General features: G+C 72.1%; 111 protein-coding genes and 1 tRNA gene (1 of these 112 running past the window's edge). 65 read left to right on the plus strand and 47 right to left on the minus strand.

The window, feature by feature from the left end; translation table 11 throughout:
- From ACZ4TV_RS11725 to ACZ4TV_RS11740, 4 genes are all read left to right on the plus strand, one after another.
- The coding region (locus ACZ4TV_RS11725) for an Hsp70 family protein (RefSeq protein WP_468133315.1) at positions 1-519 on the plus strand (519 nt) is incomplete at its 5' end.
- A complete protein-coding gene (grpE, locus tag ACZ4TV_RS11730) occupies positions 519-1,181 on the plus strand; it encodes a nucleotide exchange factor GrpE (RefSeq protein WP_468133317.1) in 663 nt (220 codons plus the stop codon). The genes ACZ4TV_RS11725 and grpE, both read left to right, overlap by 1 nt.
- A gap of 39 nt (positions 1,182-1,220) precedes the next feature.
- On the plus strand, positions 1,221-2,405 hold the full coding sequence (gene dnaJ / locus ACZ4TV_RS11735; protein WP_468133319.1) for a molecular chaperone DnaJ: 1,185 nt from the start codon (positions 1,221-1,223) through the stop codon (positions 2,403-2,405).
- Position 2,406: 1 nt separating this feature from the next.
- The gene (locus ACZ4TV_RS11740; RefSeq protein WP_468133321.1) at positions 2,407-2,874 is read left to right on the plus strand and encodes a heat shock protein transcriptional repressor HspR; all 468 of its coding nucleotides are present in this window, start codon (positions 2,407-2,409) and stop codon (positions 2,872-2,874) included.
- Between the two features lie 71 nt (positions 2,875-2,945).
- Here ACZ4TV_RS11740 and ACZ4TV_RS11745 read toward each other — a convergent pair whose 3' ends face one another.
- Complete coding sequence (locus ACZ4TV_RS11745; protein ID WP_468133323.1) at positions 2,946-4,055, minus strand: helix-turn-helix transcriptional regulator; 1,110 nt, start codon at positions 4,053-4,055, stop codon at positions 2,946-2,948.
- Between the two features lie 102 nt (positions 4,056-4,157).
- Here ACZ4TV_RS11745 and ACZ4TV_RS11750 point away from each other — a divergent pair, with 102 nt between their 5' ends.
- Positions 4,158-4,415 carry a hypothetical protein gene (locus tag ACZ4TV_RS11750; RefSeq protein ID WP_468133325.1) on the plus strand — a complete coding sequence of 86 codons (258 nt, stop codon included), beginning with the start codon at positions 4,158-4,160 and terminating at the stop codon, positions 4,413-4,415.
- Positions 4,412-4,726 (plus strand): (2Fe-2S)-binding protein, encoded by a 315-nt coding sequence (locus ACZ4TV_RS11755; RefSeq protein ID WP_468133327.1) that lies wholly within the window; start codon positions 4,412-4,414, stop codon positions 4,724-4,726. The genes ACZ4TV_RS11750 and ACZ4TV_RS11755 overlap by 4 nt, the downstream gene beginning before the upstream one ends.
- Positions 4,727-4,860: 134 nt before the next feature.
- Here the strand turns inward: ACZ4TV_RS11755 and ACZ4TV_RS11760 are convergent, their stop codons facing one another.
- Positions 4,861-5,274 (minus strand): pyridoxamine 5'-phosphate oxidase family protein, encoded by a 414-nt coding sequence (locus tag ACZ4TV_RS11760; RefSeq protein WP_468133329.1) that lies wholly within the window; start codon positions 5,272-5,274, stop codon positions 4,861-4,863.
- Between the two features lie 119 nt (positions 5,275-5,393).
- On the opposite strand from ACZ4TV_RS11760, the gene clpB reads away from it, so the two are divergent.
- Positions 5,394-7,979, plus strand: coding sequence for an ATP-dependent chaperone ClpB (gene clpB / locus ACZ4TV_RS11765; protein WP_468133331.1), 2,586 nt, complete (start codon positions 5,394-5,396; stop codon positions 7,977-7,979).
- Positions 7,980-8,114: 135 nt separating this feature from the next.
- Positions 8,115-8,651, plus strand: coding sequence for a type III secretion system chaperone family protein (locus ACZ4TV_RS11770; RefSeq protein WP_468133727.1), 537 nt, complete (start codon positions 8,115-8,117; stop codon positions 8,649-8,651).
- A gap of 3 nt (positions 8,652-8,654) precedes the next feature.
- Here the strand turns inward: ACZ4TV_RS11770 and ACZ4TV_RS11775 are convergent, their stop codons facing one another.
- Positions 8,655-9,845, minus strand: coding sequence for a hypothetical protein (locus ACZ4TV_RS11775; RefSeq protein ID WP_468133333.1), 1,191 nt, complete (start codon positions 9,843-9,845; stop codon positions 8,655-8,657).
- 185 nt (positions 9,846-10,030) lie between these two features.
- On the opposite strand from ACZ4TV_RS11775, the gene ACZ4TV_RS11780 reads away from it, so the two are divergent.
- On the plus strand, positions 10,031-10,516 hold the full coding sequence (locus ACZ4TV_RS11780; RefSeq protein WP_468133335.1) for a prevent-host-death family protein: 486 nt from the start codon (positions 10,031-10,033) through the stop codon (positions 10,514-10,516).
- A 322-nt stretch (positions 10,517-10,838) separates the two neighbouring features.
- On the opposite strand, the gene ACZ4TV_RS11785 is transcribed toward ACZ4TV_RS11780, so the two are convergent.
- Positions 10,839-12,035 carry a pyridoxal phosphate-dependent aminotransferase gene (locus ACZ4TV_RS11785; protein WP_468133337.1) on the minus strand — a complete coding sequence of 399 codons (1,197 nt, stop codon included), beginning with the start codon at positions 12,033-12,035 and terminating at the stop codon, positions 10,839-10,841.
- A gap of 109 nt (positions 12,036-12,144) precedes the next feature.
- Between ACZ4TV_RS11785 and ACZ4TV_RS11790 the strand changes: the two genes are divergently transcribed.
- From ACZ4TV_RS11790 to ACZ4TV_RS11850, 13 genes are all read left to right on the plus strand, one after another.
- Complete coding sequence (locus ACZ4TV_RS11790) at positions 12,145-12,399, plus strand: hypothetical protein (RefSeq protein ID WP_468133339.1); 255 nt, start codon at positions 12,145-12,147, stop codon at positions 12,397-12,399.
- 321 nt (positions 12,400-12,720) lie between these two features.
- Positions 12,721-13,269 (plus strand): DUF2617 family protein, encoded by a 549-nt coding sequence (locus tag ACZ4TV_RS11795; protein WP_468133341.1) that lies wholly within the window; start codon positions 12,721-12,723, stop codon positions 13,267-13,269.
- A 126-nt stretch (positions 13,270-13,395) separates the two neighbouring features.
- Positions 13,396-15,039 (plus strand): polyamine aminopropyltransferase, encoded by a 1,644-nt coding sequence (locus tag ACZ4TV_RS11800; protein WP_468133343.1) that lies wholly within the window; start codon positions 13,396-13,398, stop codon positions 15,037-15,039.
- A gap of 33 nt (positions 15,040-15,072) precedes the next feature.
- A complete protein-coding gene (locus ACZ4TV_RS11805) occupies positions 15,073-15,927 on the plus strand; it encodes an SRPBCC family protein (RefSeq protein ID WP_468133345.1) in 855 nt (284 codons plus the stop codon).
- A gap of 33 nt (positions 15,928-15,960) precedes the next feature.
- The gene (locus ACZ4TV_RS11810) at positions 15,961-16,749 is read left to right on the plus strand and encodes an aldose epimerase family protein (protein ID WP_468133347.1); all 789 of its coding nucleotides are present in this window, start codon (positions 15,961-15,963) and stop codon (positions 16,747-16,749) included.
- A gap of 43 nt (positions 16,750-16,792) precedes the next feature.
- On the plus strand, positions 16,793-17,332 hold the full coding sequence (gene pyrE / locus ACZ4TV_RS11815) for an orotate phosphoribosyltransferase (RefSeq protein ID WP_468133349.1): 540 nt from the start codon (positions 16,793-16,795) through the stop codon (positions 17,330-17,332).
- 254 nt (positions 17,333-17,586) lie between these two features.
- Positions 17,587-18,609, plus strand: coding sequence for a class II fructose-bisphosphate aldolase (fbaA, locus tag ACZ4TV_RS11820; protein ID WP_468133351.1), 1,023 nt, complete (start codon positions 17,587-17,589; stop codon positions 18,607-18,609).
- Positions 18,610-18,761: 152 nt separating this feature from the next.
- Positions 18,762-19,391: a ScbR family autoregulator-binding transcription factor gene (locus tag ACZ4TV_RS11825; protein ID WP_468133353.1), complete on the plus strand. Its 630-nt coding sequence runs from the start codon at positions 18,762-18,764 to the stop codon at positions 19,389-19,391.
- Positions 19,392-19,525: 134 nt separating this feature from the next.
- Positions 19,526-19,939: a DUF3151 domain-containing protein gene (locus tag ACZ4TV_RS11830; RefSeq protein WP_468133355.1), complete on the plus strand. Its 414-nt coding sequence runs from the start codon at positions 19,526-19,528 to the stop codon at positions 19,937-19,939.
- Positions 19,940-20,105: 166 nt separating this feature from the next.
- The gene (locus tag ACZ4TV_RS11835; protein ID WP_468133357.1) at positions 20,106-20,954 is read left to right on the plus strand and encodes a tryptophan 2,3-dioxygenase family protein; all 849 of its coding nucleotides are present in this window, start codon (positions 20,106-20,108) and stop codon (positions 20,952-20,954) included.
- The gene (gene kynU, locus ACZ4TV_RS11840; protein ID WP_468133359.1) at positions 20,947-22,188 is read left to right on the plus strand and encodes a kynureninase; all 1,242 of its coding nucleotides are present in this window, start codon (positions 20,947-20,949) and stop codon (positions 22,186-22,188) included. Before ACZ4TV_RS11835 ends, kynU begins: the two co-directional genes overlap by 8 nt.
- A 171-nt stretch (positions 22,189-22,359) precedes the next feature.
- Positions 22,360-23,250 carry an alpha/beta hydrolase family protein gene (locus ACZ4TV_RS11845; protein WP_468133361.1) on the plus strand — a complete coding sequence of 297 codons (891 nt, stop codon included), beginning with the start codon at positions 22,360-22,362 and terminating at the stop codon, positions 23,248-23,250.
- Positions 23,251-23,433: 183 nt separating this feature from the next.
- On the plus strand, positions 23,434-25,053 hold the full coding sequence (locus tag ACZ4TV_RS11850; RefSeq protein WP_468133363.1) for a hypothetical protein: 1,620 nt from the start codon (positions 23,434-23,436) through the stop codon (positions 25,051-25,053).
- A 51-nt stretch (positions 25,054-25,104) separates the two neighbouring features.
- On the opposite strand, the gene ACZ4TV_RS11855 is transcribed toward ACZ4TV_RS11850, so the two are convergent.
- From ACZ4TV_RS11855 to ACZ4TV_RS11870, 4 genes are all read right to left on the minus strand, one after another.
- Positions 25,105-26,058 carry an MASE1 domain-containing protein gene (locus tag ACZ4TV_RS11855; protein ID WP_468133365.1) on the minus strand — a complete coding sequence of 318 codons (954 nt, stop codon included), beginning with the start codon at positions 26,056-26,058 and terminating at the stop codon, positions 25,105-25,107.
- Positions 26,059-26,138: 80 nt separating this feature from the next.
- Positions 26,139-26,963, minus strand: coding sequence for a PP2C family protein-serine/threonine phosphatase (locus ACZ4TV_RS11860; protein WP_468133366.1), 825 nt, complete (start codon positions 26,961-26,963; stop codon positions 26,139-26,141).
- Between the two features lie 135 nt (positions 26,964-27,098).
- Positions 27,099-27,614, minus strand: coding sequence for a carboxymuconolactone decarboxylase family protein (locus ACZ4TV_RS11865; RefSeq protein ID WP_468133368.1), 516 nt, complete (start codon positions 27,612-27,614; stop codon positions 27,099-27,101).
- A 136-nt stretch (positions 27,615-27,750) separates the two neighbouring features.
- Positions 27,751-29,034 (minus strand): adenylosuccinate synthase, encoded by a 1,284-nt coding sequence (locus ACZ4TV_RS11870; RefSeq protein ID WP_319725173.1) that lies wholly within the window; start codon positions 29,032-29,034, stop codon positions 27,751-27,753.
- Between the two features lie 184 nt (positions 29,035-29,218).
- Here ACZ4TV_RS11870 and ACZ4TV_RS11875 point away from each other — a divergent pair, with 184 nt between their 5' ends.
- Positions 29,219-30,049 (plus strand): diacylglycerol kinase family protein, encoded by an 831-nt coding sequence (locus ACZ4TV_RS11875; RefSeq protein ID WP_468133729.1) that lies wholly within the window; start codon positions 29,219-29,221, stop codon positions 30,047-30,049.
- A 507-nt stretch (positions 30,050-30,556) separates the two neighbouring features.
- On the opposite strand, the gene ACZ4TV_RS11880 is transcribed toward ACZ4TV_RS11875, so the two are convergent.
- From ACZ4TV_RS11880 to ACZ4TV_RS11915, 8 genes are all read right to left on the minus strand, one after another.
- On the minus strand, positions 30,557-31,174 hold the full coding sequence (locus ACZ4TV_RS11880; protein WP_468133370.1) for a hypothetical protein: 618 nt from the start codon (positions 31,172-31,174) through the stop codon (positions 30,557-30,559).
- A gap of 170 nt (positions 31,175-31,344) precedes the next feature.
- The gene (locus ACZ4TV_RS11885; RefSeq protein ID WP_468133372.1) at positions 31,345-32,553 is read right to left on the minus strand and encodes a cytochrome P450; all 1,209 of its coding nucleotides are present in this window, start codon (positions 32,551-32,553) and stop codon (positions 31,345-31,347) included.
- Positions 32,554-32,621: 68 nt separating this feature from the next.
- Positions 32,622-33,281, minus strand: a complete 660-nt coding sequence (locus ACZ4TV_RS11890) for a response regulator (protein ID WP_468133374.1) — start codon at positions 33,279-33,281, stop codon at positions 32,622-32,624.
- Positions 33,278-34,621 (minus strand): sensor histidine kinase, encoded by a 1,344-nt coding sequence (locus ACZ4TV_RS11895; protein ID WP_468133376.1) that lies wholly within the window; start codon positions 34,619-34,621, stop codon positions 33,278-33,280. Before ACZ4TV_RS11895 ends, ACZ4TV_RS11890 begins: the two co-directional genes overlap by 4 nt.
- An 89-nt stretch (positions 34,622-34,710) precedes the next feature.
- Complete coding sequence (locus ACZ4TV_RS11900; RefSeq protein WP_468133378.1) at positions 34,711-35,382, minus strand: response regulator; 672 nt, start codon at positions 35,380-35,382, stop codon at positions 34,711-34,713.
- Between the two features lie 5 nt (positions 35,383-35,387).
- Positions 35,388-36,734: a histidine kinase gene (locus ACZ4TV_RS11905; RefSeq protein WP_468133380.1), complete on the minus strand. Its 1,347-nt coding sequence runs from the start codon at positions 36,732-36,734 to the stop codon at positions 35,388-35,390.
- Entirely contained in the window at positions 36,727-37,917 is a 1,191-nt protein-coding gene (locus ACZ4TV_RS11910) for an acyltransferase family protein (RefSeq protein ID WP_468133382.1), read from the minus strand. The genes ACZ4TV_RS11905 and ACZ4TV_RS11910 overlap by 8 nt, the downstream gene beginning before the upstream one ends.
- A complete protein-coding gene (locus ACZ4TV_RS11915; RefSeq protein ID WP_468133384.1) occupies positions 37,910-38,917 on the minus strand; it encodes an alpha/beta hydrolase in 1,008 nt (335 codons plus the stop codon). The genes ACZ4TV_RS11910 and ACZ4TV_RS11915 overlap by 8 nt, the downstream gene beginning before the upstream one ends.
- Before the next feature lie 192 nt (positions 38,918-39,109).
- Here ACZ4TV_RS11915 and ACZ4TV_RS11920 point away from each other — a divergent pair, with 192 nt between their 5' ends.
- Positions 39,110-39,592: an HIT family protein gene (locus ACZ4TV_RS11920; protein WP_468133386.1), complete on the plus strand. Its 483-nt coding sequence runs from the start codon at positions 39,110-39,112 to the stop codon at positions 39,590-39,592.
- A gap of 76 nt (positions 39,593-39,668) precedes the next feature.
- On the opposite strand, the gene ACZ4TV_RS11925 is transcribed toward ACZ4TV_RS11920, so the two are convergent.
- The 4 genes from ACZ4TV_RS11925 to ACZ4TV_RS11940 form a co-directional block, all read right to left on the minus strand.
- Positions 39,669-40,274, minus strand: coding sequence for a LysE family translocator (locus ACZ4TV_RS11925; RefSeq protein ID WP_468133388.1), 606 nt, complete (start codon positions 40,272-40,274; stop codon positions 39,669-39,671).
- A 69-nt stretch (positions 40,275-40,343) separates the two neighbouring features.
- Positions 40,344-41,876 (minus strand): serine/threonine-protein kinase, encoded by a 1,533-nt coding sequence (locus ACZ4TV_RS11930; protein ID WP_468133391.1) that lies wholly within the window; start codon positions 41,874-41,876, stop codon positions 40,344-40,346.
- A gap of 241 nt (positions 41,877-42,117) precedes the next feature.
- A complete protein-coding gene (locus ACZ4TV_RS11935; protein WP_468133393.1) occupies positions 42,118-42,588 on the minus strand; it encodes a MarR family winged helix-turn-helix transcriptional regulator in 471 nt (156 codons plus the stop codon).
- Positions 42,581-43,279, minus strand: coding sequence for a type 1 glutamine amidotransferase family protein (locus ACZ4TV_RS11940; protein WP_468133395.1), 699 nt, complete (start codon positions 43,277-43,279; stop codon positions 42,581-42,583). The genes ACZ4TV_RS11935 and ACZ4TV_RS11940 overlap by 8 nt, the downstream gene beginning before the upstream one ends.
- A gap of 236 nt (positions 43,280-43,515) precedes the next feature.
- Here ACZ4TV_RS11940 and ACZ4TV_RS11945 point away from each other — a divergent pair, with 236 nt between their 5' ends.
- The 3 genes from ACZ4TV_RS11945 (at position 43,516) to ACZ4TV_RS11955 (ending at position 46,452) form a co-directional block, all read left to right on the plus strand.
- A complete protein-coding gene (locus ACZ4TV_RS11945) occupies positions 43,516-44,877 on the plus strand; it encodes an aminotransferase class III-fold pyridoxal phosphate-dependent enzyme (RefSeq protein WP_468133397.1) in 1,362 nt (453 codons plus the stop codon).
- Between the two features lie 146 nt (positions 44,878-45,023).
- Positions 45,024-45,692, plus strand: coding sequence for a GntR family transcriptional regulator (locus ACZ4TV_RS11950; RefSeq protein ID WP_468133399.1), 669 nt, complete (start codon positions 45,024-45,026; stop codon positions 45,690-45,692).
- A 109-nt stretch (positions 45,693-45,801) separates the two neighbouring features.
- On the plus strand, positions 45,802-46,452 hold the full coding sequence (locus ACZ4TV_RS11955) for a hypothetical protein (protein ID WP_468133401.1): 651 nt from the start codon (positions 45,802-45,804) through the stop codon (positions 46,450-46,452).
- A gap of 198 nt (positions 46,453-46,650) precedes the next feature.
- On the opposite strand, the gene ACZ4TV_RS11960 is transcribed toward ACZ4TV_RS11955, so the two are convergent.
- Positions 46,651-47,397 (minus strand): SLATT domain-containing protein, encoded by a 747-nt coding sequence (locus tag ACZ4TV_RS11960; protein WP_468133403.1) that lies wholly within the window; start codon positions 47,395-47,397, stop codon positions 46,651-46,653.
- Between the two features lie 255 nt (positions 47,398-47,652).
- Between ACZ4TV_RS11960 and ACZ4TV_RS11965 the strand changes: the two genes are divergently transcribed.
- From ACZ4TV_RS11965 to ACZ4TV_RS11995, 7 genes are all read left to right on the plus strand, one after another.
- Positions 47,653-47,997 carry a YbaB/EbfC family nucleoid-associated protein gene (locus ACZ4TV_RS11965; RefSeq protein ID WP_468133405.1) on the plus strand — a complete coding sequence of 115 codons (345 nt, stop codon included), beginning with the start codon at positions 47,653-47,655 and terminating at the stop codon, positions 47,995-47,997.
- Between the two features lie 51 nt (positions 47,998-48,048).
- Positions 48,049-48,648 carry a recombination mediator RecR gene (gene recR, locus ACZ4TV_RS11970; RefSeq protein ID WP_468133407.1) on the plus strand — a complete coding sequence of 200 codons (600 nt, stop codon included), beginning with the start codon at positions 48,049-48,051 and terminating at the stop codon, positions 48,646-48,648.
- Complete coding sequence (locus ACZ4TV_RS11975; protein WP_468133409.1) at positions 48,641-49,315, plus strand: DUF5063 domain-containing protein; 675 nt, start codon at positions 48,641-48,643, stop codon at positions 49,313-49,315. Before recR ends, ACZ4TV_RS11975 begins: the two co-directional genes overlap by 8 nt.
- Before the next feature lie 149 nt (positions 49,316-49,464).
- Entirely contained in the window at positions 49,465-50,739 is a 1,275-nt protein-coding gene (locus tag ACZ4TV_RS11980; protein WP_440129812.1) for an aspartate kinase, read from the plus strand.
- Positions 50,736-51,809 carry an aspartate-semialdehyde dehydrogenase gene (locus tag ACZ4TV_RS11985; protein ID WP_468133411.1) on the plus strand — a complete coding sequence of 358 codons (1,074 nt, stop codon included), beginning with the start codon at positions 50,736-50,738 and terminating at the stop codon, positions 51,807-51,809. The genes ACZ4TV_RS11980 and ACZ4TV_RS11985 overlap by 4 nt, the downstream gene beginning before the upstream one ends.
- A 218-nt stretch (positions 51,810-52,027) precedes the next feature.
- Positions 52,028-52,714 carry a SigE family RNA polymerase sigma factor gene (locus ACZ4TV_RS11990; RefSeq protein ID WP_468133732.1) on the plus strand — a complete coding sequence of 229 codons (687 nt, stop codon included), beginning with the start codon at positions 52,028-52,030 and terminating at the stop codon, positions 52,712-52,714.
- Positions 52,711-53,796, plus strand: coding sequence for a hypothetical protein (locus ACZ4TV_RS11995; protein WP_468133413.1), 1,086 nt, complete (start codon positions 52,711-52,713; stop codon positions 53,794-53,796). Before ACZ4TV_RS11990 ends, ACZ4TV_RS11995 begins: the two co-directional genes overlap by 4 nt.
- Before the next feature lie 78 nt (positions 53,797-53,874).
- Here ACZ4TV_RS11995 and ACZ4TV_RS12000 read toward each other — a convergent pair whose 3' ends face one another.
- Positions 53,875-54,636, minus strand: coding sequence for an SURF1 family protein (locus tag ACZ4TV_RS12000; RefSeq protein WP_468133415.1), 762 nt, complete (start codon positions 54,634-54,636; stop codon positions 53,875-53,877).
- Positions 54,637-54,706: 70 nt separating this feature from the next.
- Positions 54,707-56,512: a S9 family peptidase gene (locus tag ACZ4TV_RS12005; RefSeq protein ID WP_468133417.1), complete on the minus strand. Its 1,806-nt coding sequence runs from the start codon at positions 56,510-56,512 to the stop codon at positions 54,707-54,709.
- Positions 56,513-56,620: 108 nt separating this feature from the next.
- Between ACZ4TV_RS12005 and ACZ4TV_RS12010 the strand changes: the two genes are divergently transcribed.
- Genes ACZ4TV_RS12010 through ACZ4TV_RS12020 form a run of 3 tightly spaced genes read left to right on the plus strand, consistent with a single transcriptional unit; the run spans position 56,621 to position 58,704 of the window.
- Entirely contained in the window at positions 56,621-56,788 is a 168-nt protein-coding gene (locus ACZ4TV_RS12010; RefSeq protein ID WP_468133419.1) for a hypothetical protein, read from the plus strand.
- 23 nt (positions 56,789-56,811) lie between these two features.
- Positions 56,812-58,113: a cytosine deaminase gene (codA, locus tag ACZ4TV_RS12015; protein WP_468133421.1), complete on the plus strand. Its 1,302-nt coding sequence runs from the start codon at positions 56,812-56,814 to the stop codon at positions 58,111-58,113.
- Between the two features lie 6 nt (positions 58,114-58,119).
- Positions 58,120-58,704 (plus strand): HD domain-containing protein, encoded by a 585-nt coding sequence (locus tag ACZ4TV_RS12020; protein WP_468133423.1) that lies wholly within the window; start codon positions 58,120-58,122, stop codon positions 58,702-58,704.
- Between the two features lie 54 nt (positions 58,705-58,758).
- Here the strand turns inward: ACZ4TV_RS12020 and ACZ4TV_RS12025 are convergent, their stop codons facing one another.
- Entirely contained in the window at positions 58,759-59,424 is a 666-nt protein-coding gene (locus ACZ4TV_RS12025; RefSeq protein WP_468133425.1) for a TetR/AcrR family transcriptional regulator, read from the minus strand.
- An 18-nt stretch (positions 59,425-59,442) separates the two neighbouring features.
- Between ACZ4TV_RS12025 and ACZ4TV_RS12030 the strand changes: the two genes are divergently transcribed.
- Together ACZ4TV_RS12030 and ACZ4TV_RS12035 are read left to right on the plus strand one after the other, a co-directional pair.
- Complete coding sequence (locus ACZ4TV_RS12030) at positions 59,443-59,655, plus strand: hypothetical protein (RefSeq protein ID WP_468133427.1); 213 nt, start codon at positions 59,443-59,445, stop codon at positions 59,653-59,655.
- 89 nt (positions 59,656-59,744) lie between these two features.
- Positions 59,745-60,023: a hypothetical protein gene (locus ACZ4TV_RS12035; RefSeq protein ID WP_468133429.1), complete on the plus strand. Its 279-nt coding sequence runs from the start codon at positions 59,745-59,747 to the stop codon at positions 60,021-60,023.
- Positions 60,024-60,026: 3 nt separating this feature from the next.
- Here ACZ4TV_RS12035 and ACZ4TV_RS12040 read toward each other — a convergent pair whose 3' ends face one another.
- Genes ACZ4TV_RS12040 through ACZ4TV_RS12055 form a run of 4 tightly spaced genes read right to left on the minus strand, consistent with a single transcriptional unit; the run spans position 60,027 to position 64,519 of the window.
- Positions 60,027-62,249: a bifunctional polysaccharide deacetylase/glycosyltransferase family 2 protein gene (locus ACZ4TV_RS12040; RefSeq protein ID WP_468133431.1), complete on the minus strand. Its 2,223-nt coding sequence runs from the start codon at positions 62,247-62,249 to the stop codon at positions 60,027-60,029.
- Between the two features lie 37 nt (positions 62,250-62,286).
- Positions 62,287-62,835 carry a hypothetical protein gene (locus ACZ4TV_RS12045; protein ID WP_468133433.1) on the minus strand — a complete coding sequence of 183 codons (549 nt, stop codon included), beginning with the start codon at positions 62,833-62,835 and terminating at the stop codon, positions 62,287-62,289.
- Positions 62,836-62,861: 26 nt separating this feature from the next.
- The gene (locus ACZ4TV_RS12050; protein ID WP_468133435.1) at positions 62,862-63,734 is read right to left on the minus strand and encodes a hypothetical protein; all 873 of its coding nucleotides are present in this window, start codon (positions 63,732-63,734) and stop codon (positions 62,862-62,864) included.
- Positions 63,731-64,519, minus strand: coding sequence for an RNA polymerase sigma factor (locus tag ACZ4TV_RS12055; protein ID WP_468133437.1), 789 nt, complete (start codon positions 64,517-64,519; stop codon positions 63,731-63,733). The genes ACZ4TV_RS12050 and ACZ4TV_RS12055 overlap by 4 nt, the downstream gene beginning before the upstream one ends.
- A gap of 132 nt (positions 64,520-64,651) precedes the next feature.
- Between ACZ4TV_RS12055 and ACZ4TV_RS12060 the strand changes: the two genes are divergently transcribed.
- Positions 64,652-65,695, plus strand: coding sequence for a M4 family metallopeptidase (locus tag ACZ4TV_RS12060; protein WP_468133439.1), 1,044 nt, complete (start codon positions 64,652-64,654; stop codon positions 65,693-65,695).
- Positions 65,696-65,803: 108 nt separating this feature from the next.
- Here ACZ4TV_RS12060 and ACZ4TV_RS12065 read toward each other — a convergent pair whose 3' ends face one another.
- Positions 65,804-67,330 carry a SulP family inorganic anion transporter gene (locus tag ACZ4TV_RS12065; protein ID WP_468133441.1) on the minus strand — a complete coding sequence of 509 codons (1,527 nt, stop codon included), beginning with the start codon at positions 67,328-67,330 and terminating at the stop codon, positions 65,804-65,806.
- A 320-nt stretch (positions 67,331-67,650) separates the two neighbouring features.
- Here ACZ4TV_RS12065 and ACZ4TV_RS12070 point away from each other — a divergent pair, with 320 nt between their 5' ends.
- Both ACZ4TV_RS12070 and ACZ4TV_RS12075 read left to right on the plus strand, forming a co-directional pair.
- On the plus strand, positions 67,651-68,118 hold the full coding sequence (locus tag ACZ4TV_RS12070; protein ID WP_468133443.1) for a universal stress protein: 468 nt from the start codon (positions 67,651-67,653) through the stop codon (positions 68,116-68,118).
- Between the two features lie 199 nt (positions 68,119-68,317).
- Positions 68,318-69,265, plus strand: a complete 948-nt coding sequence (locus tag ACZ4TV_RS12075; RefSeq protein ID WP_468133445.1) for an NmrA/HSCARG family protein — start codon at positions 68,318-68,320, stop codon at positions 69,263-69,265.
- A 64-nt stretch (positions 69,266-69,329) separates the two neighbouring features.
- On the opposite strand, the gene ACZ4TV_RS12080 is transcribed toward ACZ4TV_RS12075, so the two are convergent.
- Together ACZ4TV_RS12080 and ACZ4TV_RS12085 are read right to left on the minus strand one after the other, a co-directional pair.
- Positions 69,330-69,827 (minus strand): GNAT family N-acetyltransferase, encoded by a 498-nt coding sequence (locus ACZ4TV_RS12080; RefSeq protein ID WP_468133447.1) that lies wholly within the window; start codon positions 69,825-69,827, stop codon positions 69,330-69,332.
- Positions 69,824-70,198, minus strand: a complete 375-nt coding sequence (locus tag ACZ4TV_RS12085) for an ArsR/SmtB family transcription factor (protein ID WP_468133449.1) — start codon at positions 70,196-70,198, stop codon at positions 69,824-69,826. Before ACZ4TV_RS12085 ends, ACZ4TV_RS12080 begins: the two co-directional genes overlap by 4 nt.
- Positions 70,199-70,340: 142 nt before the next feature.
- Here ACZ4TV_RS12085 and ACZ4TV_RS12090 point away from each other — a divergent pair, with 142 nt between their 5' ends.
- Complete coding sequence (locus ACZ4TV_RS12090; protein WP_468133451.1) at positions 70,341-71,705, plus strand: FAD-dependent oxidoreductase; 1,365 nt, start codon at positions 70,341-70,343, stop codon at positions 71,703-71,705.
- Entirely contained in the window at positions 71,702-72,928 is a 1,227-nt protein-coding gene (locus tag ACZ4TV_RS12095) for an MFS transporter (RefSeq protein ID WP_468133734.1), read from the plus strand. The genes ACZ4TV_RS12090 and ACZ4TV_RS12095 overlap by 4 nt, the downstream gene beginning before the upstream one ends.
- A 58-nt stretch (positions 72,929-72,986) precedes the next feature.
- Here the strand turns inward: ACZ4TV_RS12095 and ACZ4TV_RS12100 are convergent.
- Both ACZ4TV_RS12100 and ACZ4TV_RS12105 read right to left on the minus strand, forming a co-directional pair.
- A tRNA-Pro gene (locus tag ACZ4TV_RS12100) sits at positions 72,987-73,060 on the minus strand.
- A 100-nt stretch (positions 73,061-73,160) separates the two neighbouring features.
- Positions 73,161-74,099: a metallophosphoesterase gene (locus tag ACZ4TV_RS12105; RefSeq protein ID WP_468133453.1), complete on the minus strand. Its 939-nt coding sequence runs from the start codon at positions 74,097-74,099 to the stop codon at positions 73,161-73,163.
- A 68-nt stretch (positions 74,100-74,167) separates the two neighbouring features.
- Between ACZ4TV_RS12105 and ACZ4TV_RS12110 the strand changes: the two genes are divergently transcribed.
- Positions 74,168-74,629, plus strand: coding sequence for a GatB/YqeY domain-containing protein (locus ACZ4TV_RS12110; protein WP_468133455.1), 462 nt, complete (start codon positions 74,168-74,170; stop codon positions 74,627-74,629).
- Positions 74,630-74,760: 131 nt separating this feature from the next.
- Here ACZ4TV_RS12110 and ACZ4TV_RS12115 read toward each other — a convergent pair whose 3' ends face one another.
- Complete coding sequence (locus ACZ4TV_RS12115; protein WP_468133457.1) at positions 74,761-77,028, minus strand: transglycosylase domain-containing protein; 2,268 nt, start codon at positions 77,026-77,028, stop codon at positions 74,761-74,763.
- 385 nt (positions 77,029-77,413) lie between these two features.
- Here ACZ4TV_RS12115 and ACZ4TV_RS12120 point away from each other — a divergent pair, with 385 nt between their 5' ends.
- The gene (locus ACZ4TV_RS12120) at positions 77,414-77,764 is read left to right on the plus strand and encodes a WhiB family transcriptional regulator (RefSeq protein ID WP_030648100.1); all 351 of its coding nucleotides are present in this window, start codon (positions 77,414-77,416) and stop codon (positions 77,762-77,764) included.
- Between the two features lie 29 nt (positions 77,765-77,793).
- Here the strand turns inward: ACZ4TV_RS12120 and bagB are convergent, their stop codons facing one another.
- Both bagB and bagA read right to left on the minus strand, forming a co-directional pair.
- On the minus strand, positions 77,794-79,047 hold the full coding sequence (bagB, locus tag ACZ4TV_RS12125) for an ATPase BagB (protein WP_468133459.1): 1,254 nt from the start codon (positions 79,045-79,047) through the stop codon (positions 77,794-77,796).
- Positions 79,044-80,027 carry an ATPase BagA gene (gene bagA / locus ACZ4TV_RS12130; RefSeq protein WP_468133461.1) on the minus strand — a complete coding sequence of 328 codons (984 nt, stop codon included), beginning with the start codon at positions 80,025-80,027 and terminating at the stop codon, positions 79,044-79,046. The genes bagB and bagA overlap by 4 nt, the downstream gene beginning before the upstream one ends.
- 72 nt (positions 80,028-80,099) lie before the next feature.
- Here bagA and ACZ4TV_RS12135 point away from each other — a divergent pair, with 72 nt between their 5' ends.
- The 5 genes from ACZ4TV_RS12135 to ACZ4TV_RS12155 all read left to right on the plus strand — a co-directional run bounded on the left by ACZ4TV_RS12135 (position 80,100) and on the right by ACZ4TV_RS12155 (position 83,041).
- Complete coding sequence (locus ACZ4TV_RS12135) at positions 80,100-80,261, plus strand: DUF4177 domain-containing protein (protein ID WP_007264966.1); 162 nt, start codon at positions 80,100-80,102, stop codon at positions 80,259-80,261.
- The gene (locus ACZ4TV_RS12140) at positions 80,258-80,731 is read left to right on the plus strand and encodes a RidA family protein (RefSeq protein ID WP_468133463.1); all 474 of its coding nucleotides are present in this window, start codon (positions 80,258-80,260) and stop codon (positions 80,729-80,731) included. The genes ACZ4TV_RS12135 and ACZ4TV_RS12140 overlap by 4 nt, the downstream gene beginning before the upstream one ends.
- 215 nt (positions 80,732-80,946) lie before the next feature.
- Entirely contained in the window at positions 80,947-81,858 is a 912-nt protein-coding gene (locus ACZ4TV_RS12145) for an NUDIX hydrolase (RefSeq protein ID WP_468133465.1), read from the plus strand.
- On the plus strand, positions 81,855-82,700 hold the full coding sequence (locus tag ACZ4TV_RS12150) for an MBL fold metallo-hydrolase (RefSeq protein ID WP_468133467.1): 846 nt from the start codon (positions 81,855-81,857) through the stop codon (positions 82,698-82,700). Before ACZ4TV_RS12145 ends, ACZ4TV_RS12150 begins: the two co-directional genes overlap by 4 nt.
- A complete protein-coding gene (locus ACZ4TV_RS12155) occupies positions 82,697-83,041 on the plus strand; it encodes a ribosomal protein L7/L12 (RefSeq protein WP_468133469.1) in 345 nt (114 codons plus the stop codon). Before ACZ4TV_RS12150 ends, ACZ4TV_RS12155 begins: the two co-directional genes overlap by 4 nt.
- Before the next feature lie 32 nt (positions 83,042-83,073).
- Here ACZ4TV_RS12155 and ACZ4TV_RS12160 read toward each other — a convergent pair whose 3' ends face one another.
- A complete protein-coding gene (locus ACZ4TV_RS12160) occupies positions 83,074-83,883 on the minus strand; it encodes a nucleotidyltransferase (protein WP_468133471.1) in 810 nt (269 codons plus the stop codon).
- Between the two features lie 140 nt (positions 83,884-84,023).
- The gene (locus ACZ4TV_RS12165) at positions 84,024-84,698 is read right to left on the minus strand and encodes a Crp/Fnr family transcriptional regulator (RefSeq protein ID WP_003981529.1); all 675 of its coding nucleotides are present in this window, start codon (positions 84,696-84,698) and stop codon (positions 84,024-84,026) included.
- 269 nt (positions 84,699-84,967) lie between these two features.
- Here ACZ4TV_RS12165 and nth point away from each other — a divergent pair, with 269 nt between their 5' ends.
- The 3 genes from nth to ACZ4TV_RS12180 all read left to right on the plus strand — a co-directional run bounded on the left by nth (position 84,968) and on the right by ACZ4TV_RS12180 (position 87,867).
- Complete coding sequence (nth, locus tag ACZ4TV_RS12170; protein WP_468133736.1) at positions 84,968-85,807, plus strand: endonuclease III; 840 nt, start codon at positions 84,968-84,970, stop codon at positions 85,805-85,807.
- A gap of 121 nt (positions 85,808-85,928) precedes the next feature.
- Positions 85,929-86,651 carry an NUDIX hydrolase gene (locus ACZ4TV_RS12175; protein WP_468133473.1) on the plus strand — a complete coding sequence of 241 codons (723 nt, stop codon included), beginning with the start codon at positions 85,929-85,931 and terminating at the stop codon, positions 86,649-86,651.
- Positions 86,652-86,664: 13 nt separating this feature from the next.
- Entirely contained in the window at positions 86,665-87,867 is a 1,203-nt protein-coding gene (locus ACZ4TV_RS12180) for a MarP family serine protease (RefSeq protein WP_468133475.1), read from the plus strand.
- Between the two features lie 27 nt (positions 87,868-87,894).
- Here the strand turns inward: ACZ4TV_RS12180 and ACZ4TV_RS12185 are convergent, their stop codons facing one another.
- From ACZ4TV_RS12185 to ACZ4TV_RS12210, 6 genes are all read right to left on the minus strand, one after another.
- Positions 87,895-88,068, minus strand: coding sequence for a hypothetical protein (locus tag ACZ4TV_RS12185; RefSeq protein WP_468133477.1), 174 nt, complete (start codon positions 88,066-88,068; stop codon positions 87,895-87,897).
- Between the two features lie 164 nt (positions 88,069-88,232).
- Positions 88,233-89,192, minus strand: coding sequence for an alpha/beta fold hydrolase (locus ACZ4TV_RS12190; RefSeq protein ID WP_468133479.1), 960 nt, complete (start codon positions 89,190-89,192; stop codon positions 88,233-88,235).
- Positions 89,189-89,647: a phage holin family protein gene (locus tag ACZ4TV_RS12195; RefSeq protein ID WP_468133481.1), complete on the minus strand. Its 459-nt coding sequence runs from the start codon at positions 89,645-89,647 to the stop codon at positions 89,189-89,191. Before ACZ4TV_RS12195 ends, ACZ4TV_RS12190 begins: the two co-directional genes overlap by 4 nt.
- Before the next feature lie 55 nt (positions 89,648-89,702).
- Positions 89,703-91,136 (minus strand): Na+/H+ antiporter NhaA, encoded by a 1,434-nt coding sequence (nhaA, locus tag ACZ4TV_RS12200; RefSeq protein ID WP_468133483.1) that lies wholly within the window; start codon positions 91,134-91,136, stop codon positions 89,703-89,705.
- 190 nt (positions 91,137-91,326) lie between these two features.
- Positions 91,327-93,285, minus strand: a complete 1,959-nt coding sequence (acs, locus tag ACZ4TV_RS12205) for an acetate--CoA ligase (protein WP_468133485.1) — start codon at positions 93,283-93,285, stop codon at positions 91,327-91,329.
- Between the two features lie 216 nt (positions 93,286-93,501).
- Complete coding sequence (locus tag ACZ4TV_RS12210; protein WP_468133487.1) at positions 93,502-95,949, minus strand: SulP family inorganic anion transporter; 2,448 nt, start codon at positions 95,947-95,949, stop codon at positions 93,502-93,504.
- 235 nt (positions 95,950-96,184) lie between these two features.
- Here ACZ4TV_RS12210 and ACZ4TV_RS12215 point away from each other — a divergent pair, with 235 nt between their 5' ends.
- Positions 96,185-97,489, plus strand: coding sequence for a polysaccharide deacetylase family protein (locus ACZ4TV_RS12215; protein WP_468133489.1), 1,305 nt, complete (start codon positions 96,185-96,187; stop codon positions 97,487-97,489).
- Here the strand turns inward: ACZ4TV_RS12215 and ACZ4TV_RS12220 are convergent.
- Positions 97,443-98,522: an ATP-binding protein gene (locus tag ACZ4TV_RS12220; RefSeq protein WP_468133491.1), complete on the minus strand. Its 1,080-nt coding sequence runs from the start codon at positions 98,520-98,522 to the stop codon at positions 97,443-97,445. The genes ACZ4TV_RS12215 and ACZ4TV_RS12220 overlap by 47 nt on opposite strands.
- Before the next feature lie 109 nt (positions 98,523-98,631).
- Here ACZ4TV_RS12220 and ACZ4TV_RS12225 point away from each other — a divergent pair, with 109 nt between their 5' ends.
- Positions 98,632-99,453 carry a Fic family protein gene (locus ACZ4TV_RS12225; protein WP_468133493.1) on the plus strand — a complete coding sequence of 274 codons (822 nt, stop codon included), beginning with the start codon at positions 98,632-98,634 and terminating at the stop codon, positions 99,451-99,453.
- Between the two features lie 386 nt (positions 99,454-99,839).
- Here the strand turns inward: ACZ4TV_RS12225 and ACZ4TV_RS12230 are convergent, their stop codons facing one another.
- Positions 99,840-100,715, minus strand: a complete 876-nt coding sequence (locus ACZ4TV_RS12230) for an HAD family hydrolase (protein ID WP_468133495.1) — start codon at positions 100,713-100,715, stop codon at positions 99,840-99,842.
- 542 nt (positions 100,716-101,257) lie between these two features.
- Here ACZ4TV_RS12230 and ssd point away from each other — a divergent pair.
- Genes ssd through ACZ4TV_RS12265 form a run of 7 tightly spaced genes read left to right on the plus strand, consistent with a single transcriptional unit; the run spans position 101,258 to position 106,214 of the window.
- A complete protein-coding gene (gene ssd, locus ACZ4TV_RS12235; RefSeq protein WP_468133738.1) occupies positions 101,258-102,448 on the plus strand; it encodes a septum site-determining protein Ssd in 1,191 nt (396 codons plus the stop codon).
- Positions 102,445-103,593 (plus strand): TadA family conjugal transfer-associated ATPase, encoded by a 1,149-nt coding sequence (locus ACZ4TV_RS12240; protein ID WP_468133497.1) that lies wholly within the window; start codon positions 102,445-102,447, stop codon positions 103,591-103,593. The genes ssd and ACZ4TV_RS12240 overlap by 4 nt, the downstream gene beginning before the upstream one ends.
- Positions 103,590-104,471, plus strand: a complete 882-nt coding sequence (locus ACZ4TV_RS12245; RefSeq protein WP_468133499.1) for a type II secretion system F family protein — start codon at positions 103,590-103,592, stop codon at positions 104,469-104,471. Before ACZ4TV_RS12240 ends, ACZ4TV_RS12245 begins: the two co-directional genes overlap by 4 nt.
- A complete protein-coding gene (locus ACZ4TV_RS12250) occupies positions 104,471-105,247 on the plus strand; it encodes a type II secretion system F family protein (RefSeq protein WP_468133501.1) in 777 nt (258 codons plus the stop codon). The genes ACZ4TV_RS12245 and ACZ4TV_RS12250 overlap by 1 nt, the downstream gene beginning before the upstream one ends.
- Positions 105,248-105,296: 49 nt before the next feature.
- Positions 105,297-105,494 carry a DUF4244 domain-containing protein gene (locus ACZ4TV_RS12255; protein WP_468133503.1) on the plus strand — a complete coding sequence of 66 codons (198 nt, stop codon included), beginning with the start codon at positions 105,297-105,299 and terminating at the stop codon, positions 105,492-105,494.
- 25 nt (positions 105,495-105,519) lie between these two features.
- Positions 105,520-105,867 carry a TadE family type IV pilus minor pilin gene (locus ACZ4TV_RS12260; RefSeq protein WP_468133505.1) on the plus strand — a complete coding sequence of 116 codons (348 nt, stop codon included), beginning with the start codon at positions 105,520-105,522 and terminating at the stop codon, positions 105,865-105,867.
- A complete protein-coding gene (locus ACZ4TV_RS12265) occupies positions 105,864-106,214 on the plus strand; it encodes an Rv3654c family TadE-like protein (RefSeq protein WP_468133507.1) in 351 nt (116 codons plus the stop codon). Before ACZ4TV_RS12260 ends, ACZ4TV_RS12265 begins: the two co-directional genes overlap by 4 nt.
- 46 nt (positions 106,215-106,260) lie before the next feature.
- On the opposite strand, the gene ACZ4TV_RS12270 is transcribed toward ACZ4TV_RS12265, so the two are convergent.
- Complete coding sequence (locus ACZ4TV_RS12270) at positions 106,261-108,759, minus strand: DEAD/DEAH box helicase (protein ID WP_468133509.1); 2,499 nt, start codon at positions 108,757-108,759, stop codon at positions 106,261-106,263.
- Positions 108,760-108,840: 81 nt separating this feature from the next.
- Here ACZ4TV_RS12270 and bldG point away from each other — a divergent pair, with 81 nt between their 5' ends.
- Both bldG and ACZ4TV_RS12280 read left to right on the plus strand, forming a co-directional pair.
- Positions 108,841-109,182, plus strand: coding sequence for an anti-sigma factor antagonist BldG (gene bldG / locus ACZ4TV_RS12275; RefSeq protein WP_008743037.1), 342 nt, complete (start codon positions 108,841-108,843; stop codon positions 109,180-109,182).
- A gap of 121 nt (positions 109,183-109,303) precedes the next feature.
- Positions 109,304-109,547, plus strand: the 5' portion of a protein-coding gene (locus ACZ4TV_RS12280; RefSeq protein WP_468133511.1) for an ATP-binding protein. Its footprint extends 197 nt past the window's final position; only the first 244 of its 441 coding nucleotides appear in the window; the start codon lies at positions 109,304-109,306; its stop codon lies off the right edge, out of view.

The raw sequence follows: 109,547 nt of genomic DNA on the forward strand, positions 1-109,547 counted from the left end.
GTCTCCTTCGACATCGACGCGAACGGCATCATGCACGTCACGGCCAAGGACCTCGGCACGGGCAAGGAGCAGAAGATGACCGTCACCGGCGGCTCTTCGCTCGGCAAGGACGAGGTCGACCGCATGCGCCAGGAGGCCGAGCAGTACGCGGAGGAGGACCACCGCCGCCGCGAGGCCGCCGAGTCCCGCAACCAGGGCGAGCAGCTCGTCTACCAGACGGAGAAGTTCGTCAAGGACAACGAGGACAAGGTCCCGGCCGAGGTCAAGACCGAGGTCGAGACCGCGATCGCCGAGCTGAAGGAGACGCTCAAGGGCGAGGACACGGCCGAGATCCGCACCGCGACCGAGAAGCTCGCCGCGGTCAGCCAGAAGCTCGGCCAGGCGATCTACGCCGACGCGCAGGCCGCCCAGGGTGCCGCCGGTGCGGCCGCGGGTGACGGCGCTCAGGCCAAGGCCGACGACGATGTCGTCGACGCCGAGATCGTCGACGACGAGAAGCCGAAGGGTGGCGCTGCCTGATGTCGGAGGAGACCCCGGGTTTTGACGAGAAGCCCGATGTCCCCGACGCCGCTCAGGACGACGCTGAGCCGAAGGCCGCCGACCCCGCCAAGGAGGAGGCGGCGGCCCCGGCCGGGGACGCACAGTCCGCAGGACAGGACGTAGCCCTGCTGGCGCAGCTGGACCAGGCCCGTACGGCGCTCTCCGAGCGCACCGCGGACCTCCAGCGGCTCCAGGCGGAGTACCAGAACTACCGCCGCCGGGTGGAGCGGGACCGGATCACCGTCAAGGAGATCGCGGTCGCGTCCCTCCTGACGGAGCTGCTCCCGACCCTGGACGACATCGGCCGGGCGCGGGAGCACGGCGAGCTGGTCGGCGGCTTCAAGTCGGTGGCCGAATCGCTGGAGACGGTCGCCGCGAAGATGGGCCTCCAGCAGTTCGGCAAGGAGGGCGAGCCCTTCGACCCGACCATCCACGAGGCCCTGATGCACTCGTACGCGCCGGACGTCACCGAGACGACCTGCGTGGCGATCCTCCAGCCGGGGTACCGGATCGGCGAGCGTACGATCCGTCCCGCGCGGGTCGCGGTGGCCGAGCCCCAGCCGGGCGCGGCCCCCAAGTCCGAGTCGGCGGAAGGCGAAGCGCCGTCGGACAAGGACGCGGATGCCCCCGACAAGGGCTGATGTCGAACAAGTAGAGGCACGAGAGGAGGGACACCGGGGATGAGCACGAAGGACTTCGTCGAGAAGGACTACTACAAGGTCCTCGGTGTCCCGAAGGACGCGACCGAGGCCGAGATCAAGAAGGCGTACCGGAAGCTCGCACGCGAGTTCCACCCGGACGCCAACAAGGGCGACGCCTCCGCCGAGGAGCGCTTCAAGGAGATCTCCGAGGCGAACGACATCCTCGGCGACCCGAAGAAGCGCAAGGAGTACGACGAGGCCCGCACCCTCTTCGGCAACGGTGCCTTCCGCCCCGGGCCGGGCGGGGGCGGCGGCTCGTTCAACTTCGACCTGGGCGACCTCTTCGGGGGCACGCAGCAGGGCGGCGCCGGGGCCGGCGGCTTCGGCGGCGGCCTGGGCGACGTCTTCGGCGGCCTCTTCAACCGCGGCGCCGGCGCCGGTGCGGGAGCCCGTACCCAGCCGCGCCGCGGCCAGGACATCGAGTCGGAGGTCACCCTCTCCTTCACGGAGGCGGTGGACGGGGCCACGGTCCCGCTCCGGATGTCCTCCCAGGCACCCTGCAAGGCCTGTTCGGGCACCGGCGACAAGAACGGCACACCCCGGGTGTGCCCGACCTGCGTCGGCACCGGCCAGGTCTCGCGCGGCAGTGGCGGCGGCTTCTCGCTGACCGACCCCTGTGCGGACTGCAAGGGCCGCGGCCTGATCGCGGAGATCCCCTGCGACGTCTGCAAGGGCAGCGGGCGCGCCCGCAGCTCCCGCACGATGCAGGTCCGGATCCCGGCGGGCGTCTCCGACGGCCAGCGGATCCGGCTGCGCGGCAAGGGTGCGCCGGGCGAGCGCGGCGGTCACGCCGGTGACCTCTATGTCGTCGTGCACGTCGGTAGCCACCCGGTGTTCGGCCGCAAGGACGACAACCTGACCGTGACCGTGCCGGTGACGTTCGCGGAGGCGGCGCTGGGCGCCGACATCAAGGTCCCGACCTTGAACGGCCCCTCCGTGACGCTGAAGCTGCCGCCGGGCACTCCCAACGGACGCACCATGCGGGCCCGCGGCAAGGGCGCGGTCCGCAAGGACGGCACCCGCGGGGACCTGCTGGTGACGGTGGAGGTCGCCGTCCCGACCGAGTTGTCGGACAAGGCACGCGAGGCACTGGAGATGTACCGCGAGGCGACGGAGTCGCAGGACCCGCGCTCCGCGCTGTTCGAGTCCGCGAAGGGAGCATGACATGGACGGCCGCCGACGCACGTCACGTCTGGGCAACGGGTACCAGCTCACCGATGAGACTCCGGTCTACGTGATCTCGGTGGCCGCCCAGCTCTCGGGCCTGCATCCGCAGACCCTGCGCCAGTACGACCGTCTCGGCCTGGTCTCCCCGGACCGTACGGCTGGCCGCGGCCGGCGCTACTCGGCCCGTGACATCGAACTGCTCCGCACGGTGCAGGCGCTGTCGCAGGACGAGGGCATCAACCTGGCGGGGATCAAGCGGATCATCGAGCTGGAGAACCAGGTCGCCGCGCTCCAGCAGCGCGTGGCCGAGCTCTCCGCGGCGGTCGACGGCGCTGCGGCCACCCTCCGGGCCCGCGAGGCCCAGGTCCACGCCTCGTACCGGCGCGACCTGGTCCCGTACCAGCCCCCGCAGCCGGGCAACGCGCTCGTGGTGTGGCGGCCCGCCCCCAAGCGCCCGCTGGACTGACCGGGCGGCTCCGCTCGTCTTCACGCTCACCGACAGGCTCCGCCCCGCCCAGGGCGGGGCCTGACGGCTTTCTAGAGCCCTTGCGGGGCCTGGTCCTGCTCCTGGTCCTGCTCCTGGTCCTGCTCCGGGTCCTGGTCGCGGTCGCCCTCACAGTCCCTGTCCCCGTCCGGGGCGGAGGGCCCGCCCAGGATGCCGGACTGGGCGATGAGGTAGCCGAGCTGGGCGCGGCTGCCGCTGCCGAGGGTGGTGGCGAGTTTGGCGATGTGGGCGCGGCAGGTGCGGACGTTCATGCCGAGGCGGCGGGCTATGGCCTCGTCGACGTGCCCCTCGACGAGCAGCTGCGCGATGGTCCGCTGCACGCCGGTGATCCCGCCGGGGGTGCGCCGGTACGTCACTTCCTCCTGCAGGGGCACGGCGCGGTGCCACAGCTGCTCGAAGACCTTGATGAGGTAGTCGACCAGTCCCGGATGGCGCAGTTCCAGCGCGACCCGGCGGTCGTCGCTCACCGGGATGAAGGCGACCGTGCGGTCGAAGATGATGAGACGCTCTATCAGCTCTTCCAGGGTGCGGATCTCCACCTTCCCGGTGGAGATCCGGTCCACGTAGGCGAGCGTGCCCTGGCTGTGCCGTGCGGTGTGCTGGTAGAGGGTCCGTATGCTGACCCCGCGGTCGATCAGCGGCTGGTCCCGTTCCAGGGCCTGTGTGAGGGCCACGGAGGGCCGGGCGCCGCCCGGTTGGACCGTCAGCACCTCGGTGTGGCATTCGGCGGTCGCGAGGTTCAGGGCGGCGTTGATGCGCTCGAAACCCTCCAGCACCGTGATGGCGTGGGTGTTGGCCGGACTCTGTGCGCTGATGGCCAGGAAAGGCTCGAAAGTGTCGGTGAGATCTACAGCGCTGCGCCGGCGGTCTTGGATCTCGCGTTCAATCGGGTGCAGCCGTTGAGCCAATGCGACGGACGGGGGAACCGGACGGAGCTGGTTCGCGTCATCCGGGTCGGGTTGCAGAAGGGCGAATTCCAGCAGGCAGGGGGCGTTCTGGATCTCGCCCCGGGCGATCCGGCCGGTGCTCAGTGCCGTCGCGTAGAGCCGCGTTCCCTCGGTGCACATGGACGTGACGGGGTGGGGATGTGTCGGTTTTGTCTCGTTTCGCGTCAAATCTCCACCCCCCAGGGTCCTGAACATGCAAGAACATGATGCATCGTCCCTGTGGCATTGACGTGCCTGAATGAGCCATCGTCTGACACGCGGGGGAGAGGATTCCATCAAGTGAGGACGAAGCCGACCATGAACGAGAGAATGCTTCGCTCGGTGCTTGCCATAGTTTTCTCCGCCGTTGCGGTTATTGGGGCAGTCAGCGCCGTCGAAAGTGACGCGGGGAGCGCTAGGGACGGTCAGGGAACGAGCCTGACGAGCACGGAGTTCGACACCGGTTGGACCACAGCGCCCGTGGGGAAGTACGCGGACACCGGCTGGACCAGCGGTGAGCTCGGCGGAAAGTCCGATACCGGTTGGACCGAGGCTCCTGTGACGGTGTCGGCATGACGCCCGACGACCGCGGCTTCCGCCGCGAGATGGCCTCCGCCTACCGCTCGGGCTGGCAGTTCATCGACCTCGCCACGGCCATCCCCCACCCTGGCGACTCGTTGATGGTCACCCTGTTCGGCCAACCGATCGTCGTCGCGCGCGAGGAGGACGAGGACGTACGCGCCTACCGGTGCCTGCGCCGCCCGCGGGGCGCGCCGCAGCCCGTCCGCTGCGAGGTGCGCTACGGAATGGTCTTCGTCAACCTCGATCAGCGCGACCACCAGCTCTTCGAACCCGATATCACCACCGCCACCCCCCGCAGTGCCTGAAGCGATTCCCCCGTCGTTGCAGATCGCTCAGGCGCTACCCCCACACAACGGCGCCATCGTGGACCTGACCACGATGGCGCCGTTGTGATGTCCGCGTCCAGTGCGTGAACCGGACAAGATGAAGGATCAACGGCTCAGGCGCGCCCCATGGCCCGGTCCAGGCTGATCTCCATGACCACTCGGTCGGGATTGGGCGACGGCGTCCGCCCGTACCGCTCCGCGTAGCGCGCCACCGCCTCGGCGACCGACGCCTCGTCCGTACGGATCACCGCGCGCCCCTCCAGGGTGGCCCAGCGGCGCCCTTCCATCTGGCAGACCGCGACCCGGGCCCCGCCCGGGTGCACGGCCTGCGCCGCCAGGATGTTGCGGATCTTCTTGCTGTGCTTGTTGCTGATCACCCGCGCCAGCCCGGCCTCCGGGTCGTACGTCACGCCCACCGGCACCACGTGGGGCGTGCCGTCGGGGCGCGGGGTGGTCAGCGTGCAGACGTGCCGCTCCCGCCAGAAGGCGAGGTACTCGGGCGTCGGATTGAGTACGTCATGGGACATGGGGCGAAGGGTACGGCTCCGCTGTGTCCCGCACTGCCTTGAGTGGAATAGACTCAACTTTGCATACGCTGACTCTGTCAGACCGAGTTCTGTACGCCCTCCGGAGAGGAGAAGACGCAGTGGACGCCGAGCTGACCAACAAGAGCCGGGACGCGCTGAACGCGGCCACCAGCAGGGCCGTCAAGGACGGCCATGCCGATCTGACCCCCGCGCACCTGCTGCTGGCCCTGCTCGCCGGCGAGGACAACGAGAACGTCATCGACCTGCTGGTCGCCGCCGACGCCGACCAGGCCGCCGTACGGAGCGGCGCGGAGCGGCTCCTCGCCGCCCTCCCCAGCGTCACCGGCTCCACGGTCGCGCCCCCGCAGCCCACCCGCGAGCTGCTCGCCGTACTCGCCGAGGCCGACGCCCAGGCCGGCAAGCTCGGCGACGAGTACCTCTCCACCGAGCACCTGCTCATCGCCATCGCCGCCAAGGGCGGCGCGGCAGGTGAGGTCCTTTCCACCCAGGGGGCCAGCGCGAAGAAGCTGCTGGGCGCCTTCGAGAACGCGCGAGGAGGGCGACGGGTGACCACCCCCGACCCCGAGGGTCAGTACAAGGCGCTGGAGAAGTTCGGCACCGACTTCACGGCGGCCGCCCGCGAGGGCAAGCTCGACCCGGTCATCGGCCGTGACCAGGAGATCCGGCGCGTCGTACAGGTGCTCTCGCGCCGTACGAAGAACAACCCGGTGCTCATCGGCGAGCCCGGCGTCGGCAAGACGGCCGTCGTCGAGGGCCTGGCCCAGCGCATCGTCAAGGGCGACGTCCCCGAGTCCCTGAAGAACAAGCGGCTCGTCGCCCTCGACCTCGGTGCGATGGTCGCCGGCGCCAAGTACCGCGGCGAGTTCGAGGAGCGGCTGAAGACCGTCCTCGCCGAGATCAAGTCCAGCGACGGCCAGATCATCACCTTCATCGACGAGCTGCACACGGTCGTCGGCGCGGGCGCCGGCGGCGACTCCGCCATGGACGCGGGCAACATGCTCAAGCCCATGCTGGCCCGCGGCGAGCTGCGCATGGTCGGCGCGACCACCCTCGACGAGTACCGCGAGCGCATCGAGAAGGACCCGGCGCTGGAGCGGCGCTTCCAGCAGGTGCTGGTGGCCGAGCCGTCCGTCGAGGACACCATCGCGATCCTGCGCGGCCTCAAGGGCCGCTACGAGGCGCACCACAAGGTGGTCATCAACGACAGCGCGCTCGTCGCCGCCGCGACCCTCTCCGACCGCTACATCACCTCCCGCTTCCTCCCCGACAAGGCCATCGACCTCGTCGACGAGGCCGCCTCCCGGCTGCGCATGGAGATCGACTCCTCGCCGCTGGAGATCGACGAGCTCCAGCGCGCGGTCGACCGCCTGCGGATGGAGGAGCTGGCGCTGAAGAACGAGTCCGACCCGGCCTCCCTGGAACGCCTGGAGAAGATCCGCAAGGACCTCGCGGACAAGGAGGAGGACCTGCGGGGCCTGACCGCCCGCTGGGAGAAGGAGAAGCAGTCCCTCAACCGGGTCGGTGAGCTCAAGGAGCGCCTGGACGACCTGCGCGGACAGGCCGAGCGCGCCCAGCGCGACGGCGACTTCGACTCCGCCTCCAAGCTGCTCTACGGGGAGATCCCGGCGCTGGAGCGCGAGCTGGCGGAGGCCACCGAGGCGGAGCAGGAAGCCGCCCGGGACACCATGGTCAAGGACGAGGTGGGCCCCGACGACATCGCGGACGTCGTCGGGGCCTGGACGGGCATCCCGGCCGGCCGGCTCCTGGAAGGGGAGACGCAGAAGCTGCTGCGCATGGAGGACGAGCTGGGCCGCCGCCTGATCGGCCAGACGGAGGCCGTACGGGCCGTGTCGGACGCCGTACGCCGCACCCGCGCCGGCATCGCCGACCCGGACCGGCCGACCGGCTCCTTCCTCTTCCTCGGCCCGACGGGCGTGGGCAAGACGGAGCTGGCCAAGGCGCTCGCCGACTTCCTCTTCGACGACGAGCGGGCCATGGTCCGCATCGACATGTCGGAGTACGGCGAGAAGCACAGCGTGGCCCGTCTCGTCGGCGCGCCGCCCGGCTACGTCGGCTACGAGGAGGGCGGCCAGCTGACCGAGGCGGTCCGCCGGCGCCCGTACAGCGTGGTGCTGCTGGACGAGGTGGAGAAGGCCCACCCCGAGGTCTTCGACATCCTGCTCCAGGTCCTGGACGACGGCCGCCTCACGGACGGCCAGGGCCGGACGGTGGACTTCCGCAACGCCATCCTGGTGCTGACGTCGAACCTGGGGTCGCAGTTCCTGGTGGACCCGGTGACCCCGGCGGAGCAGAAGAAGGAGCAGGTCCTGCAGCTGGTCAGGGCGAGCTTCAAGCCGGAGTTCCTGAACCGCCTCGACGACCTGGTGGTCTTCTCCGCGCTGACCGAGGACGAGCTGGCGCACATCGCGCGGCTCCAGATCGGCCGTCTCGCCAAGCGGCTGGCCGACCGGCGCCTGACCCTGGACGTCACGCCCGAGGCCCTGGCCTGGCTGGCGGACAAGGGCAACGACCCGGCGTACGGCGCCCGGCCGCTGCGCCGCCTGATCCAGACGGCGATCGGCGACCGGCTGGCGAAGGAGATCCTGTCCGGCGAGGTCAGGGACGGCGACACCGTGCGGGTCGACGTGGCGGGCGAGGACCTGCTGGTCGGCAAGGCCCTCTGACCGGACCCGGGCCCGCCCCGTGTCCGCTCCCGGCCCGCCCCGTGTCCGCCCGCAGCGGATCGGGTGAGCCTGGGCTGGACACGGGGTGGGCGACATGGGGGAGGATGCATGTATCCGCACGAAGGGAAGTACACGGTGAGCATCGACCCGGCCTCGATTCCGAACTTCGGAGGGCAGCAGCCCGAACCGCAGGCCACAGGACCGGCGGGCCCCGTCGTCCCCGACCAGGACCTCGTCAAGCAGCTGCTGGACCAGATGGAGCTCAAGTACGTCGTCGATGACGAGGGTGACCTCGCGGCGCCGTGGGAGGAGTTCCGCACGTACTTCATGTTCCGCGGCGAGGACGAGCAGCAGGTCTTCTCCGTGCGGACCTTCTACGACCGTCCGCACAAGATCGACGAGAAGCCCCAGCTCCTCGAGTCGATCGACGACTGGAACCGCCGCACCCTGTGGCCCAAGGTCTACAGCCACACCCACGACGACGGCTCGGTCCGCCTGATCGGTGAGGCGCAGATGCTGATCGGCACCGGCGTCAGCCTGGAGCACTTCGTGTCCTCCACGGTCAGCTGGGTCCGCGCGTCCATCGAATTCGACAAGTGGCTCGTCGAGCAGCTCGGCCTGGAGAAGGAGATCGACTCCAACGGCGACGACGACGGCAACGGCACCAACTAGCCGTTACAGCGGGACGCGGGCGACCAGCAGCAAGTACAGCCCGTAGCCGTAACCGAGCCCGGCCACCACCGCGGTCACCACGACCGCGGTGCGCGGCCGGGCTTTCGCCATGACGGCGGCCAGCGGCAGGAGCAGCGGGAAGGCCGGCAGCAGGAAGCGCGGCTTGGACTCGAAGAAACCGGCTCCGCCGAAGGCGATCACCAGCAGGACCGCGGTGTACGCGAGCAGGGGCAGCGGGGTGCGGTCCAGTACCAGCAGCACCGCCAGGAGCCCGGCGGCGGCCAGCAGGACGACGGTCACGGTGGTGGCGAGCGGCACGTGTCCGCCGGTCAGGACCCGCTCGGCCGAGCGCAGCGCCCCGCCGCCGAAGTCGAACCGGGAGCCCCAGCTCCGCTGCACCGCGAAGTAGCCGCCGAGGGGGTCGCGCATCCTCACCCCGACGGCCAGGACGTACGCCGCCCAGCCCGCCGGCGCCACCAGCCCGGCCACCCACACCTCGGGCGCGCGGGATCTTCGTACGATGATCGCGTACAGGGCCATGGCCGAGACGGCGGCCGCGACGGCGAGCCCGGTGGGCCGGGTCAGTCCGGCGAGCACGGCGAGGCCGGCGGCCCACATCCAGCGGCCGCGCAGCAGGGCGTAGAGCGTCCAGGCGGCGAAGGCGGCCAGCAGCGCCTCCGTGTAGGCGAGGGTGAGGACCACCGCGTGCGGCAGCGCCGCCCACAGGCCCACGAGCAGCAGCCCGGCGCGCGGCCCGATGACCCGCTCCCCGACGCGGTAGATCCCGAGGGCGGCCACGGCGGCGGAGACCCAGGCGACGAGGAGGGCCGCGGGGACGAGCCCGCCGGGGAGTATGCCGGAGACGACCCGTATGAGCGTGGGGTAGAGCGGGAAGAAGGCGTAGTCGCTCTGTACGGGCCCGGTGCCGGTGAGGGCGTCGGGCCACATCAGGGTCCGCCCGTAGCCGTTGGCGGCGATCCCGAGGTACCAGGAGGAGTCCCAGGACCTGCCGAGCACCCGCAGCGGATCCCGTCCGGCCCACCAGGACCCGAGGGCGAGCACCAGCACCCCGCCGCCGCGTACGGCGGCGAACACCCCGAGCGCGAGCACCGTCGTGGGCGCGGCCGACCGGACGGCCCGGACCGCGCGCATCTCCAAGGGCGACGCGGACACGGTCGCTCTGCCCGTTGCCATGTATCCCGACTTTCCGGCTCTCGGTGGTCGTCCGCTCACCCGATCGTGAGGGCTTCGGGCACGTGTACGAACGTCAGCTTCACACCGGCCTCAGCCACCCCGCAACCACAAGCGGTGGCCGGGGCCGGTGCACGGAGCGCCCAGCACCCCTGGTACTCAGAACACAATCTGAGTACAGTCTGAGTATGAGCCTTGCTTACCTGGGAGCCGAACCCGAGTCGGTTTCGTTCACCGATCTGTCGAGAAACCCGAAGGCCGTAGCTGCCCGGGCTGCCGCTCTCGGCGCTCTGCGCGTCACCCATCGGGACGCGCCCGACATGGTGCTGACGACTGCCGTGCACGCGGAGCGCACCGAGGAGAACCTCACGACGGCGTCTCGGCTCTTCCTCGCGCTCATGAAGCACGATGACGGAGCCCGGTCGCTACTGCTGGCGCTGCCGGAAGTCTTCCCGTGGGTGCGGCATCTGGACGACGAAGAGATGCGCGCGTTCACCGTGGAACTCCTGGAAGCACTTTCCGATGCGGCAGAACTGGGTGCCAGGGAAGACGTGCACCGCGCGCTCGTTTCCTGGCGGGCGACGGCTCGCATCAACGCTGATCCGGATCAGCTCAAGGAAGCGCTGCGTCCGCTCGACGGGGAGGACCTGGGTCCGGTCGAGGTGGGCGGGTGAGCCCGAAGAAGGGCGATCGGGTCCGCGTTCCGCCGCTGAGCGGATGGAACGTCGTCTTTGGGACAACCGATGCGGTGACGGGGTGGGAGGAGCTGTGCCGCGCGGCTCTGCCCAGTGCCCACCGCTGCCTTGAGGCGCTGCGCACCAACCCGTTGTCGCGGCGGCCGGGTGCGCTACCTGGTCAGCCCTGAGACATCGACCGTCGTTCTGGTCTACGCGTCTACTCGGCACCCGAAAGACACTGAATAGCTCGTCTCTCCCGTGCGGCACGGGGCTGGCTGAAAGGCCGGGCCCCACGCCCGCACGTCCATCTGGCTCGCTCTCAGCGGGCCAGCCGACCGAGGCGCTCAACCGCCTCCTGCAATACAACCGTCCGCTTGCAGAAGGCCCAGCGGACCTGGGTGGCGCCGGCGGACGTGTCGTCGTAGAAGACCTGGTTCGGGATGGCGACCACGCCGCAGCGCTCCGGGAGGGCGCGGCAGAAGGCCAGGCCGTCCTTCTCGCCCAGGGGCGTGATGTCGGTGGTGATGAAGTAGGTGCCCTGCGGGCGGAAGACCTCGAAGCCGGCCGCCGTGAGGCCGTCGGCGAGGATGTCGCGCTTGGCGGCCAGGTCGGCGCGGAAGGCGTCGTAGTACGAGTCGGGGAGGGCGAGGGCCTCGGCGATCGCGTACTGGAAGGGGCCCGAGGAGACGTAGGTGAGGAACTGCTTCGCCGAGCGGACCGCCGCGACCAGCTCCGGGGGCGCGGTGACCCAGCCGACCTTCCAGCCGGTGAACGAGAAGGTCTTGCCGGCCGACGAGATCGTGACCGTGCGCTCGCGCATGCCCGGAAGGCCCGCCAGGGGGGTGTGGGCGCCCTCGAAGACCAGGTGCTCGTACACCTCGTCCGTGACGACCAGCAGGTCGCGCTCGACGGCCAGCTCGGCGATCGCCGCGAGCTCCACCGCAGTGAGGACGGTGCCCGTCGGGTTGTGCGGGGTGTTCAGCAGGAGCAGGCGGGTGCGCGGGGTGACGGCGGCGCGCAGTTCGTCCAGATCGAGGACGAAGGCCCCGGCGTGCGGGCGCAGGGTGACCGGGACGCGTACGGCGCCGGCCATCGCGACGCAGGCCGCGTACGAGTCGTAGTACGGCTCCAGGGCGATGACCTCGTCCCCCGGCTCCAGCAGGGCGAGGAGGGCGGCGGCGATGGCCTCCGTGGCGCCCGCCGTGACCAGGACCTCGGTGTCGGGGTCGTAGCCGAGGCCGTAGAAGCGCTGCTGGTGGGCGGCGATCGCGCTGCGCAGCTCCGGGACCCCGGGCCCCGGCGGGTACTGGTTGCCGCGTCCCGTGAGGACCGCGCGGGAGGCCGCCTCGGCGATCTGCGCCGGGCCGTCGGTGTCGGGGAAGCCCTGACCGAGGTTGATCGAACCGGTGCGGGCGGCCAGCGCGGACATCTCCGCGAAGATCGTCGTGCCGAAGGCCGCCAGACGGCGGTTCAGGAAGGGGCGGTCGCTGCTCACGGGTGCGCTCATGGGCGCCATCCTGCGGGCTACCTCTGGACTTCCTCAAGTGTGCTTTGGGCCGCGCGGGCAGGGGGCATCCCCCCTTCACGCGGGACGCGGGGATCCCGCTCCCCGGGAGGACCGGGGCGTGAGAGAGGCGGCGGACATGGGGTTCGTCTTCGTCGTGGTCGTGCTGTTGGTGTGGTTCTTCCTCGTGACCAAGGTGGTCCGGTCGTTCACGGGGCGGGGTTCGTCCCGTCGCCGGGGCCGCGGCGTCAGCTGGTGGACGGGCGGTGACTCGTCGTCGGGCTGCGGATCCTCCTCGTCCTGCGGCGGCTCGTCTTCCTCCTGCGGTGGCGGTGGGGGCGGCGGGGGCGGGGGATGCGGCGGCGGTTCCGGCTGACACGGGGCAGCCGGCGCCGTCCGGACGAGGGCGCCCGGCGGTCCGATTTCCTTCGGGCGCCCTCTCGTTCGCCGATGCATGACGACGCGCGGGACGCAACCGGTTGAACACGTGAACTGCGGAGCCCCCGGGGGGATGTAAACCCCGTCAAGTTGGGTAAAAACGCTGTGAGTGCCGTGCCTTTCATGATTCCCTCGGTTGAGTAGACCAGTCCTCGGGCCTCCCTGGACTTCCTGTGGACCCGTGCCGGTGTCCCCCCACCCGTTGACTACCGCTGGCGGGCCCCGGCCCATCTCCCTCGCGCGTTTGCGGAGCCGACTCATGCTCACGACCCTCCAGACCTCTTACACCGACACGCGTGCCGCCGATCTCGCCTGGGCCCTGGGTCGGGACCGGCTGCCCGCCCTGGCCGTACTGAACCTCGAACTGTCGGGTGCCAAGGTGGAGTTGCGCCTGCTCGGGGCCTCCCACCAGGTCCTTCTGGAGGAGGGGGAAGTGCTCTGCTCGGAGACGGTCGCCTGCATGCCCGGCAGCAGTACGCCGCTGCCGCTCGGCGTGGCCAAGCGGGTGGGCGACTGGGAGTACGAGTTCGCCGCGCGGGTCGAGACCCTGTCCCGCGGGTCCTTCGCGGGGCGGGCACAGGAGTTGCTCGCACTGGTGGCCGACCACCCGAACGGGCTAGCGGGTACCTTTCCCGGCAGCCCGCACGCCTTCACCGCCATGCTCGCGCAGCATTACGAGGGACAGATGCGCTGGCGGACCTGGCACGCGTACCCGCAGGAGGGTCAGCTGGTGGCCACCCGGACACGGGTGGGGGTGCGGACGGGAGCCGCGGCAGCGGTGGCCGTGGAGTCGCCCGCGCTGCTGTAGCGGGGCGGGCCGGCGCCCGGGGGCGTGGCTGCTTCGACACGGTTGCGCCAACTGGCCCAATCGGTACGCCACTTGCACCCATGTGGGTGACCGGATGTGAGTGGGCGGTGACGTACGGTTCGCTTCATGATCGACCGTTCCGTCCCGCGCCGGGTCCTCCCGGCTCCGGAGCCGCGGGGCGCCGCGACCGTCCCGGCCGCCCTGCCCGTACGGCCCCGGACCGGCCGACTCCTCGTCCTGGCCACCGTGTTCGTCTGCGCCGCCTGCGGGCTCGTGTACGAACTGGAGCTGCTCGCCCTGGGCACCTACCTCATCGGCGACTCCGTCACCCAGGCGTCGGTCGTGCTGTCCGTCATGGTCTTCGCCATGGGGGTCGGCTCCCTGCTCGCCAAAGGGCTGCGCCACCGGCCCGCCTTCGGCTTCGGCGCCATCGAGGCCGGGCTCGCCCTCCTCGGCGGGCTCTCGGCCATGGCGCTGTACGCGAGCTTCGCCTGGCTCGGGGAGTCCCGCCCCGTGCTCGTCGCCTTCTCCTTCGCCATCGGGGTGCTCATCGGCGCGGAGATCCCGCTGCTCATGTCCCTCATCCAGCGCATCCGCAGACAGGACGCGGGCGGGGCCGTCGCCGACCTGTTCGCCGCCGACTACGTGGGCGCGCTCGTCGGCGGCCTCGCCTTCCCGTTCCTGCTGCTCCCGAGGCTCGGCCAGCTCACCGGCGCCATGCTCACCGGCACGGTCAACGCGGCCGTCGGCGGCGGGCTGGTCCTGTGGCTGTTCCGCCGCGACCTGAGCCGGCGCTGCCGCTGGCTGCTGATCGGCGCGAACGCGGTCGTCCTGGTGGTGCTCGCCTCCGCGACCGTCCTCGCGGACGACTTCGAGCGGGTCGCCCGGCGCGCCGTCTACGGCGGGGAGGTGCGGGTCGCCGTCCGGACCGGGGTGCAGGAGCTGGTGCTCACCGGGCCCCCGACCGGCTCCCCGCGCTCCCTCGACCTGTACCTCGACGGGCGGCTGCGGGTCAGCGGTTACGACGAGTACCGCTACCACGAGTCCCTGGTGCACCCCGCGATGACCGGCCCGCACGCCCGGGTCCTGGTCCTCGGCGGCGGTGACGGGCTCGCCGCCCGCGAGGTGCTCCGCTACCGGGACGTCGCCTCCGTCACCGTCGTCGAGCTCGACCCCGGCGTGGTCCGGCTCGCCCGCACCGATCCGATGCTCTCCGCGCTCAACGCCGGGGCGTACGAGGACCCGCGCCTGGCCGTCGTCACGCAAGACGCCTTCCGCTGGCTGCGGGGGCCCGCCGCCCGCGACCGGTTCGACGTCATCGTCTCCGACCTGCCCGACCCGGGCATCACCCCGAGCACGAAGTTGTACTCGCAGGAGTTCTACGGGCTGGCCGCGCGGGCCCTGAGCCCCGGCGGCCGGATCGCCGTACACGCCGGACCGATGGCCACGCGCCCGCTTACCTACTGGACCGTCGACTCCACCCTGCGCGCGGCCGGCCTGCTGACCACCCCCTACAGCGCGGGCGGCCGCCTCTCCGGCTTCGCCGCCGGACCGGACCGCACCCCCCTCGGCGTGACCGAAGCACCGCCGCAGGACTGGGGCATCGTCCTGGCGGCCCGTGACCAGGCCCCCCGACTGCACGTGGACCGCGACACGCCCGCGCTGCGCTCGCTGTCGACCGGCTCACTGCAGGACGCCGCGCGCGACGCGGAGCGCACCCGGGTGAGCGGACTTCCCCCGTCGACCCTGCCGCACCCGCGGTATTCGTGACCCGGTGCGGTTCTCGTCGGTAGGCTCGACCGCATGGAGCATCAGGTGTTGGTCCCGGTACCGGCAGACGACCTCCGCGCCGTGCTGCGCGACCCGGCCCGCGTGGCCCGCTGCGTGCCGGGACTCCAGCAGGACGCCGACACCGAGGCCGGGCCGCTCTCGGGCCGGCTGAAGGTCCGGGTCGGCGGGAGCACCGTGACCTATCGGGGGACCCTGGTGGTCACCGAGCGGGACCCGGGGCACTTCGTCTTCGACGGCGAGGGCACGGAGGTCCGCGGCAGCGGGACCGTGACGTTCTCCCTGGACCTGCGGCTGACCCCGGTCGAGGACGGGACCCGGCTGGACTTCACCGGTGCGGCCACCGCCGACGGGCGCGCCGCCGCCTTCAGCGCCGAGGCCGCGGCCGGCGCCGTACAGCGGCTGCTGGACCGGGCCGCGGACCAGCTGACCGCCGGGTCCGCCGTCGCCGGTGACCCCGTGGCCGACGCCGAGGCCGAGGCCGAGGCCGTGGCCGAGGACGCCGAAGACACCGAGGACGCTTCGGACGTGGAGGGCCCGGGTTTCCCCGGGGACGAGATCACCGAGGTCACCGCCTCCGTATTCGACACCGATGTGCCGCCGCCGTCCCTGGATCCCTTCCTCACCGGTGACTTCGAGGACTTCGACGGGGCCCCGCGGCCCCCGGCCGAGGCCGCCCACGCCCGCCGCACGATGATCGGCCGCAGCGCGGAGGAGGTGGACCACGCGCCCCCGCGCGGCCGGTACGCCCCCGTTCCCCCGCCCACCGCCACCACCGCCGGCGACAGCCTGCGCTGGATCGCCCCGGCCGCCGCCCTCGCGCTGGCCTCGGCGGTCGTCATCGGCCGAGCCCTGCGCCGCCGTCGCTGACCTGCCGGCGCGGCCCGCATTAGGGTCGACCGCATGAGTACGCAACTGAGCGCCGGCGGCGCCGAGGTGACGGTCGACCAGGAGAACGGCTGCCGGATCAGCAGCCTGCGCATCGACGGGACGGAGCTGCTGCGCCAGGGGCCGAAGTACGGGGCCTTCCCGATGGTCCCGTGGTGCGGCCGGATCGAGAACGGTCAGTTCCGCGACGGGGCGACCCTCCACCAGATGCCGGTCAACCACCCGCCGCACGCCCTCCACGGCTTCGGGCGCGACGCACCCTGGCGGGCGGCCGGGGCCACCGCCACCGAGGCGGCCTTCACCTATGACCTCGCCGACCCGTGGCCGTACCCCGGCCGGGTCACCCAGGTCTTCGCGCTCGCCGAGGACGCGCTGACCCTCACCCTGGGCATCGAGACGTACGGGGACTCCTTTCCGGCCCAGGCGGGCTGGCACCCCTGGTTCCGGCGCGACCTCGGAACCGGCGGCGGAGCCGTGGAGATCGCCTTCGACCCCGCCTGGCAGGAAGAGCGCGGCGCCGACCACCTGCCCACCGGCAAGCGCATCGACCCGAAGCCCGGCCCCTGGGACGACTGCTTCGGCATGCCCGAAGGGGTCGACGTCACCCTCACCTGGCCCGGCGCGCTGGAGCTGCGGCTCACCAGCCGCGCCGAATGGGTGGTCGTCTACGACGAGGAACCCGAGGCCGTCTGCGTGGAACCGCAGTCCGGACCGCCGAACGGGCTGAACACCCTGCCGCGCCTGATCACCCCGGTGGATCCGCTGGAGATCTCCACGACGTGGACCTGGCGGCGGCTGCGCTAGCGCGCAATGAGGCCCTGCCCGGACAGGGCCTAAGCTCAGGGGCATGAGTGACGTACGGGATGCGCTTCTGCAGCAGATCAAGGACAAGGCCGTCGTGCACGGCAAGGTGACCCTCTCCTCCGGCCGGGAGGCCGACTACTACATCGACCTCCGCCGGATCACCCTCGACGGCGAGGCGGCCCCGCTCGTCGGCCAGGTCATGCTCGACCTCACCGCCGACCTCGCGTTCGACTGCGTCGGCGGTCTGACCCTGGGCGCCGACCCGGTCGCCACCGCGATGCTGCACGCCTCCGCCGCGCGCGGTCAGCGTCTGGACGCCTTCGTCGTCCGCAAGGCGCAGAAGGCGCACGGCATGCAGCGCCGCATCGAGGGCACCGACGTGAAGGGCAAGCGCTGCCTGGTCGTCGAGGACACCTCGACCACCGGCGGGTCCCCGCTGACCGCCGTCGAGGCCGTCCGCGAGGCCGGCGGCGAGGTCGTCGCCGTCGCCACGATCGTCGACCGCGGTGCGGCCGACGCGATCGCCGAGGCCGGCCTCCCGTACCTCACCGGCTACCGCCTCGAGGACCTCGGCCTGTCTTAGGGGCTGGGACGGCGACCGGCCACCGCCGCAACGGGCGGAGAAGGCCCTCTGTAGCTCCCAGGAAGGGCCTGACCTGCTCTTTCGCCGGCGCCCGGGATGTTTCACGTGAAACATCCCGGGCCGTTCGGCCCGCCCCGTGCGACTGGCGGGGTGGACCCTCGCGCGGAGTCTGGAAAGATAGGCGCGACGGTGACGTCGCCCCCAGGTCAGGGCCCGCAATAAGCACACTCCCCGCACATCCAAGGAGCGGACAGATGCCCATCGCAACCCCCGAGGTCTACAACGAGATGCTCGACCGGGCGAAGGCAGGCAAGTTCGCCTACCCGGCCATCAACGTGACCTCGTCCCAGACCCTGCACGCTGCACTGCGCGGCTTCGCGGAGGCCGAGAGCGACGGCATCATCCAGATCTCCACCGGTGGTGCGGAGTTCCTGGGTGGCCAGCACAACAAGGACATGGTCACCGGCGCGGTCGCCCTGGCCGAGTTCGCGCACATCGTGGCCGCCAAGTACGACATCACGGTCGCCCTGCACACGGACCACTGCCCCAAGGACAAGCTGGACGGATACGTCCGTCCGCTCCTGGAGGTCTCCGCCGAGCGCGTGGCCCGTGGTCTGAACCCGCTCTTCCAGTCGCACATGTGGGACGGCTCCGCCGAGACCCTGGCCGACAACCTGGCCATCGGCCAGGAGCTGCTCGCCAAGGCCGCCGCGGCGAAGATCATCCTCGAGGTCGAGATCACCCCGACCGGTGGCGAGGAGGACGGCGTCAGCCACGAGATCAACGACGAGCTCTACACCACCGTCGACGACGCGCTGCGCACCGCCGAGGCCCTCGGCCTGGGCGAGAAGGGCCGCTACCTGCTGGCCGCCTCCTTCGGCAACGTGCACGGTGTCTACAAGCCGGGCAACGTCGTCCTGCGCCCCGAGCTCCTCAAGGACCTCCAGGCCGGTGTCAGCGAGAAGTACGGCAAGCCCTCCCCGTTCGACTTCGTCTTCCACGGCGGCTCGGGCTCCACGGCCGAGGAGATCGCCACCGCGCTGGAGAACGGCGTCGTGAAGATGAACCTCGACACCGACACCCAGTACGCCTTCACCCGCCCGGTCGCGGACCACATGTTCCGCAACTACGACGGTGTCCTGAAGGTCGACGGCGAGGTCGGCACCAAGTCCAAGTACGACCCCCGCACCTGGGGCAAGGCCGCCGAGGCCGGCATGGCCGCGCGTGTCGCCGAGGCGTGCGCGAACCTGCGCTCCACCGGTACGAAGCTGAAGTAGTCGGCCGCAGCAGGCCGCCCCGAAGGGCCCGGTCCCCGTCCCACGACGGAGTCCGGGCCCTTCGGGGCATGTATGGCCCAGTGACCGGGGGCGTGGAGAGGGGCGAGGCGTACATGAGGGCTGCACGACCGCAGGTGAAGCAGGACCGTGCCGTGCGAACGCGCAGGGCGATCCTGGAGGCCGCCGCCGTGGTGTTCGAGGACCGCGGCTACGACGCGGCCAAACTGACGGACATCGTCAGACTCGCCCATGTCACCAAGGGTGCGCTCTACTTCCACTTCGATTCGAAGGAAGACCTGGCGCAGGCCGTGATCGACGCCCAGGTGAGCGCGCACGCGCCCTTCGTCCCGCAGGAGTTGAAGGCGCAGGAGTTCGTCGACATCGGCATGATCTTCTCGCACCGGCTCCGGCACGACGTGCTGATGCGGGGGAGCGCCCGGCTCACCCTGGAGCAGAACGGCCGGGGACTGGACCGGGCCGCGCCGTACCAGGGGTGGATCGACCTGCACACCGCCTTGATGGTGGAGGCGAAGGAGCGCGGCGAACTGCTCCCGCACGTGGACCCTTCGGGGCCCGCGCGGCTGGTGGTCGGTTCCTTCGCGGGGCTCAACGTCATGTCGCAGACGCTCGGGCTCGAACTGGACCGGGAGGTCTCGGCGCTCTACGCGAGCGTGATGCCGGGCGTGGTGGTCCCGGCGGTGGCGGCCCGGCTCGACACCGCGGCCGGTCGCGGGGGGCGGGCGTTGCACGGGGCGGACGGGTGCGCGTGCGGGGGCGGCTGAGACCGCCTGGGCCGGGGGGTTGGGGGCGGGTGCGGCGCCGTTGCCGGGGGCGCTGCCCCCGGACCCCCGCGCCTCAAACGCCGGCGGGGCTGGAGTTGCGCGGCGGGGCTGGATTTGCGCGGCAGACTGGGGGCATGTCCATTCATCAGAATCTTCTCGGGGGTCCCGCCCCCACTCACCTTCCCGACGAGCCGGGTCGTGAGGCCATCGCCGCGGGCGCCCCCGCCGTTGAGGTGGCGGCCGCGCACCCGACGTCCTCCCTCGCCTGGGCGCTCCTCGCCGACGAGGCCTTCGCCGCCGGCAGCACGGTCGAGTCGTACGCCTATGCCCGTACGGGCTACCACCGCGGCCTCGACGCCCTGCGCCGGGCCGGATGGAAGGGCCACGGCCCGGTCCCGTGGGAGCACGAGCCGAACCGAGGTTTCCTGCGCGCCCTGCACGCCCTGGCCCGCGCCGCCGAGGCGATCGGCGAGAAGGAGGAGTACGAGCGCTGCTCGACCTTCCTGCGCGACTCGTCCCCGACGGCGGCGGACACGCTGAGCGCCTGAGGCCGTACGGCGGGGAGTGACGCGGACCGTAAATCTATGGTCTGCGTCACTCTCCGCTGGAGCCGCGGCGCGGCGGGGTCCTATGATGCGGGCAGGGGACCGGGGCTCCACTCACCTCACGGAAGGAGCGGACCGCTACCCGGAAGCACGTGTCGAGGAGACAGCGATGTCGAACACCCTTGATGCCTCCGGAGTCGGCGGGTCGGACACCCCGAACCTCGACTTCGACGGCACGACCCCGTACGAGGACTACGTCCAGGCGGACGTTCTCACCCACCTCCAGCACCTGCGCTCGGACGACCCGGGCGAGATGGTCTTCCTGGTCACGACCCAGGTCATGGAGCTGTGGTTCACGGTCATCGTCCACGAGTGGGAAACCGCCGCGAAGGCCCTGCGCGAGGACCGCATCCCGGTCGCGATGGACGCGCTGAAACGTTCCCTCCGTGAACTGGAGGCCCTCAACGCCTCCTGGCGCCCGCTCGCCCAGCTCACCCCGGGACAGTTCAACGCCTACCGCTCGGCCCTCGGCGAAGGTTCCGGTTTCCAGTCGGCCATGTACCGGCGGATGGAGTTCCTGCTCGGCGAGAAGTCGTCCTCCATGCTGGTCCCGCACCGGGGCGCCCCGCGCGTCCACGCGGAGCTGGAGAAGGCCCTGCACGAGCCGAGCCTCTACGACGAGGTCCTGCGCCTGCTCGCCCGCCGCGGCCTCCCGGTCCCGGACGCCGTCCTGAACCGCGACCTCTCGCTGCGCTACGAGCCCTCCGCCGAGGTCGAGGCCGTCTGGACGGCCCTGTACGCCGCCCCGGACGAGCACCCGGACCTCCACCGCCTCGGCGAGGTCCTGACGGACGTCGCCGAGCTCGTCTGGCGCTGGCGCAACGACCACCTGGTGGCCACCCGCCGCGCGATGGGCGCGAAGACCGGCACGGGCGGATCGGCCGGCGTGACCTGGCTGGAGAAGCGCGCGACGAAGAACGTCTTCCCGGAGCTCTGGACGGCGCGCAGCCATGTCTGACACCTCGGCCTCGCCGGCACCCGCCGTGATACCGCAGACCCCGGACGGAGCCGGCCTCGCGGCCCGAGCCGACGCCCTGGACGCCGCCGACGAGCTCGCGAAGCTCCGTACGCGCTTCACCCTGCCCGACGGAATCGTCTACCTGGACGGCAACTCCCTCGGCGCCCTCCCGGCCGGCGTCGCCGACACCGCCGCCGACGTCGTCCGGCGGCAGTGGGGCGAGCTCCTCATCCGCTCCTGGGACGAGAGCGGCTGGTGGACCGCCCCCGAGCGGATCGGCGACAAACTCGCCCCCCTCATCGGCGCGGCCCCCGGTCAGGTGGTCGTCGGCGACTCCACCAGCGTCAACCTCTTCAAGGCCCTGGTCGGCGCCGCCCGGCTCGCGGCCGCCGGCCGGACCAGGATGCTGGTCGACGCCGCCACCTTCCCCACCGACGGCTACATAGCGCAGTCGGCGGCCCGGATGACCGGCCTGACCGTCACCCCGGTGGACCCCTCGCACGCGGCGGAGGAGATGGACGCGGACACCGCCGTGGTCCTCCTCAACCACGTCGACTACCGCACCGGCCGGCTCCACGACCTGCCCGCCCTCACCACGGCGGCCCGCGCCGCCGGGGCGATCACGGTCTGGGACCTCTGCCACTCCGCGGGAGCCCTCCCCGTCGGCCTCGACGCGCACGCCGTCGACCTGGCGGTCGGCTGCACGTACAAGTACCTCAACGGCGGCCCCGGCGCCCCCGCGTACCTCTACATCGCCGCCCGACACCAGGCCGGCTTCGATTCCCCGCTCCCGGGCTGGAACGGCCACGCGGATCCCTTCGCGATGACCCCGGCCTACGCGGCGGCGCCGGGCGCGACCCGCGGGCGCGTCGGCACCCCGGACATCCTGTCGATGCTGGCCCTGGAGTCGGCGCTCGACGCCTGGGACGGAGTCCCGGTCGAGGCCGTACGGGCCAAGTCCCTCGCCCTGACCGACTTCTTCCTCGAATGCGTGGCGGCGTACGTCCCGCAGGGCCGGGTCGAGTCCGTCACCCCGGCGGAGCACGATCGCCGCGGCAGCCAGATCTCGCTGCGCACCGAGAACGCCCGAGAGGTCATGCGGGAACTCATCTCCCGCGGCGTCATCGGCGACTTCCGCGCGCCCGACGTCCTGCGCTTCGGGTTCACCCCGCTCTACGTCGGTTTCGCCGACGCCGAGCGCGCAGCGCGCACGCTGGGTCACATTTTCGGGTGACCCGGTAGCGAAACGTCCCGTCAACGGGCGGGCGGGGCTACGGCTCCGTCCGCCCGGCCACATCCCGGACCGCGCACGGAAGCTCCCGTTCCGGACTGATACGGTCCCGCTCTGCCGGAACACCGGAACATCTGTCCCCGCTGTCCCACGCGTTACCGAGAGGTTGAGCCGATGACGGACCCCGCCGCAGTGGAACGGGACGCCGCCGAGGCCGCCTCGGCCTTCTCCCACCCGGCGGTCGCGCCGGACGCGACGGCCGCGTACGGGGAACACCCCGACCACGTCGTCGACTTCTACGCCCCGCGTGGCGAGACCACCGGGGATCCGGCCGCCCCCGTTCCGCTGGTGGTGGTTCTGCACGGCGGCGCCTGGCGGGCCCCGTACGACAGGCAGCACGTCACGCCGTTCGCGGACTTCCTGGCCCGGCGGGGTTTCGCCGTGGCGAACGTCGAATACCGGCGCGGGAGTTCCCTCCCGCACCAGAACGCCGAGGGCCCGGTGGCCGGGCGCTGGCCGGAGACCTTCGACGACGTCGCCGCCGCGATGGACGCCCTCCCGGGGCTGGCCGCCGCCGTGCTCCCGCAGGCCGACGTCCGCCGCGTCGTCGTCACCGGCCACTCGGCGGGCGGTCAGCTCGCGCTGTGGGCCGCGGCCCGGCACGTGCTCCCGTACGACTCCCCGTGGAGGCTGCCCTCCCCGCCGATGCTGCGCGGCGTGGTGGCGCTGGCCCCGATCGCGGACTTCGCGGTGGCGCAGGAGCTGGGGGTCTGCGGGGGCGCGAGCGCGCAGCTCCTGGGCGGCGCGGAGCACTTCGCGGACCGCCTGCCGCATGCCGATCCGGCGGCGCTGCTGCCGACCGGGATCGCCACCGCGGTGGTGCAGGGGCGGGACGATATCGTGGTGCCGCCCGCGGTGGCCGAGGCGTATGTGGCCGCGGCCGCGCAGGCGGGGGAGATGGTGGGCCTGACGCTGCTCGACGGCGTCGGTCACTTCCCGCTCATCGATCCGGCGGCGGACGCGTGCGCGGTGGTGTCGGAGGAGATCGCGCAGCTGGCCTGGTAGCGAAATCGGCCAGGCGTCCACGGCGATGGGGATATCGGGTGATCGCGCGGCGGAGACCTATGTACTCTGTGCGAGTCGATCCTGAGCGTGTTCAAAAAGAAAATGGGGGGGCCGGTGCGTAGTCGCCGTCTCGTAATGTCCGCTGCCGCTGTCATCGCGGCCAGCGTTGGTCTCATACCGGGTGTGGCCCACGCGGCCGAGCCCGTCGCGCCGCCCGTGTCGGCGCCCGACGTCGACCTCGCCAAGGCGGCGGCGTCGAACTTCAAGACCTTCAAGAGCCCCGCCGAGAAGTCGGTCCGCAAGACCCTGCCGGTCTCCAAGGACAAGGCCGCCTCCGCGCAGTCGGCCGGTGTCGCCGCGGGCAACCCGAACCTGAACATGGTTCTGACGGCCACCAGCACCACCGCCCACGGGCTGGACCTGGTGACCGACCTCATCAGCGAGCCCGCGTCGCTGAAGGTCACCGTCGAGTGGGGCGACGGAACCACGGACGTGGCCTACGCCTCCGGCGCCGGCCCGCTGACGCACAAGCACGCCTACGCCGAGCTCGGCGAGTACAACATCAAGGTCACGGTGACGGACGCCGCGAACGGCGTCGAGGTCGTCAACGAGCTCCCGTTCGGCACCGCCGGTTCGGAGTTCACCCCGTACGCCCCCACGCGCCTCCTGGACACCCGTAGCGGCGTCGGCGCGCCGGCGGGCAAGGTCCCGGCCCGCGGCATGACCCGGGTGAAGGTCGGCGGCAACGGCGCCATCCCGGCGGGGGTCACCGCGGTCGTCCTCAACGTGACCGTCACCAACCCCACCGACGCCGGGTTCATCACCGCCTTCCCGGAGGGCGGGGCGCGCCCGGAGACGTCGAACGTCAACTTCCAGGCCGGTCAGACCGTCCCGAACCAGGTGATCGTGCCGGTCGGCAAGAACGGCTACGTCGACCTGTTCAACGGCAGCTGGGGCGGCTCGGTCGACGTGATCGCCGACGTCAGCGGCTACTTCACGCCGAAGGCGGCGAGCGGTTACACCTCGATGACCCCGGTCCGCTTCGTCGACACCCGCGAGGGTTTCGGCACCACCAGGGGCCAGCTGGCCGGGCAGGCGACCTTCAGCACCCAGATCAGCGGCCTGCGCGGGGTGCCCTACGGCGCCAAGGCCGTCGCGCTGAACGTCACCGTCACCAACCCGAAGGCGTACGGTCACCTGACCGTGTTCCCGAGCGGCCAGGCGGCGCCGGACACCTCCAGCCTGAACTTCAGCGCCGGTCAGACCATCGCCAACTCGGTGATCGTGCCCATCGGTTCCGACGGCCGGATCAGCGTCCGCAACGGTGCCTGGGCCGGGACCGACGTCGTCGTCGACGTGGTCGGCTACTACAGCCCCGACAGCAAGGGCTCGTTCATGCCGGTCGGGCCGTTCCGCCGGCTGGACACCCGTGAGCCCGAGGACCCGTACCACGGTGTGATCCCCGGTGGCTACTACCTGCCCGTGCTCTTCTCCCCGGACCCGGCGGAGGACGGTGTCTCGGGCTACGTGCTGAACACCACGGTCACCAACACGGCCGGCAACGGCTTCCTCTCGGTCGCCCCGGACCCGAACTCGCTCGAGGACTACCGCAACGGCACCGACCAGCCGGTCGAGCTTCCCGGCTCCTCGACCCTGAACTGGACGAAGGGCAAGACCGTCCCGAACCTGGTCCAGGCGAGCTCCGGCGAGAACGGCATCGTCGACTTCTTCAACCAGGCCTGGAACGAGTGGGAGACCACCGACCTGATCGTCGACATCTCCGGTTACTACGAGACCAACTGATCTGATCAGTGCGCCCCGGTGAACGGCCTTTCGGGCCCTTCACCGGGGCTTTCACCTGTCCGGCCTGCCCCCGGCGAGGTGGTCCACCAGTTCGGCCAGGTCATCGCAGACCTGCTCGATCTTCAGGCGGACGTTGTTCTGCTCGGTGACGAGCGCGGACAGCAGCAGACCGGTCAGGGCCGCCGCTCCGTTGAGGGCCTGGAGGTTGACCATGATCTCCAGGAGGCTGTGGCCGGCGAACGGTCCGGCGCGGTCGTTGGCCGCCGAGATCGCCAGGACGGACACGAGCAGGGTGCACGGTGCGCTCCCGGCGAGCTGGAAGCGCACCGCCGCCCAGATGATCAGCGGGAAGACCAGGAAGAGCAGGGACAGGGAGCTCCGGGTGGCCACGAGGGTGACCACGACGGAGGCGACCAGCAGGGCCGCCGCCTCGGTCGCACGGTAGGTGTCCCGGGGCCGTCGGGCCCTGCGCAGGACGAGCAGCAGCGGGGTCACCACGAGCACGCCCATCGCGTCGCCGGCCCACCAGGCCGACCACACCGGCCAGAACCGGGCCAGGGGCATGTCACCGGTGAGCACCAGCGTCCACGTTCCGGCCGTCGCGCTGATCAGCATCGGCAGCAGGCCGCCGAGGAACACCAGCGCCAGGGCGTCGCGCAGCCGGTCCACCTCGACGCGGAAGCCCGCCCGGCGGAGCATCACGTACGCGCACACCGGAGCGAGTGTGTTGCCCGCGATGATCCCGAGGCCGGTGAGGTCGACTTCGCTGATCCGCTCGATGGCGAGGTAGGTGCCGAGGGCGATCCCCGGCCACATCCGGATGCCGAGCCAGAGCAGGGCGGCGAGGGCGATGCCGGTGGGCAGCCACAGGGGCGTGACCTCGGCGCCGTCGACGACCACGTGCTGGCGCAGGCCGATCCGTCCGCTCACGTAGTAGGCGACGGCGACGGCGAGGATCGGCAGAAGGACCGCGGGGAGACGTCGCCATTCCTCGATGCGCACCACAGCATCAGACAACAGCCCCGCGTCCGGGCGGGGCGTGACACGCGCGCGGGGCGTGACACGCGCGCGGGGCGTGACACGGGCTACGGGGCTCCGGGCGCGTCATGGCTGAGGACGAGCACCGCGGCGTCGTCGGCGTGGCCGGTGGAGTCGGCCACCTTCATCACCTCGGCCGCCAGCTCGTCGGGATCGGCGCCCGCCGCCTCCCTGACGACCCGGGCCACGCGCTCCAGCCCCACCTCGATCGGGAACTTCGGGCCCTCGACCACACCGTCGGTGAGCAGGACGATCGACCCCGCCTGCGTCAGCCGGCGCCGGGTCACCGCGTACCCCGCCCCCGGCTCCAGGTTCAGCGGCAGACCGCCGTCGTCCTCCGCGATGCCGTACTGGCCGTCGACCGTGGCCCAGACCGCGGGAACGTGGCCGGCCCGGGCGCACTCCAGCTCCCGGGTCTCCGGATCGAAGCGGAGCAGACTGCAGGTCGCGAAGAGATCGCGGTCCATCGAGAGCAGCACCTCATTGGCCCGGCTCAGCACCTCGCCCGGATCGACGACGACGGCCGCCACCGCGCGCAGGCAGATCCGGATCTGCCCCATGAAGGAGGCCGCCTCCACGTCGTGCCCCTGCACGTCCCCGATGCAGAAGGCGAGCGCGCCCTCGGGCAGCCGGAAGCCGTCGTACCAGTCGCCGCCGATGTCCAGGCCGTCCCGGGCGGGCGCGTACCGGGCCGCGGCCCGCAGTCCCGGCAGGACCGGCAGCGAGGCGGGCAGCATCTCGCGCTGCAGCGCCTCGGCCAGCTCCACCCGGGCCTGCTGCAGTTCGACCCCCTGCCGCGCCTGGGCGGTGAGCCGCCCGAGCGTGCTCAGCAGGTCTGCACTGGCCACCCGTGGGGCACGGCGCGGGGTCATGGAACGCTCCGACGTGCATCCATTCGTCCCTGCTTTCGCCGCGCGAAAGGCCCGTGCACATCATATTTCCGGCTACGGGGACCCCGCCCGCCGAGCGCCTGCCGAGCCCGCCAGGGTGCCTCTGAGGCGGGCTCTTCAGCCCCACTGCTCGTCGGCCAGCGAGCTGACCGGCTGCGGCTTGCCGATGACCGCCAGGGCGATGAAGAAGTTGATCTGGCCGATCGCGATGGTGAGGGTGGCCAGCGCCTTCTCGTCGTAGTGCCGCGCCACCTCGGCGTACAGCTCGTCGCTGACGCGCTCCTTGCCGTGCGGGGCGGGCTGGAGGGTGGCCTCCACCAGGGCGAGGGCGGCGCGCTCGGCCTCGGTGAAGTACGGGGCGTCCTGCCAGGAGGAGACGGCGGTGATGCGCTCCTCGGAGACTCCGGCCTTGCGGAGGAAGCCGGTGTTCAGGACGGTCAGGTAGGTGTTGCCGACGATCTGCCCGGCGCGCAGGTGGACCAGGCTCATCGTGGTGCGCGGCACCGAGCGGTTGCCCGTCGCCCGGAAGAGGGCGGCGCTGATGTCGTTCACCTCGGGGACGAATGCGGCCGGGTCGGGCATCCGAGAGGTGGGGGTGCTGGGGGTGCTGGTCGGCGCGGTGGTGTTCGTCATGGCTGCTCTCCCTCAGGTTGGCGTCTACACAGCACTGACGGAGGGGCGCGCACGAATGTGACCGGGAACGGGAAATTTCTTCACGGCATGCCGGAGGGGGCGGGACGCACGCGTCCCGCCCCCTCCGGCGCACTGCTCAGAGGAACGAGTTGATCTCGATCGTCTCGGTGCGGCCGGGGCCGACGCCGATCGCGGAGATCGGGGCGCCCGACATCTCCTCGAGGGCCTTGACGTACGCCTGGGCGTTCGCCGGCAGGTCCTCGAAGGTCTTGGCCTTGGTGATGTCCTCGGACCAGCCGGGGAGGTATTCGTAGATCGGCTTCGCGTGGTGGAAGTCCGTCTGCGAGTACGGGAGCTCCTCGACGCGCTTGCCGTCGATCTCGTACGCGACGCACACCGGGATCTGCTCCCAGCCGGTCAGCACGTCCAGCTTGGTGAGGAAGAAGTCGGTGAGGCCGTTCACACGGGTGGCGTAACGTGCGATCGGCGCGTCGAACCAGCCGCAGCGACGGTCACGGCCCGTGGTCACGCCGCGCTCGCCGCCGATGCGGCGCAGGTCCTCCCCGTCCTGGTCGAACAGCTCGGTCGGGAACGGGCCCGCGCCGACTCGGGTCGTGTAGGCCTTGAGGATGCCGATGACACGGCTGATCTTCGTCGGGCCCACGCCGGTGCCGGTGCAGGCGCCGCCGGCAGTCGGGTTCGACGAGGTGACGAAGGGGTAGGTGCCGTGGTCGACGTCGAGCAGCGTGCCCTGGCCGCCCTCGAAGAGCACGACCTTGTCCTCGTCCAGCGCGTTGTTGAGGATCAGGGTGGTGTCGGCGACGTACGGCTTGATCTGCTCCGCGTACTGGAGCATCTCCTCGACGATCTGGGCGGCGTCGATCGCGCGGCGGTTGTAGAGCTTCGCGAGGAGCTGGTTCTTGCCCTCCAGCGCCGCTTCGACCTTCTGGGTGAGGATCGACTCGTCGTAGAGGTCCTGGACGCGGATGCCGATGCGGTTGATCTTGTCCGCGTAGGTCGGGCCGATGCCGCGGCCGGTCGTACCGATCTTGCGCTTGCCCAGGAAGCGCTCGCCGACCTTGTCGAGGGTGACGTTGTACGGCGTGATCAGGTGCGCGTTGCCGCTGATGAGCAGCTTGGACGTGTCGATGCCGCGCTCGTTCAGGCCGCGCAGCTCGGAGAGCAGGACGGCCGGGTCGACGACGACACCGTTGCCGATGACCGGGGTGCATCCGGGGGAGAGGATGCCGGAAGGGAGAAGGTGCAGCGCGTACTTCTGGTCGCCCACGACGACCGTGTGGCCGGCGTTGTTGCCACCCTGGTAGCGCACTACATAGTCAACGGATCCACCGAGCAGGTCGGTGGCCTTTCCCTTGCCCTCGTCACCCCACTGAGCTCCGAGCAGCACAAGAGCGGGCACAGGCGTACACCTCTTCCGGATGGGGCATGTCCAAGGTCAGGGGGCGTACGACGATGTACACCGCAGGCTGAGCCGTCGGACCGGTACCCCGGAATAGACGAAGGCCCTGGCGCAATAGCGCAAGGGCCTCTTGCACAAAGATGCTACCCGAGGAAGGACCGAGGTGTCGGCTCCAGAGCCCACCATGAGCCATGCGGGCGCGCCGGTAGGCGGTCTGCTCGTGCTCGTCGACCCGGTCGCCCGCCGTCTTGACGGCGAGTCCGTGCGGATCGCGAAGGATGTGTTGTCAGCGGGCGCTGCGGCGAAAATCTGCCTCCCGGACTCGCAGGAGGAATTCGCGCGGGCTCTTGCCCGCCGGGGTCATCGGCGGCTGGTGATCGTGGGCGACGACCGGGCCCTGGTGCGGGCCGTGGGGCTGCTGCACCGGGAGCGGGGGCTGGGAGAGGGCGCCCTGGCGCTGGTCCCGGTGGGGTCTGCGGGGTCCCTGGGACTGGCGAGGTCCCTCGGCGTGCCGCTGTCCGCCGTTTCCGCGGCCCGGGCGGTGCTCGACGGGTCGGTGCGGACCTGCGACCTGCTGGTCGACGACAGCGACGGGGTGGTGCTGGGCACGCTGCGGATCCCGCCGGTGCGGGGGGTGCCGAGGCCGGCCGGACCGTCGGTGTGGAGCACGTACCGCTCGCTGGTCCGGACGCTGGTCCGGCCGGTGGTGGCGGCCGGCGGGGCTGCCGCGGGGTACCACCGGCTGCGGGTGGAGGCCGACGGGGTGCTGCTGGCGGACGTGGACCAGCCCGTGGAGGACGTCTCGCTGCGCACGCGGGACGACGGTGGTCCGGCGGAGGTCGTCGTCCGGACGGGCGGCGGCTCCGGCGACGGGACGGTGACGGCCCGGGCGAGGACGGTGACGGTGTCGGGCGCGGACTTCCGCTACCGCGCCGACGCGGCGATGACCGGCCCGGTCCGCCGCCGTACGTGGACCCTGCGCCCCGGGGCGTGGACCCTCACGCTGCCCCGGTGAGTCCGGGGCCGGGGCCGGGTCCGGGGTCGGGGTCGGGGCCGGGTCCGGGGGCCGTACGGGACGCGCTGGGCGACTGGCGGCGGGACGGGCTGCTGCTGTGCCTGCTGCCGGTGTTCTGCTGGCCGGCGGTGGTCGCGGCCGGGCTCGCGCCCGCGACCGTCCGGCCCGTGATGCTGATGGTGGCGCTGAGCCCGGTGGTGCTCGGGGTGCGGGAGCTCTGCGCCGTCCGGCGGGTCCGCCGCGCGCTGCGCGACCCGGCGGTGCGCTGGACCTCGTACGAGGCCGTGGTGGTCCGCGCGAGGTGGCGCCCGCCGGTGCTGGTCCTGGCGGGCGGGCGACACGTGCTGACCCTGGGCGTGCTGGGCCGGCGGGTGCTGCCGCCGCGCCCGTGGCCCCGTACGGCGCCGGCCCCGGACGCGGTCGAGATCCGGCTGGCCGCGGACCCGTCGGGGGGTACCGCCCTGTGGGCGCAGCACTCCCGGGGGCTGGGCTACGCCCGCCCCCTGGTCAGGGGATACGGATGCTGTCGACGAGCCGCTCGTGCATCTCGTTCAGGGCCTTCTCCTTCGCCTCGGGGCCGAAGGCCAATCCCTGAACGAGGTGTTCGTCATCGGCGATGATGCGCACGAAACCGACCTGGCGATCACCGTCTTCCTTGGTGGCGAGACGTGCGTCGAGGGCCGGGCGGCCGTCCACCGTCGTTTCCTCAACACGGGTGCTGGTGAGAGGTTCGCCACCGCTCGCGTTGTAGGTGTCGAGGAAGCCCTGAAGAAACTCTTCCAGAGGGTATTGGTCCGCCGGCATGTCGTGGACGACGAGGCCGGTGAGGCCGTCAGGGGTGTCCACCCTGTACTGGCGGACGTTCACGGTCTCGCCGTCCACGGGGATGGAGGCCTTCTGGACCTTGGCCTTCCCGGGAAGCTCGACTGTGACGCCACTGGGGGCATCGGTGGTCTTCACCCACTCCACGGCGGGCACGGCGGGCACGGCGATGACGGTGCCGAGGCGCGGGGTGGCGGGGGCGGAGAACGCGGATGCGGTCGTGGACGGCACCACGCCCCCGGCGGCCAGGGCCGTCGAGGCGGCCAGCACCAGAAGGCGCTGCGTCCGAGATCGACGAGTCATGCGGATCACTTCCCATGGCCTGGTCGCTGACCGAGGACCGGGGCGCGCCGGACCTACCCTCCCAGCGTGCGTCCGTACCGTTCCGGCCGCATCCGGACGCTCATCGAGTCGAGGCGGCACACCCATCAGGTCAGCATCTCCCCCTGCCTGATCCGAAAGAGCCGGCCTGGCTAGAACTCCACGAGCAGTTGTTCCAGCCCCCGGATGACGTACCCGTCCCGCCACCGCGGCTCCTCGGCGAGCCGCAGTGGCGGGACTCCGTCTGCCAGCAGCGCCCCGAACGAGGCCTCCAGCTCCCGCCGCGCCAGCGGCGCCCCCAGGCAGTAGTGGATCCCGGCCCCGAAGCTCAGGTGCGGATTGTCGGCCCGTACGAGGTCCAGCGCGTCGGGATCCGTGAAGCGCGCGGGATCACGGTTCGCGGACCCGAAGAGCAGCGCGACCTCGGCTCCGCGGGGGATGTCGGTGTCCCCGATCCGGATGTCGTCGAGCACCCAGCGCTCGAACATCTGCAGAGGTGTGTCGTACCGCATGAGTTCATCCACAGCTGTGGACAACTTTTCGGGATCGCGGTTCTCACGGAGCGCGGCGAGTTGCCCGGGATGGCGGAACAGCGCCCACCACCCGTTGACGGTGGTGTTGACGGTGGCCTCGTGCCCGGCATTCAGGAGGAGCACGCAGGTGGAGATCATCTCCTGCTCGCTGAGCCGGCCCTCCTCGTCGTGGGCGGCGATCAGCCCGGAGATCAAATCCTCACCGGGACGCGTGCGCCGCTCGGCGATCAGCCCCCGCAGGTACGCGCTGAACTCGACGCTCGCCCGCACCGCGCGGCGCGCCGTCTCCTCGTCGGGCCGGAGCTCGAACATCCCGCAGATGTCCGCCGACCAGGGCCGCAGCAGCCCCCGGTCCGCCTCCGGCACGCCCAGCAGCTCCGCGATCACGGCCACCGGCAGCGGCTCGGCGACGACGGTGAGCAGGTCCCCGCCCCCGTCCGCGAGCAGCCGCCCCACCAGCTCCCGGGCCAGCCGCCGCACGGCGGGCACGAGCCGCTCCACCGTCCGCGGCGTGAAGGCCTTCGCCACCAGCCTGCGCACCCGCGCGTGCGCGGGATCCTCCAGGTCCAGCAGCCCGTTGCCGTTGAGCACGTGGAAGGGCTCGTGCTCCGGCGGCGGCGCCTCGCGCCCGAACTCCTCGTGCGAGAACCGGTGGAGGTAGGTCCGCCCCAGGCGCCGGTCCCGCAGCAGCGCACTGACATCGGCGTAGTGCGGCACCAGCCACTGCCCGGTGGCCTCCGACCACACGGCCCGCCCCTGCTCCCGCAACTCCCGGTACGCCGGATACGGATCGGCGACGAACGCGGCATCCCACGGATCAAAGCCCATCCCCGCACCCTAGAGGGTCTCTTGCCGATCAGGCCGGGCTCGCGGCCGGTTCCATGAACCGGCCGGTCCTACGCCGGCGTCACCAGCCGGGTCTCGTAGGCGAACACCGCCGCCTGCGTGCGGTCCCGCAGACCCAGCTTCACCAGGATCCGGCTCACGTGGGTCTTGACCGTGGACTCCGCGACGAACAGCCGGTCCGCTATCTCCACGTTGGACAGCCCCTGCGCTATCAGCACCAGCACCTCCGTCTCCCGCTCCGTCAGCTCCCCCACCCCCGCCGGGTCGGCGAGCTTGCGGGCCTCCGAGATTTTCGAGAACTCCACGATCAGCCGCTTCGTCACCGAGGGCGCCAACAGGGCTTCCCCGGCCGCCACCACCCTGACTCCGTCGGCGAGCTGACGGGCCGACGCGTCCTTGAGCAGGAACCCGGAGGCCCCGGCCCGCAGCGCCTGGTACACGTACTCGTCGAGGTCGAAGGTCGTCAGGACCAGCACCTTCGCGTCCGTGTCCGCGGCCACGATCTCCCGCGTCGCCTCCAGCCCGTTCATCTGCGGCATCCGGATGTCCATCAGCACCACATCCGGCCGCAGTGCCGCCACCTGCGCGATGGCCTCCCGGCCGTCGACCGCCTCACCCACCACCTCGATGCCGTCCATGGCGTTCAGCAGCACGGAGAACCCCTCGCGCACCATCATCTGGTCGTCGACGATCAGCACCCTGATCGTCATACCGCCCCCTCCTGCGGCGCCGGCACCGGCTCCGGCTCCGGACGCTTGCGCACCGGTATGAACACCGCCACCTCGTACCCGCCCGTGGGCGTCCGGCCGGCCGTCATCTCCCCCTCCAGCATGGCCACCCGCTCCCGCATCCCGGTGATCCCGTGCCCGGCCCCGGGCGAGGGCCGCACGTCCCCGGTCGCCGCCTCATTGACGACGCGTATCCCCAGGCCGCCCAGCACGTACGAGACCTCCACCCCGGCGGCCGCGCCCGGCGCGTGCCGCAGCGTGTTGCTCAGGGCCTCCTGGATGATCCGGTACGCCGACAGCTCCACACCCTGCGGCAGCTCCCGCACCGCGCCCGTGACCGTCTTCTCCACGCTCAGCCCGGCCTCCCGCACATTGGCCAGCAGCCCGTCCAGCGAGGCCAGCGTCGGCTGCGGGGCGTCCGGGGCCTCGTAGTCCGCGGAGCGCACCACGCCCAGCACCCGCCGCAACTCCGTCAGGGCCGCCACCGCGTTCTCCCGGATGGTGACGAACGCCGCCTCCAGCTCCGGCGGCGGGTTCTTCACCCGGTACGGCGCGGCCTCCGCCTGGATCGCCACCACCGACATGTGGTGGGCCACCACATCGTGCAACTCCCGTGCGATCGTGGTCCGCTCCTCCAGCAGCGTCCGCTTGTCCCGTTCGACGGCCGTGACCTCCTGCTGCGCGCTCACCTCCGCCTTGGCGTGCCGGCGTATCTGGATGCTGCTGGCGAGCACCAGGGCGAAGGCCGAGGTCACCGCCATCTCCGGCAGATTCGACCTCCACGGGGTGGTGAGCACCACGGAGAGCGCGACGCCGAGCGTGAGAGTGAGCGTCCACATCCAGGCCGCCACCCGAGGCCTGGTCCGCAGGGTCACGAGGACCATGACGGCGACGTAGGAGAGGAAACTTCCCGGGGTCCAGGGCCAGTCCCCGTCCCCACCGAGGGCCGCCAGCACCACCGTCATCGCGACGGCCGCCCACCACGCGGCAACCGGCCGCACCAGCGTCATGAGGACAGGGGCAGCGGCCACCATCCCCGTGGCGACCTCGGCCGCATCGCTCATATAGCCCCGCTGCGTGCCGGCGGTGAACACCAGGACGATGAAGGCCAGCGCTCCCACCGCCGCGTACTGGGTCCACGGCGCATACCGGCGTATCGCCTCGGGAAGCCGTCGCACGAAGCGCCCGGGAGTCTCCACGAGTGGCAGCGGCCGGTAGGCGAAGGCATCGGCGATGAGGTCCTGGCGCAGGGTCGCGATCACCCCCGATGCGAGTCGGAATTCAGGTGTCCGGGCTGTCCCCCCGGTGGCGGTCTCGGTCATACACGAAACCGTAGGTCCGTACCGCCCTCGTCCGCGTCGCCGCTGGTGGGGATTTCCCGAGGTCCCTCTCAAGTACTACACGGGTCAGATCAGTAGCCCGTCGGGCGGACCAGACCCGTCTCGTACGCGAACACCGCCGCCTGCGTGCGGTCCCGCAGACCCAGCTTCACCAGGATCCGGCCCACATGCGTCTTCACCGTCTGCTCCGCCACCGTCAGATGCGCCGCGATCTCCGCATTCGACAGGCCCTGGGCGACCAGCGACAGCACCTCGGTCTCCCGCTCGGTCAGTTCGTCGATCCGCGCCCGCGACGGCGCGCGCGGCGCCCCCAGCCGGGAGAACTCCGTGATCAGCCGCTTGGTGATGTTCGGCGAGAGCAGCGCCTCGCCGGCCGCCACCACCCGCACCGCCTCGGCGAGCTGGTCGGCCGAAGCGTCCTTGAGCAGGAACCCGGAGGCCCCGGCCCGCAGCGCCTCGTACACGTACTCGTCGAGATCGAAGGTGGTCAGCACCAGTACCTTCACGGTGGCTTCGGGAACACCGGTGATGACCGAAGTGGCCTCGATGCCGCCCATCCCCGGCATGCGGATGTCCATCAGGACCACGTCCGGTCCCAGCTCGGCGACCTTCGCCACGGCGTCGGCGCCGTCCACCGCCTGGCCCACGACCTCGATGTCGGGCTGGGCGTTGAGAAGCACGGTGAAGCCCTGCCGGACCATCATCTGGTCGTCGGCGACCATCACCTTGATCGGGGTGCTCATGGGTCCTACTTCGTCTCGGGGGAGTGGTCGGCGGGCAGGTCCTGCGGATCCATCGGGAGGACGGCGCTGACCTCGTACCCGCCGTCGGGGCGTGGGCCGGCGGCCAGTTCGCCCCCCAGCATGCCCGCCCGCTCCCGCATCCCCAGCAGTCCGTGCCCCGCTCCGTGCGAGGCCGGCGCCGGCCGGGCCGGCGCGGTGTTGGCGATGCACAGGTGCAGATCGCGCGGCCCGTACGCGATGCCGACCTCCACCCGCGAACCGGGGGCGTGGCGCAGACAGTTGCTCAGCGCCTCCTGCACGATCCGGTACGCGGTGAGCTCCACGCCCGGCGTCAGGGGCCGCCGGATGCCCGCGATCTCGGTGGTGACATCCAGCCCGGCCCCCCGCACGTTGTCCACGAGGCCGTCCAGCTCGGCGAGAGTGGGCTGCGGATGTTGCAGGGCCGCGGGATCGTCGGGCTGTTCGGAGCGCAGCACGCCCAGCACCCGCCTCAGCTCCGTCAGGGCCTCCAGGGCGTTCTCCCGGATACCGGCCAGATTCTCCTTGAGCTCCTCGGACGGATTCTCCACGAGGTGCGGGGCCACCTGTGCCTGGATGGAGATCACCGACATGTGGTGTGCGACGACGTCGTGCAGCTCGCGGGCGATCCGGCTGCGCTCCTCCAGCAGGGTGCGCCGGGCCCGCTCCTCCTCCGTGAGGGTTTCCTGCTCGACCAGTTCGCCGCGGGCCAGCCGCAGTGCGCGCAGCGCGTACCCGAGGAGGCCCACGAAGCCGAAGAGGAGGGCGGCGCCCATGGAGGTGCCCGTGCTGTACCGCGGGGTGAAGGCCATTTCGGCCAGCCCGGTGTAGGCGACCGAGATGCCGACGACCCAGATGGTCGTCCGGGGCGGCACCCGCAACGCGACCAGCAACACCAGGGGGGCGAAGGCGAACATCCCGCCGGGCGTCCAGGGCCAGGTCTGGCCCTGTCCGACGTCGCCGTAGATCGCCCAGGCGATGAGGCCCGCGGTGAGCAGGCCCAGCCACCAGGCGGCGATCGGGCGGAACATCGCGAGGAAGATGGAGGCGCCGGCGAGGAGCGCGAGGACCAGCGGCGGGCCGCCCGTGACGTGGTAGTGGTCTTGAAGCTGTTCCGTGGTGAGGAAGCCGAAGAAGACCGCCGCATAGCCGACCAGTACGTGCGGCAGCCGGACCAGCCACCGCGGCCGGGTCATCTTCGGAAGGGGATCGCGCCGCATGGTGAACAGCTCCTGGACGAGCGGCCGGTCGGGGGCGCCGTCCTTCGTCGGTCCGGAGGGTCTGGGCTCGGCCAGGGGCGCGCGCTGCTCGTTCACATCGGCCAGCCTAGGCATGGGCGACCTCCTCGACGGGAGCGGCCGGAGCACTGCGGGCCGGGGCCGCCCCGGTCCGCCGGGGGCGCCTGGCCTGTTCGTGGGTACGGAAGGCGGCCCAGCAGAGCGTCAGCGCGGCGGCGAACACCGGCAGCCACAGCAGTCGGGCCGCTATCCAGCCCATCGAACCGGGCACGGTGTGCAGCCCGGGCAGGTCGGCCGAGACCAGCAGCCCGAGGGTGGTGACGGTCATCATCGCGGTCTGGTGCCAGAGGAAGATGGTCATGGCCGAGAGGTTCACCAGAGCCACCTTCGCCCAGGCCCCGGGCCGGCGCATGGCCCGGGCGAGCGGCTCGCGCACCAGCAGGGCGAGCCCGCACTGCGCCAGCCCGAACGCGACCGCGGCGAGCGTCGGCGGGTTGAGGTTCGATATCGGGGCCCCGGGGACACCCACCATGGACGCCGGGTAACCGGCCCACAGGATCAGCGCGGTAGTGGCCACGGTGCCCGCGCCGAGGAGGAGCAGGGGGCGATGCGGCCGGGTGAAGGTCCCGCGGGACCAGGCGGCGCCCAGAGTGAAGGGGACGAGCCAGCCGGCGGCCACATTGACCCAGCCGATCCACTCAGGCCCCGCGAGTCCAAAGCGCCACACGTCGACGCCCGCCACCACGGCCAGTGGCCAGAGCGGGTTGAGCCGGGCCACGAGCGGGGTCGCGGCGGTGAGCGCGGCGAAGACGAGCAGGAACCACAGCGGCGACAGCACCAGCTTGACGAGCGTCCGGACGGTGTCCAGCTCCGCCCCGCCGATCAGCATCCCGCCCGCCACGACGACCCACAGGGTGAGCACCGCGGCGACCGGTCGGAACAGCCGCCCCAGCCGCTGCCCGACCCAGGCGCCGTACGAGACGCCCCGCTCGCGCGCCGATGCGTACCCGCGGGCGGCGACATGACCGCCGACCAGGAAGAAGACGGCCAGTGTCTGGAACACCCAGGACACCGGGGCCAGCCACGTCATGTGCGCGAGCGGGCTGGTGGTGCTCAGGCCGCCGTCGGTCGCGGTCAGGGCGGTGACCAGCCAGTGGCCGAGCACCACGCCGAGGATCGCGAAGGCCCGCAGCGTGTCCACGGCACGGTCCCGGTCGGCGGGCGTGGCCGCCTCGATGCCCGCGGCCAGGGCGGTCCATCGGGCGCGGAGCTCAGGCATGGCCGGCCTCCGGAGCGGGGGTGGTGCCGAGGACGATGGCGGCCAGGCTGTCGAGGGACTCGGTGCCGGGCTTGAGGTAGTCGCTGTGCCCGGCGTCGCCGGCGGCGAAGGCCAGCGCCCCGAAGGCGGGGTCGACGGGGTCGGCGCCGTGGCCGATCCCGCCGAGCCGGACGTGCGGGACTCTGGCCACCCAGTCGTCGCTGCCCCGCCCGGCCCACACCCGGGCACCGGTCGGCAGCTCCCGGGCGGATCCGGCCCCCGTGCCCGGGCTGCCGAACAGCGCGATGTCGCTGACCGCGGGGCCGGTACGGGTGCGGGCGCAGACCACGGAACCGTAGGAGTGGCAGAGGAGGGAGAGCCGGGAGCCGGGCGGGGTCATGGTGCTCAACCGGTCGAGGAAGGGCGCCAGTTCCGCGGCGGCCTCGTCGGCGCGGTCGGCGGTCAGGACGGTCGTGCTGACCGTGCCGGGGGTGTCGTACCCGAGCCAGGCGATCACGGCGGAGCGGGGATGCTCGGCCTGGAGGCGCTGCTGGAGAGCGACGGCCCCGGCACGGAACCTCCCGTAGGTGTCGAGCGTGGTGTCGGACCCGGGCACGAGGACGGTGATCCGGTCGGCGGTTTCCAGCTCGCCGAACACCTCGACGGCCCGGCCCTTGCCGCGGCCGTCGAAGGTGAGGAACTGCGCGGCTCCGGCCGCGTCCATGGCACGCAGCCCGGCGGCCCGGCCCGTGCGGTCGGCGTCATGGGCCATGCGGGCCGCCTCGGCGAGATTGGCGCGGTTGGCGTCGTACCGGCTGCGGGGCGCGGTGTCCTCAGCGAAGGTCGCGGGCGCGGGAGCGGGGACCTCTGAGGAGGCGGCGGCGGATATGGGGAACACGACGGCCGCCGCGACCAGGGCGGCCAGCAGGGTGCGGCGCAGCCGGCCACGGCCGGGCGCAGCCGTTCTGGTGGGCTCCGCCGTCCCGGTGGTTCGCGTCGTCCGCGCCGTCCCCGTCGTCATGGTGTGTTCCTTCGGTCGTCCGGAAGGGCCGTCAGCGCTCTTCTCTGCTCCCGAAGTTAGAAATTTCGGGCCGTGGTCGGCGTCACGCCATGGAGCCGTGTTCGCACGTAGCTCTCAGGTATGACGGGGGATACCTGAGAGGCGCGGTGAAGCCTGAACGCCCGTGCGCAGGGCGTCGGTTAGGGTCTCGTGATGAGCGACGACGACTGGCGTCACGACCGCATCGGCAGTGCGCACCGGGGGAAGAACCCCACCGTCCTGCGCCGCCTCGACGCGGGCTTCGCCGTGATCGGGGACCGGCAGTTCCTGCCCGGGTACTCGGTGCTGCTGACCGACGATCCGGCCGTGACCAGGCTCTCCGACCTGCCCCGGGCGGGCAGGGCCGCGTACCTCGCCGACACGGAGCGGCTCGCCGAGGCCGTCGAGCGGGCCTGTAGGCGGCTCGACCCGGCCTTCCACCGCGTGAACATCGAGATCCTCGGCAACACCGATCCCTACCTCCACGCGCACATCTGGCCCCGCTACGACTGGGAGCCCGCCGACCGCGTCCGGCGGCCCGTGTGGTCGTACGAGGAGGAGTGCTGGCGCGGTGAGCAGCACGCGCTGGGCCAGCGCCACGATGCCCTGCGGGCCGCCATCGGGGAGGAGTTGGACCGGCTCGGTGAGGCCGCCTGAGCGGTCAGGCCGTCAGGCCGTCAGGCCCTCACGTCCTCACGTCCTCACGTCCTCACGTCCTCATGTCCTCAGGCCGTCACGTCGTCGCCACGCGCACGCCGAAGCCGATCAGGACGACACCCGTCGTCCGGTCCAGCGTCCGGCGGACCCGCGGCCGCGCGAAGAACCGCCGGGCGCGCGAGAGCACGTACACGTACGAGCCCAGCCAGACCACCGTCAGCAGCACGTGGACCAGGACCAGCAGCGCCATGCCGACCGCCGGGCGCAGGCCCGGCGGGGCGAGGGCGGGCAGCAGCCCGGTGTAGAAGACGGCGATCTTGGGATTGAGGACGTTGGCGACCAGGCCGGTCCGCCAGGCCCCGCCGCCGCCCGCCTCCGGCCGTCGGCCGGCCGGCTCCGCGCCCGGCCGGCACAGCGAACGCATGCCCAGCCAGCAGAGATACGCGGCGCCCGCGAGCTTCACCACCAGGTACACCTCGGCCGACGCGGCGAGCAGAGCCGCGAGCCCCGCCACGGTGAGTGCGCCCCAGATCAGCAGTCCGACGGCGATCCCGGCGACGGTGCGCAGCCCGTCGCCGCGGCCCCGCGTGACGGCCCGCTTCGTCACGATGGCCATGTCCGGGCCGGGTACGAGGGTGAGGAGCGCCAGGACCCCGGTCGCGCCGAGAAGAGCGGTGAGCACGCGGTCAGTCTGCCACCAGGGGTTCGGCGCAGTCCGCCCGCCAGCGGGGTGCCGGGTCCCGGCTGCCGGTCAGTGCCTGCGGTACGTGAGCGGCGGGTTGTCGCTGCCCACCAGCTCTCGCTGGAGGCTGCCGTCGGGCAGCAGCCGGAGCCGGCTCCGGCCGCCCGGCGTGCAGGTGGGCGGGGCGCCGGAGGTGACGGTGGAGGCGTCGAGCTCCACGGGATCGGGGGCGTCGAGCAGGGGCGCGGTCCAGGCGCAGGCGAAGCCGGGGCCCTGGACGGTGAGGGACATGACCCGGTCGCCGACGGCGCCGCCGGTGAGGGTGAGTCGCCAGGTCCGACTGCCGTGGGTGGCCTGCCAGGTGCCGAGGTACGCCTCGGGGAGGCCGGTGATCGTGGGGGTGGAGGCGGAGGCGGTGGGGGTCGCGGCCGTGGTCGGCGTACGGGGACTGGTGAGGGGCGGTCGCGGGTCCTCGGCTCCGTTCATGACCGCGTACACCGTGCCGCCGGACAGGACGGCGACGACCGCGGCCACGGCGAGGAGGAAGACGGTGGACACGGGCCGGGGGCCGGGCGGAGGCTCCCATTCCACCGGCGGGTAAGCGGAATACGCGGAGTACGCGGGCGGTAGTGGCGGTGCCGGCGGGGGTATGGCGCGGTCCGGGCCGGCGTCCTCGCGGTCCAGCAGTTGTACGGCGTGCCGTCCGAGCCGGGCCACCAGCGGGGCCGGAAGCCAGGGCTCCAGGGCCCTCCCGTCGGCCACGGTGTCGCCCGCGCCGACCCGGGCCAGGACGTCGGCCGGCCCGGGCCGGGCGGCGGGATCCCTGCGCAGGCAGTCCCGTACGAGGTCGTGCAGCTCGGCCGGTACGCCGGCCAGGTCCGGTTCGGCTTCGGTGCTGCGGAGCAGGAGCGCGGCGAGGCCGCCGGGCTGCTCCGCGTCGCCGAAGGGCAGCCGCCCGGTGGCGGCGTACGCCAGGACGGCGCCGAGGCAGAAGATGTCGCAGGCGGCGGTCACCGGCTCGCCGCGGATCTGCTCGGGGGCCATGAAGCCCGGGGAGCCGATGAGTTCGCCGGCGCGGGTCAGCCCGGCGTCGGGCTGGGCGTCGGGCCCGGCCGGGGCGGCGCGGGCTATGCCGAAGTCGATGACGCGGGGGCCGTCGAGGGTGAGCAGGACGTTCGAGGGCTTCAGATCGCGGTGGACGATGCCGGCGCGGTGGATGTCCTGGAGGGCGTGCGCGAGGCCCGCGGCCAGGATCCGTACGGAACGGCCCGGCAACGGGCCGAAGTCGTGGGCCACGACCTGGTGGAGGCTCGGCCCGGCGACGTAGCCGGTGGCGAACCAGGGGGTGTCGGCCTCGGTGTCGGCGTCGAGGACCGGGGCGGTCCACTCGCCGCCGACGCGACGGGCCGCGGCGACCTCCTGGCGGAAGCGGATGCGGAATTCGTCGCGGGCGGCGAGGTCGTGGTGGACCAGCTTCACGGCGACGGTGCGGCCGCGGTCGGAGCGGGCGAGGTAGACCCGGCCCATGCCGCCGGCGCCGAGGCGGGACAGCAGGCGGTACGGGCCGATGCGGTGTGGGTCGTGCGGATGCAGTTGTTCCATGCCGGGTGGTTCCTCCCCCTCGGACTGGCCGAACGGCTCCGCAGGGAAGGACGGGTGGGGGTGCGGGGTGGTTGCCTGCCGCCGGGTGCGGCGCCGTTGCCGGGGGCGCTGCCCCCGGACCCCCGCGCCTCAAACGCCGGCGGGGCTGGATGTGCCCGGCGAGGCTGAAAGAACGGGGCTCCGTCCCGGGCCCCGCGCCTCAAACGCCGGCGGGGCTGGATTGTGTCCGGCGGGGATGGGTTCAGGGGGTGGACAGGGTGTCCAGGGCCTTGGTCAGGCGTTCCAGGACGTGGACCGTTTCGGCGAAGGCGGCGTCGCCCAGTTCTTCCGCGAGGCGGGTGGCCAGGGTGGCGTGGCCCGGGCCGATGCGGGCCACCGCCGCGCGGCCCTCGTCCGTCGGGCGCAGCAGCTTCGCCCGACGGTGGGCGGGGTTGGGGGCGTACTCGGCCAGGCCCTTGGCGACCAGCAGGTCAGCGATGCGCTGGACGCTCTGCCGGGTGATCCCCATGGTGCGGGCGATGCCCGCGACGGGCAGCGGCTCCCGCAGTACCGCGCCCAGTACCTGCCACCAGGCGGCCGTCAGTCCGGCCGGCCGGGCCAGCTCCTCCGAGACGGCGAGGAACTGGCCGTTCAGCCGGAAGACCCCGAGCGCGGTGCGGCTCAGCAGGTCCTGCCGCGCCCGGGTGGACCCGGGCGCCAGCGGCTCACGCATCGCCCGCCTCCGACGCCGCCATCAGGACCGGGTAGGCGCTCGGGTCCGAGTCGTGGAAGAGCCGGTACCACGCGTCCAGGACGTCCGGCTTGTAGACGTCCAGGCGGGCGAAGACCTCGCGGGCGAAGGCCACCGGCTCCGTCGGCCCCGCCGTGATCAGGTCGCCGTCGGTCACCGCGTCGGCCTCGACGTAGCTCTCGGCGCCGCCGTAGCCCGGCTGCGACGCCAGGTAGAAGGAGGCCGCGCTGGTGTGGGCCCGGCCGTCCAGCAGGCCTTCGCGGGCGAGGCCGGCGGTAGCTCCGCAGATCGCCGCGACCGGCACCCCGGCGGCCAGGAACTCCCTCGCCTTCGCCGCGAAGGGCGCCAGCTCCTCGCTCGTGTCCCACAGCGAGGCGCCGGTGAGGATCAGCAGCGAGGAGTCCTCCGGCCGCAGGTCGGCCAGGGCCAGATCGGGCTGGATGCGGACGCCGCCCATGGTGGTGACCGGCTGACCGGCGGTGAAGCCGACCGTTCGCACGACGTGGCCGCGCTGGGTGAGGTGCGCGGTGGTGTGTCCGGTCTCCCAGTCCGCGTACGTGTCGTAGACCGCGAGGTGGACGGGCTTGGTCGCGCCGCGGGTCTCGGTCGTCGTCGTCCCGGTCGCCGTCTCGGTCGTCGTCCTGGTCGTCGTCCTGGTCGTGGTCTCGCTCATCGGGTTCGCCTCCAGAGTCAGTCGGATCGGCTTGTTTCTCTCGCGATGTGTCTGCTGCGGGCTTTGACTATGACAATAGGCTGTCATGTAGACAGGATGCTGTCAATGCTCTGGAGGGGGTCCCGTCACGCGTCGCGAAGGGCCGCCCGCACGCAGACAGACTGCCGAGACCGGCCCCCCACCCCCATACAGTCCGCCGATATCCCTCCCCACCTGCGCACTTCTAGCGTGACGCCATGACCCCTCATGTCACCCCGCACACCCTTGCCGCAGTGAAGGACGCAGACCGGAAGCATGTCTTCCACTCCTGGTCCGCCCAGGCCCTGATCGACCCGCTCGCCGTCGCGGGGGCCGAGGGGTCGTACTTCTGGGACTACGACGGCAAACGGTTCCTCGACTTCTCCTCCCAGCTGGTCAACACCAACATCGGCCACCAGCACCCCAAGGTCGTCGCCGCGATCCAGGAGCAGGCCGCCCGCCTCTGCACCCTCGCGCCCGGCTTCGCAGTCGACGTCCGCTCCGAGGCCGCACGCCTCATCGCCGAGCGGACCCCGGGCGACCTCGACAAGATCTTCTTCACCAACGGCGGCGCCGAGGCCGTGGAGAACGCCGTCCGCATGGCCCGCCTGCACACGGGCCGCGCCAAGGTGCTCTCCACCTACCGCTCGTACCACGGGGCCACCGCCGCCGCGATCAACCTGACCGGCGACCCGCGCCGCTGGCCCTCCGACACGGCCGCCGCCGGCGTCGTGCACTTCTGGGGCCCGTACCTCTACCGCTCCGCCTTCCACGCCGCCACCGAGGCCGAGGAGTGCGCCCGCGCCCTCGCCCACCTCGCCGACACCATCGCCTTCGAGGGACCGCAGACGATCGCGGCGATCATCCTGGAGAGCGTGCCCGGCACGGCCGGGATCATGACCCCGCCGCCCGGCTACCTCGCGGGCGTGCGCGAGCTCTGCGACCGCCACGGCATCGTCTTCATCCTCGACGAGGTCATGTCGGGCTTCGGGCGCACAGGCGCCTGGTTCGCCGCCGACCACTGGGGCGTCACGCCCGACCTGATCACCTTCGCCAAGGGCGTGAACAGCGGCTACGTCCCGCTCGGCGGCGTGGCCATCTCGGCCGCCATCGCCGAGACCTTCGCCACACGCCCCTACCCGGGCGGACTGACGTACTCCGGCCACCCCCTGGCCTGCGCCGCCGCCGTCGCTACGATCAACGCGATGGAGGAGGAGGGCATCGTCGAGCACGCCGCCCGCCTCGGCGAGAACGTGATCGGGCCGGCGCTCGCCGAGATCGCCGAGCGGCACCCCTCCGTCGGGGAGGTGCGCGGTCTGGGCACCTTCTGGGCGCTGGAACTCGTACGGGACAAGGAGACGCGCGAGCCGCTGGTCCCGTACAACGCGGCCGGACCGGCCAACGCGCCGATGGCCGAATTCACGGCGGCCTGCAAGGCGTCGGGCCTGTGGCCCTTCGTCAACATGAACCGCACCCACGTCGTCCCCCCGTGCACCATCACGGAGGCGGAGGCGAAGGAGGGGCTGGCCCTGCTGGACGCCGCGCTGACGGTCGCCGACCGCCACACGACGACCGGCTAGGCCAAAGCCACGCAGCTGGACGGGCCAGTGGCCGGTTCTCGTCCGCATAACGGGTCGTAATCCGCATACCGACCTCGAACCGTTCGGTTTCAGCCTCGCTGTCTGGCCTATGGTGTCCGAAGCTCTACGACAGGAGACGGACCCCTATGCCAGGCAGCGGCGCTGTCACCCGCAACACACTTCGCCAGCAGATCGCGGACGCGCTGCGTGACGAGGTGCTCGCGGGACGCCTGCCCCCGGGGACCGAGTTCACGGTCAAGCAGATCGCGGAGCAGTACGAGGTCTCCGCGACCCCCGTGCGCGAGGCACTCGTGGACCTCTCGGCCCAGGGGCTGCTCGAACTGGTCCAGCACCGGGGCTTCCGGGTGCGGATCTTCTCCGTGGACGACTTCCGCGGAATGATCGAGGCGCGCTCGCTGGTCGTGGACGGGATCTTTCGCCGGCTCGCCGAGGGCGGCACCGCCCCAGGCTCCGGCGAGATGCTGGTGTCGGTGCGCCGCCGGGGCGAGGAGGCGCGCAGGGCCGCGCACAGCGGTTCGCTCGAAGTGCTGATCGGCTACGACCTGCGCTTCTGGCGCGAGCTGAGCGGGCTGGTCGCCAACACCTACATCTCCGAGTTCCTGCACCGCATCCGCGTGCAGTGCTGGGTCTTCGCCGTCCCCCACCTCCAGCGCGAGCCGCGGCTGCGGGCGGCGCTGTGGGACCGGCACAGCGAGCTGGTGGACGCGGTGACGCGGGCGGACGCCGACGAGGTACGCCGCATCGTGCAGGGCTACAACCAGCACGCGCTGGACTGGGCCGACCGCCTCTCGTAGGGGTGGTGTCCGCTGCCGGGCCGGGCCCGAGGTTCTGCGCACCCCTTCGCGGAGGGTGTTCGGCGCACTACGCTGACCGGATCGGCGGCAACGACTGATCGGAGGCCGTGTGGCCTGTGACCTGTGGCTGGTCCCCCTTGTCGATGTGCTGTGCCACAGCCCCGACAACCCCTTCGCGGAAGAGATCGCCTCGTACGACAAGGCGCTGGGCGAGGCCGGACTGCCGTCCGTGCCCGTGTTCGCGTACATGCCGGGCCTGAGCGGGGACGTGGCCCCGGTCGCCGGCTTCGACTACGACGCCCTGCATTTCCTGAGGCGGGCGTACCTGCTCCAGATCTGCGGGCTGCCGGTGACGCCGGTGGACGAGCTGGGCGGGGACTACGAGCAGCTGCTGGAGATGTTCGAGCCGACGGCGCAGCAGTCGCACCTGGTGTGGCACTACGACCACGCCGGGGCGTACGTGCCGGTGGACTTCGCGGCTCCGCTGGCGAACGAGGAGCTGTTGGCCGGGGGTGGGCCGCTGGGGTCCGCGCAGGGGCTGTTGCGGGAGCTCGGGTTCGTGGCTCCCGCGATCGGGATCGACCCGGGGAATCCGCCTGCGGCGCCGGCTCCGCCGGGGCGGCCGACGTCGTTGGAGGAGCCGGCGGGGCCGATTCCGTACGACGACAGTCCCTTTGCGCGGGAGCGGTATGTGTGGCTGGGGCTGCATGCGGCGGCTACGCGGAGTCTGGGGCAGGGGTCGATGATCATCTTCAGCTGACGCTGGCTGTGGGGGTGTGCGGTGGTGGTGGGGGTTGGGGGTGGGGGTGGGGGAGGGGGAGGGCGGGTGCGGGGCCGCTGCGCGGAGCTGGTCCCCGACCCGCCCTTTCGCCGTTTCCTGGGGCCCGCCCCAGACCCCGCGCCTCAAACGCCGGCGGGGCTGGAAGGGCGCCTCAAACGCCGGCGGGGCTGGAAGGGTTCAGCGGGGTTGTTCCGGGGGGCGTTGGCGGGGCATGTTCGGGCGGGTGCCCGGGGGGAGGGGGAAGCGGGCCGGGGGGATGTACGCGTCCGAGCGGGCGCCGGTGGCGCCCAGGGACTGCATCACCAGCGGTGCGGGGCCGGAGCTGAACTCCACCATCCACTCCGCGGTCTCGGAGCGTACGAGTTCCGTCACGTCCTCCGAGAAGCGGCGCAGCACGGTCAGGCACCGCTCGGCTGCCTCGCTGGCCGTGCCCTCCGTCGGCCCGAGCACCTCCCGTACGTTCTCCGAGGCCCAGTCGAACTGCAGGGTCTGGAGGCGGCGCTGGACCGCCTGGGCCGTGGCGACGTCCCGCATCCAGCCGGACGTCAGCCCGAAGAACCGGTCGCAGGCCAGACAGGCCGCGCCCAGGAGCAGCGCCAGGTATCCGTACGTCGACCCGCCCGGTGCCGAGCCCGTCAGCTCCACCAGCGGCATCGCGGCGCCCGTGACGGCGCCCACGGCCGCGCCCACCCGCAGTACGCGCGCGCCCCGGCGCTTCCAGGCACGGTCGGACAGGTACCACTCGGCGGTGCGCAGCGCATCCGCCTCGACCCGCCGGTAGAGCTCGTCGAGCCGCTCCGCGGGCTCACCCCAGTCCCCGAGGGGGAACGGCCGGCCGGTCAGATCGCCCGCCGCCATCGGTCCGCCGCCTTCCTCCCGGGGATCCCGGGGTGGCCCCTCGGGCTGCATCTCCGGCTGGCTCACCCGGCACTCCCTCTGCCTGCGCTGACGTGTGGTGGTGCGCGTGTGCGCAATGATGCGCATGCTCTTCCTACCTTCGAATGACGGCCGATGGGCGACGAATCCCGGGATTTCCGCCCGCAAGGAGGTCTCCATCAGGTACGCGTTCGCCCCGTCTCTCACTCGAAAGAGTTGGTCCTCACGGCGTAGGGCGCTGCGCCCGGGGAGCACGTAGGCTCGGATTGACCAAGCGTCCCGACTGTACGGAGTGAGTGACCTGTGATTCCCGGTGGTGGCCAGCCCAACATGCAGCAGCTGCTCCAGCAGGCCCAGAAGATGCAGCAGGACCTCGCCGCGGCCCAGGAGGAGCTCGCTCAGGCCGAGGTCGAGGGCCAGGCCGGCGGCGGTCTGGTCAAGGCGACCGTGACCGGTTCCGGTGAGCTGCGCGCCCTGGTGATCGACCCGAAGGCCGTGGACCCCGAGGACACGGAGACGCTCGCCGACCTGGTGGTCGCGGCCGTCCAGGCCGCCAACGAGAACGCCCAGGCGCTCCAGCAGCAGAAGCTGGGCCCCCTGGCCCAGGGCCTGGGCGGCGGCAGCGGCGTCCCCGGCCTCCCGTTCTAATACCCCTCACCCCTTCCGCACCCGAAACCGAAACCGAAAGAAGGCAGTCCGTTGTACGAAGGCGTGGTCCAGGACCTGATCGACGAACTGGGCAGGCTGCCCGGCGTCGGGCCCAAGAGCGCGCAGCGGATCGCCTTCCACATCCTGCAGGCCGAGCCCACCGACGTCCGGCGCCTCGCGCACGCGCTGCTGGAGGTCAAGGACAAGGTCCGGTTCTGCGCGGTGTGCGGGAACGTGGCGCAGGAGGAGCGGTGCGGAATCTGCCGCGATCCGCGTCGGGACACCACGGTCATCTGTGTCGTCGAGGAGCCGAAGGACGTCGTCGCGATCGAGCGGACCCGCGAGTTCCGGGGCAAGTACCACGTCCTCGGCGGTGCGATCAGCCCGATCGAGGGCGTCGGCCCGGACGACCTGCGCATCCGCGAGCTGCTGGCGCGCCTGGCGGACGGCGTGGTGACCGAGCTGATCCTCGCCACCGACCCGAACCTGGAGGGTGAGGCGACCGCCACGTACCTCGCCCGCATGATCAAGCCCATGGGCCTGAAGGTCACCCGCCTGGCCAGCGGGCTCCCCGTCGGGGGAGATCTGGAGTACGCGGACGAGGTCACGCTCGGGCGGGCCTTTGAAGGAAGGCGACTTCTCGATGTCTGACGCAACGCTGCACGCCTTGGGCCAGGATCCGGACGACTTCGCCGTCCAGATCGCGGACCAGATCGAGTCCTTCATCGTCGCGGTCACCGAGGTGGCCAAGGGCGAGGACCCGGACAGCGCGGTGCCCTTCCTCCTCCTGGAGGTGTCCCAGCTGCTCCTGGCGGGCGGCCGGCTGGGCGCGTACCAGGACGTGCTGCCCGACGAGCGCTACGAGCCCGACCTCGGCCCGGAGCCGGACGTGGACGAGCTGCGCGAGCGGTTCGCGTACATGCTGGAGCCGGTCGACGTGTACTCGGAGGTCTTCGACCCCTACGAGCCGCGGAAGGCCCCGGTCGCGCACCGGATCTCCGACGACGTGGCCGACGTGGTGGCGGACCTGCGGCACGGGCTGGCGCACTACCGGGCGGGCCGGACCACCGAGGCGCTGTGGTGGTGGCAGTTCTCGTACTTCACCAACTGGGGTCCGACGGCCTCGGCCACCCTGCGCGCCCTCCAGTCGCTGGTGGCGCACGTACGGCTGGACCAGCCGCTCCAGGCCCTGGACGGCCTGGACACGGACGAGGACCTGGCCGAGGACGACCTCGCGGAGCAGGCCGGACGGGTGATGGCCGAGGAGCTCGGCGGCCTCGGCCGGGGTGAGCGCCCGCGGGCGAGCGGCCGTACGTGATCAGCCGTACGTGATCAGCCGTAAGCGGGTGTCCGGCGGGGGAACCCGTTCTGTGATCCTTTCGTCTCAGGATGCGGTACGAAGCGGTCGGATCCCGGTCGCTCGTTAGACTGCACCAGCAAATGAGACGGACTGAGCGAGGAGCGCACGTGGGCCTTGTCGTGCAGAAGTACGGAGGCTCCTCCGTAGCCGATGCCGAGGGCATCAAGCGCGTCGCCAAGCGGATCGTGGATGCCAAGAAGAACGGCCACCAAGTGGTCGTCGTGGTGTCCGCGATGGGCGACACGACGGACGAGCTGATCGATCTCGCCGAGCAGGTTTCCCCGATGCCTGCCGGGCGTGAATTCGACATGCTGCTGACCGCCGGAGAGCGGATCTCCATGGCCCTGCTGGCCATGGCGATCAAAAACCTGGGCCACGAGGCCCAGTCGTTCACCGGTAGCCAGGCAGGCGTGATCACCGACTCGGTCCACAACAAAGCGCGCATCATCGATGTCACGCCGGGCCGTATCCGCACTGCGCTGGACGAGGGCAACATCGCCATCGTCGCCGGCTTCCAGGGCGTGTCCGCGGACTCCAAGGACATCACCACCCTCGGCCGCGGCGGCTCGGACACCACCGCCGTCGCGCTCGCGGCGGCGCTGGACGCCGAGGTCTGCGAGATCTACACCGACGTCGACGGCGTCTTCACCGCGGACCCCCGCGTCGTGAAGAAGGCCAAGAAGATCGACTGGATCTCCTCCGAGGACATGCTGGAGCTCGCCGCCTCCGGTTCCAAGGTGCTGCTGCACCGCTGTGTCGAGTACGCACGCCGATACAACATCCCGATCCACGTCCGCTCGTCCTTCTCGGGACTGCCGGGCACCTGGGTCAGCAACGAGAATCCGCAAGGGGACGAGCAGGTGGAGCACGCCATCATCTCCGGAGTCGCTCACGACGTCTCCGAAGCCAAGATCACGGTCGTCGGTGTTCCGGACAAGCCGGGCGAGGCCGCGGCGATCTTCCGCGCCATCGCGGATGCCGAGATCAACATCGACATGATCGTGCAGAACGTCTCGGCGGCCTCGACGGGCCTCACCGACATCTCCTTCACCCTCCCCAAGGCCGAGGGCCACAAGGCCATCGACGCCCTGGAGAAGGCGAAGGACGCGATCGGCTTCGACTCCCTGCGCTACGACGACCAGATCGGCAAGATCTCCCTGGTCGGCGCCGGCATGAAGACGAACCCGGGCGTCACCGCCTCCTTCTTCCAGGCGCTGTCCGACGCGGGCGTGAACATCGAGCTGATCTCCACCTCGGAGATCCGCATCTCGGTCGTCACCCGCCAGGACGACGTCAACGAGGCCGTCCGCGCCGTGCACACGGCCTTCGGCCTCGACTCCGACAGCGACGAGGCCGTCGTCTACGGAGGCACCGGACGATGACCCGCAGCCGGTCCTCCGCCCCGGCACTCGCCGTGGTCGGGGCGACCGGAGCAGTCGGTTCGGTCCTGCTCCAGATACTGTCCCAGCGGGCAGACGTCTGGGGCGACATCCGCCTGATCGCCTCCGCGCGCTCGGCCGGCCGCATGCTGGCCGTCCGCGCGGAGGAGACCGAGGTGCTCGCCCTCACCGAGGACGCCTTCGACGGCCTCGGGCCGGGCGATGTCGCACTCTTCCTGACCCCGGCCGAGGTCTCGGCCCGGTGGGCCCCCGTCGTCACCGCGCGCGGCACGGTCGTCGTCGACCAGTCCGCCGCCTTCCGCGAGGACCCCGAGGTCCCGCTGGTCGTACCCGAGGTCAACGGGCATGCCGTACGGATCCGGCCGCGCGGGATCGTCGCCACCCCGGACTGCGTGACGGCCGCCATGATCGCGGCCTTGGGCGCGCTGCACGCCGAGTACTCCCTCTCCGAGCTGGTCGTCTCCTCGTACCAGGCCGCGAGCGCCGCGGGCCGGGCCGGTTCGACGGCGCTGCGCCGCCAGCTGTCGGTGGTCGCCGGGACCTCCCTGGGGGAGCAGACCGGTGACGTACGCCGTGCCGTGGGCGAGGACACCGGCCCCTTCGCGGCTCCGCTCGCCCTCAACGTCGTGCCCTGGTCCGGCGAACTGCGCGAGGACGGCTGGTCCTCGCACGAGCTGGCGGTACGGGGCGAGACGCGCCGGATCCTGCAGCTGGAGCAGCTCCCGGTGTCGGTGACCTGCGTACAGGTGCCGGTGCTGACCGGGCATTCGCTGACCGTGCGGGCCCGGTTCGAGCACGAGGTGCAGGCCGCGCACGCCCGGGAGATCCTGGAGGCCGCGCCCGGCGTGGTGCTCGTGGACGACCCCGCGGCGGGGGAGTTCCCCACTCCCGCGGACGCCGCCGGGACGGATCCTGCCTGGGTGGGACGGGTCCGGGCCTCGCTCGACGACCGGCACTCCCTGGAGTTCTTCGTGTGCGCCGACAATCTCCGCAAGGGCGCGGCCCTGAACGCCACGCAGATCGCGGAACTGATCGCAGATGAATTTGCGTAATTCGCTTTGTAGGATCGGTGCCGATCCCTTGATCAAGGTGATGGCCCGACCGCCGTCTCGATAAGACGGGGCAATCGGGAAGAGCGGGTACGCATGAGGGCAACAGGGATTTCGCCGGCGACGCTGCCTCACGCGTACAACCCTGACGGGGGGACGCGTGTCCAACAGGCGTGGCAGAGGCACTGCTCGAGCTGGCCGTCCTACCGGCGCGCACCGGGATCATCCCGTCGCGCCGGGCTGTCCGTGCGCCCGGCGGCGGTCTTCCCGTGATCGTGCCCGTCCCGCCGGCGGGGCCGTCCGAGGCGCCCGTACGCACGGCCGTACCGATCCGGAGCGTCCTTGTGCCCGCGCCGCGCGACAGCGCTGAGTCGGGCGGGAGCAGCAAGAGCGAGACGGCCGAAGTGGTGGCCGGCACCACCGTCGACCACCTCACGGCGACCTACCAGGCGCACTACCGCTCGCTCCTCGGCCTGGCCGCACTGCTCCTCGACGACACCGCCTCCTGCGAGGACGTGGTCCAGGAGGCGTTCATCCGGGTGCACTCGGCCCGCAGCCGGGTCCGCGACCGGGAGAAGACCCTGGCGTACCTGCGACAGACCGTCGTGAACCTCTCGCGGTCCGCCCTGCGCCGGCGCATCCTCGGCCTCAAGCTGCTGTCGAAGCCGATGCCGGACATGGCGAGCGCCGAAGAGGGCGCGTACGACCAGCTGGAGCGGGACGATCTGATCAAGGCGATGCGCGGACTCCAGCGCCGTCAGCGCGAGGTGCTGGTGCTGCGCTACTTCGCGGACATGACGGAGGCCCAGGTCGCCGAGACGCTCGGGATATCGCTCGGCTCGGTGAAGGCGTACGGATCGCGGGGCATTGCCGCGCTGCGGGTGGCGATGGAGGCTGCGCAGTCATGAGGGACGACCACACCCCGCCGGGCGCGGGGAGCGACGAAGAGGCGCTGCGGGACCTGCTGCGCGGAGCCGTCGAGGGCCTGCAGCCCTCCGCGGGCGCGCTGGAGCGACTGCGCCACGCCGTACCCGCGCGGCGGGCCCGCAGGCGCCAGGCCTTCGTCGGCGCCGCCGCGGCCGCGCTGCTCGCGGGGACGGCGGTCCCGGCCCTCCTGCACATGGCGGGCGGCGAGGGAGCGGCCACGGACCGCCCGGCCATGGCCGGGCACGGCGCGCACTCCGGTGACAAGCCGGGCGCGGTCGCTTCGGACCCGCGCCAGAACGGTTACGGCGCCTATCCCAAGTCCACCCACTCCTTCGGCGGCGCCCCGGCCGTGGGCGGCGTCACCGGCCAGCCGGACGCCGTGGGCGGTTCGCCGGCCGGAGGCCTGACGGCAGGCCCGTCGGGCACCGGTACCTCGGGCGCGTCGGCCGGCCCGGGCGGCTCGGTGGTGGGCTCGGGCCCGATGCCACCCGTGGCCGCGCCGGGTGTGCCCGGATGCGGCTCGGACCAGCTGGGAGTGGTGGGCTCGGCCCGCGCCCCGGAGACCGACGGCAGGGTGTACGGCAGTTTCCGGGTCACGAACGTCTCGGCGCACGGCTGCGCCGTCAGCGGCCAGGACACCGTGACGGCGGCCTCGGCGGCCGGCGGCCCGGACGGCTCGGGCTCCGCGGTCGCCGTGGTCGGCCATACGGCGGGGGATCCGGCGAGCGGGCTGCTGCCCGACCCATCGGCGCAGGCGCCGGTGCTGGTGCTGCCGCCGAACACGGCGTACGAGGTCCGCTTCGCGTGGGTGCCGTCGGGGGAGACCTGTTCGGCGACGAAGCCGGACACGGGCGGGAAGCCGCCGCAGACCGAGCCCGCGGGCACCTCGGACGGCGCGGCGGACGGGTCGGCCACCGAGCCGCAGACGGGCACGCCCCCGGCAGCAGCCGGCGTCGCGGTGTCCCACAGCCCTCAGGCGGGGGCGGCGACGACGCGGACGACGATTCCCGAGGCCTGCGGCGGAACGGTCTACCGGACGGGTGCGATCCCGCTGGCCGAGTAACCGCACAGACCGGCCGCACAGCCCGGCAGCGCGGCCGGGGCCGCGCGGCGAGCGCCGAGCGCGCGGGGCTCCGTACGCCTACGCCGCGGGTTCGAGCAGGCCCGCCTCGGCGTCGCGGAAGGTCTCCACCTCGCGGCGGTAGAGCCGGAACCACATGAAGAGCACGAAGGCGACGAAGACGAACCACTCGCCCGTGTAGCCGAGGTTCTGGAAGGCCTTCAGGTCGAGCCCGGTGTTGGTCGGAGCCTGCGCGGGCACCGGAACCATGCCGTCCGCCGGGGTCTGCACCGTCAGCCAGGCGTCGTACAGGTCGTACGGGACGAGGTTGACGAGCGAGGCCGCCCCGATCACCCCGAGCTGCCCGGCCGGCAGGCCGCCCTGGGTGTGGGCCCCCTTCGTGCCGGAGTTCTCCGAGGCCTGCAGGGCCCCGGTGACCTCGACCCGCCCGGTCGGCGGGGCCGGGGCCTTCGCCGGGTCCGCCGCCCCCGGCAGCCAGCCCCGGACCACCGGGACCGCCTTGCCGGAGTCGGTCTTCAGCAGGGTCAGGACGTAGAAACCGGACGCGCCGTCGAGCCGCCGCTCGGGCACCAGCAGCTGATCGCCGTACTCCCCGGACGTGGAGGCCAGCAGTCCGGAGGTGTTCTTGTCCACCGGAAGCAGCGAGTCCAGGGGCGCGGCCGTCTGCTCCGCGGGCCGTTCGGCGGTCGCCTCCCGGTGGCTGTCGACGCGGTCCTCGAACCGGCCGAGCTGCCAGGAGCCCATGAACAGGCAGAAGGGGACGGCGAGCGCGACGAAGACGTTGATCCCCCACCAGCGCGGGGTCAGGAGAAACCGGTGCACCCCACCACCGTACGGGGGGTGCACCGGTGGCCGTGCCTCGGGGCTCGCTTCGCCCCCCAGCCCCGCCGGGTCAGACGGGCAGGTGCTTCAGCGCGAATTCCAGTTCCATCCGGACCTGCTTGATCCGCTCCTCCACCACCAGCGAGCCGTGTCCGGCGTCGTACCGGTACACCTCGTGCACGGCCCCGCGCGCCGCGAGCCGGTCCACGTAGTTGTCGATCTGCCGGATCGGGCAGCGCGGGTCGTTGACGCCCGCCGCGATGTGCACGGGGGCCTTCACGGCGTCCACGTACGTCAGCGGCGAGGAGGCCTCGAAGCGGTCGGGGACCTCTTCCGGCGTGCCGCCGAAGAGGGTGCGGTCCAGGGACTTCAGCGCCTCCATCTCGTCGTGGTACGCCGTCACGTAGTCCGCGACCGGTACGGCGGCCAGGCCCACGACCCAGGCGTCCGGCTGCGTGCCCAGCCCCAGCAGCGTCAGGTACCCGCCCCAGGAGCCGCCCGACAGGACGAGGCGCGCCGGGTCCGCGAGGCCGGAGGAGACCGCCCACTCCCGGACCGCCGCGATGTCCTCCAGCTCGATCAGGCCGACCCGGTGCTTGAGGGCGTCCGTCCACGCGCGGCCGTAGCCGGTCGAGCCCCGGTAGTTGACCCGCACGACCGCGAAACCGTGGTCCAGCCAGGCCGCCGGGGTCGCCGCGAAGGCGTCGCTGTCGTGCCAGGTCGGCCCGCCGTGGATCTCGAAGATCGTCGGGAAGGGGCCGTGGCCGTGGCCGACCGGACGCTGCGCGAGCGCGTGGATCCGCCCGCCCGGGCCCTCCACCCACACGTCCTCCACCGGCAGCGAGCCGGGCGGGCGGAAGCCCGGCGGGTCCAGGACGCTCCCGCCCGCGGTGGACCGTACCGTCGAGGGCTCGGCGGCCGAGGACCACAGGTACTCCACCGTCCCGTCGGGGCGCGCGGTGGCCCCCGACACCGTCCCCGGGGGCGTGTCCACGTGTACGAGCTCCCGCGCGGCCAGGTCGTAGCGCCACAGCTCGCTGCGGGCCTCGAAGCTGTGCGCGACCAGGAGCGCGGAGCCGTCGGGGTACCACTCGGCGCTGACATCACCCGGCAGGTCGATCGCGAGGTCCCGCTGTTCGCCGGTGGCCACGTCCCACACCATCGGCTCCCACCGGCCGCGCCGCTGGTGGCCGACGAGCAGCCGGGTGTCGCCCGCGACGGGCGCGAAGCCGAGGACCTCCAGACCGAGCTCCTCGGCTCCGCCCCGGGAGTCGTCCAGCTCGGCGACGGTGGTCCCGTCGAGGGTCAGGACGCGCAGCGCGGAGTGCATCGCGTCACCGTGCTCGGTGTGCTCGATGGCGACGAGCGTCCCGTCGCGGGAGAGGTCGCCGACGCCGGCCGACTCCCGGTGCCGGTAGATGACGGTGGGCGCGGAGCCGTCCGGCCGGACCACGTGGACCGTCGTTCCGTCCTCGTCGGTGGAGCGCCCGACGACCGCGGTCCCGTCGCGGCCGATGGCCAGCCCGGCGGGGTACGAGGGCTCCAGGCCGGGGGTGGCCGGTTCGTCGGGGCCGCCCGCGAAGCGCTGGCGCACCCAGGTGCCGAACTCGTCGCCGTCGGTGTCGGAGAACCACCAGATCCACTCGCCGTCGGGGGAGAGGGCGGCGTCGGTGGTGCCGTTGGGACGGTTCGTGGCCTGCCGCTGCACGCCGGTGGCGCGGTCCCAGGCGTAGATCTCGAAGGTTCCGGTCGCGTTGGAGACGAAGAGCGAACGGTCCGGGGCGTCCTCGGCCCAGTCGGGCAGCCCGACGCGCGGCGCCCGGAACCGCTTCTCCCAGTCGGGCATCTCGGGGGTGATCTCGCTGTCGCTGGTCATGGCCCCATTCTCGCGGTTCCCGCCTGCCCGGTTCCCGGGATGCCGACCGCTCGGAGCGGGCGCACAGTGGACGCGTACGGCCGTCCCGTCCTCCGAGGAGGAGTGATCATGGCCAAGAAGGCTCGCACCGGCCACCACATCCACCAGGACTCCGAGCGCGCGATGGCGAAGAACACGGCCGCCGAGGCCCGCGCCAAGGCCGCCTCCAGGGACGTACAGTCCGCGGCGGCGAAGACGCGCGGCATGCAGCAGAAGTCCCAGGCCAAGCGCGGCTAGTGCTGTGGCCCTAGGCTGGCGCCATGCGGATGATCGTCCGGGGCGCCCGGCTGCTCCACACCTCCGGCCTGTCCGACATCGAGGTGGGGGAGGACGGCCGCATCGCGCGGGTCCTCCCGTACGACGACCAGAAGGAACCGCCGGCCACGGGCCTGCTCATCGAGGCCCACGGCGGCCTGCTCAGCGCCCCTTTCGTCGAGCCGCACATCCACCTCGACACGGCGCTGACCGCCGGTGAGCCGCGCCCCAACGCCTCCGGCACCCTCTGGGAGGGCATCGCCTGCTGGAGCGAGCGCAAGCGGACGCTGACCCGCGAGGACGTGATCGAGCGGGCGGGCGAGGTGCTGCGCTGGCAGGCGGCCCAGGGGGTGCTGCACGTGCGGACCCACTGCGACATCACCGATCCGGCCCTCACCGCGCTCGACGCGCTGCTCGAAGTGCGCGACCGGGTACGGGACGTCATGACCCTGCAGATCGTGGCCTTCCCGCAGGAGGGCGTCGTCTCCTTCCCGGACGGTGAGGCGCTGCTGCGCGAGGCGGTCGCCCGCGGGGCGGACGTCGTCGGCGCGATCCCGCACTTCGAGGACACCCGCGAGGACGGAGTGGCCTCCTTGAGGACGGCCTTCGCGCTGGCCGAGGAGCACGGCCTGCCGGTGGACGCGCACTGCGACGAGATCGACGACGAGCAGTCCCGTTTCGTGGAGGTGCTGGCCACCCTGGCCCTGCGCTCGGGCCTGCGGGAGCGCGCCACGGCCTCCCACACGACCGCGATGGGCTCCTACAACGGCGCGTACAGCTTCAAACTCCAGCGCCTGCTGGCCCGTTCCGGCATCAACCTGGTCGCCAACCCCTTCGCCAACCTCAACCTCCAGGGCCGCTTCGACGCCTACCCCAAGCGGCGCGGCCTCACCCAGGTCAAGGAGATGCTGGCGGCCGGGGTCAACGTGGCCTTCGGCCACGACGACGTGATGGACCCCTGGAACGCGCTGGGCACCGCCGATCCGCTCCAGACCGCCCTCGTCGGCCTGTACGCCGCCCAGTTGACCGGCGCCGAGGAAATCCGCACCGCCTTCTCGATGGTGACGGACCGTGCGGCGCGGGTCCTGGGCCTGTCGGACGCGGAGTACGGCATCGCGGAGGGCGCCCCCGCCTCCTTCGTCCTGCTGCCGGCCCCCACGCCCGAGGAGGCGCTGCGCCGCCAGGTCCGGCCCCGGTACGTCGTCTCGCGCGGGACCGTCCTGGCCGAGACTCCGCCCGCCCCGACCCGGCTGTACTGGCCGGGGGAACCCCCGTCCGAGGTCGACTTCAGCCGCCGCCTACGCTGACGCTCCATGACGTGGACGCTCGACACCAACTCAGCCCGGGCCGCCCTGGAGATCGCGTCGGAGTACGCGGACGCCGACCTGCTGGCCCACTCCGTCCGCTCGTACGCCTTCGGGGCCGCGTACGCGCGACAGCACGGCCTGGAGTACGACGCGGAGCTCTTCTACGTGTCGGCCGTGCTGCACGACCTGGGTCTGACCGCCCCGTTCGACAGCCACACCCTCCCCTTCGAGGAGGCGGGCGGCCATGTCGCACGCGTGCTGACGGCGGGCCTGGGCTGGCCGGCGGCCCGCAGGGCGCGCGCCGCGGAGGTGATCGTCCTGCACATGCGGGACGACGTGAGCGCGGCCGAGGACGTGGAGAGCCACCTCCTGCAGGTCGGCACCAGCGCCGACGTCTCGGGCCTGCGCGTCACCGAGTTCGACCCGTCCTTCACGGCCGACCTCCTCGCCGCGTACCCGCGGGGCGACTTCGGCGCCTCCTTCCTCGCCCTGGTCGAGGACCAGGCGAAGCGCAAGCCCGACTGCGCGGCGGCCGGCTACGTAGCGGGCGGCGCGGCCACCCGCATCGCGGCGAATCCCCTGGATGCGTGACACTCCGGAGTCGGTGGCTCCCCTCCTGACCCCTGGTCGTCCTGGGTCAGGCCCTCAGAGGCCGCGTTCGATCATGCCGATCAGGTCCTGGCCCGCGTCGTGGGCCTGGGCCTCGGTGATGCCGCGCAGGGGGCCGTCGATCATCAGGACGGCCAGCCCGTGCACCGCTGACCAGGCCAGGAATTCCGCGCCCGGGCGGCGTTCGGCGGGGAGCAGGCCCGTCTGCACGAGGTCGTCCAGGGCGGCGCCCAGCAGCTCGAACGGGGTCAGCCCGCCCGCCCCGGCCGCGGTGGTGTCCGTGGCGTAGGCCATGTCGGCCGGGACGTGGAACGCGGTGCGGAAGAGCCCCGGCTCGGTCACGGCGAAGCGGATGTAGCCCGTCCCGACGGCACGGAACCGGGCGCGGGCCTGCCCCGCCCGGTCCCCGGCGCGGGTGTCCGCGGGGACCGCCCGGGCGATCTCGGCCTCCATCGTGAGCGCCACCTGGGCCATGGCCGCCTGGGAGACCTCGTGGACGAGCGCCCCCCGGTCGGCGAAGTGCCGGTAGGCGGCGTTGGGTGAGACCCCGGCGCGCCGGGTGACCTCGCGCAGCGAGACGGCGTCGGGCCCGCCCTCGCGGGCCAGCTCCAGCGCCGCGTCGCGGAGGGCGTTGCGGAGGTTGCCGTGCCGGTACGTGCTGCGCTTCGCCGGCGGCTCGGTGCCCGGTGTCGTCGGGGACATTCGTTTCCACTCTCAGATGTGGACAGCGTCTACTTACAGGTACAGCCTACGGCGTTCGGCGGCGCCCTCCAGGTCCGCGACGACCCAAGTGGGTCGAGCTCGGTCCTCGCCCCGATCCTCCTCGGCTCCGGCATCCGCCTCCTCGACGGGGTCGACCCCGCCCTGCGGCTCACCCCGGACCGTACGGTCGCCACCCCGGAGGTCACGCACCTCCGCTACCGCGTCGGCTAGCGTGCCCGCGTGTCGTGGGACGAGACGGAGCACGGACACCCCGGCCGGGTGGCTACGCTGGTCGTGGGGGTTCGGCGAGAGGCGATCTCATGAGGCGGCGCCATCACTTCCACATCGACCACGCCGGGCACTCGATCAGTGCCACGGTCCAGAGCGGCCACCACCCCGTCGTGGAGGTACTGGTCGACGGCAAGGAGACGGGCTACGCGACGACGCGGGGCGACCACCCCGTGACCGTCCACGTGGAGCTTCCGACGGATCCCCCGATGCCGGTGTCGGTGCGCGCGACGCCCGGCCCGGGGATGCCCCGCTGCCTCTTCGAGGCTCCGGCCGTCGAGCCGCACGTCATGTCACCGCGCCCCTACTGACGATCAGCGCGGCGGCCACGACGCGACGTCGTGGACCTCTTGCGGCCGGGGCTGGACGGGTACGGGCGCGGGTACGAATGCGGGCGCGGCGGCCGGGACCGGGACCTGGAGGCTTCCGTACCGCTCCATGCGCTGCCAGCGCAGGCGCGATCCGGCGATGGCGGTGAACACGGACTGGATGACGACCAGGTACATCAGCTGGCGGTAGACGAACTGCTGGAGCGGCAGGCTCCACAGCGCGCCGGGCCGTTCCCCGTCGAGGTGGAACGCGTAGAGGCCCATCAGCACCTGCAGGAGCAGGAAGGCGCACCACAGGCCGAGCATGCGGACCGGATCGAGGAAGACCAGGCCGAACACGGCGATGATGTCCACGACGGGGGCGAGCAGCGGCAGCAGGACCTGGAACATGAGCAGGTAGACCAGTCCGCGGCGGCCGAGTTTTCCGGCCTGGCCCCGCTGCGCGAGGGCGCCGCGGTGCTTCCACATCGCCTGGAGGGTGCCGTAGCACCAGCGGTAGCGCTGCTTCCACAGGGCGCCGAGCGAGGCGGGGGCCTCGGTCCAGGCGACGGCTCGTTCCTCGTAGACGACGCGCCAGCCGTCGCGGCACAGCGACATCGTGAGGTCTGTGTCCTCGGCGAGCGTCGTGTCGCTGACGCCTCCGACGCGCAGCAGGGCCTCGCGCCGGAACGCGCCGACCGCGCCCGGCACGGTGGGCATGCATTCGGCGAGGTCGAAGAGGCGCCGGTCCAGGTTGAAGCCGACCACGTACTCGATGTGCTGCCAGCGGCCGAGCAGGCCGCCGCGGTTGACGACCTTGGCGTTGCCCGAGACGGCGCCGACGCGCCGATTGGCGAAGGGCTGGACGATCATCCGTACGGCGTCCGGCTCGAAGACGGTGTCGCCGTCGACCATGACGAGCAGGTCGAACGACGCGGCGGCGATGCCGGTGTTGAGCGCGGCGGGTTTCCCGGCGTTCTGCTGGCGGATGACGCGTACGCCCGGCAGCCGCAGGGCCTCGACGATGTCGGCGGTGCCGTCGGTGGAGCCGTCGTCGACCACGATGACCTCCACCGGATGGTCCGATGCCAGCAGGGAGCGGACGGCGGCTTCGATGCCGGCGCTCTCGTTGTAGGCGGGGACGATGATGCTGACCGGTTCGGTGACCGTACGGCCCCAGGGCCCGCGGCGCGTCCGCACGTGGCGGCGGGCGGCGACGAACACCGCCACGGCGCGCAGCACGCTGATCGCGCCGGCCGCCCACAGCAGCCAGGAGAGGGCTTCGAGGACCCAGTCACTGGCGCGCAGCGCGTTGATGAGGGCGATTCCCTGCCACCGGTCGACGGTCGTGGCCGGACGTACGGGTGTGGGCAGGCCGACCGCGTCGCTGACCGTGGCGAAGCGGAAGCCCGCGGCCTTGAGGTTCGGGACGAGCTGCTCCAGGGCCGCGACGGTCTGCGAGCGGTCGCCGCCCGCGTCGTGCATGAGCAGGACCTGACCGTCGGTGCCCTTGGGGGTGGAGTCGGCGACGATCTCGGCGACGCCCGGGCGCCGCCAGTCCTCGCTGTCCTGCGTGGTGAGGACCGTGAGATAGCCCTCCTGGCCTGCCTGGAGGACCGTGGCCCAATCGGCGTCGTCCAGGGCCTTGTTGGTCGACGAGTAGGGCGGGCGCAGCAGCGGTGTGGTGAGTCCGGTGGCGCCCGCGATGACGAGCTGGCTCTCGCGCAGCTCCAGGGAGCGCCGCCAGGCGGAGGCGGTGGCGAGGTCGGTGTGGGTGAAGGTGTGGACGCCGATCTGGTGGCCGTCCGCGACGATCCGCCGGGCCAGTTCGGGATGGGCGGACACCTGGGCGCCGACGGTGAAGAAGGTCGCGTGCACCTGGTGGCGGCGCAGGACGTCCAGGATCTTCGGGGTCCAGACGGGGTCGGGTCCGTCGTCGAAGGTCAGGGCGATCGTGCGGGGCGCGGGACCGGCCGTCCGCCCGGCGGCTCCTTCGACGACCGGGCCGCCGGACCGGATCTGCGCGGGCACGGCCGCCGACGAACCGGTCCTACGGGGTGCCTCGCCGTCGGCGGTGGCGTCGAACATGTGCTTGGCGTAGCCCTGGAGCAGCAGTGCGGCCGAGAGCGTGACGACGAGCACGGTCAGCAGCAGCCAGTGGGTGCGCAGCGGGACGTTGCGTACGGTGCTGTGCCGGCCGCGGGGGAGGCGGCGCCGGTTCTTCGACAAGGGGGGAGGGCTTCCTGCCTGTGGTGATCCGGGCGGGTCACGGGTGAGTGGTGGGTTTGCCGCCCTGGCCGGGCGCGGACGTCGGCTTGCCGCGGCCGTTCGAGCCGGTGGCCTGCGTGGGGGCGGGCCCGGCGGTGGCGGCGGTGGTGTCGGTGGTCGGGGCGGGAGCCGGTCCGCCGGCCGGCCCGGTCGTGGCCCGGGGGGCGGGGCCGGACGAGGCCCGGGGAACGCCGCCGGTGGGGTTCGGGGCGCGGCTCGGTGAACGGGAAGCCGCGGGGCCGGCCTCGACGGCGGGTGGCCGGCTCGGGGCGGCGTCCGGAGTGCGCGGGGAGGGCAGGAAGGGGGACTCGACCGTGGGCCCGCCGAACAGCGAGCTGATCAGCAGGACGACGTAGGCGGCGGCGGGCACGGCCAGCAGCCACCCCGTGCGGCGGACCCGGCGCTGGCGTCGGCCCGAGGAGTCCACGAAGACCGGGCTGGGCACGGGGGCGTGCCCGGGCCCCGCTTCCGCCGCGCGCGGGGAGGCCGCGTGGATGCGGGGAAGCGGCAGCGTGTCGTCGTCGGCGTAACCCGGTGGTCGTTGCATCGGTGGGGCAGCCTCTGGCTATGGGGTCACCCTGTGGGGCGACCGGTCGGGGCGTCATTGCGGGGCGGGGACGGGACGGTGTGCGCAGGGCCCGTCGGGGGGCCGGTCGGGCGGCCGTTCTCGGCGCCCGCGTCGCGGGTGGCTCCCGGGCTGTCGGGCCGTTTGCTCGCGTCCCGCCTGCCGGGCTGCGCGGGAGTGGCGCCGGGCGGGCCGTCCGTCGGCCGCGCGGTCGGCGCCGCGCCGCGCCCTTCGCCCCGGCCGGCCAGGACCGGTCCGCAGTAGCCCGGTACGGCGGCCTGCCCACCCGCCGCTGCGACCAGGGGGGTGAAACGGCGCTCGGCCAGCACCTCGGCGGGCGGTGGGCCGCCGCCCTCGGCGTCGGCGTAGGCGTGGCAGAGCTCGGCCAGAGCGGCCGGAACCGCCGTCGGCGAATGGGCGAGCGTGCCGGGGGGCACTTCCCCCGGTTTCCCGCCCGGTGTCGTGGCCGGGGCCGCGGCGGAGGGGACGGGGCCGTTGCTCGCGGGCCCGCCGCCCAGTGCGGCGGGCAGATGGCCCGTTCCGGCGGCGACGGCGACACCGCCGAGAGCCGCGGCCAGGGTGGCGGCCGCGACCTTCGCGCCGAGGAGCAGCGCCGGCCTGAGCGCGGACCGCCTTCGGGACGTGGGGACGGAGCCGGGGACGTGGGCGTGAGCAGAGGTGAGACGAGCCGCCCGGAACATGGCCACGGCTTCCTCTTCGCCGGAGAGTTCGCTGTCGGCCGCGGGAGCGGATACGGCAGCGAGCAGTGCCTGGAGGGCGTCGTGTCCGGGTACGGTGCCGGCGCGGGCGCCACCGAGCAGCTGCTCGGCGGTGTCGTGATCGATCCCGTGATCGATCCGGCGGGATCGGTTGGTGCTCATCTCGTGTCCTTCAGCGTCGAAGCCGCGGCCTGTGTCACTCCTCGCGCGAAACTTCTTCCGCGCCGCTTCGGCCCGCCCGCTCGGTCCGTGCCGCCGCCATCGCCGCCCGTGCCGCGCGCACCGCCTCCCGCATCGTCTTCCGCCTCGCCTTCCGGCGCGTTCGCCCCGTGCTGTTCGAGCAGCTTGGCGAGCTTGCGCAGGCCGCGGTGCGCCGCCATCCGTACCGCGCCGGGCCGCTTGCCGAGCACCCGGGCCGCGCTGTCCGCGTCGAGGTCCATGACCACCCGTAGGAGCACGGCCTCCGCCTGATCGCGGGGCAGGGCGGCGATCAGGGCGAGCGCCTCGGCGGCGGCGACCGTGGCCAGCGCGGCTCCCTCCGTGTCCTCGGGCGCCTGCCGGTCGAGCAGGTACTCGACCGGCAGGCCGGACATCGGACGTCGGCGCCGACGGCGCAGCAGGTCCATCGCCCGGTTGCGGCCGATCGTCGACACCCAGCCGCGGAATCCGTCGAAGTCCCCCTTGAAGGACCCCAGATCACGGGCGATCTGCAGCCACGTCTCGGACGCGACGTCCTCGGCCTCCTCACCGACCAGCACGGTCAGATAGCGCAGAAGCCCCGGCTGCACCGCCCGGAACAGCGCCCGAAATGCCCCCTCGTCCCCCTGCTGTGCCGCTCTGACCTCGCCGGACATGTCCCGCAGGTCCGCCGGGTACCGCGGTGCTCCCGGCTTTCCTGCTCCGCTGTCGGCCTCACCGAATTCCTCCGCACTGTGCACGCGGGACATGATGCGGCACTTCCCCGAACAGATACGCGGTACAAGGCCTGGCCAAAGTCCGCCCGGTTGAGCAAGGATCGCGTCCGCACCGCGCCCGCCCAAGAATTTTTGGCACATCACATCCATCACAGGAGGATGTTCATGCCCCGTCGTTCACCTCGCGGTCTGACCGCGGCGGCCACCGCCGCCGTGGCCCTGTTCACCCTGGCCGGACCGGCCTCGGCGTCCGGGCCGGCGCCCGCCGCGGCCCTGCCCCGGGGCAGCGTCTTCATGGTCAACCCCGTGCAGTCCTCGGGCGATCAGTCGCTCACCGACGCCAAGGACGCGGCCGACGCCGTGCCCGCCTCCGCCTACACCACCGCCGCGCTGCGCAATCTGGACACCAGCGGGGGCCTGTCCGGGAAGTGGGCGTACGTCAGATCGGAAACCGGCGCCGCCGCGACGGTCGCGGACGCCGCCCGGTACGACCGTTCCGACGACCAGTTCGAGCAGGTCATGGCCTACTTCTGGGTCAACGAGGCGCAGGAGTACCTGCAGGGCCTGGGCTTCGGCAGCGAACTTCCCGGGGCCAACGACCGGGTCCAGCCGGTCCGCATCAACCAATTCGGCGCCGACAACTCCTTCTTCACCGACAAGAAGGCCGAGATCCGCTTCGGCAAGGGAAGCGTCGACGACGCCGAGGACGCCGAGGTGATCCTCCACGAGTACGGTCACGCGGTGCACCACGCCCAGGTCCCCGGCTTCGGCACCTCCCCGGAGGCCGGAGCGATAGGCGAGGCCTTCGGCGACTACCTGGCCGTCGAGGTGGGGGCCCACGCGGCGGCCGCCTACGGCTGGCCGCTGAAGGCGGATCTGGCGTGCGTCGCCGACTGGGACTCGATCTCCTACAGCGCCGCCCCGCACTGCCTGCGCCGGGTCGACGGGACCAAGGTCTACGCGGACAAGGTCGGCGAGGTCCACGCGGACGGGGAGATCTGGTCCCGTGCCCTCTTCGACATCCGGGGCGCCCTGGGATCCCGGACCGCCGACCGGATCATCGTGAACGCTCAGTTCGGCTTCGCGCCCGACACGAGCTTCGAGGCCGCGGCACTGACGACGATCGCGACCGCTGAGCGCATGTACGGCAAGGACGCCGCAGGCGCCGTGCGTGCCGCGTTCAAGGCCCGCCAGATCCCGGGCGTCTGACCCGCGGCCAGGGCCCGGTCCGCGCCGCGGGTCGGGCCCGCTGTGGGTCGGGCCCGTTGCTGGCCGGTCCCTCCGTACGCCTTCCGTACGCGCCTTCCGTACGCGCCCTCAGCTCCCGCCGGTGAGCTCGCCGCTGAGCGTCCCGTGCAGGCGGGCGCTGGGTCCGTTCAGGCCGGTGATCTCCACGCTCTTGCCGCGTTTGGCGTACCGGTGCTCGATGGCGTCGAGCGCCGCGACGGAGGACGCGTCCCAGATGTGGGCGGCGGAGAGGTCGATGACGACCTTGTCGGGGTCGCCGGCGTAGTCGAACTGACCGACCAGGTCGTTGGAGGATGCGAAGAACAGCTCGCCGGTCACGCAGTAGACCACCTGGCCGCCGTCCGGATCGAGCACGGAGGTGACGTTCGCCAGCCGCGCGACCCGCTTGGCGAAGATGACCATCGCGGTGATGGAGCCCACGACGACGCCCACGGCGAGGTTGTGGCTGACGACGACGCAGACGACGGTCACCACCATGACGGCGATTTCGCCGGTGGGCATCCGCCTCAGGGTCTTCGGCGCGATGGAGTGCCAGTCGAAGGTCGCGAAGCAGACCATGACCATGACGGCGACGAGGGCGGCCATCGGGATGTCGGAGACGACCGGCCCGAACGCGATGCACAGCACCATCAGGAACACGCCGGCGAGGAACGTCGAGAGCCGCGTCCGGGCGCCGGACACCTTCACGTTGATCATCGTCTGGCCGATCATCGCGCAGCCGCCCATGCCGCCGAAGAAGCCGGTGACGATGTTGGCGATGCCCTGGCCGATGGACTCCCGCGTCTTGGAGGACCGCGTGTCGGTGATCTCGTCGACCAGCTTCGCCGTCATCAGCGACTCCATCAGCCCGACGAGCGCCATGGCCAGTGCGTACGGGGCGATGGTGGTCAGCGTGGCCAGGGTGAACGGCACGTCCGGCAGGCCGGGCACCGGCAGCGCGGACGGCAGCGCGCCCTTGTCCCCGACGGTCGGGACCGCGATGCCCGCGGCCACCGTCATCACGGTGAGGATGACGATGGACACCAGCGGGGCCGGGACCGTCTTGGTGACCTTCGGGAAGAACACCATCAGCGCCAGCCCGGCCGCCATCAGCGGGTAGACGGCCCAGGGGACACCCAGCATCTCGGGTACCTGGGCCATGAAGACCAGGATGGCGAGGGAGTTGACGAAGCCGACCATCACCGAGCGCGGGATGAACCGCATCAGCTTCGCCACGCCGAGCGCGCCGAGCACGATCTGGAAGACGCCGGCCAGGATCACCGCGGCGATCAGATGGCCGAGCCCGTGCTCGCGGTTCAGCGGAGCGATCACGAGGGCCACGGCGCCGGTCGCGGCGGAGATCATCGCCGGACGGCCGCCGACGACGGAGATCACCAGGGCCATCGTGAACGAGGCGAACAGTCCGATCGCCGGATCCACTCCGGCGATGATCGAGAACGAGATCGCCTCGGGTATCAGGGCGAGCGCGACGACGAGACCGGCGAGGACCTCGGTCCGCAGGACCTTGGGCGAGAACCAGGCCGGCCGCGCCGGCCGCCGGAAGCCGGGCAGCCGCGCGGAGGAGGGCGCGGGGGAGGAAGGCGAAGACGCGGACACGGATACGGACCTCGGGCTCGGGCTCGGGCGATTCCGGACGCGGGAAGGGCCTGATCCGCGAGGCGGGTCAGGCCCTTGACCTGGTCGTGCGAAGTCGGAGTGGCGGGATGTGGAACCACGGCCCCTTCGTCCCGTACGAGGTGTGGCCGTGCGCCGACGCTGCGGCACCGCCATTTTACCGGAGACGTCGCTCACGGCGGCGCCCGCTCGCGTCCGCCCCGGGGGGCTACGGCCCCCCGACGGGGGTAGGCGAACAGCACCTCGTCCGTCTCATGGCACCGGGCGAGCAGGGTGAAGGCTGAGGAAGGAGGGACGCGGTCATGGACACCAGTGGTCCGACCCCTCACGTGGTGGTGGGCGTCGACGGTTCGCCCGCCTCGTACGAGGCACTGCGATGGGCAGTGCGGCACGCCCGCCTGATCGGGGCGACGGTGGACGCGGTGGCGGCCTACGACGTCTCCGGAGCGGTGGGCTGGTCCGCGCCGGCGGTGGACGCGGAGTTTGACGAAGCGCACGCCAGACAGGCTCTGGACGACGAGCTCCAGAAGGTGCTCGTCCAGGTGGGAGACGTGTCCATGAAACAGCACCTGATCCGGGGCAGCGCGGCCAAGGTGCTGATCGGGGCATCGGTCGGCGCCGAGCTGCTGGTCGTGGGCAGCAGGGGCCGGGGCGGCTTCGCCAGCCTCCTGCTGGGCTCGGTCAGCCAGCAGTGCGCGACGCACGCGTCCTGCCCGGTCGTCATCGTCCGGCCGCAGACGGACGAGGGCGACACCAGTCCGCCGGCGTGACGGCCGGTCGGTCGGTTGGCGGGTTGGTCGGTCGGTTGGTCAGTTGGTCGGTCGGTTCTGAGGCTGCGCGGTACGTCCATCCGGGCGCGCCCGGCGTGTACCGCCGGTCGCGGTCCGCCCTGTGGCCGTAGGTTTCGCAGCGGGAGGTGCCTGGCCGGGCACGGAGCGTTCCGCAGGAAACAGGAAGTGGGTGCCGGCGATGACCGAGCAGCGAACCGTCACCGTGTTCGGCGCGACGGGCCGCCAGGGAGGCTCATTCGTACGAGCCGTCCTCGCGGACCCGGACAGCGGCTTCGTGGTCCGCGCGGTGACCCGCCGGCCGGACTCGGACCGGGCCAAGGAGCTGGAACGGCTCGGGGCCGAGGTGGTCCGGGCCGATCTGGACGACGAGGAGAGCCTGGTCGCGGCGCTCGAGGGCTCGTACGGGGCGTTCCTGGTGACCAACTTCTGGGAGGACATGGACGAGGCGCACGAGAAGGCCCAGGCCGCGGCCCTGGCCCGGGCGGCCGGGCACGTGGGTGTGCAGCACGCCATCTGGTCCACCCTGGAGGACACCCGCGAGTGCATTCCGCTCGACGACGACCGGATGCCCACGCTCCAGGGCTCGTACAAGGTCCCGCACTTCGACGGCAAGGCCGAAGCCGACCAGTACTTCATCGACGACGGCGTACCGACGACCTTCCTGCGCACGACCTTCTTCTGGGAGAACCTGTACGGCGCGAACGCCCCGCGGCGCGGCGAGGACGGCACCTTCGAGCTGAACTTCCCCATGGGTGACAGCAGGCTCGCCGGCATCGGCGTCGAGGACATCGGGAAGACCGCGTACGCCATCCTCAAGCGGGGCACCGACTTCATCCCCGCCACCGTCAGCATCGCGGGCGAACACCTGCGCGTCGCGGACATGGCCGCGGCCCTGTCCGAATCCCTCGGACAGCCCGTGCGCTACCGGCCCCTGACGCCGGACGCGTTCCGCGGCCTCGGCTTCCCCGCCGCCGACGAGGTCGGCAACATGTTCCAGTTCTACGCCGACTGCGAGGCCCGCTTCACCGCTGCCCGCGACCTCGACGCCGTGCGCGCCCTCAACCCGGCCCTCCAGGACTTCTCGACCTGGCTGGCCGCGCACCGGGACAAGTTCCACTGGAGCTGAGGGCTGCGCCAGGGCGCGGGCCGGTGCACTCCGGTCGCCGGCTCCGAAACCGCTGTGCGGGGGGTCAGCCGATCACGGGACTGCGGCGCTCCAGCAGCACCACGTCCCGCCACACCCCGTGGAGGCGGCCGATGCGCCGGCGGGTACCGATGACCCGGAAGCCCGCTCGCTGGTGGAGCGCGAGGCTGGCGGTGTTCTCGGGAAAGACGCCCGACTGGACCGTCCAGATCCCGGCTCCCTCCGTGGAGGCGATCAGCGCGTCCAGCAGGGCGCGCGCGACGCCGCGCCCCCGGGCGCCTGGGTGGACGTACACGGAATGTTCCACGACGCCCGCGTACGCGCAGCGGTCCGAGACTCCGCTCGCGGCAACCCAGCCCAGGACTTCGCCCTCGGCGCCCACGGCGACGAACCGGTGCGCGGGCAGTTTCGCGGCGTCGAAGGCTTCCCACGCGGGCGCGGCGGTCTCGAAGGTGGCGTTGCCTTCGTCGATCCCGGCCTGGTAGATCGCCAGCACCTCGTCCGCGTGTGCGGGCAGCAGCGCGGTGACCAGCAGGGAGGTCATGCTCCCCGTCCGGCGGCCGTGGTCAGCAGCTGGCCCATGGCCGCCAGTACGGCCGGCTCGACACGGTAGTAGACCCAGGTGCCGCGCCGCTCGGAGGACAGCAGCCCCGCCTCCTTGAGCTTCTTCAAGTGGTGGGAGACGGTCGGCTGGGAGACGCCCACGTCGGAGATGTCGCACACGCACGCCTCACCGCCGGCGTGCGAGGCGACCGAGGAGAACAGCCTCAGGCGGACGGGGTCGCCGAGGGCCTTGAACATCTTGGACGTCCGCTCGGCCTCCTCGGCGCTCAGCGCGCGCTCGGTCAGCGGCGGGCAGCACAGCTCCACGACGGCTTCCGGCTCCAGCAGGGGCAGCACCTTGGTGTTCGACATGCATCTATGTTGACATGCGTCGAACCAGCGGCAGCCTCCGGCGGCCAATTCGATAGGCATCCATATTGACGCCTGTCGAATCAGCTGCCATCCTGATGGCCTCGCAGACACATCGACAGACGTCGAAACAAAGGGGATCGCCGTGAACGCCACCGCCAACGACCACCTGCCCGTCGTGGTCATCGGGGCCGGGCCGGTGGGCCTGGCCGCCGCCGCCCACCTCGTCGAGCGCGGCCTCGAGCCCCTGGTCCTGGAAGCCGGCGCCCGGGCGGGCGCCGCCACCCGCGAGTGGGCCCACGTACGCCTGTTCTCCCCGTGGGGCGAGGTCGTCGACCCGGCCGCCGAGAAGCTCCTGGCCCCGACCGGCTGGGTGAAGCCCGAGGCCGCCGGCTACCCCTCCGGCGGGGACTGGGCCGAGCTCTACCTCCAGCCGCTCGCCGACGTCCTCGGCGAGCGGGTCCGCTACGACGCGAAGGTCACCGGCGTCTCGCGCACCGGCCGTGACCGCATCGTCGACGCGGACCGCGAGACCCGGCCCTTCGTCGTGCAGTACGAGACCAGCCGGGGGTCCGAGCAGCGCGTCCTGGCCCGCGCCGTCATCGACGCCTCGGGCACCTGGTCCACTCCCGGCCCGGCCGGAGGCAGTGGACTCGCCGCCCTCGGCGAGAGGAGCGCCGCCGACCGGATCGCCTACCGCGTTCCGGACCTGAAGGTCCCCGCCGACCGCGCCCGGTACGCCGGCAAGCGCACCGCCGTCATCGGCTCCGGCGCCTCCGCCTTCACCGCGCTGGCCTACCTCGCCGACCTCGCCACGTCCGAGGACGGCGCCGGCACCCATGCCACCTGGATCCTGCGCCGCGGCATCTCCGGCTCCACCTTCGGCGGTGGCGAAGCCGACCAGCTTCCCGCCCGCGGCGCCCTCGGCCTCGCGGCGAAGGCGGCGGTCGACGGCGGCCACGCCGACGCCGTCACCGGCTTCCGCACCGACGCCGTCGAGAAGGCCGAGGACGGCCGCCTGATCCTCGTCGGTGACGACGGACGCCGCCTCGACCCGGTCGACGAGGTCATCGTCCTCACCGGCTTCCGCCCCGACCTCACCTTCCTCGGCGAGCTGCGACTCGCCCTCGACGAGCGGCTCCAGGCCCCCGTCGAGCTGGCCCCGCTGATCGACCCCAACCAGCACTCCTGCGGCACCGTCTACCCCCACGGCGCGGGCGAGCTCTCCCACCCCGAGAAGGACGTCTACCTCGTCGGCATGAAGTCCTACGGCCGCGCCCCGACCTTCCTGGCCATGACCGGCTACGAGCAGGTCCGTTCCATCGCCGCCACCCTCGCCGGCGACCGGGAGGCCGCCGAGCGCGTCGAACTCACCCTCCCGGAGACCGGAGTCTGCGGCGGGGCGGGCCTGTTCGACGAGCCGTCAGCCGCGGAGAACACCGGCGGGGGCTGCTGCGCCGCCCCGGCCACCCTCACCATCGGCGCCCCCGCCTCCTCCGGCGGCTGCTGACCACCGTGCCCTCCACCCAGGCCGGCGCGGCCCTGACCGGGACGGGAGCCCGGCCACGGCCACGCGCCGCGCTCCCGGCCCTGTGCGCCACCCAGATCACCAGCTGGGGCATCGTCTACTACGCCTTCCCCGTCCTCCTCCCGCACCTGACGGCCGATACCGGCTGGTCCCCCCACGCGACCACCGGCGCGTTCTCCCTCGCCCTGCTCGTCTCCGCCCTGGTGGGCATCCCCGTCGGCCGCGTGCTCGACCGCCGCGGTCCCCGATCGGTGATGACCGCCGGATCCGTCATCGGCGTGCTCGCGGTCCTCACCATCGCGGCCGCTCCCCACCTGACCGTCTTCTTCCTCGGCTGGATCCTGGCCGGAATCGCCATGGCGGCCACCTTCTATCCGCCCGCCTTCGCGGCCGTCACCCGCTGGTGGGGCCCCGACCGGGTCCGGGCGCTGACCATCGTCACCCTGGCGGGCGGCCTGGCCTCCACGGTCTTCGCCCCGCTCACCGCCACCCTCGCGGAACACCTCAGCTGGCGGCAGACCTATGCCGTCCTCGCCCTCATCCTGGCCGCGGTCACCATCCCGGCCCACGCGCTGGCCCTGCGGGGCCCCTGGCCCCCGGCGCCCCCGGCCCCGCCCGCCACCGACCACACCCCGGTGGCCAGGACCCGCCCCTTCGTCATCCTGGCAGCGGCCTTCACCCTGTCCAGCTTCGCCATGTACGCCGTCGTCATCGGCCTGATCCCGCTCCTCACCGAGCGCGGCGCCGACACCACAACAGCCGCCTGGGCCCTGGGACTCAGCGGCGCGGGCCAGACCCTCGGCCGCACCCTCTACGCGAGCCTGGCCGCGCGCACCACGGTCACCGCCCGCACGGTCACCCTCATCGCCCTGGGCGGCGCCACCACGGCAGCACTCGCCCTCATCCCCGGTCCCCTGCCGCTGCTGGTCGCCCTCGCGGTCCTGGCCGGAGTCGTCCGCGGCAACCTCACCCTCCTCCAGGCCACCGCCGTCACCGACCGCTGGGGCACCACCCACTACGGCCGCCTCTCCGGCCTCCTCGGCGCCCCGTCCCACATCGCCGCCGCCCTAGCCCCCTGGGCCGGCACCGCCCTGGCGACCCCCCTCGGCGGCCACCCCCACCTCTTCGCCCTGCTCGCACTGCTCTCCACAGCCGCCGCCTGCCTCGCCCTCCGGGCCCGGAATGACACGACATCAGCTCCGTGAAACGCAGGAAGGGCCTGATCCACTGAGTGGATCAGGCCCTTGACCTGGTCTTACGAAGTCGGGGTGGCGGGATTTGAACCCACGACCTCTTCGTCCCGAACGAAGCGCGCTGCCAAGCTGCGCTACACCCCGATCGCCGCCTTTGCAGCGCTTGCTGCCGTGGCGACATCGATTACTTTAGCGGACCTCGCGCCGGAGACGAAATCCGGTTTTCGCGGGGCGGTCCGGACCCCTACGCCTTTGGGGTCAGCGTCAGCAGGGTCGCCTCCGGTGGGCAGGCGAAGCGGACCGGGGTGAATCGGTTGGTGCCGCAGCCCGCCGAGACGTGCAGGTACGCGCGGTGACCCTCCGCCTCGTGCGTGGACAGGCCCTTCACCCGCTTCGTATCGAGGTCGCAGTTGGTGACGAGCGCCCCGTAGAAGGGGATGCACAGCTGCCCGCCGTGGGTGTGCCCCGCGAGGATCAGCGGGTACCCGTCGGCGGTGAAGGCCTCCAGCACGCGCAGGTACGGGGCGTGCACCACGGCCATCGAGAAGTCCGCGTCCGGCTCCGGGCCGCCGGCGACCATCTCGTAGCGGTCCCGCTTGATGTGCGGGTCGTCGAGCCCGGTGAAGGCCAGCTCCAGGCCGTCCAGCTTCAGCCGCGCCCGGGTGTTGGTGAGGTTCAGCCAGCCCGCGGCGTCGAAGGCGTCCCGCATCCCCTCCCACGGGTTGTGGACGGCGCCGACGACCGGCTTGTTGCCGTTCAGCCCGTGCCGGCCCTGGGCCTTCTCGATCAGGTAGCGCCCGGGGTTGCGCAGCCGCGGCCCGTAGTAGTCGTTCGACCCGAAGACGTACACCCCCGGGAAGGACATCAGGGGGCCCAGGGCGTCGAGCACCTCGGGGACGCCCTCGGTATCGGAGAGGTTGTCGCCGGTGTTCACGACGAAGTCGGGGCGCAGGCCGGCCAGGGACTGCAGCCAGGCGCGCTTCTTGCGCTGCCCGCCGACCATGTGGATGTCGGAGACCTGGAGCACGCGCAGCGGGCGCATCCCCCGGGGAAGGACAGGCACCGTGATCCGGCGCAGGCGGAAGGACCTCGCCTCGAAACCGGCGGCATAGGCCACACCCGCGGCCCCCACCGCAGCGATTCCGGCAGCAGCCTTCAGGGGTACTCCGTAACGCGCACGCATGGAGCCATCGTCGCAGACCCGGAAAACCAAAGAGCGCCACCGCCCCAGCACCTGGCAGACTCAGCTCCATGACCACGCTCAAGGCCAAGCTCCAGGAAGACCTCACGACCGCCATCAGGGCGCGGGACGAGCTGCACTCGTCCACGCTGCGACTGACCCTCGCCGCCATCACCAAGGAGGAGGTCGCGGGCAAGGAGGCACGTGTGCTCTCCGACGAGGAAGTCCTCAAGGTGATCGCCAAGGAGGCGAAGAAGCGCCGCGAGGCGGCGGAGGCCTTCGCCCAGGGCGGGCGTCCCGAGCAGGCCGCACGGGAGACCGCGGAGGGCGAGTTCCTCGACACGTACCTGCCCAAGCAGCTCACCGACGACGAGCTCGCCGCGATCGTGGCGCAGGCCGTCGAGGAGGCCAGGGCGGCGGGCGCCGAGGGGCCGCGGGCCATGGGCGCCGTCATGAAGATCGTGAACCCGAAGGTCGCCGGGCTGGCGGAGGGCGGGCGCGTCGCCGCCGTCGTCAAGCAGCAGCTCTCGTGAGCCCGAGCCCCGTGAGGACCAGAACCGGGAAGTGACGAGGAGGGCCCCAGCCGGATGATCCGGCTGGGGCCCTCCTCGTCAGCTGTCCTGCGCTACCGTCACCCGTCCGGCGGCACCGTCACCGTCCGGCGCTACCGGTCGTCGCGGCCGCCGATCAGACCGCCGCCCGGGTCGATCGTGATCCCGGGGAAGGGGTTCTCGGGATCGCCGCCGCCCCCGGTGCCCCCGGTCTGACCGCCGGGCCGCTCGCCGGGCTTGCCGTCCCCGCCCGGCTTGCCGGGCCGCGTCGGGTTCGTCGGCGGCCTGTTGCCGCGGGGGCTGCCGGACGGGACCATCGGCTCCGGGATGCTGACCGTGGTGAAGGTCGGGGCGTCACGACCGGACAGCGCGCCCGTGACCGCGTCCTTCCAGATCGGACCGGGCAGGCCGCCACCGAAGACCTTGTCGAAGGGCTTGCCGCCGATCACGATGTTCTCCATCGTGATCTTCTTCGCCCCGCCCGAGCCGACCCACACCGCGCCGGAGATGTTCGGGGTGTAGCCGACGAACCAGGCGTTGTAGCGGGAGTCCGTCGTACCGGTCTTGCCCGCGCTGTCGCGGTCGGTCAGACCGGCCCGCTCACCGGTGCCGGAGTCGACCACTCCGCGCAGCAGGGTGTTGATGGTGTCGGCGGTGGTCTGCGACATCGCCCGCTCGCACCTGCTCTTCGGCACCGAGAGCGCCTTGCCGTGCGCGTCGGTGATCGACTCGATGGCTACGGGCGTGCAGTAGACGCCGCGGTTGGCGAAGGCCGCGTACGCGTTGGCCATCGTCAGCGGGGACATCTCCTCGGAACCGAGCGCGATGGCGGGACCGTCGGCGAGCTTCGCCCCGCTCGCCGGGACCACGCCGAGCTTCTGCGTCATCTCCGAGACCGGGCACAGGCCGATCTCGGAGATCATCTCGACGAAGTAGGTGTTGATCGACTTCTCCATCGCGGTCTTCAGCGCGTAGGGGCCGATCTCGTCCTCGGTCTCGTTCTCCGCCTCTTCCTTGGTGGTGTTGACGTACTGCGAGCCGTCACAACGGGGGATCGGGCTCGGGTAGTCCATCTTGTTCGGCGCCGCGTACACCTTCGTCGGCGGCATCCCCCGCTCCAGGGCGGCGGCCGCGATGAACGGCTTGAACGTCGAGCCGACCTGGAAGCCGAAGTTCGAGCCGCCCATCCGCTTGTCCACGGAGTAGTTGATCTGCGTCTCGTTCTTCCCGAAGCCGTACGGCTTCGACTGACCCATCGCCAGCACCCGGCCGGTGCCCGGCTGGACCATGGTCACAGCCGTCGCGATCGCGTCCTCCTGGTAGACGTGGTCCTTGATCGATTCGTTGGCCGCGTCCTGCGACTGCGGGTCCAGGGTCGTACGGATCGTCAGACCGCCCTGGTTCCACACCTTCGCCCGCTCCTCGCGCGTCTTGCCGAAGACAGGATCGGTGAGGAAGGAGTTCTTCACGTAGTCGCAGAAGAACCCGGCGCCCTTGACCGCGGTGATGCAGCCGTTCTTCGGCTTGGTCACCTTCAGTACGACCGGTTTCGCCTTCGCCGCGTCCGCCTCCGCCTGGGAGACGTCCTTGATGTCGGCCATCCGCTGCAGGACGATGTTGCGGCGCTTGGTCGCCTCCTGCACGTCGTTCACCGGGTCGTACCGGCTCGGCGACTGGACGAGGCCCGCCAGCAGCGCGGACTCCTCCAGGGTCAGGTCCCTGGCCGGCTTGCTGAAGTAGCGCTGGGCGGCGGATTCGATTCCGAATGCCTGCTGCCCGAAGAACGTGATGTTGAGGTAGTTCTCCAGGATCTTCTTCTTCCCGAGCTCCTCCTCGACCTGGATCGAGTACTTCAGCTCGCGGATCTTGCGCCCGAGGCTCTTCTCCTGGGCCGCGCGCACCTTGGTCTCGTCGTCACCGGCCTCTTCGACGAACACGTTCTTCACGTACTGCTGGGTCAGCGTCGAGGCACCCTGGGCCGCGCCGCCTTCCTGCGCGTTGCGGTTGACCGCGCGCAGGATGCCCTTGAGGTCGACCGCGCCGTGTTCGTAGAAACGGGAGTCCTCGATGGCGACGATCGCCTTCTGCATGTACGGGGAGATCGCCGTGAGCGGGACCACCTGCCGGTCGCGTGAATAGACAGTGGCGATCAAGCCACCCTCGGCGTCCAGAATCGTGGTCCGCTGGCTCAGTGGCGGAGTCTTGAGATTGGCCGGGATCTCATCGAATCCCTCGACCGTGCCCTTGGCCGCCAGCCCCAGGGCCCCTGCGGCCGGAATCGCCATTCCGGCCAGCACAACTCCGGAGAGAACGGACACCCCGAGGAACTTGGCGGCCTGCTGGCTCCCCGTGAGCCCGCCGCCCGAGCGCTTCTTTCCCATGGGGGGCAGCCTACGTTCTGATTCGCCGGACACGCGCGAATGCCTTGGCCTAAGCTGTCCCCAACTGTCACAGCAGTGCGGTGCGACATCAACCCCGCGGCTTGATTTTCACCCTTCCCGAATGGGGTGGACTCATGTCCGAATCTCGCCCCTCAGCTGAAGTCGCCCCGCCGATTACACCCGAATCGCCGGAATGGTCGGGCATGTCGTCGGATCACTCCGTCGGGTGATCTGCCGCTTACCCATAGTCCGTTCGGACCATTCAAGATTGGGCCCGTCGGGGGTGTTGCACTGTGCCCACCTTCCGTAACGTCCTCAACTGGCAGCGGTGAATATGCCGCTACCGCCGTGGGGGAGCCTCGATTCGGGAGAGGACGGCGCCGGGATGGGCTGGGTTACCGACTGGAGTGCGCAGGCAGCCTGCCGCACTACCGATCCGGATGAACTGTTCGTTCAAGGAGCGGCACAGAACAGGGCCAAGGCGGTGTGCACCGGATGTCCGGTGCGGACCGAATGCCTGGCCGACGCGCTCGACAACCGTGTCGAGTTCGGCGTGTGGGGCGGAATGACCGAGCGGGAACGACGCGCCTTGCTGCGCCGGCGTCCCACCGTCACCTCGTGGCGACGGCTGCTCGAAACCGCCCGTACGGAGTACGAGCGCAGCACGGGCATCCTCACCATGGATGCAGACGCGGAGATCGACGTTCCGTACGAGACGTACGCGGCAGCCGGGTAAACCCCGCGGACGCCACGACGTACGAACGCCTACGCTCCGGCCGGAACCCCGGTCGCGAGCCGTTCTCCGATGGCCCGCAGCCCGGCGAGGTCGTGCACATCGCCGGGCAGGGCGGCCACTTCGGCCACCGCCACCTCGGGGTGCAGCGAGGTGAAGCGATCGCGGGTGCGCTGCTCACGCGCGATCACCTGCATCCGCTCGGCGTGCAGGCGCAGCAGTCCTGCCGTGATCCGGTCGACGACCGCGGTGTCGCCTTCGGCGCCGGGGGCTTCCGCGGCCGAGTCACGAAGTCCAGCTTTCCCGGACTCCTGATCGACAATGCCGCCCTCTTCAAGATTCTCTGCGGCGGCCGACGCCCGTTCGGCGGACAGCTGTCCGGCGCCGCTGCCGTGCACCCGGTTCAGTACCAGACCGGCCAGCGGCATGTTCTCCGCGGCCAGCCGCTCCACGAAGTACGCCGCCTCGCGCAGGGCGTCCGGTTCGGGCGCCGCGACCACCAGGAAGGCCGTACCGGGAGCCTGGAGCAGCTTGAAGGTCGCGTCCGCGCGCGTGCGGAAGCCGCCGAACATCGTGTCCATCGCGGCCACGAAGGTCTGCACGTCCTTCAGCAGCGAGGCCCCCATCAGCTTGCTGAGGGTGCCGGTCATCATCGACATGCCGACATTCAGGAACTTCATCCCCGCCCGGCCGCCCACCTTCGCCGGAGCCATCAGCACCCGGATGAACTTCCCGTCCAGGAAGGACCCGAGGCGTTTCGGCGCGTCCAGGAAGTCCAGCGCGGACCGGCTCGGCGGGGTGTCCACGATGATCAGGTCCCAGTCGTCCCGGGCCCGCAGCTGCCCCAGCTTCTCCATCGCCATGTACTCCTGCGTGCCCGCGAAGCCGGCCGACAGGGACTGGTAGAAGGGGTTGGCGAGGATGGCCCGGGCCCGCTCGCCGTCCGCGTGCGCCTCGACGATCTCGTCGAAGGTCCGCTTCATGTCCAGCATCATGGCGTGCAGTTCGCCGCCGTCCGCCCCTACGGTCGCCACCTTGCGCGGGGTGTTGTCCAGCGAGTCGATCCCCATCGACTGCGCGAGCCGCCGCGCCGGGTCGATGGTGAGCACGACCGCCTTGCGCCCGCGCCCGGCCGCCCGTACGCCCAGCGCCGCGGCCGTGGTCGTCTTGCCGACCCCGCCCGCCCCGCAGCACACGATGATCCGGGTCTCCGGGTCGTCCAGCAGCCGGTCGACCGCCAGCACGGGCGGAGTGTCCAGGCCCACGGTGTCCACCCCCTCGCTCATTCGGCCACCGACTGCTTGCGCAGGTCCTTGGCCAGCTCGTACAACCCGGCCAGATCCATCCCCGCGCCGAGCAGCGGGAGTTCGTACGTCGGCAGGTCCAGCCGCGCCAGTACGGTGCGCTGCGCGCGCTCCAGCTCCACCCGGCTCGCGTGCTCGGCGGCCTGCGCGAGCAGCGGGTCCACCAGCCGCTCGGCCAGCCCGCCGCGGCGCGCGCCGCCCAGCCCCGCCCGGGACAGCGCCCTGGCCACCTCGGCGCGGTGGTCGCCGGCAGCGGTGCGCAGGGTGTCCTCGTCGAGGTGGTGCGGCCGCACCATGTTGACGACGACCCGGCCGACGGGCAGCCCGGCCCGGCGTAGTTCCTCGATGCCGTCCGCGGTCTCCTGGACCGGCATCTCCTCCAGCAGGGTGACCAGGTGCACGGCCGTCTCGGGGGACTTGAGCACCTTCATGACGGCCTGGGCCTGGTTGTGGATCGGCCCGAACCGGGCCAGGCCCGCCACCTCGTCGTTGACGTTCAGGAAGCGGGTGATCCGCCCGGTCGGCGGCGCATCCATGATCACGTGGTCGTAGACGTACCGGCCGGCCTTGTCCTTGCGCCGTACCGCCTCGCACGCCTTGCCGGTCAGCAGCACGTCGCGCAGCCCGGGGGCGATGGTCGTCGCGAAGTCGATCGCGCCGAGCTTCTTGAGCGCGCGGCCGGCCGAGCCGAGCTTGTAGAACATCTGGAGGTAGTCCAGCAGCGCCCGTTCGGCGTCGATGGCGAGCGCGAAGACCTCACCGCTCCCGCCGGGCGCGACGGCGATCTTCCGCTCCTCGTACGGGAGTGCCTCGGCACCGAAGAGCTGTGCGAGTCCCTGCCTGCCCTCGACCTCCACCAGAAGAGTCCGCTTGCCCTCGCGTGCGAGGGCAAGCGCGAGTGCCGCGGCGACCGTGGTCTTGCCGGTGCCGCCCTTGCCGCTGACCACCTGGAGCCTGCTCACAGCGTCCGAGCCTAACGACTCGGATCCCGGGGCGCGCAGGAGCCCCGTAGGACAGGCACTACCCTCGCTCCCATGACCAAGAAGTTCGAATACGCGACGGTCCCCCTGCTGGTTCACGCCACCAAGCAGATCCTGGACACCTGGGGCGAGGACGGCTGGGAGCTCGTCCAGGTCGTGCCCGGCCCGAACAACCCCGAGCAGCTCGTGGCCTACCTCAAGCGGGAGAAGGCATGAGCGGCGTCATCGACGCGAAGCTGGCCGAGCTCGGCCTGACCCTGCCCGAGGTCGTCCCGCCGCTGGCCACGTACCAGCCGGCCGTGCGGTCCGGCTCGTACGTCTACACCGCGGGCCAGCTCCCGATGGTCAAGGGCAGCCTGCCGGTCACCGGCAAGGTCGGCGCCGAGGTCTCGCCGGAGCAGGCCAAGGAGCTGGCCGCCACGTGCGCGCTGAACGCCCTGGCCGCCGTCAAGTCGGTCATCGGTGACCTGGACAAGATCGAGCGGGTCGTGAAGGTCGTCGGCTTCGTCGCCTCGGCCCCCGACTTCACGGGCCAGCCCGGCGTGCTGAACGGTGCGAGCGAGCTCCTGGGCGCCGTCCTCGGCGACAAGGGCGTCCACGCCCGCAGCGCGGTCGGCGTGGCGGTCCTGCCGCTGGACGCACCGGTCGAGATCGAGATCCAGGTCGAGCTGGTGGCCGGAGCCTGACCCCTCCGGGGAGGGTTCCGCTCCTACGGCCGGTGCGGCGCCGCTGCCGGGGGCTCTGCCGAAGTCCAGCCCCGCCGGCGTTTGAGGCGCGGGGTCTGGGGCGGAGCCCCGGCAGCGGCGCCGCAGCCGAATTTCCGGAGCCGCAGGGCAGGCCACGGCAGCCGCCGCTGAGGGGGACCCTCGAACATCGGGCCGGATGGTCGTAGCATCCGGCCATGCCGAATGGTCAGCAGCAGCCCCAGGTCCAGCCCCCCGCCGGAGGCCAGTGGTACCCGCCGGAGTGGCCCGACCGCATCCGCGCGCTCGCGGACGGCTCGCTCACCCCGGTGGAACCGCGCCGCGCCGCCACCGTCATGCTCCTGCGCGACACCCCCGCCGGACCCGCCGTGCACATGCTGCGCAGGCGGGCCTCCATGGCCTTCGCCGGGGGCGCGTACGCCTATCCCGGCGGCGGGGTCGACCCCCGCGACGAGGAGCACCAGGTCGGCTGGGCGGGGCCCTCCCAGGAGGACTGGGCGGCTCGGCTCGGGACCGACCCCCGTACCGCCCAGGCCATCGTCTGCGGCGCCGTACGGGAGACCTTCGAGGAGGCGGGCGTGCTGCTCGCCGGGCAGACCCCGGACACGGTCGTCGGCGACACCACCGGTGACGACTGGGAGGCCGACCGGCACGCCCTCGTGGCGCGGGAGCTGTCCTTCGCGGAATTCCTCGACCGCCGCGGCCTGCGGCTGCGCTCCGACCTGCTCGGGGCGTGGGCCCGCTGGATCACGCCCGAGTTCGAGCCGCGCCGCTACGACACGTGGTTCTTCGTGGCCGCCCTCCCCGAGGGCCAGCGCACCCGCAACGCCTCCACCGAGGCCGACCGGACCGTCTGGATCCGCCCGGCCGACGCGGCCGCCGGCTACGACAAGGGCGAGCTGCTGATGATGCCGCCGACCATCTCCACCCTGCGCTCGCTGGAGCCGTACGGGAGCGCCGTCGACGCGCTCACCGCGGCCGCCGCTCAGGACCTCACCCCGATCCTGGCCCGGGCCGCGCTGGAGGACGGCGAGCTGGTGCTCAGCTGGCCGGGCCACGACGAGTTCACCAAGCGCGTCCGCCCCGGCCGTCCCGGAGGTCCCGCATGAGCGACGCCGCCGCACTGCCCGGACAGCCCCGCGGAGTGGTCACCTCGGGGCCCGCGACCGCCCGCGCGGTGAACATCCTGGCCCCCAATGCCTCCCCGATGACCCTGGACGGCACCAACACCTGGCTCCTCTCCGAGCCCGGCTCCGATCTCGCCGTCGTGGTCGACCCCGGCCCGCTGGACGACGTACACCTGCGGGCGGTGATCGCCGCCGCCGAGCAGGCGGGCCGGCGGATCGCCCTCACCCTGCTCACCCACGGCCACCCCGACCACGCCGAGGGCGCCGGCCGCTTCGCCGAGCTCACCGGTACGAAGGTGCGCGCCCTGGACCCGGCGCTGCGCCTCGGCGACGAGGGCCTGGCCGCCGGGGACGTGATCCGGACCGGCGGGCTGGAGCTGCGCGTGGTCCCGACCCCCGGCCACACCAGCGACTCGCTCTGCTTCCACCTGCCCGCCGACCGGGCCGTGCTGACCGGTGACACCATCCTGGGCCGCGGTACCACCGTCGTCGCCCACCCCGACGGCCGCCTCGGCGACTACCTGGACTCGCTGCGCCGCCTGCGCTCGCTCACGGTGGACGACGGGGTGCACACCGTCCTTCCGGGCCACGGGCCGGTCCTGGAGGACGCGCAGGGCGCCGTCGAGTACTACCTGGCCCACCGCGCGCACCGGCTCGCGCAGGTCGAGACCGCCGTGGAGAACGGATTCATCACCCCCGAGGCGGTCGTCGCCCAGGTCTACGCGGACGTGGACCGCTCCCTGTGGCCGGCCGCCGAATGGTCCGTCCGGGCGCAGCTCGAGTACCTTCAAGATCACGGACTGATCCCTGGAGGCCCCGAATGAACACCGTGTTCCTGCTGGTCATGCTGGTCGCCACGGCCGGATGGATCACCTCCACGGTGACGCTCCGGGTGCAGAGCCTGCACCTCAAGGCGGACCGGATGGAGCGCCGTCTGGCCCTCGTGCTGGACCACTTCGGCATCGAGGAGCCCGAGCCGGCCGGGATGGACGAGGTACGCGCGCTGCTCAGGGCCGACCGGCACGTCTCGGCGATCAAGGCGTACCGCCGGATCACCGGCGCGGGTCTGGCGGAGGCCAAGCTGGCCGTCGAGGCCCTCGCGGTAGCCAGGGTCCCCGAGGCCGCCAAGGCCCCTGAGGCCCACACGGCCGCCGAGAAGCCCTAGGGGGTGTCCGGCGGGTCAGGGTCGGATAGCCCCTAGCGCGGGCCGCGCGGCGTCTTCGTGCCGTGCCGGGCCGTGTACTCGTTCGCCAGCCACGGCCCGAGGTCCTCGACGTACGCGCGCGGCACGGCCGGGTCCGCGACCGGATCCAGCGCGACGGCGGCCGCCGCCCGCATCTGGGCCGCGCGCTCCGGGTAGTACATGCCGAAGATCTCCGCGGACTCGGCGAGGTCGCTGGTCCAGCCGCCCCACCGCGGCATGACCAGCGTGAATCCGGTGCGCACCAGGCGCCGCGCGAAGGACCGGCTCAGCTCCCGGTACTCCTCCGGCGCCGACGCCTCGCGCAGCATCGTCCGCCACCCGGGCAGTACGCCGGCCAGGTCGCCGTTGGTCTCACGGGCGAGCCGGCTGTCCGGGCGGTAGCGCGGCAGGTGCTCGGCCAGGTCCGCGCCGAGCAGCGGGGTGCACAGGCAGGCGAGGAACCAGCCCAGGTCGAATCGTTCCGCCTCGCTCAGCACGGCGTCCTTGTCCCGGAGCAGGACGGCGACCCCGTCGATCTCCGGGAAGTCCTCGTCGAGCCCGCGCGCGAGCACCTCCGCGGTATCCCGGTCGTCGTGCGAGGGCTCGTGGTGCAGGACGAGCAGCAGGTTGAGGTCGGAGCGCCCGCGCCGGGCCGTCCCGCGCGGCACGGACCCGTAGAGGTACGCGCTGTGCAGCCGCTGCCCGTAGGCCTCGGCGATCCGCTCCCGCGCGGTCGCCACGACGCCCCTGAACTCGCTCTGGACCCGCCCGAGGGAGCCCTCCCGCTCGACGTACCCGTACGCGTCCAGGCCTCTGTGCTCCATGCCTCCACTGTGCCTGCACGTACAGCCTCGCCGGCGTTTGAGGCGGGGGGCTCGGGGCAGCGCCCCGCAACGGCGCCGCACCCGGACACGCGAAGGGTCCCGCCCCACCGGGCAGGACCCCTCAACGGCTAAGACCAGCGTCAGCGGGAGCGCTTCGCGAGGCGCTCCACGTCCAGCAGGATCACCGCGCGCGCCTCCAGGCGGAGCCAGCCGCGGCCCGCGAAGTCGGCCAGCGCCTTGTTCACGGTCTCGCGCGAGGCGCCGACGAGCTGGGCGAGCTCCTCCTGCGTGAGGTCGTGCACGACGTGGATGCCCTCCTCCGACTGCACGCCGAACCGGCGCGACAGGTCGAGGAGCGCCCGCGCCACACGGCCGGGAACGTCGGAGAAGACCAGGTCGGACATCTGGTCGTTGGTCTTGCGCAGGCGCCGGGCGACGGCGCGCAGCAGCGCGGTCGCGACCTCGGGCCGGGCGTTCAGCCACGGCTGGAGGTCACCGTGGCCGAGGCCGAGCAGCTTGACCTCGGTCAGCGCGGTCGCGGTGGCGGTGCGCGGGCCCGGGTCGAAGAGCGACAGCTCGCCGATCAGCTCGCCGGGGCCGAGGACGGCCAGCATGTTCTCGCGGCCGTCGGGAGAGGTGCGGTGGAGCTTCACCTTGCCCTCGGTCACGACATACAGCCGGTCGCCGGGGTCGCCCTCGTGGAACAGGGCGTCACCGCGTGCGAGCGTCACCTCGCCCATGGAGGCGCGGAGCTCCGCGGCCTGCTCGTCATCGAGCGCCGCGAAGAGCGGGGCGCGCCGCAGAACGTCGTCCACGAGTCTCTCTCCTATGTCGACCAGCTCAGGGGACCGTGCTCCCCATTTTGCCGGACGGCTCAAACAGTGCGATCAGTCACAAGGATGCCGGACGTACGGGCGTGCTGTGCGGCGAGAGGCCAATCGGAGTGGTGTTACCTGAGGTCCGGGCGGGTGTCAGCGGTCGGCCTTAGGCTGGCTGGGTGTCCAATAAGCCGGTGAGAGCACAGGCCAAGGGGTCCGCAGGAGTGACGGCGCCCCAAAATTCAGCCGTGGGCGAACATGCGCCCGTGGTGGCGTCCCCGAGGGCCGCAGCGGCCCCTCAGGGCAAAGTTTCGGCCAAGAAACCGAAGACGGCCCCGCCGGAATCGCGCCTGGCCATGGTGCGCAGGGCGCGGCGGATCAACCGCGAGCTGGCCGAGATCTATCCGTACGCCCATCCGGAGCTCGACTTCCGCAATCCCTTCGAGCTGCTCGTCGCGACGGTGCTGTCCGCGCAGACCACCGACCTCCGGGTGAACCAGACGACTCCGGCCCTCTTCGCCGCCTATCCGACCCCCGAGGACATGGCGGCGGCGGTCCCCGAGGATCTGGAGGAGCTCATCCGGCCGACCGGGTTCTTCCGGGCCAAGTCCAAGGCCCTGCTCGGGCTCTCGCAGGCTCTGCGGGACAACTTCGGCGGCGAGGTGCCGGGCCGGCTCGAGGACCTGGTGACCCTGCCCGGAGTGGGCCGCAAGACCGCGAACGTGGTCCTCGGCAATGCGTTCGGCGTCCCCGGGATCACGGTGGACACCCATTTCGGCCGGCTGGTGCGCCGGTGGAAGTGGACCCAGCAGGAGGATCCGGAGAAGGTCGAGGCGGAGATCTGCGCCATCTTCCCGAAGAGCGAGTGGACGATGCTCTCGCACCGGGTCGTCTTCCACGGCCGCCGGATCTGCCATGCCCGCAAGCCTGCCTGCGGGGCCTGCCCGATCGCCCCGCTCTGCCCGGCGTACGGGGAGGGCGAGACGGACCCGGAGAAGGCCCGGAAGCTGCTCAAGTACGAGAAGGGCGGGCAGCCGGGCCAGCGGCTGTCCCCGCCCCCGGACTATCCGGGTCTCCCGGCGCCGCCATTGGGGGAGGGATCCTGACGCGTCCCGCGCTTCGGGCGCCCGGCCGGGCACATGCGGCCGTAGGAACGAATCGGTACCCGGACCGCGTTTGGCGGTGTGGGAGACGGTGTCGGACAGGACAACGCGGACAGGGGTGCCTATGACGCGCGGTACACGGGACAAGGCCGAGACCACGGCGGAAGCCCGCGCGGGCGACGGCATCGCGGTGTCCACCGACGGGCTGCCCGCGTGGCTGGACCCCGTCGTCGCGGCCGCCCGGACGGTCGAGCCGCGGCAGCTGAGCCGGTTCCTGCCGCCCGAGGACGGCGGCGGGCGGCAGTCCGCGGTGCTCGTCCTCTTCGGCGAGGGCCCCCGCGGCCCCGAGCTGCTCCTCATGGAGCGCGCCGGCACCCTCCGCTCGCACGCGGGGCAGCCGTCCTTCCCGGGCGGCGCCCTGGATCCGGAGGACGGCGATCCGCACACCACCGGCCCGCTGCGCGCCGCGCTGCGCGAGGCCGAGGAGGAAACCGGACTCGATCCTTCCGGTGTCCAGCTCTTCGGCGTGCTGCCCCGGCTCTACATCCCGGTGAGCGAGTTCGTCGTGACCCCGGTCCTCGGCTGGTGGCGTACCCCCAGCCCCGTCGGAGCGGTCGACCCGGCCGAGACGGCCCGGGTCTTCACGGTTCCCGTGGCCGATCTCACGGATCCCCAGCACCGGGTCATGGCCGTTCACCCGAGCGGCCACCTGGGGCCGGGTTTCACCGTCGAATCGGCTCTGGTCTGGGGTTTCACCGCCGGAGTGATCGACCGGATCCTGCACTTCGCGGGCTGGGAGCGACCCTGGGACCGGTCGCGGCAGGTCCCGCTCGACTGGCGCGCATGAGACGGTGGCCCACGTGAACGTGCTGGACATCCTGTTGTTGCTCGCCGCCGTGTGGTTCGCGATCGTCGGCTACCGCCAAGGGTTCGTCGTCGGCGTCCTGTCGGTGATCGGCTTCCTCGGCGGTGGCCTCGTCGCCGTGTCCCTGCTCCCGCTGATCTGGGACCGGGTGACGGACAACGGCACCCAGGTGTCCACCGCGGTCGTGGTCATCGCGGTCGTCGTGATCATCATCTGTGCCTCGGTCGGCCAGGCCTTCACCACCCACCTGGGCGCCAAACTGCGCCGCCAGATCACCTGGTCGCCGGCGCGCGCGCTCGACGCGACCGGCGGGGCCCTGGTCAACGTGGTCGCGATGCTGCTGGTGGCCTGGCTGATCGGGTTGCTGCTCGCCGGGACCTCGCTGCCCACGCTGGGCAAGGAGGTCCGCAACTCCAAGGTGCTCCTCGGCGTGGACCGGGTGCTGCCCGACCAGGCCAGCAACTGGTTCTCGGACGTCAGATCCACCCTCGCGCGCAACGGCTTCCCGCAGGTGTTCAGCCCGTTCTCCAACGAGCCCATCCCCGACGTACGGGCACCCGACCCCGCACTCGCCGGCAGTCCCGTCGCCGATCAGGCCAAACGCTCGATCGTGAAGGTCATCGGCACCGCGCCCAGCTGCAGCAAGGTGCTGGAGGGCACGGGCTTCGTCTTCGCGCCCGGCAAGGTCATGACCAACGCGCACGTGGTCGGCGGGGTCGGCGAGCCGACCGTGCAGATCGGCGGCGAGGGCAAGCTGTACGACGGCAAGGTCGTGCTCTACGACTGGGAGCGCGACATCGCCGTCCTGGACGTGCCCAAGCTGAAGGCCCCGCCGCTGGAGTTCTCCGACAGGGACGCGGCGAGCGGGAGCGACGCGATCGTCGCCGGCTTCCCGGAGAACGGCGCCTACGACGTCCGCCCGGCCCGTGTCCGCGGCCGGATCAACGCCAACGGCCCCGACATCTACCACCACGGTACGGTCCGCCGGGACGTCTACTCGCTGTACGCGACGGTCCGCCAGGGCAACTCCGGCGGCCCGCTGCTGACGCCCGACGGCAAGGTGTACGGGGTCGTCTTCGCGAAGTCCCTCGACGACCCGAACACCGGTTACGCGCTGACGGTGGACGAGATCCGCGAGGACATCCGGATCGGCAAGGCCGCCGACCGGCGGGTCGAGAGCATGGGCTGCGCCCTCTGAGGTGCGGGCGCGGCCCCCGCCGGGGCTCTACGTCCGAGGATGGCGCAGGCGCGCGGAGACCCAGCGGGCCCGGCGGCGCAGGATGCGCGGAATTCCGAGGCGGAGGTCGTGGCCGTGCCCGCCGGCCCTCTCGTGGGTGCCCGGCGTAGCTGCCGAGCGGCGTTCGTGCGCGGTGTCACCGTAGTCGTGCGTCCAGCTCATACTCCGTGCTGTGCCCGTGCCCCAAGGTCGGTAACCCCGTCGGGCGCGGCCAATTGGCCTATGCGGCGGGCAATTGAATGCTCGTAGGACAAGCGCACGAACGAACTGCCGCCTGTGCAGGGGCGGTCGACGGTCGGCTCAGCCATCGGACTCGGCGGTCGGACTCACCGGTCCGGCTCGGGGTCCTTGAGCCAGTTCACCAGCTCGGTCGAGAAGGCGACGGGGTCCTCCTCGTGCGGGAAGTGACCGAGCCCGTCGAACAGCCGCCACCGGTACGGGGCTTCGACGTACTCCCCGGACCCGGCCGCACTCCGTGTCCGCATCACCGGGTCGAGCGAGCCGTGCAGGTGCAGCGTCGGCACCCGCACCGGACGCTTCATCCGCCGGTTGAACTGGAGTCCGTCGGGCCGCGCCATCGACCGCATCATCCAGCGGTACGGCTCGATCGAGCAGTGCGCGGTGGACGGAATGCACATCGCCCGCCGGTAGACGGCGAGATCCTCTTCCTCGGGCGGCCGCGGCCCCGACCAGTCCCGGATCAGGTCCCCTACGAGGGCCCCGCCGTCGGCGACGAGCTGCCGCTCCGGCACGAACGGCCGCTGGAAGCCCCAGATGTGCGAACTGGCCCGCGTCTGCCCGAAGTCCGACAGCATCGCCGAGCGCCAGCGGCGCGGATGCGGCATGGAGGAGACGACGAGCCGGCGCACCAGCTTGGGCCGCATCACGGCCGCCGTCCATGCGAGGTACCCGCCCAGGTCGTGCCCGACGAGGGCGGCGTCCGGCTCGCCCAGGGACCGTACGACCCCGGTGATGTCGAGCGCCAGATTGGCGGGATCGTAGCCGCGCGGGGTGCGGTCGCTGCCGCCCACCCCGCGCAGGTCCATCGCGACCGCCCGGTACCCGGCGTCGGCGAGCGCGGTGAGCTGGTGGCGCCAGGTCCACCAGAACTGCGGGAAGCCGTGGAGCAGCAGCACCAGCGGCCCGTCACCGAGCTCGGCGACGTGGAAGCGGGCGCCGTTGGCCGCGACGTCCCGGTGCGTCACGGCTGTCCCGCCGGGGAGGTCGAGCCGCACCGCCGTGGCAGCTGTGGGCGGAATGCTGGAGTCCGGCGTGGGCGCTGTCATGAGGACGAGCGTGCCACACCCACAGCCTTGTCACTCACCGGCCGCGGGTGCGGCTTGACGGTCCCGACCAGCGCGGCGGTCTGCCTGACGGAGGCGATGGACTTCTCCGGCGGCTTGACCTTCTTGAACTTCCGTACGGCGATCAGCGCGAGCATGCCCGCGATCAGCAGGAACGCGCCGCCGACGATGAGGAAGGACCACGCGAGCCCGAGCCCCAGGTTGTGGATCCCGTACGCCGCGGCGAAGGTCAGCACCGGCAGGGAGAAAACGGCGAACACTCCTGCGACGGCGAGGGATGCGGTGCCGCTGCCCGCGCGCTTGACGTCCTCGCGGATCTCCGCCTTCGCGAGGGCGATCTCGTCGTGCACCAGGGCGGACATCTCGGCGGTGGCCGAGGCGACCAGCTGGCCGAGTGTGCGCTCGGCTCCCTGCGCCTCTTGGTCCACTGCACTCATCGCTCTCTCCCTCTGTCGTCTGCTGCCGGGCGGCTGTCCTGCGTCGTCAGTCAGATCATGCCGGACGGTCGCCCTCGGCGCTGGACCCGGCCGCGGTTCCGAGGGGCGTGGCAGCCGCGTTCTCGGCCTTGCGGCGGTGTTCCGCGGCCTTCTCCTCGTAGATCTTCGCCATCCGCAGGTGGTACTCCGGGTTGTCCTCCTCGTAGATGTCCGGGATGCCGTCGCGGTCCTCGTCGCGCTCCTCGGCCTCGATCAGCGCCTTGTACCTGCGGTCGCGCAGCTTGAGCATGACGCACGCGGTCACGGCCGCGATGAGGGAGCCGATCAGGACGGCGGCCTTGACCTCGTCGGTGAGGGTCTGGTCGCCGGTGAAGGCCAGTTCGCCGATCAGGAGGGAGACCGTGAAGCCGATGCCGGCGAGCGAGGCCACGGCGAGTACGTCGGGCCAGGCGAGGTCCTCGTTCAACTCGGCCTTGGTGAAGCGGGCGGCCAGCCAGGTGCCGCCGAAGATGCCCACGGTCTTGCCGACGACGAGGCCGAGGACCACGCCGAGGGTCTCGGGCCGGGTGAAGACCTGCGCGATGGCCTCGTCGGAGAGCGAGACCCCGGCGGAGAACAGGGCGAAGAGGGGCACGGCGAGACCGGCCGAGACGGGCCGGACCAGGTGCTCGATGTGCTCACCGGGCGAGTGCTCCTCGCCGTCCCGGCGGGTGCAGCGGAGCATCAGGCCCATGGCCACGCCGGCGATGGTGGCGTGGACGCCGCTGTTGTACATCAGGCCCCAGATGACCAGGGCGAGCGGGAGGTAGACGTACCAGCCGCGGACACCCCGGCGGAGCAGGAACCAGAACAGGGCCAGGCCCACGACCGCGCCGCCGAGCGCCAGGAAGTCGAGCTCGTTGGTGAAGAACACCGCGATGATCATGATGGCGAAGAGGTCGTCGACGACCGCCAGGGTCAGCAGGAAGGCGCGCACGGCCGACGGCAGGGAGGTGCCGATGACGGCGAGGACGGCGAGCGCGAAGGCGATGTCGGTGGCGGTCGGGACCGCCCAGCCGTTCATCGAGCCGTTGCCGAAGGTGTTCACGAGGGCGTAGACCCCTGCGGGGACGGCCATGCCGCAGAGGGCGGCGATGACCGGCAGGGCGGCGGCCTTGGGCTCGCGGAGGTCGCCCGCGACCAGCTCGCGCTTGAGCTCGACACCCGCGACGAAGAAGAAGATCGCGAGCAGGCCGTCGGCGGCCCAGTGCTGGATCGAAAGGTCCAGGCCGAGCACGTCGGGGCCGAGGTGGAAGTCCCGGACCGCCTTGTAGCTGTCCGTCAGCGGCGGGGTGTTCGCCCAGATCAGGGCGGCGACGGCGGCCACGAGGAGCAGTACGCCGCCCACCGTCTCGGCGCGCAGGGCATCGGCCACGAAGCGGCGCTCGGGCAGCGAGAGCCGGCCGAGCAGCGTGCGGCTCTTGCGGTCGGTGGGGCTGGGCGCGGCCACGATGGGCACCTCCGGGGTCGGTTGGACGGCATGGCGAAGCTCATTGCCGACCAGACTTCCCGGCGCACCCTGGGTCTTTCTTTACGCTTTAAATATTTTACAGGGTGTAGGCGAGGACGCATCCGGTGATCGTCACTTTATGTGCGAAAGGGGCACCCGGCGCGTCGCGCCCGGTGCCCCTTTCGGCGTGTCAGTCCTCGCTGCCGGCGGCGGCCGGGAGCTTGCTCTGGATCAGGTCCATGACCGAGGAGTCGGCGAGCGTGGTGACGTCACCGACCGCGCGGTTCTCCGCCACGTCGCGCAGCAGACGGCGCATGATCTTGCCCGAGCGGGTCTTCGGCAGTTCCTGGACGGGCAGGATCCGCTTCGGCTTGGCGATCGGGCCGAGCGTGGTGCCCACGTGGTTGCGCAGGTCCGCGACCAGATGCTCGGTCTCGGAGGCGCTGCCGCGCAGGATGACGAAGGCCACGATGGCCTGGCCGGTGGTCTCGTCGTTGGCACCGACCACGGCCGCCTCGGCGACCGAGGGGTGCGAGACGAGCGCCGACTCGACTTCGGTGGTCGAGATGTTGTGGCCGGAGACCAGCATCACGTCGTCCACCCGGCCGAGCAGCCAGATGTCGCCGTCGTCGTCCTTCTTGGCGCCGTCGCCCGCGAAGTACTTGCCCTCGAAGCGCGACCAGTAGGTGTCGATGAACCGCTGGTCGTCGCCCCAGATGGTGCGCAGCATCGACGGCCACGGCTCGGTGAGGACCAGGTAGCCGCCCCCGCCGTTCGGGACCTCGTTCGCCTCGTCGTCCACGACGGTGGCGCAGATTCCGGGCAGCGCGCGCTGGGCGGAGCCCGGCTTGGTGGACGTGACGCCCGGCAGCGGGGAGATCATCATCGCGCCGGTCTCGGTCTGCCACCAGGTGTCCACGATCGGGCAGCGTTCGCCGCCGATGTGCTTGCGGTACCAGATCCAGGCCTCGGGGTTGATCGGCTCGCCCACCGAGCCCAGCACCCGCAGGCTCGACAGGTCAAACTTCGCGGGGATGTCGTCGCCCCACTTCATGAACGTACGGATGGCCGTGGGCGCCGTGTAGAGGATGGTCACGCCGTACTTCTGCACGACCTCCCAGAAGCGGCCCTGGTGCGGCGTGTCGGGCGTGCCCTCGTACATCACCTGGGTGGCGCCGTTGGCGAGCGGCCCGTAGACGATGTAGGAGTGCCCGGTCACCCAGCCGATGTCGGCGGTGCACCAGTAGACGTCGGTCTCCGGCTTCAGGTCGAAGACCGCGTGGTGGGTGTACGCGGCCTGCGTGAGGTAGCCGCCCGAGGTGTGCAGGATGCCCTTCGGCTTACCCGTGGTCCCCGAGGTGTAGAGGATGAAGAGGGGGTGCTCGGCGTCGAAGGCCTGCGGGGTGTGCTCGGCGGACTGGCGGCCGACGGCCTCGTGCCACCAGACGTCGCGGCCCTCGGTGAAGGCGGTGTCCTGGCCGGTGCGGCGTACGACGAGCACGTGCTCGACCTGCGGGCACTTGGCGACGGCCTCGTCGATGGCGGGCTTCAGGGCGGTGGGCTTGCCGCGGCGGTAGCCGCCGTCGGCCGTGATGACCAGCTTGGCGTCGGCGTCCTGGATGCGGGAGGCGACGGCGTCGGCGGAGAAGCCGCCGAAGACCACGGAGTGCGCGGCGCCGATACGGGCGCACGCGAGCATCGCGACGACCGCCTCGGGGATCATCGGAAGGTAGACGGCGACGCGGTCGCCGGCCTGTACGCCCAGCTCGATCAGGGCGTTGGCGGCCTTGGAGACCTCGTCCTTGAGCTCGGCGTAGGTGATCGCGCGGCTGTCGCCGGGCTCGCCCTCGAAGTGGATCGCGACGCGGGCGCCGTTGCCGGCCTCGACGTGGCGGTCCACGCAGTTGTACGCGACGTTCAGCTTGCCGTCCGCGAACCACTTCGCGAAGGGCGGGTTCGTCCAGTCGAGCGTCTCGGTCGGCTCGGTGGCCCAGGTCAGCCGCCGGGCCTGCTCGGCCCAGAAGCCCAGCCGGTCCGCGTCGGCCCGCGCGTACGCAGCCTGTGTCACATTGGCGGCGGCGGCCAGATCGGCAGGCGGTGCGAACCGCCGCTCCTCCTTGAGCAGATTGGCCAGGCTTTCATTGCTCACGACATCTCCCTTTCCCAGGGTGTCCGTTGTGTCCCCGGGGCATAGCTCATCAGTCAGCGGCCCGGGTGACAAGGGGTAGCCGGAAATTGGTTTAGACCTATATCACGTCCGGGGTCATGCAACGGCCCCTTCCCGCTGCAGGGTGCGGAAAGGGGCCAAACGATTGCACGGATCGCGGAGGGTATCGGTTCAGACGTGCCGGGATGTTGTCGCGAATCAGGCGTTCTGGCCGACGGTGTCGAAGACCCGGCAGTCGAAGAAGTCCTCGCCCTCGGACAGCAGGTAGGCCTGGGCCTCGCCCACGTGGAAGTACATCCCGTGCAGCTCCAGGGTGCCCTCGGCGAGCCGCCTGGCCACCGATTCGTGGGCCCGCAGGTGCTCCAGCTGCTGGACCACATTGGTCAGGCAGAGCTGCTCCACGGCATCGGCCGGGAGCCGGCCCGAGATCCGGGCCCAGGCGTGGTGGCGGCTGGCCATCCGCTCCAGGCTGGGCAGCCCGTGCCGCAGCCAGCGGCGCAGCGGGGTCATGGGGGCTCCGGGCGAGGAGTTGAGCAGCGCCTGCATGGCCCCGCAGCCCGAGTGTCCGCAGACCGTGATGCTGTCCACCTTGAGCACGTCCACCGCGTACTCGATGGCCGCCGCGACGGAGTCGTCCGTGGACTCCGCGCCCGGCAGCGGGACCAGATTGCCGACATTGCGGACCGTGAAGAGATCACCCGGGCCGCTGGCCGTGATCATGCTGGTCACCAGGCGGGAGTCCGCGCAGGTGAGGAAGAGCTGGGAGGGCCGCTGCCCCTCGCGGGCCAGCCGGGCCAGCTCGTCGCGCACGTGGGGTGCGGTATCGCGCTGGAAGGCGCTGATCCCGCTCGCCAGTTGCCCCGCGCCGCGTCGCCGGGGGGCCGGCGAGGGCGTCTGGGAGGCGGAGGCCTCCGTTTCCGTGGCCGCCGCTGCCGCCATGGCCGAAGCCGTGGCCGTACGGGTGCCCGTGGGGCGGTGGTCGCAGTGGTTCTGCCACGGGGTCCAGGGCCGGCAGCACTGGTGCGCCCCGCGGTGGTGTGCGCGCCGGGGCCGGTCGGCATGGTGGGGGTCGTCGGCGTGGAGGGCCTCGTCGGCGTGCTGGGCCCCTTCGGCGTGGTGGGCCCCGTCGCCCGGCTCGGCGTCGGAGAGCCGGGCCGCCGATCCGGAGCGGCCGGTGACCTCCAGCGAACCCCCGTGCGCCAGGTGGGACTCCTGCCAGTCATGCAGCGTCTCGTAGGCCGCGTGGTCCATGAACGAGCCGTCCAGCTCGACCACCGCGTGCGCGTCGTGCGGAATCTGGTTCAGCACCCGGCTCAGCCGCGGCACCGCGAGGAAGGTCAACTGCCCGCGCGCCCGGACCCGGTGGACGCCGCTGTCCAGCCGCTCCACCGTGATCCGGGTCCGGGCGAGCCGGTGCAGGGCCAGTGCGACGGCCACCGCGATGCCGATGGCCACGCCCTCCAGGACGCCGCCGAGTACCACGGCCACGATGGTCGTGCCGTAGACGAGGATCTCCCGGTGCCGGGTGACACTGCGCATGTGCGTGATGTTGACCATCTGCACGCCCACCGCCATCACCAGGGCGGCCAGCGAGGCCAGCGGGATCAGGTCGAGGGCCGGGACCAGCAGCCCGGCCGCGAGCAGCACCCACAGCCCGTGCAGCATGGTCGACTTCCGACTGGCCGCACCCGACTTGACGTTCGCCACGCTGCGTACGGCCACGCCCGTGATGGGCAGTCCGCCCAGGGCGCCGGAGACGATGTTCGCCGCGCCCTGCCCCCGCAGTTCCCGGTTGAGGTCGGCGCGCGGCGGGCGGTTGCCCGTACGCCGCTCGGAGGCGATCAGCTTGTCGGTCGCGACCGCCGAGAGCAGGGACTCCACACTGCCGACCAGGGTGATGGTCAAAACGGCGGCGATGAGGCCGAGGATCGGCCCCTCGGGCAGCTCGGGCAGGGCGTGGCTGCGCCAGGACGGCAGGTCCACCCGGGGCAGGCTGAGCCCGGCCAGCGCCGCGAAGACGGTGGCCGTGGCGACGGCGGCGAGCGCCGCCGGCACCTTGCGCAGGGCGCGGCCCACCTGCCCGGGCAGGCGCGGCCAGCCGAGCAGGACGAGCAGGGTCAGCGCGCTGATGCCGAGCGCGACCGGGTGTAGGTCGGCCAACTGGGCGGGCAAGCCCTGGACGTTGGCCACGGCGGAGCTCTGCGGTGTGCCGCCGAGCACGATGTGCAGCTGGGCCAGCGCGATGGTCACGCCGATGCCCGCGAGCATGCCGTGCACGATGGCCGGGCTCACCATGAGCGCCGACCGGGCGGTGCGCAGTGCGGCGAGGCCGAGCTGGCAGAGGCCGGCGAGCACGGTGATGGCGCATGTGGTGCGCCACCCGTAACGCTGGATCAACTCGGCGGTGACCACGGTGAGTCCGGCGGCGGGCCCGCTGACCTGGAGCGGGGCGCCACCGAGCCGCCCGGCGACGATCCCGCCGACCGCCGCGGCGACCAGGCCCGCCTGGAGCGGAGCGCCGGTGGCCAGGGCGATGCCCAGCGAGAGCGGCAGGGCGATCAGGAAGACGGCGATGGAGGCGGAGAGGTCCGCGGGCAGGTCCTTGCGGATCTCTTGGGCTGTACGCGTTCGTGAGGTGGCTGTCATAGGTTCCCGTCTCCTCTGGGGAGGGATGAAGCGGCGGGAGTCTCAACACTCGGTAAATGAACGGTAATGGAGAGTAAAGGCGAGTGGTGGATAATACGGGCAAATGGCCTACGAATTAGCACTCAAGAGTGATTAAGCATTTTGTCCGGCTTGTCATACCTTCCTCGCGGCGGATCGCGTGGGACGTTGCGGCGCGGAAGTCCTGCGACGGAACTGCGAGGGAGAGGTGGGGCGGATGATCGCCGCCACGAAGAAGATCGCCGGTGGCCTGGTCGCCACGGCGCTGGCCCTGGGGGTCGCCGGGTGCGGCGGCTCGGAATCCGCCAAGTCCCCGGCTCCCGGGTCCCCGAAAGCCGGCAAGGGCGCCGCCGCGCAGGCTCCGGGCAGCGTCAACCGGCCCATCGGCGACGGTTCGACCGCGTACACCGGCCCGCAGCCGAACGTACAGAGGCCGCAGAAGCTGAAGCCGGGTGAAAAGCCGCCGCAGTTCGTGGTGTTCTCCTGGGACGGCGCCGGCGAGGACAGCCAGAAGCTCTTCTCGCACTTCCGCGAGGTCGGCAAGAAGTACAACGCCCGCATGACGTACTTCCTCAGCGGCGTCTACATGCTGCCGGAGGAGAAACGTTCCCTCTACACCGCCCCGCAGCACGGCCCCGGCCGCTCCGACATCGGCTTCGGCGACCTCCAGGGCATCAAGGACACCGCCACCCAGATCCGCGCGGCCTGGCTGGAGGGCAACGAGATCGGCACCCACTTCAACGGGCACTTCTGCGGGCCCGACGGCGGCGTCGGCACCTGGTCCGTGGAGGAGTGGAAGAGCGAGATCAACCAGGCCAAGTCCTTCGTCAAGAACTGGAAGACCCATGCGGGCCTGAAGGACCAGGCGGCGCTCCCGTTCGACTACGACAAGGAGCTCATCGGCGCCCGCACCCCCTGCCTCGAAGGCCAGAAGAACTTCATGCTGGCCGCGAAGGACATGGGATTCCGCTACGACTCCAGCGGCATCAGCAAGCAGATCTGGCCCAAGAAGACGGACGGGCTCTGGGACATCCCGCTCCAGCTGGTGCCCATGCCCGGCCGCGCCTTCGACACGCTGAGCATGGATTACAACTACATGATCAACCAGTCCGGGACGACCTCGCAGGGCGACCCCTCGCAGCACGCGTACTGGGGCGACCAGATGCGCGACGGCCTGCGCCAGGCCTTCGACCGGGTCTACCAGGGCAACCGCGCGCCGCTGATCATCGGCAACCACTTCGAGTCCTGGAACGGCGGCACCTACATGCGCGCGGTCGAGGAGTCCATCAAGGGCATGTGCACCCAGAAGGAGGTCCGCTGCGTGCCGTTCCGGGAGCTGGTGGACTGGCTGGACGCTCAGGACCCGAAGGTCCTGGAGTGGATGCGGACCCTCGACGTCGGCGAGACGCCGAAGGACGGCTGGCGGAAGTTCCTGACCGCGGGGCCGCCGGCGGCGCCGACCGCCCCCGCGGGCGTCAAGCCGGCTGAGGAGCCGGCCGATGAGGCTGCGGACGAGGACTGACGAAGGCCCCCTCCCCGAGGTCCTCGGGGTCCCCGGCCCCGAGGTCCTCGGGGTCCCCGGCGCCGTGGACGTCCTCGCGCAGGACGAAATCGGGGTCGATCTGGTCCGCCAGGTCGACCCCGGTCTTGGCGCTGCCCCAGCTCTCCGCGTTCTTGAGGTGGAAGCGCACCATCTGCTCGGTGTACCGGTCCCAGTCGCGGTGCGCGTACGAGTCGTCGGCGGCGTCCTGGAGCGTCTGGAGGGCGAACCGGTTCGTCGCCTCCAACAGCTCGAAGGCCGCCGGACGGCCCTTCTCCATCGCCCGTACCCAGTCGGAGTGGCCGACGGTGACCAGCAGGTCCTCGCCCACCTCGTCCTGGAGGAACTCGATGTCCTCGGGGCCCTGCACCTTGTTGCCGACGACCTTGAGGGCGACCCCGAAGTCCCGTGCGTACTCCTTGTACTGGCGGTAGACGGAGACGCCCTTGCGGGTCGGTTCGGCCACCAGGAAGGTCACGTCGAAGCGGGTGAACATGCCCGAGGCGAAGGAGTCGGAGCCTGCCGTCATGTCGACGACCACGTACTCGTCCGGCCCGTCGACGAGGTGGTTGAGGCACAGCTCCACCGCTCCGACCTTGGAGTGGTAGCAGGCCACGCCCAGATCGGCCTCGGTGAACGGCCCGGTGGCCATGAGCCGTACGGGCTCCCCGTCGAGCAGGAGCGTGCGCGCGCAGGCCTCGTAGACCGGGTTGTCCTCAGTGACCCGCAGCAGGCGCGAGCCCCGCCCCGGCGGGGTGGTCTTGATCATCGTCTCGGCGGACGTGATGCGCGGGTTCGAACCCCGCAAGTACTCCTTGATCAGGGGCAGGTGCGCGCCCATGGCGGGGAGGCCGGCGGCCTCGTCCTCGCCGAGGCCGAGCGCGGCGCCCAGGTGCTGGTTGATGTCGGCGTCCACCGCGACGACGGGGGCTTCGTTTGCGGCGAGGTGGCGGATGAAGAGGGAGGACAGCGTCGTCTTGCCGCTGCCGCCCTTTCCCACGAAAGCGATCTTCATGTTCACCAAGCGTAGTGGTTCGGTAGCGCGGTGTTGTCAAGCTGAGTGAAGAAGACCACCCCAAGGAGGGGTCGGTGCTATGGGTGTGCAGTGCGTAGGCTCCCTACTTATGAGTAGCGCTTCTGACCCGCTGGCCGCACTGGCCGGGCTGCCGGGTGTCGCCGAGTCCGTGGATTCCGTACGCAAGGCCGTGGACCGGGTCTACGGGCACCGGGTGATGCGCCGCCGCAGCGGCGAGATCACCTCGGAGGCCGCCCTGCGCGGCGCCCGCGGGAGCGCGGCACTGTCCGGTGCGGACTGGGCCCTGGAGGAGGTGCGCCGCCGCACCGACTTCGGGTCGGAGCCGGAGGCGTTGACGGTGGGCGCCGCCCTGCGGCTCACGGCGGAGGCCGGCCAGCTGCTGAGCATCTGGCGCCAGTCGCCGCTACGGGTCCTGGCACGGCTCCACCTGGTGGCGTCGGGGTCGACGGCGGACGGTGACGTGGTCGGCCGCCCCCGGCTGGCGGGCGAGCCGGTGGTGGAGCCCCTGGTGGACCTCCCGCTGCCGAGCGCGGAGGAGGTCGCGGGCCGGCTGGACGGGCTGTCCCGCCTGATCATCGCGGGCGGCTCCGCCCCAGCCCTGATCACGGCGGCGGTGGTGCACGGCGAACTGCTGGCGCTGCGCCCGTTCGCCTCGTACAACGGGCTGGTCGCCCGGGCGGCCGAGCGCATCGTCCTGATCAACAGCGGCCTGGACCCGAAGGCGATCTGCCCGGCGGAGGTCGGCCACGCGGAACAGGGGCGCGAGGCGTACCTGGCCGCCTTCGAGGGCTACGTCTCCGGCACCGCGGAGGGGATGGCCGCCTGGATCGCCCACTGCGGGCGCGCGATCGAGCTCGGTGTCCGCGAGTCGACGGCGGTCTGCGAAGCCCTGCAGCGCGGCGCGGCCTGAGGTCACTCGGTTCGAAGACCCCGGACATGGGTTGCGGCGACACCGTACTGCTTGTGGTGTCGCCGCTGGCATTCACGCCGGGTTACCAAGCGTCCTCGATAGTTGCCCATCAGGTCGGGGACTTTGCCCGTCACCTGGTGCGGCTGGCCCGTAATCGACGGGTCGACGTCGCGTGGGTGCTCGGCGTTCCTGCTTCGGTCCGTGGGCCTTACTGCGTTTTAAAGATGATCCTCTCGGATGTTCTTTGGTCTCGCGGGCCGTTGCTTTATTTGTACTCCGCTTGGGAGCTATGCGAAACCCCTGGCTCCACTTTTTACTTTCCGGGACGAGGGTGGGCGAACCGGACCGCCCTTATCGCCCCGGCCCGGGACATTCCGGCAAGCGCGTCAGGCGGACGCGGCGGCGGCCAGCGCGTGCGCCCGGCGCCGGCTCGCGTACCAGACGAGCCCGGCCGTGGCGGCCGCCGCACCGACGGCGGCGGCGGCCACCAGCGCCGGCCGCGTCGGCATCGACAGCCCGGGCAGCCGCTGCTTCAGCCGCACCGGCCGGTTGAACACCAGGACCGGCCACTCGCGCGCCACCGCTTCCCGTCGCAGCGCCCGGTCGGGATTGACGGCGTACGGGTGTCCGACCGCCTCGAGCATCGGGATGTCGGTGGCCGAGTCGCTGTAGGCGTAGCACCGGGCGAGGTCGTACCCCTCGGACTCGGCGAGCTCGCGTACGGCTTCCGCCTTGGTGGGCCCGTAGGCGTAGTACTCGATCTCGCCGGTGAAGCAACCGTCCTCGCCCACGACCATGCGCGTGGCGACGACCCGGTCGGCACCGAGCATTTCCCCGATCGGCTCGACCACTTCCGCGCCGGAGGTCGACACGATCACCACGTCGCGGCCCGCGATGTGGTGGGCCTCGATCAGGGACGCGGCCTCGTCGTAGATGATCGGGTCGATGAGGTCGTGCAGGGTTTCCGCGACGATCTCCCGGACCTGCTGCACGTTCCACCCCTTGCAGAGGGCGGACAGGTACTCCCGCATCCGTTCCATCTGATCGTGGTCGGCGCCGCCGGCCAGGAAGATGAACTGCGTGTACGCGGTGCGCAACACGGCTCGCCGGTTGATCAGGCCGCCATGGTAGAAGGACTTGCTGAACGTCAAGGTGCTCGACTTCGCAATGACCGTCTTGTCCAGGTCGAAGAAGGCTGCGGTGCGAGGCGAGGAGTGCGGCAAGGGCTGATTTTCCACGCCCCGAGCATATGCGCCCACCATTCGGCGTAAGGTGTGGCGCGTGGGTTTGCCTGAGAAGGCTCTCGGGTACACCATGGAAGTCACGGATCGTTCGCGACCGTGCTAACCCGGTCTGGCTCCTCCCCCCCCGAGTCGGACCGTGGGGACGACCCCCGCTCTCCCCCCCGGCGGGGGTCGTCGCATGTCCGGACGCGGTTCGCGTCCCGGCCTTCGGCCCCAAGTGACCATCCCTCCAGCCCTTCCTCTTGTGTGGGGCCGGCGCGGCGAAGGCCCTCACCACATCAGACTCGTAACGCTGCGTAGTGGTTCCGCCGCGCTCCGGAACTCACCTGTGAGGGTGACCGGGTTATTCACAATCGACGGGTTGTCCACAGTTATCCAGCAAGATCCACTTCTTTTTCCTGATCGCTGCACGGTGATTCCAGCCGCGAAGTCCGCGGCGCTGGATTTGCAGCGAGAAGGGGGCGGAGATCGTGGCTCGATCGAAGTCGTGTGAAACGCCGGAGTCCGTCGTGGGCGGAACGGGGACGGGAACGGGAACGGGGACGGGGGCCGGGTCGGGCATCGCAGCCGGGGCCGGGGCCCTGCCCGGCGGTGGGCGGCCACTGATCATCACCGAGGATCCGCTGCTGCTCGACGATCTCCTGAGGCTGTGCGCGGCCGCGGGGGCCGAGCCGCATGTGCACCACGCGGTGCCCGAGCAGGGCGGGTCAGGTGGCGAAGCGGGCGTCGGCCTCGCCGGAAGCGGTGCTGGTGCTGGTGCTGGTGAGGGAGGTGGTGCGCGCGGCGCCTGGCGCATCGGGAGCGTTGACTGGGAGTCCGCGCCGCTCGTGCTGGTCGGCGACGACGCGGCCCGGCGGGTGCGAGGCGCGCCGCGCAGGGCCGGGGTGTTCCTCGTCGGCAGGGACCTGGACGACCCCTCGGTGTGGCAGCGGGCGGTGGAGATCGGCGCCGAGGAGGTGCTGCGGCTCCCCGACGCCGAAGGCCGGCTCGTCGACCGCATCGCCGACGTCGTGGAAGGAGCCGGGCGGCCCGCCCTCGCCGTCGGGGTGATCGGCGGCAGCGGCGGGGCCGGAGCCTCCACCCTCGCCTGCGCGCTCGCCGTGCGGGCCGCACGCGCCGGGGAGCGGACCATCCTCATCGACGGCGATCCGCTGGGCGGCGGCATGGACGTACTGCTCGGGGGCGAGAGCGCCGAGGGGCTGCGCTGGCCGGACTTCGCGGGATCGCGGGGCAGGGTCGGCGCCGGAGCACTGGAGGAGTCCCTGCCCGAGCTGCACGCCCTGCGGGTTCTCAGCTGGGACCGCGGCGACCGGGTGGTGGTGCCGCCCGTCGCGATCCGGTCGGTGGTGGCCGCCGCGCGCCGCCGGGGCGGGGTCGTGGTGGTCGACCTCCCGCGGCGGGTGGACGAAGCCGTGGCCGAGGTGCTGGCGCAGCTGGACCTGGTGCTGATGGTGGTTCCGGGCGAGCTGCGGGCCGTGGCCGCCGCGGGCCGGGTGGCGGCCGGAGTGCGGATGGTGGCCCGGGACGTACGTGTCGTCGTACGGGGCCGCTGCCCGGGCGGCCTCGATCCGGAGGCCGTGGCCGGGCTGCTGGGGGCGCCGCTGGCCGGCGAGGTGCCGGTCGAGGTGGGGCTTCCGGGGCGGGTGGCCGAGGGGGAACCGCCGGGGGCGCAGGGGCGGGGCGCGCTGGCCCGCTTCTGCGACGGCTTCTGGCAGCGTGCGCTCGGCTCCGCCCAGGGGGTGCCGGCATGAGCGCGGTACTGCTGGACGCGGTGCGCCGACGGCTCGCCGAGAGCGGGGCGGAACCGACCCCGGCGCGGGTGGCGGCGGCCCTGCGGGCCCAGGGCAGGCTGCTGGGGGACGCGGAAGTGCTGGGCGTGGCCGCCGAGTTACGGTCCGAGCTGGTCGGCGCGGGCCCGCTGGAGGCCTTGCTGGCCGATCCGGAGGTCACCGACGTACTGGTGGCGGCCCCCGACCGGGTGTGGGTGGACCGCGGGGGCGGGCTGGAGCTGACCGGGGTGACCTTCGCCGACGCCGAGGCCGTGCGCAGGCTCGCCCAGCGGCTGGCCGCCGTCGCGGGTCGGCGCCTGGACGACGCCCGGCCCTGGGTGGACGCCCGGATGCCGGACGGGACCCGGCTGCATGCTGTGCTGCCTCCGGTCTCGGTCGGGTCGGCCTGCCTCTCGCTGCGGGTGGTGCGGCCTCGGGCGTTCACGCTGGAGGAGCTCGTCGCGGCGGGGACGCTGCCGCCCGGCGGGCAGCGGCTCCTGCGGGACATGGTCGAGGCCCGGCTGTCGTTCCTCGTCTCCGGCGGGACCGGGACGGGCAAAACCACTCTGCTCAGCGCCCTGTTGGGGTTGGTCGGCCCCGGTGAGCGGATCGTGCTGGCCGAGGATTCGGCCGAGCTGCGCCCCGACCATCCGCATGTGGTGCGGCTGGAGACCCGGCCGGCCAATCAGGAGGGGGCGGGTCTGGTCACGCTGGCCGACCTGGTCCGGCAGGCGCTGCGGATGCGGCCCGACCGGCTGGTGGTCGGCGAGGTGCGGGGCGCCGAGGTGGCGGACCTGCTCGCCGCCCTGAACACGGGTCACGAGGGGGGCTGCGGCACCGTCCACGCCAACGCCGCCGCCCATGTCCCGGCCCGGCTGGAGGCGCTCGGCACGGCAGCGGGGCTCGACCGGGCGGCCCTGCACAGCCAGTTGGCCGCCGCGCTGACCCTGGTGCTCCACCTGGTCCGGGACCGGGAGGGGCGGCGCCGGGTCGCCGAGGTGCACGTGCTGGAGCGGGACGCCGCCGGGCTGGTGGTCACCGTACCGGCGCTGCGCTGGGCCGCGCGGGGCTTCGTACGGGAACGGGGCTGGGAACGGCTGCGTCCGCTGCTGCGAGGTGCCCGGTGAACGCGGGGGCGGGGACGGTGCCGGTGTTCGCGGGGGTGCTGTGCGCCGGGGCGGCCGCCTGGGGGCTCGCCGGGAGCGACCGGGTGTCCCGGCGGGCCAGGGTGGTGCTCGCCGGGGGCGGTCCGGTGGTTGCGGGCGGGCCGGCGCGGTGGGAGCGGCTGCTGATCGCCGTACGGGTGCGGGCCGCGCGGTGGCGGGAGGGGGCCTGTCTCGGGGCCGGGCTCGTCGTCGCGGCGTTGGGCGGGTCGGTGATCCCGCTCCTGGTGGGAGCGGCCGCGGTGCCGCTGGTGCGGCGATGGCTGCGCGTACGAGCGCGGGAACGGGCCCGGGAGGCGCGGGCAGCGGAGGTGGTGGCCTTGTGCGGGGCCGTGGTGGGTGAGCTGCGGGCGGGGGCCCAGCCCGGGCAGGCGCTGACGGCGGCGATGCGGCGGACGGCCGCGGGCCCCGGTGGGCCGGGGGCGGCGGAGGCGGGAGTGCTGGCCGCCGCGGCGTTCGGCGGGGACGTGCCCGGGGCGTTGCGCCAGGCGGCGCGGGAGCCCGGCGCGGAGGGGCTCGCCGGGATGGCCGCCTGCTGGCGGGTGTCGGTGGACGGCGGTGCGGGACTGGCCGCCGGACTGGACCGGCTGGAGGGGGCCCTGCGGGCCGAGCGGGACCGGCAGGAGTCGCTGCGGGCCCAGTTGGCGGGGGCGCGGTCGACCGTGGTGGTGCTCGCCCTGCTGCCGCTGGTGGGCCTGTTGATCGGCACCGGTCTGGGCGCGGATCCGCTGCGGGTGCTGCTGCATACGCCGATGGGGTGGGGCTGCCTCCTGGCGGGTGGGGTGCTGGAGGCGCTGGGGCTGCTGTGGTGCCGGCGGATCGTACGGGCGGGGGAGCGGTGATGGGCGGCTTCGTCGTCCACAGGCTGGGGATCGTCCTGTGCCTGGCGGTGGCAGCACTGTGGGTGGTGTCGGCGGTGGCGGAGCGGGTCCGCGCCCGGGCGGCCCGGCGCAGGATCGCGGCCCTGCTGGCGGCGCGACCAGCCCTCCGTGGGCCGTTGTTCGGCTCCGCGGCGCGCGCTGTGGTCGTGGCGTGGGCCGGGCCGGCCGGGGCGCTGGTGGCGGGCTGGGTGCTCGTCGGAGGGATGACGGGTGGGGCCGTCGGTGCTCTGGCCGCGCTGGGGGTGTGGCGGTGGCAGGCCAGGGAGCGGCCGGAGACCGGGGTGGATCCGAGGGAGGCGGAGCGCCAGCTGCCGTTCGCCGCTGATCTGTTGGCCGCGTGTCTGGCGGCCGGGGCGGGGCCGGTGGAGGCCGCGGAGGTGGTGGGGGAGTCCCTGGGCGGCCCGGTGGGCGAGCGGTTGGCGAGGGCCGGGGCGGAGCTGCGGCTCGGGGGTGAACCGGGCGACGGGTGGGGGAGGTTGGCGCAGATACCGGGTGCCCGGACGCTCGCCGAATGCCTGGAACGGGCCGCCCGGACGGGGGCGCCCGCGGCGGAACCGGTCTCCCGGCTCGCGTCGGGGCTCAGGGAGGACCGGGCCCGCCGTGCGGGAGCCAGGGCGCAGCGGGCGGCGGTACTGGTCACCGCTCCGGTGGGGCTGTGTTTTCTCCCCGCTTTTCTGGCGATCGGGGTCGCGCCGGTGGTGATCGGTATGGCCTCAGGACTTCTCTCGAACACCTGAAGTCGCATTGAGCACGTACATCAACAACGGAAATCCACAGGAGGTTGCCATGAGGATCATCTGGTTTCGTGTCCGGACGGTGCTGGGCGGTCGCGGGGGCGATGCGGGGATGTCCACCTCGGAATACGCCATGGGCACGATCGCGGCCTGCGCATTCGCGGCCGTTCTCTACAAGGTGGTGACGAGCGAAGTCGTCGCCACGGCCCTTCAGTCGACCATCGGGAAGGCGCTCGATGTGCCGTTCTGAGGGAAAGCCGCGGGGAGGCCGGGGAATGGGGGACCGGGGATATGTGACGGCGGAGGCCGCGCTGGTGATTCCGGCGCTGGTGCTGTTCGCGGCGCTGTTGGTGTGGGCGCTGATGGCGGCCGCCGCGCAGATCCGGTGTGTGGACGCGGCCCGGGCCGGTGCCCGGGCGGCGTCCAGGTCGGAACCGGTGGAGGTGGCGGTGGCGGCGGCCCGGGCGGCCGCGCCGCCGGGCGCCCGGGTGGAGCTGGAGCGGGTGGGCGACCTCTGGCGGGTCGAGGTGGCGGCGCCGGCGCCGGGCCCGGGCGGGCTGCCGGTACGGCTGGGCGCGCGGGCGGTGGCCCTGGCGGAGGACAGCGTGGGGCCGCCGCCGTGAGCCGGGACCGGGGTTCGGCCACGGTCTGGGCGGCTCTGGTGGCGACGGTGCTGGGGGCGGTGTTCGGCGGTGTGCTGCTGCTCGGCCAGGCCGTCGTGGCCCGCCATCGCGCGGCGGCGGCTGCCGATCTGGCGGCCCTCGCGGCGGCGGCCACCTGGGCCCACGGGCCGGAGACCGCCTGCGCCACGGCACTGCGGGTGGCCCGGGCGCAGGGCGCGGCGCTCGCCCGGTGCCGCCTCCAGGGCGAGGTCGCGGAGGTGACGGCCCGGGTCGCGGCGGGCCCCTTCACCCCCGCGATCCGGGCCCGCGCGGGCCCCCCATTGGCGGCGGGGGTGAGGCCGGGCTAAGCCCAGGTCAGGGCCCGGCGCGGGCGGTGCCCGGCTGACGCTCGGGTCAGGGCTCCAGGGGCGTGGTGGGTGGGGATTCGGAGAGGAGGCGGGTGAGGAGGCGGATGGCGCCGCGCTTGTGGAGCGGGTCGTTGCCGTTGCCGCATTTGGGCGACTGGATGCAGGAAGGGCAGCCGGCCTCGCACTCGCAGGCCGAGATCGCGTCGCGGGTCGCCGTCAGCCAGGCCCGGGCGGTGTGGAAGGCGCGCTCCGCGAAGCCGGCGCCGCCGGGGTGGCCGTCGTAGACGAAGACCGTGGGGAGGAGGGTGTCGGGATGCAGCGGCATGGAGACGCCGCCGATGTCCCAGCGGTCGCACGTGGCGAACAGCGGGAGCATGCCGATGGACGCGTGTTCGGCGGCGTGCAGGGCGCCGCCGAGGATCTCCGGGTTGATCCGGGCCTCGTCGAGCTGGTCCTCGGTCACCGTCCACCACACGGCCCGGGTGCGCAGGGTGCGGGGCGGCAGGTCCAGCTTGGCCTCGCCCAGGACCTCGCCGGTGATCAGCTTGCGGCGCAGATAGGAGACGACCTGGTTGGTGACCTCGACGGAGCCGAAGCAGAGCCGGCCCGAGCCCCACGGGATCTCGGTCTCGGTCTCGAGGATGGAGATGGAGGTGGTGTCGCGGGCCGTGGTGGAGAAGGGCGGGTTGGCTTCCTCCACGAGGGCCACCGAATCCTCCAGGTCCAGGTGCTGCACGAGATACGTGCGGCCCTGGTGGAGGTGGACGGCCCCGTCGTGGACGGCGGTGTGGGCCGCGGACTCGTCGACCGTGCCGAGCAGCCGGCCGGTCGAGGCCTCGACGATCTGCACGGGGCGGCCGCCGCCGCCCCGGATGTCGGTCAGGTCCGAGGCCCGTTCCCGCCGGGTCCAGTGCCAGGCGGTCGCCCGGCGGCGCAGCAGCTTCGCCGCTTCGAGCTGGGGAAGGAGGTCCTTGGTCGCCGGGCCGAAGAGGTCCAGGTCCGCCTCGGTCAGCGGTAGCTCCGCCGCCGCGGCGCACAGGTGGGGGGCGAGGACGTACGGGTTGTCGGGGTCCAGGACGGTGGCCTCCACCGGTTGGCGGAACAGCGCCTCCGGGTGGTGGACGAGGTAGGTGTCCAGCGGGTCGTCCCGGGCGATCAGCACGGCCAGGGCGCCCTGGCCCGAGCGCCCGGCCCGGCCCGCCTGCTGCCACAGGGAGGCCCGGGTACCCGGGTACCCGGTGATGAGTACGGCGTCCAGGCCCGAGACGTCCACGCCCAGCTCCAGGGCCGTCGTGGCGGCCAGTCCCAGCAGCTCGCCGGAGTGCAGGGCCCGCTCCAGGGCCCGGCGCTCCTCGGGGAGGTAGCCGCCCCGGTAGGCGGCGACCCGCTGGGCCAGGGGGCGGGACCCGGCGGCGCCGGCCGCCGGGGACGTCATCGCGCCGAGCCGTTCCTGGGCGATCACGGAGATCAGCTCGGCGCCGCGCCGGGAGCGGACGAAGGCGACCGTACGGACTCCCTGGACGACCAGGTCGGTCAGCAGGTCGGCGGTCTCGGCCGTGGCCGTACGGCGTACCGGCGCGCCCTTCTCGCCCCGTAGCTCGGTGAGGAGCGGCGGCTCCCACAGAGCGAAGACCACCTCGCCGCGCGGTGAGGCGTCGTCGGTGATCTCCGTCACGCTTACGCCGGTCAGCCGGGACGCGGCGGCCGACGGGTCGCTGGCGGTCGCGGAGGCGAGCAGGAAGACCGGTTCCGAGCCGTATCGGGCGCACAGCCGCCGCAGCCGGCGCAGGACCTGTGCCACGTGGGAGCCGAAGACCCCGCGGTAGGTGTGGCACTCGTCGATCACGACGTAGCGCAGGGCCCGCAGGAAGGAGGACCAGCGCGGGTGGGCCGGGAGGATGCCGCGGTGCAGCATGTCGGGGTTGGTCAGGACGTAGTTCGCGTACTGGCGTACCCACTCGCGTTCCTCGACGGGCGTGTCCCCGTCGTATACCGCGGGCCGGACGGCGTTGCCCAGCGGGGCGGCCAGTGCCCGTACGGCGCGCCGCTGGTCGGCCGCCAGGGCCTTGGTGGGGGCCAGGTACAAGGCCGTCGCGCCCCGCCCGCTCGGGGCCTCGGAGCCGTCCGCGAGGGCGGAGAGCACCGGCGCGAGGTAGGCCAGGGACTTGCCCGAGGCGGTGCCGGTGGCGACGACCACGGACTCACCGTCCAGGGCGTGCTCGGCGGCAGCGGCCTGGTGTTCCCACGGATGGTCGATCCCGGCCGACCGGATCGCGGCCACGACATCCGTTCGGATGCGATCGGGCCAGACTGCATGACGGCCCGCCCTCGGGGGCAAGTGCTCCGTATGGGTGATGCGCGCAGCACGGGAAGGCCCCCGTGACAGCCGGTCCAGGACCGTGTCGGGGGTGGGTCGAGGGTCCTCGGGGGCCGTGGGCCGACCGGGACCGTGAGTATTGGCCATCGGAACCGAGTGTGTCACCGGCGTGCGGGACAATGGTCCGAAGGCGTCGTGCGCGCCTGCCGGTAAGTGATTGAATGCCATCGCGGCAGCCAATCCCTCGCCTACCTTCGGGTGGGGAGGCCCCTTGGGGGCGCCGCTCGATAGCAAGGTGCTGGAGGATCCGTGGACCTGTCCCTGTCGACTCGCACTGTCGGCGACCGTACGGTCGTGGAGGTCGGTGGCGAGATTGATGTGTATACCGCGCCCAAGCTGCGCGAGCAGTTGGTCGAGTTGGTGAACGACGGCAGCTACCACTTGGTTGTCGACATGGAGCGAGTGGACTTCCTCGACTCCACCGGACTTGGTGTGCTCGTGGGAGGCCTCAAGCGCGTCCGCGCGCACGAGGGTTCGCTGCGCCTGGTGTGCAATCAGGAGCGCATCCTGAAGATCTTCCGCATCACCGGTCTGACCAAGGTGTTCCCGATCCACACCACGGTGGAAGACGCCGTCAACGCCACCGACTGACGGCTCCGGGCGGCTCCCGGTAGCCTTCGGGCGGCCGGGAGCCGACAAGGAGAGCGGGGGTACCGGGCCATGGTTGGCCCGGCCCCTGTCAAGGCACGCCCGTAGTCCGAGGGGGACGCGCATGGCTACCGTTGAACTGCGCTTCAGCGCCCAGCCCGAACACGTCCGGACGGCCCGTCTCGTCGCGGCCGCCGTGGCGCGCCGGGCCGGTGTGGAGGAAGCCGTCCTCGACGAGGTCCGCCTCGCCGTGGGCGAGGCCTGCTCGCGTGCCGTCGGACTCCATCGCAGCAACGGGCTGACCGCCCCCGTCCGGGTGGTGCTGACCGAGGAGGACAAGACGTTCTCCATCGAGGTCGGCGACGAGG

It is taken from the genome of Streptomyces sp. NPDC028910 (genome assembly GCF_055564955.1).

Excerpts from the sequence above, each read along its gene's own strand:
- grpE (WP_468133317.1), top strand. The coding sequence starts at position 519 with ATGTCGGAGGAGACCCCGGGTTTTGACGAGAAGCCCGATGTCCCCGAC.
- dnaJ (WP_468133319.1), top strand. The coding sequence starts at position 1,221 with ATGAGCACGAAGGACTTCGTCGAGAAGGACTACTACAAGGTCCTCGGT.
- ACZ4TV_RS11740 (WP_468133321.1), top strand. The coding sequence starts at position 2,407 with ATGGACGGCCGCCGACGCACGTCACGTCTGGGCAACGGGTACCAGCTC.
- ACZ4TV_RS11745 (WP_468133323.1), bottom strand. The coding sequence starts at position 4,055 with ATGTTCAGGACCCTGGGGGGTGGAGATTTGACGCGAAACGAGACAAAA.
- ACZ4TV_RS11750 (WP_468133325.1), top strand. The coding sequence starts at position 4,158 with ATGAACGAGAGAATGCTTCGCTCGGTGCTTGCCATAGTTTTCTCCGCC.
- ACZ4TV_RS11755 (WP_468133327.1), top strand. The coding sequence starts at position 4,412 with ATGACGCCCGACGACCGCGGCTTCCGCCGCGAGATGGCCTCCGCCTAC.
- ACZ4TV_RS11760 (WP_468133329.1), bottom strand. The coding sequence starts at position 5,274 with ATGTCCCATGACGTACTCAATCCGACGCCCGAGTACCTCGCCTTCTGG.
- ACZ4TV_RS11775 (WP_468133333.1), bottom strand. The coding sequence starts at position 9,845 with ATGGCAACGGGCAGAGCGACCGTGTCCGCGTCGCCCTTGGAGATGCGC.
- ACZ4TV_RS11780 (WP_468133335.1), top strand. The coding sequence starts at position 10,031 with ATGAGCCTTGCTTACCTGGGAGCCGAACCCGAGTCGGTTTCGTTCACC.
- ACZ4TV_RS11785 (WP_468133337.1), bottom strand. The coding sequence starts at position 12,035 with ATGGCGCCCATGAGCGCACCCGTGAGCAGCGACCGCCCCTTCCTGAAC.
- ACZ4TV_RS11795 (WP_468133341.1), top strand. The coding sequence starts at position 12,721 with ATGCTCACGACCCTCCAGACCTCTTACACCGACACGCGTGCCGCCGAT.
- ACZ4TV_RS11800 (WP_468133343.1), top strand. The coding sequence starts at position 13,396 with ATGATCGACCGTTCCGTCCCGCGCCGGGTCCTCCCGGCTCCGGAGCCG.
- ACZ4TV_RS11805 (WP_468133345.1), top strand. The coding sequence starts at position 15,073 with ATGGAGCATCAGGTGTTGGTCCCGGTACCGGCAGACGACCTCCGCGCC.
- ACZ4TV_RS11810 (WP_468133347.1), top strand. The coding sequence starts at position 15,961 with ATGAGTACGCAACTGAGCGCCGGCGGCGCCGAGGTGACGGTCGACCAG.
- pyrE (WP_468133349.1), top strand. The coding sequence starts at position 16,793 with ATGAGTGACGTACGGGATGCGCTTCTGCAGCAGATCAAGGACAAGGCC.
- fbaA (WP_468133351.1), top strand. The coding sequence starts at position 17,587 with ATGCCCATCGCAACCCCCGAGGTCTACAACGAGATGCTCGACCGGGCG.
- ACZ4TV_RS11830 (WP_468133355.1), top strand. The coding sequence starts at position 19,526 with ATGTCCATTCATCAGAATCTTCTCGGGGGTCCCGCCCCCACTCACCTT.
- ACZ4TV_RS11835 (WP_468133357.1), top strand. The coding sequence starts at position 20,106 with ATGTCGAACACCCTTGATGCCTCCGGAGTCGGCGGGTCGGACACCCCG.
- kynU (WP_468133359.1), top strand. The coding sequence starts at position 20,947 with ATGTCTGACACCTCGGCCTCGCCGGCACCCGCCGTGATACCGCAGACC.
- ACZ4TV_RS11845 (WP_468133361.1), top strand. The coding sequence starts at position 22,360 with ATGACGGACCCCGCCGCAGTGGAACGGGACGCCGCCGAGGCCGCCTCG.
- ACZ4TV_RS11860 (WP_468133366.1), bottom strand. The coding sequence starts at position 26,963 with ATGACCCCGCGCCGTGCCCCACGGGTGGCCAGTGCAGACCTGCTGAGC.
- ACZ4TV_RS11865 (WP_468133368.1), bottom strand. The coding sequence starts at position 27,614 with ATGACGAACACCACCGCGCCGACCAGCACCCCCAGCACCCCCACCTCT.
- ACZ4TV_RS11875 (WP_468133729.1), top strand. The coding sequence starts at position 29,219 with ATGAGCCATGCGGGCGCGCCGGTAGGCGGTCTGCTCGTGCTCGTCGAC.
- ACZ4TV_RS11880 (WP_468133370.1), bottom strand. The coding sequence starts at position 31,174 with ATGACTCGTCGATCTCGGACGCAGCGCCTTCTGGTGCTGGCCGCCTCG.
- ACZ4TV_RS11885 (WP_468133372.1), bottom strand. The coding sequence starts at position 32,553 with ATGGGCTTTGATCCGTGGGATGCCGCGTTCGTCGCCGATCCGTATCCG.
- ACZ4TV_RS11890 (WP_468133374.1), bottom strand. The coding sequence starts at position 33,281 with ATGACGATCAGGGTGCTGATCGTCGACGACCAGATGATGGTGCGCGAG.
- ACZ4TV_RS11895 (WP_468133376.1), bottom strand. The coding sequence starts at position 34,621 with ATGACCGAGACCGCCACCGGGGGGACAGCCCGGACACCTGAATTCCGA.
- ACZ4TV_RS11900 (WP_468133378.1), bottom strand. The coding sequence starts at position 35,382 with ATGAGCACCCCGATCAAGGTGATGGTCGCCGACGACCAGATGATGGTC.
- ACZ4TV_RS11905 (WP_468133380.1), bottom strand. The coding sequence starts at position 36,734 with ATGCCTAGGCTGGCCGATGTGAACGAGCAGCGCGCGCCCCTGGCCGAG.
- ACZ4TV_RS11910 (WP_468133382.1), bottom strand. The coding sequence starts at position 37,917 with ATGCCTGAGCTCCGCGCCCGATGGACCGCCCTGGCCGCGGGCATCGAG.
- ACZ4TV_RS11915 (WP_468133384.1), bottom strand. The coding sequence starts at position 38,917 with ATGACGACGGGGACGGCGCGGACGACGCGAACCACCGGGACGGCGGAG.
- ACZ4TV_RS11920 (WP_468133386.1), top strand. The coding sequence starts at position 39,110 with ATGAGCGACGACGACTGGCGTCACGACCGCATCGGCAGTGCGCACCGG.
- ACZ4TV_RS11930 (WP_468133391.1), bottom strand. The coding sequence starts at position 41,876 with ATGGAACAACTGCATCCGCACGACCCACACCGCATCGGCCCGTACCGC.
- ACZ4TV_RS11935 (WP_468133393.1), bottom strand. The coding sequence starts at position 42,588 with ATGCGTGAGCCGCTGGCGCCCGGGTCCACCCGGGCGCGGCAGGACCTG.
- ACZ4TV_RS11940 (WP_468133395.1), bottom strand. The coding sequence starts at position 43,279 with ATGAGCGAGACCACGACCAGGACGACGACCAGGACGACGACCGAGACG.
- ACZ4TV_RS11945 (WP_468133397.1), top strand. The coding sequence starts at position 43,516 with ATGACCCCTCATGTCACCCCGCACACCCTTGCCGCAGTGAAGGACGCA.
- ACZ4TV_RS11950 (WP_468133399.1), top strand. The coding sequence starts at position 45,024 with ATGCCAGGCAGCGGCGCTGTCACCCGCAACACACTTCGCCAGCAGATC.
- ACZ4TV_RS11975 (WP_468133409.1), top strand. The coding sequence starts at position 48,641 with ATGTCTGACGCAACGCTGCACGCCTTGGGCCAGGATCCGGACGACTTC.
- ACZ4TV_RS11985 (WP_468133411.1), top strand. The coding sequence starts at position 50,736 with ATGACCCGCAGCCGGTCCTCCGCCCCGGCACTCGCCGTGGTCGGGGCG.
- ACZ4TV_RS11995 (WP_468133413.1), top strand. The coding sequence starts at position 52,711 with ATGAGGGACGACCACACCCCGCCGGGCGCGGGGAGCGACGAAGAGGCG.
- ACZ4TV_RS12005 (WP_468133417.1), bottom strand. The coding sequence starts at position 56,512 with ATGACCAGCGACAGCGAGATCACCCCCGAGATGCCCGACTGGGAGAAG.
- ACZ4TV_RS12010 (WP_468133419.1), top strand. The coding sequence starts at position 56,621 with ATGGCCAAGAAGGCTCGCACCGGCCACCACATCCACCAGGACTCCGAG.
- codA (WP_468133421.1), top strand. The coding sequence starts at position 56,812 with ATGCGGATGATCGTCCGGGGCGCCCGGCTGCTCCACACCTCCGGCCTG.
- ACZ4TV_RS12020 (WP_468133423.1), top strand. The coding sequence starts at position 58,120 with ATGACGTGGACGCTCGACACCAACTCAGCCCGGGCCGCCCTGGAGATC.
- ACZ4TV_RS12025 (WP_468133425.1), bottom strand. The coding sequence starts at position 59,424 with ATGTCCCCGACGACACCGGGCACCGAGCCGCCGGCGAAGCGCAGCACG.
- ACZ4TV_RS12035 (WP_468133429.1), top strand. The coding sequence starts at position 59,745 with ATGAGGCGGCGCCATCACTTCCACATCGACCACGCCGGGCACTCGATC.
- ACZ4TV_RS12045 (WP_468133433.1), bottom strand. The coding sequence starts at position 62,835 with ATGCAACGACCACCGGGTTACGCCGACGACGACACGCTGCCGCTTCCC.
- ACZ4TV_RS12050 (WP_468133435.1), bottom strand. The coding sequence starts at position 63,734 with ATGAGCACCAACCGATCCCGCCGGATCGATCACGGGATCGATCACGAC.
- ACZ4TV_RS12055 (WP_468133437.1), bottom strand. The coding sequence starts at position 64,519 with ATGTCCCGCGTGCACAGTGCGGAGGAATTCGGTGAGGCCGACAGCGGA.
- ACZ4TV_RS12060 (WP_468133439.1), top strand. The coding sequence starts at position 64,652 with ATGCCCCGTCGTTCACCTCGCGGTCTGACCGCGGCGGCCACCGCCGCC.
- ACZ4TV_RS12070 (WP_468133443.1), top strand. The coding sequence starts at position 67,651 with ATGGACACCAGTGGTCCGACCCCTCACGTGGTGGTGGGCGTCGACGGT.
- ACZ4TV_RS12075 (WP_468133445.1), top strand. The coding sequence starts at position 68,318 with ATGACCGAGCAGCGAACCGTCACCGTGTTCGGCGCGACGGGCCGCCAG.
- ACZ4TV_RS12080 (WP_468133447.1), bottom strand. The coding sequence starts at position 69,827 with ATGACCTCCCTGCTGGTCACCGCGCTGCTGCCCGCACACGCGGACGAG.
- ACZ4TV_RS12085 (WP_468133449.1), bottom strand. The coding sequence starts at position 70,198 with ATGTCGAACACCAAGGTGCTGCCCCTGCTGGAGCCGGAAGCCGTCGTG.
- ACZ4TV_RS12105 (WP_468133453.1), bottom strand. The coding sequence starts at position 74,099 with ATGCGTGCGCGTTACGGAGTACCCCTGAAGGCTGCTGCCGGAATCGCT.
- ACZ4TV_RS12110 (WP_468133455.1), top strand. The coding sequence starts at position 74,168 with ATGACCACGCTCAAGGCCAAGCTCCAGGAAGACCTCACGACCGCCATC.
- ACZ4TV_RS12115 (WP_468133457.1), bottom strand. The coding sequence starts at position 77,028 with ATGGGAAAGAAGCGCTCGGGCGGCGGGCTCACGGGGAGCCAGCAGGCC.
- ACZ4TV_RS12120 (WP_030648100.1), top strand. The coding sequence starts at position 77,414 with ATGGGCTGGGTTACCGACTGGAGTGCGCAGGCAGCCTGCCGCACTACC.
- bagB (WP_468133459.1), bottom strand. The coding sequence starts at position 79,047 with ATGAGCGAGGGGGTGGACACCGTGGGCCTGGACACTCCGCCCGTGCTG.
- ACZ4TV_RS12135 (WP_007264966.1), top strand. The coding sequence starts at position 80,100 with ATGACCAAGAAGTTCGAATACGCGACGGTCCCCCTGCTGGTTCACGCC.
- ACZ4TV_RS12140 (WP_468133463.1), top strand. The coding sequence starts at position 80,258 with ATGAGCGGCGTCATCGACGCGAAGCTGGCCGAGCTCGGCCTGACCCTG.
- ACZ4TV_RS12145 (WP_468133465.1), top strand. The coding sequence starts at position 80,947 with ATGCCGAATGGTCAGCAGCAGCCCCAGGTCCAGCCCCCCGCCGGAGGC.
- ACZ4TV_RS12150 (WP_468133467.1), top strand. The coding sequence starts at position 81,855 with ATGAGCGACGCCGCCGCACTGCCCGGACAGCCCCGCGGAGTGGTCACC.
- ACZ4TV_RS12155 (WP_468133469.1), top strand. The coding sequence starts at position 82,697 with ATGAACACCGTGTTCCTGCTGGTCATGCTGGTCGCCACGGCCGGATGG.
- ACZ4TV_RS12160 (WP_468133471.1), bottom strand. The coding sequence starts at position 83,883 with ATGGAGCACAGAGGCCTGGACGCGTACGGGTACGTCGAGCGGGAGGGC.
- ACZ4TV_RS12175 (WP_468133473.1), top strand. The coding sequence starts at position 85,929 with ATGACGCGCGGTACACGGGACAAGGCCGAGACCACGGCGGAAGCCCGC.
- ACZ4TV_RS12185 (WP_468133477.1), bottom strand. The coding sequence starts at position 88,068 with ATGAGCTGGACGCACGACTACGGTGACACCGCGCACGAACGCCGCTCG.
- ACZ4TV_RS12190 (WP_468133479.1), bottom strand. The coding sequence starts at position 89,192 with ATGACAGCGCCCACGCCGGACTCCAGCATTCCGCCCACAGCTGCCACG.
- ACZ4TV_RS12195 (WP_468133481.1), bottom strand. The coding sequence starts at position 89,647 with ATGAGTGCAGTGGACCAAGAGGCGCAGGGAGCCGAGCGCACACTCGGC.
- ACZ4TV_RS12210 (WP_468133487.1), bottom strand. The coding sequence starts at position 95,949 with ATGACAGCCACCTCACGAACGCGTACAGCCCAAGAGATCCGCAAGGAC.
- ACZ4TV_RS12215 (WP_468133489.1), top strand. The coding sequence starts at position 96,185 with ATGATCGCCGCCACGAAGAAGATCGCCGGTGGCCTGGTCGCCACGGCG.
- ACZ4TV_RS12220 (WP_468133491.1), bottom strand. The coding sequence starts at position 98,522 with ATGAAGATCGCTTTCGTGGGAAAGGGCGGCAGCGGCAAGACGACGCTG.
- ACZ4TV_RS12225 (WP_468133493.1), top strand. The coding sequence starts at position 98,632 with ATGAGTAGCGCTTCTGACCCGCTGGCCGCACTGGCCGGGCTGCCGGGT.
- ACZ4TV_RS12230 (WP_468133495.1), bottom strand. The coding sequence starts at position 100,715 with ATGGTGGGCGCATATGCTCGGGGCGTGGAAAATCAGCCCTTGCCGCAC.
- ACZ4TV_RS12240 (WP_468133497.1), top strand. The coding sequence starts at position 102,445 with ATGAGCGCGGTACTGCTGGACGCGGTGCGCCGACGGCTCGCCGAGAGC.
- ACZ4TV_RS12250 (WP_468133501.1), top strand. The coding sequence starts at position 104,471 with ATGGGCGGCTTCGTCGTCCACAGGCTGGGGATCGTCCTGTGCCTGGCG.
- ACZ4TV_RS12255 (WP_468133503.1), top strand. The coding sequence starts at position 105,297 with ATGAGGATCATCTGGTTTCGTGTCCGGACGGTGCTGGGCGGTCGCGGG.
- ACZ4TV_RS12260 (WP_468133505.1), top strand. The coding sequence starts at position 105,520 with ATGGGGGACCGGGGATATGTGACGGCGGAGGCCGCGCTGGTGATTCCG.
- ACZ4TV_RS12270 (WP_468133509.1), bottom strand. The coding sequence starts at position 108,759 with ATGGCATTCAATCACTTACCGGCAGGCGCGCACGACGCCTTCGGACCA.